General features: G+C 75.4%; 100 protein-coding genes, 1 tRNA gene and 1 other RNA gene (1 of these 102 cut by a window edge). 45 read left to right on the forward strand and 57 right to left on the reverse strand.

All coding sequences use genetic code 11. The features are described 5' to 3' along the window. Positions 1–624, reverse strand: a 624-nt coding sequence (locus K1Y72_RS20325; protein WP_220167984.1) for a response regulator transcription factor, incomplete at its 3' end; no start/stop codon positions are given. Positions 625–813: 189 nt separating this feature from the next. Between K1Y72_RS20325 and K1Y72_RS20330 the strand changes: the two genes are divergently transcribed. Next, the gene (locus K1Y72_RS20330; RefSeq protein WP_220167985.1) at positions 814–990 is read left to right on the forward strand and encodes a hypothetical protein; all 177 of its coding nucleotides are present in this window, start codon (positions 814–816) and stop codon (positions 988–990) included. 97 nt (positions 991–1,087) lie between these two features. Here the strand turns inward: K1Y72_RS20330 and K1Y72_RS20335 are convergent, their stop codons facing one another. From K1Y72_RS20335 to K1Y72_RS37250, 3 genes are all read right to left on the reverse strand, one after another. Continuing rightward, positions 1,088–1,900, reverse strand: a complete 813-nt coding sequence (locus tag K1Y72_RS20335) for an inositol monophosphatase family protein (RefSeq protein ID WP_220167986.1) — start codon at positions 1,898–1,900, stop codon at positions 1,088–1,090. Beyond that, the gene (locus tag K1Y72_RS20340) at positions 1,897–2,910 is read right to left on the reverse strand and encodes a ferrochelatase (RefSeq protein ID WP_220167987.1); all 1,014 of its coding nucleotides are present in this window, start codon (positions 2,908–2,910) and stop codon (positions 1,897–1,899) included. Before K1Y72_RS20340 ends, K1Y72_RS20335 begins: the two co-directional genes overlap by 4 nt. A 73-nt stretch (positions 2,911–2,983) precedes the next feature. Continuing rightward, the gene (locus tag K1Y72_RS37250) at positions 2,984–4,198 is read right to left on the reverse strand and encodes a lytic transglycosylase domain-containing protein (protein ID WP_220168180.1); all 1,215 of its coding nucleotides are present in this window, start codon (positions 4,196–4,198) and stop codon (positions 2,984–2,986) included. 127 nt (positions 4,199–4,325) lie between these two features. Between K1Y72_RS37250 and K1Y72_RS20350 the strand changes: the two genes are divergently transcribed. Both K1Y72_RS20350 and K1Y72_RS20355 read left to right on the forward strand, forming a co-directional pair. After that, positions 4,326–5,540, forward strand: coding sequence for an MFS transporter (locus K1Y72_RS20350; RefSeq protein WP_220167988.1), 1,215 nt, complete (start codon positions 4,326–4,328; stop codon positions 5,538–5,540). Positions 5,541–5,549: 9 nt separating this feature from the next. Further along, a complete protein-coding gene (locus K1Y72_RS20355; RefSeq protein WP_220167989.1) occupies positions 5,550–6,860 on the forward strand; it encodes a D-arabinono-1,4-lactone oxidase in 1,311 nt (436 codons plus the stop codon). An 88-nt stretch (positions 6,861–6,948) separates the two neighbouring features. On the opposite strand, the gene K1Y72_RS20360 is transcribed toward K1Y72_RS20355, so the two are convergent. After that, positions 6,949–7,986 carry a hypothetical protein gene (locus tag K1Y72_RS20360; RefSeq protein WP_220167990.1) on the reverse strand — a complete coding sequence of 346 codons (1,038 nt, stop codon included), beginning with the start codon at positions 7,984–7,986 and terminating at the stop codon, positions 6,949–6,951. A gap of 443 nt (positions 7,987–8,429) precedes the next feature. Between K1Y72_RS20360 and sepH the strand changes: the two genes are divergently transcribed. Further along, positions 8,430–10,352 carry a septation protein SepH gene (sepH, locus tag K1Y72_RS36440; protein WP_258573025.1) on the forward strand — a complete coding sequence of 641 codons (1,923 nt, stop codon included), beginning with the start codon at positions 8,430–8,432 and terminating at the stop codon, positions 10,350–10,352. 423 nt (positions 10,353–10,775) lie between these two features. Here sepH and K1Y72_RS20370 read toward each other — a convergent pair whose 3' ends face one another. Both K1Y72_RS20370 and K1Y72_RS20375 read right to left on the reverse strand, forming a co-directional pair. Further along, complete coding sequence (locus tag K1Y72_RS20370) at positions 10,776–12,284, reverse strand: PH domain-containing protein (RefSeq protein ID WP_308287160.1); 1,509 nt, start codon at positions 12,282–12,284, stop codon at positions 10,776–10,778. Continuing rightward, positions 12,281–12,844, reverse strand: a complete 564-nt coding sequence (locus tag K1Y72_RS20375) for a PH domain-containing protein (protein WP_220167991.1) — start codon at positions 12,842–12,844, stop codon at positions 12,281–12,283. The genes K1Y72_RS20370 and K1Y72_RS20375 overlap by 4 nt, the downstream gene beginning before the upstream one ends. A gap of 246 nt (positions 12,845–13,090) precedes the next feature. Here K1Y72_RS20375 and K1Y72_RS20380 point away from each other — a divergent pair, with 246 nt between their 5' ends. Further along, complete coding sequence (locus tag K1Y72_RS20380) at positions 13,091–14,083, forward strand: ATP-binding cassette domain-containing protein (RefSeq protein WP_220167992.1); 993 nt, start codon at positions 13,091–13,093, stop codon at positions 14,081–14,083. Between the two features lie 13 nt (positions 14,084–14,096). Here the strand turns inward: K1Y72_RS20380 and K1Y72_RS20385 are convergent, their stop codons facing one another. Beyond that, positions 14,097–15,305, reverse strand: a complete 1,209-nt coding sequence (locus K1Y72_RS20385; RefSeq protein WP_372452939.1) for an RNA-guided endonuclease InsQ/TnpB family protein — start codon at positions 15,303–15,305, stop codon at positions 14,097–14,099. A gap of 157 nt (positions 15,306–15,462) precedes the next feature. On the opposite strand from K1Y72_RS20385, the gene K1Y72_RS20390 reads away from it, so the two are divergent. Beyond that, on the forward strand, positions 15,463–16,299 hold the full coding sequence (locus tag K1Y72_RS20390) for an ABC transporter permease (protein ID WP_220167993.1): 837 nt from the start codon (positions 15,463–15,465) through the stop codon (positions 16,297–16,299). Positions 16,300–16,473: 174 nt separating this feature from the next. Here the strand turns inward: K1Y72_RS20390 and K1Y72_RS20395 are convergent, their stop codons facing one another. Together K1Y72_RS20395 and K1Y72_RS20400 are read right to left on the reverse strand one after the other, a co-directional pair. Further along, positions 16,474–19,788: an ATP-binding protein gene (locus K1Y72_RS20395; RefSeq protein WP_220167994.1), complete on the reverse strand. Its 3,315-nt coding sequence runs from the start codon at positions 19,786–19,788 to the stop codon at positions 16,474–16,476. Positions 19,789–19,886: 98 nt separating this feature from the next. Beyond that, positions 19,887–21,272: an NAD(P)/FAD-dependent oxidoreductase gene (locus tag K1Y72_RS20400; RefSeq protein WP_220167995.1), complete on the reverse strand. Its 1,386-nt coding sequence runs from the start codon at positions 21,270–21,272 to the stop codon at positions 19,887–19,889. Between the two features lie 416 nt (positions 21,273–21,688). On the opposite strand from K1Y72_RS20400, the gene K1Y72_RS20405 reads away from it, so the two are divergent. The 3 genes from K1Y72_RS20405 (at position 21,689) to K1Y72_RS20415 (ending at position 26,863) form a co-directional block, all read left to right on the forward strand. Next, a complete protein-coding gene (locus tag K1Y72_RS20405) occupies positions 21,689–22,294 on the forward strand; it encodes a YbhB/YbcL family Raf kinase inhibitor-like protein (protein WP_258573027.1) in 606 nt (201 codons plus the stop codon). A gap of 251 nt (positions 22,295–22,545) precedes the next feature. Continuing rightward, entirely contained in the window at positions 22,546–24,408 is a 1,863-nt protein-coding gene (locus tag K1Y72_RS20410) for a hypothetical protein (protein ID WP_220167996.1), read from the forward strand. Positions 24,409–24,544: 136 nt separating this feature from the next. Then, the gene (locus K1Y72_RS20415; RefSeq protein ID WP_220167997.1) at positions 24,545–26,863 is read left to right on the forward strand and encodes a SulP family inorganic anion transporter; all 2,319 of its coding nucleotides are present in this window, start codon (positions 24,545–24,547) and stop codon (positions 26,861–26,863) included. A 92-nt stretch (positions 26,864–26,955) separates the two neighbouring features. Here K1Y72_RS20415 and K1Y72_RS20420 read toward each other — a convergent pair whose 3' ends face one another. From K1Y72_RS20420 to K1Y72_RS20430, 3 genes are all read right to left on the reverse strand, one after another. Continuing rightward, on the reverse strand, positions 26,956–27,180 hold the full coding sequence (locus tag K1Y72_RS20420) for a hypothetical protein (protein WP_220167998.1): 225 nt from the start codon (positions 27,178–27,180) through the stop codon (positions 26,956–26,958). 212 nt (positions 27,181–27,392) lie between these two features. Further along, the gene (locus K1Y72_RS20425; protein ID WP_220167999.1) at positions 27,393–28,589 is read right to left on the reverse strand and encodes a PucR family transcriptional regulator; all 1,197 of its coding nucleotides are present in this window, start codon (positions 28,587–28,589) and stop codon (positions 27,393–27,395) included. Between the two features lie 139 nt (positions 28,590–28,728). Next, positions 28,729–29,253, reverse strand: coding sequence for a hypothetical protein (locus tag K1Y72_RS20430; protein ID WP_220168000.1), 525 nt, complete (start codon positions 29,251–29,253; stop codon positions 28,729–28,731). A 101-nt stretch (positions 29,254–29,354) separates the two neighbouring features. Here K1Y72_RS20430 and K1Y72_RS20435 point away from each other — a divergent pair, with 101 nt between their 5' ends. After that, positions 29,355–29,942 (forward strand): hypothetical protein, encoded by a 588-nt coding sequence (locus K1Y72_RS20435; protein ID WP_220168001.1) that lies wholly within the window; start codon positions 29,355–29,357, stop codon positions 29,940–29,942. Positions 29,943–29,949: 7 nt separating this feature from the next. Here the strand turns inward: K1Y72_RS20435 and K1Y72_RS20440 are convergent, their stop codons facing one another. Together K1Y72_RS20440 and K1Y72_RS20445 are read right to left on the reverse strand one after the other, a co-directional pair. Continuing rightward, positions 29,950–30,372 carry a hypothetical protein gene (locus K1Y72_RS20440; RefSeq protein ID WP_220168002.1) on the reverse strand — a complete coding sequence of 141 codons (423 nt, stop codon included), beginning with the start codon at positions 30,370–30,372 and terminating at the stop codon, positions 29,950–29,952. 494 nt (positions 30,373–30,866) lie between these two features. Further along, entirely contained in the window at positions 30,867–31,598 is a 732-nt protein-coding gene (locus K1Y72_RS20445; RefSeq protein ID WP_220168003.1) for a DUF7873 family protein, read from the reverse strand. Positions 31,599–31,782: 184 nt separating this feature from the next. Here K1Y72_RS20445 and K1Y72_RS20450 point away from each other — a divergent pair, with 184 nt between their 5' ends. Beyond that, positions 31,783–32,268, forward strand: a complete 486-nt coding sequence (locus tag K1Y72_RS20450) for a sigma-70 family RNA polymerase sigma factor (protein WP_258573104.1) — start codon at positions 31,783–31,785, stop codon at positions 32,266–32,268. Next, positions 32,265–32,996 (forward strand): hypothetical protein, encoded by a 732-nt coding sequence (locus K1Y72_RS20455; RefSeq protein WP_220168005.1) that lies wholly within the window; start codon positions 32,265–32,267, stop codon positions 32,994–32,996. The genes K1Y72_RS20450 and K1Y72_RS20455 overlap by 4 nt, the downstream gene beginning before the upstream one ends. A 55-nt stretch (positions 32,997–33,051) precedes the next feature. Here K1Y72_RS20455 and K1Y72_RS20460 read toward each other — a convergent pair whose 3' ends face one another. Then, positions 33,052–33,633: an RICIN domain-containing protein gene (locus K1Y72_RS20460; RefSeq protein ID WP_220168006.1), complete on the reverse strand. Its 582-nt coding sequence runs from the start codon at positions 33,631–33,633 to the stop codon at positions 33,052–33,054. 289 nt (positions 33,634–33,922) lie between these two features. On the opposite strand from K1Y72_RS20460, the gene K1Y72_RS20465 reads away from it, so the two are divergent. Further along, on the forward strand, positions 33,923–34,573 hold the full coding sequence (locus K1Y72_RS20465) for an MOSC domain-containing protein (RefSeq protein ID WP_220168007.1): 651 nt from the start codon (positions 33,923–33,925) through the stop codon (positions 34,571–34,573). Between the two features lie 117 nt (positions 34,574–34,690). Beyond that, entirely contained in the window at positions 34,691–35,083 is a 393-nt protein-coding gene (locus K1Y72_RS20470) for a hypothetical protein (protein ID WP_220168008.1), read from the forward strand. Here the strand turns inward: K1Y72_RS20470 and K1Y72_RS20475 are convergent. Then, positions 35,066–36,352: an NsdA family TPR-like regulatory protein gene (locus tag K1Y72_RS20475; RefSeq protein ID WP_220168009.1), complete on the reverse strand. Its 1,287-nt coding sequence runs from the start codon at positions 36,350–36,352 to the stop codon at positions 35,066–35,068. The two genes, K1Y72_RS20470 and K1Y72_RS20475, sit on opposite strands and share 18 nt — an antisense overlap. Positions 36,353–36,615: 263 nt before the next feature. On the opposite strand from K1Y72_RS20475, the gene K1Y72_RS20480 reads away from it, so the two are divergent. Then, on the forward strand, positions 36,616–36,888 hold the full coding sequence (locus K1Y72_RS20480) for a hypothetical protein (protein WP_220168010.1): 273 nt from the start codon (positions 36,616–36,618) through the stop codon (positions 36,886–36,888). 13 nt (positions 36,889–36,901) lie between these two features. Here the strand turns inward: K1Y72_RS20480 and rnpB are convergent. Continuing rightward, positions 36,902–37,291, reverse strand: an RNA gene (gene rnpB, locus K1Y72_RS20485) — RNase P RNA component class A. 98 nt (positions 37,292–37,389) lie between these two features. Here rnpB and K1Y72_RS20490 point away from each other — a divergent pair. After that, entirely contained in the window at positions 37,390–37,938 is a 549-nt protein-coding gene (locus tag K1Y72_RS20490) for a dihydrofolate reductase family protein (RefSeq protein ID WP_220168011.1), read from the forward strand. On the opposite strand, the gene K1Y72_RS20495 is transcribed toward K1Y72_RS20490, so the two are convergent. The 4 genes from K1Y72_RS20495 to K1Y72_RS20510 form a co-directional block, all read right to left on the reverse strand. Then, positions 37,924–39,267 carry a TrpB-like pyridoxal phosphate-dependent enzyme gene (locus K1Y72_RS20495; RefSeq protein ID WP_220168012.1) on the reverse strand — a complete coding sequence of 448 codons (1,344 nt, stop codon included), beginning with the start codon at positions 39,265–39,267 and terminating at the stop codon, positions 37,924–37,926. The genes K1Y72_RS20490 and K1Y72_RS20495 overlap by 15 nt on opposite strands. A gap of 74 nt (positions 39,268–39,341) precedes the next feature. Beyond that, positions 39,342–40,442, reverse strand: coding sequence for a bifunctional RNase H/acid phosphatase (locus K1Y72_RS20500; protein ID WP_220168013.1), 1,101 nt, complete (start codon positions 40,440–40,442; stop codon positions 39,342–39,344). A 31-nt stretch (positions 40,443–40,473) separates the two neighbouring features. Next, on the reverse strand, positions 40,474–41,217 hold the full coding sequence (locus K1Y72_RS20505) for a zinc ribbon domain-containing protein (protein ID WP_220168014.1): 744 nt from the start codon (positions 41,215–41,217) through the stop codon (positions 40,474–40,476). Next, positions 41,214–42,029: a Nif3-like dinuclear metal center hexameric protein gene (locus tag K1Y72_RS20510; RefSeq protein WP_220168015.1), complete on the reverse strand. Its 816-nt coding sequence runs from the start codon at positions 42,027–42,029 to the stop codon at positions 41,214–41,216. Before K1Y72_RS20510 ends, K1Y72_RS20505 begins: the two co-directional genes overlap by 4 nt. A 144-nt stretch (positions 42,030–42,173) precedes the next feature. Here K1Y72_RS20510 and K1Y72_RS20515 point away from each other — a divergent pair, with 144 nt between their 5' ends. The 3 genes from K1Y72_RS20515 to K1Y72_RS20525 all read left to right on the forward strand — a co-directional run bounded on the left by K1Y72_RS20515 (position 42,174) and on the right by K1Y72_RS20525 (position 43,462). Then, positions 42,174–42,644, forward strand: a complete 471-nt coding sequence (locus K1Y72_RS20515; protein ID WP_258573036.1) for a pyridoxamine 5'-phosphate oxidase family protein — start codon at positions 42,174–42,176, stop codon at positions 42,642–42,644. Positions 42,645–42,690: 46 nt separating this feature from the next. Next, a complete protein-coding gene (locus K1Y72_RS37255; RefSeq protein WP_220168016.1) occupies positions 42,691–43,044 on the forward strand; it encodes a DUF6191 domain-containing protein in 354 nt (117 codons plus the stop codon). Positions 43,045–43,114: 70 nt separating this feature from the next. Beyond that, positions 43,115–43,462, forward strand: coding sequence for a hypothetical protein (locus tag K1Y72_RS20525; RefSeq protein ID WP_308287161.1), 348 nt, complete (start codon positions 43,115–43,117; stop codon positions 43,460–43,462). Between the two features lie 5 nt (positions 43,463–43,467). On the opposite strand, the gene K1Y72_RS20530 is transcribed toward K1Y72_RS20525, so the two are convergent. Genes K1Y72_RS20530 through K1Y72_RS20565 form a run of 8 tightly spaced genes read right to left on the reverse strand, consistent with a single transcriptional unit; the run spans position 43,468 to position 60,684 of the window. Then, the gene (locus tag K1Y72_RS20530; RefSeq protein WP_220168018.1) at positions 43,468–44,454 is read right to left on the reverse strand and encodes a hypothetical protein; all 987 of its coding nucleotides are present in this window, start codon (positions 44,452–44,454) and stop codon (positions 43,468–43,470) included. After that, the gene (locus K1Y72_RS20535) at positions 44,451–46,277 is read right to left on the reverse strand and encodes a class I SAM-dependent methyltransferase (protein WP_220168019.1); all 1,827 of its coding nucleotides are present in this window, start codon (positions 46,275–46,277) and stop codon (positions 44,451–44,453) included. Before K1Y72_RS20535 ends, K1Y72_RS20530 begins: the two co-directional genes overlap by 4 nt. Beyond that, positions 46,274–47,536 carry a glycosyltransferase gene (locus tag K1Y72_RS20540; protein ID WP_220168020.1) on the reverse strand — a complete coding sequence of 421 codons (1,263 nt, stop codon included), beginning with the start codon at positions 47,534–47,536 and terminating at the stop codon, positions 46,274–46,276. The genes K1Y72_RS20535 and K1Y72_RS20540 overlap by 4 nt, the downstream gene beginning before the upstream one ends. Then, positions 47,533–48,402, reverse strand: coding sequence for an alpha/beta fold hydrolase (locus K1Y72_RS20545; RefSeq protein WP_220168021.1), 870 nt, complete (start codon positions 48,400–48,402; stop codon positions 47,533–47,535). The genes K1Y72_RS20540 and K1Y72_RS20545 overlap by 4 nt, the downstream gene beginning before the upstream one ends. Continuing rightward, complete coding sequence (locus K1Y72_RS20550) at positions 48,395–49,096, reverse strand: alpha/beta fold hydrolase (RefSeq protein WP_220168022.1); 702 nt, start codon at positions 49,094–49,096, stop codon at positions 48,395–48,397. Before K1Y72_RS20550 ends, K1Y72_RS20545 begins: the two co-directional genes overlap by 8 nt. Before the next feature lie 7 nt (positions 49,097–49,103). Next, positions 49,104–49,394: an acyl carrier protein gene (locus K1Y72_RS20555; RefSeq protein ID WP_220168023.1), complete on the reverse strand. Its 291-nt coding sequence runs from the start codon at positions 49,392–49,394 to the stop codon at positions 49,104–49,106. After that, positions 49,391–53,830, reverse strand: a complete 4,440-nt coding sequence (locus tag K1Y72_RS20560) for a beta-ketoacyl synthase N-terminal-like domain-containing protein (RefSeq protein ID WP_220168024.1) — start codon at positions 53,828–53,830, stop codon at positions 49,391–49,393. The genes K1Y72_RS20555 and K1Y72_RS20560 overlap by 4 nt, the downstream gene beginning before the upstream one ends. Next, the gene (locus K1Y72_RS20565; RefSeq protein ID WP_220168025.1) at positions 53,827–60,684 is read right to left on the reverse strand and encodes a type I polyketide synthase; all 6,858 of its coding nucleotides are present in this window, start codon (positions 60,682–60,684) and stop codon (positions 53,827–53,829) included. Before K1Y72_RS20565 ends, K1Y72_RS20560 begins: the two co-directional genes overlap by 4 nt. 347 nt (positions 60,685–61,031) lie before the next feature. Here K1Y72_RS20565 and K1Y72_RS20570 point away from each other — a divergent pair, with 347 nt between their 5' ends. Both K1Y72_RS20570 and K1Y72_RS20575 read left to right on the forward strand, forming a co-directional pair. Next, complete coding sequence (locus K1Y72_RS20570) at positions 61,032–62,831, forward strand: RelA/SpoT family protein (RefSeq protein WP_258573039.1); 1,800 nt, start codon at positions 61,032–61,034, stop codon at positions 62,829–62,831. A 146-nt stretch (positions 62,832–62,977) separates the two neighbouring features. After that, complete coding sequence (locus K1Y72_RS20575) at positions 62,978–63,793, forward strand: hypothetical protein (protein ID WP_220168026.1); 816 nt, start codon at positions 62,978–62,980, stop codon at positions 63,791–63,793. 4 nt (positions 63,794–63,797) lie between these two features. Here K1Y72_RS20575 and K1Y72_RS20580 read toward each other — a convergent pair whose 3' ends face one another. Then, entirely contained in the window at positions 63,798–64,454 is a 657-nt protein-coding gene (locus tag K1Y72_RS20580) for a DUF6069 family protein (RefSeq protein WP_220168027.1), read from the reverse strand. 207 nt (positions 64,455–64,661) lie between these two features. Between K1Y72_RS20580 and K1Y72_RS20585 the strand changes: the two genes are divergently transcribed. Continuing rightward, a complete protein-coding gene (locus K1Y72_RS20585) occupies positions 64,662–64,835 on the forward strand; it encodes a hypothetical protein (RefSeq protein ID WP_220168028.1) in 174 nt (57 codons plus the stop codon). Next, positions 64,832–65,251, forward strand: a complete 420-nt coding sequence (locus tag K1Y72_RS20590; protein WP_220168029.1) for a DUF2203 domain-containing protein — start codon at positions 64,832–64,834, stop codon at positions 65,249–65,251. Before K1Y72_RS20585 ends, K1Y72_RS20590 begins: the two co-directional genes overlap by 4 nt. 185 nt (positions 65,252–65,436) lie before the next feature. Here the strand turns inward: K1Y72_RS20590 and glnII are convergent, their stop codons facing one another. Both glnII and K1Y72_RS20600 read right to left on the reverse strand, forming a co-directional pair. Beyond that, positions 65,437–66,456 carry a glutamine synthetase gene (gene glnII / locus K1Y72_RS20595; protein WP_220168030.1) on the reverse strand — a complete coding sequence of 340 codons (1,020 nt, stop codon included), beginning with the start codon at positions 66,454–66,456 and terminating at the stop codon, positions 65,437–65,439. Between the two features lie 196 nt (positions 66,457–66,652). Beyond that, on the reverse strand, positions 66,653–66,787 hold the full coding sequence (locus tag K1Y72_RS20600) for an FAD-linked oxidase C-terminal domain-containing protein (protein WP_258573042.1): 135 nt from the start codon (positions 66,785–66,787) through the stop codon (positions 66,653–66,655). Positions 66,788–66,843: 56 nt separating this feature from the next. Between K1Y72_RS20600 and K1Y72_RS20605 the strand changes: the two genes are divergently transcribed. Both K1Y72_RS20605 and K1Y72_RS20610 read left to right on the forward strand, forming a co-directional pair. Further along, positions 66,844–67,125, forward strand: coding sequence for a hypothetical protein (locus K1Y72_RS20605; protein WP_220168032.1), 282 nt, complete (start codon positions 66,844–66,846; stop codon positions 67,123–67,125). Positions 67,126–67,219: 94 nt separating this feature from the next. Next, a tRNA-Val gene (locus tag K1Y72_RS20610) sits at positions 67,220–67,292 on the forward strand. A gap of 34 nt (positions 67,293–67,326) precedes the next feature. Here the strand turns inward: K1Y72_RS20610 and K1Y72_RS20615 are convergent. Further along, positions 67,327–67,554: a hypothetical protein gene (locus K1Y72_RS20615; protein ID WP_220168033.1), complete on the reverse strand. Its 228-nt coding sequence runs from the start codon at positions 67,552–67,554 to the stop codon at positions 67,327–67,329. Between the two features lie 628 nt (positions 67,555–68,182). Here K1Y72_RS20615 and K1Y72_RS20620 point away from each other — a divergent pair. From K1Y72_RS20620 to K1Y72_RS20630, 3 genes are all read left to right on the forward strand, one after another. Continuing rightward, entirely contained in the window at positions 68,183–69,556 is a 1,374-nt protein-coding gene (locus tag K1Y72_RS20620; protein ID WP_308287162.1) for a cytochrome P450, read from the forward strand. 23 nt (positions 69,557–69,579) lie between these two features. Further along, a complete protein-coding gene (locus K1Y72_RS20625) occupies positions 69,580–70,548 on the forward strand; it encodes a hypothetical protein (protein ID WP_220168034.1) in 969 nt (322 codons plus the stop codon). A 204-nt stretch (positions 70,549–70,752) separates the two neighbouring features. After that, positions 70,753–73,116: a sensor histidine kinase gene (locus K1Y72_RS20630; protein WP_220168035.1), complete on the forward strand. Its 2,364-nt coding sequence runs from the start codon at positions 70,753–70,755 to the stop codon at positions 73,114–73,116. Between the two features lie 4 nt (positions 73,117–73,120). Here K1Y72_RS20630 and K1Y72_RS20635 read toward each other — a convergent pair whose 3' ends face one another. Together K1Y72_RS20635 and K1Y72_RS20640 are read right to left on the reverse strand one after the other, a co-directional pair. Next, positions 73,121–74,041 (reverse strand): terpene synthase family protein, encoded by a 921-nt coding sequence (locus K1Y72_RS20635; protein ID WP_220168036.1) that lies wholly within the window; start codon positions 74,039–74,041, stop codon positions 73,121–73,123. A gap of 81 nt (positions 74,042–74,122) precedes the next feature. Next, the gene (locus K1Y72_RS20640) at positions 74,123–75,646 is read right to left on the reverse strand and encodes a long-chain-fatty-acid--CoA ligase (protein ID WP_220168037.1); all 1,524 of its coding nucleotides are present in this window, start codon (positions 75,644–75,646) and stop codon (positions 74,123–74,125) included. 92 nt (positions 75,647–75,738) lie between these two features. Between K1Y72_RS20640 and K1Y72_RS20645 the strand changes: the two genes are divergently transcribed. Next, entirely contained in the window at positions 75,739–76,824 is a 1,086-nt protein-coding gene (locus tag K1Y72_RS20645; RefSeq protein WP_220168038.1) for a phosphotransferase family protein, read from the forward strand. Positions 76,825–76,832: 8 nt separating this feature from the next. Here the strand turns inward: K1Y72_RS20645 and K1Y72_RS20650 are convergent, their stop codons facing one another. The 4 genes from K1Y72_RS20650 to K1Y72_RS20665 all read right to left on the reverse strand — a co-directional run bounded on the left by K1Y72_RS20650 (position 76,833) and on the right by K1Y72_RS20665 (position 80,628). After that, positions 76,833–77,741, reverse strand: a complete 909-nt coding sequence (locus K1Y72_RS20650; protein WP_220168039.1) for a PAC2 family protein — start codon at positions 77,739–77,741, stop codon at positions 76,833–76,835. A gap of 87 nt (positions 77,742–77,828) precedes the next feature. Further along, complete coding sequence (gene cbbX / locus K1Y72_RS20655) at positions 77,829–78,779, reverse strand: CbbX protein (RefSeq protein WP_220168040.1); 951 nt, start codon at positions 78,777–78,779, stop codon at positions 77,829–77,831. Next, positions 78,776–79,195: a ribulose bisphosphate carboxylase small subunit gene (locus tag K1Y72_RS20660; RefSeq protein WP_220168041.1), complete on the reverse strand. Its 420-nt coding sequence runs from the start codon at positions 79,193–79,195 to the stop codon at positions 78,776–78,778. The genes cbbX and K1Y72_RS20660 overlap by 4 nt, the downstream gene beginning before the upstream one ends. After that, positions 79,195–80,628 (reverse strand): form I ribulose bisphosphate carboxylase large subunit, encoded by a 1,434-nt coding sequence (locus K1Y72_RS20665; RefSeq protein ID WP_220168042.1) that lies wholly within the window; start codon positions 80,626–80,628, stop codon positions 79,195–79,197. The genes K1Y72_RS20660 and K1Y72_RS20665 overlap by 1 nt, the downstream gene beginning before the upstream one ends. Before the next feature lie 182 nt (positions 80,629–80,810). Between K1Y72_RS20665 and K1Y72_RS20670 the strand changes: the two genes are divergently transcribed. Both K1Y72_RS20670 and K1Y72_RS20675 read left to right on the forward strand, forming a co-directional pair. Next, the gene (locus K1Y72_RS20670) at positions 80,811–81,794 is read left to right on the forward strand and encodes a LysR family transcriptional regulator (protein ID WP_220168043.1); all 984 of its coding nucleotides are present in this window, start codon (positions 80,811–80,813) and stop codon (positions 81,792–81,794) included. Between the two features lie 236 nt (positions 81,795–82,030). After that, positions 82,031–83,215 (forward strand): saccharopine dehydrogenase family protein, encoded by a 1,185-nt coding sequence (locus tag K1Y72_RS20675; RefSeq protein ID WP_220168044.1) that lies wholly within the window; start codon positions 82,031–82,033, stop codon positions 83,213–83,215. On the opposite strand, the gene K1Y72_RS20680 is transcribed toward K1Y72_RS20675, so the two are convergent. Together K1Y72_RS20680 and K1Y72_RS20685 are read right to left on the reverse strand one after the other, a co-directional pair. Further along, a complete protein-coding gene (locus K1Y72_RS20680; protein WP_308287163.1) occupies positions 83,175–84,329 on the reverse strand; it encodes a GAF domain-containing sensor histidine kinase in 1,155 nt (384 codons plus the stop codon). The two genes, K1Y72_RS20675 and K1Y72_RS20680, sit on opposite strands and share 41 nt — an antisense overlap. Continuing rightward, entirely contained in the window at positions 84,326–84,982 is a 657-nt protein-coding gene (locus tag K1Y72_RS20685; RefSeq protein WP_220168045.1) for a response regulator, read from the reverse strand. Before K1Y72_RS20685 ends, K1Y72_RS20680 begins: the two co-directional genes overlap by 4 nt. A 187-nt stretch (positions 84,983–85,169) precedes the next feature. Here K1Y72_RS20685 and K1Y72_RS20690 point away from each other — a divergent pair, with 187 nt between their 5' ends. Further along, positions 85,170–86,156, forward strand: a complete 987-nt coding sequence (locus K1Y72_RS20690) for a phosphoribulokinase (protein WP_308287164.1) — start codon at positions 85,170–85,172, stop codon at positions 86,154–86,156. 130 nt (positions 86,157–86,286) lie between these two features. Here the strand turns inward: K1Y72_RS20690 and K1Y72_RS20695 are convergent, their stop codons facing one another. The 5 genes from K1Y72_RS20695 to K1Y72_RS20715 form a co-directional block, all read right to left on the reverse strand. Beyond that, positions 86,287–87,387 carry a potassium channel family protein gene (locus K1Y72_RS20695; RefSeq protein WP_220168046.1) on the reverse strand — a complete coding sequence of 367 codons (1,101 nt, stop codon included), beginning with the start codon at positions 87,385–87,387 and terminating at the stop codon, positions 86,287–86,289. 194 nt (positions 87,388–87,581) lie between these two features. Beyond that, complete coding sequence (locus K1Y72_RS20700) at positions 87,582–87,983, reverse strand: hypothetical protein (RefSeq protein ID WP_308287165.1); 402 nt, start codon at positions 87,981–87,983, stop codon at positions 87,582–87,584. Continuing rightward, on the reverse strand, positions 87,980–88,438 hold the full coding sequence (locus K1Y72_RS20705) for a peroxiredoxin (protein ID WP_220168047.1): 459 nt from the start codon (positions 88,436–88,438) through the stop codon (positions 87,980–87,982). Before K1Y72_RS20705 ends, K1Y72_RS20700 begins: the two co-directional genes overlap by 4 nt. Positions 88,439–88,586: 148 nt before the next feature. Further along, the gene (locus tag K1Y72_RS20710; protein WP_220168048.1) at positions 88,587–89,015 is read right to left on the reverse strand and encodes a DUF3052 domain-containing protein; all 429 of its coding nucleotides are present in this window, start codon (positions 89,013–89,015) and stop codon (positions 88,587–88,589) included. 205 nt (positions 89,016–89,220) lie between these two features. Then, positions 89,221–89,628, reverse strand: a complete 408-nt coding sequence (locus K1Y72_RS20715; RefSeq protein WP_220168049.1) for a YjbQ family protein — start codon at positions 89,626–89,628, stop codon at positions 89,221–89,223. Between the two features lie 211 nt (positions 89,629–89,839). Between K1Y72_RS20715 and aceE the strand changes: the two genes are divergently transcribed. Then, positions 89,840–92,620: a pyruvate dehydrogenase (acetyl-transferring), homodimeric type gene (gene aceE, locus K1Y72_RS20720; RefSeq protein ID WP_220168050.1), complete on the forward strand. Its 2,781-nt coding sequence runs from the start codon at positions 89,840–89,842 to the stop codon at positions 92,618–92,620. A gap of 179 nt (positions 92,621–92,799) precedes the next feature. Here the strand turns inward: aceE and K1Y72_RS20725 are convergent, their stop codons facing one another. The 3 genes from K1Y72_RS20725 to K1Y72_RS20735 form a co-directional block, all read right to left on the reverse strand. Beyond that, the gene (locus tag K1Y72_RS20725) at positions 92,800–93,177 is read right to left on the reverse strand and encodes a VOC family protein (protein WP_220168051.1); all 378 of its coding nucleotides are present in this window, start codon (positions 93,175–93,177) and stop codon (positions 92,800–92,802) included. An 85-nt stretch (positions 93,178–93,262) separates the two neighbouring features. Next, positions 93,263–93,967: a helix-turn-helix transcriptional regulator gene (locus tag K1Y72_RS20730; RefSeq protein WP_220168052.1), complete on the reverse strand. Its 705-nt coding sequence runs from the start codon at positions 93,965–93,967 to the stop codon at positions 93,263–93,265. 56 nt (positions 93,968–94,023) lie between these two features. Further along, positions 94,024–94,983, reverse strand: coding sequence for an alpha/beta fold hydrolase (locus K1Y72_RS20735; RefSeq protein WP_220168053.1), 960 nt, complete (start codon positions 94,981–94,983; stop codon positions 94,024–94,026). 172 nt (positions 94,984–95,155) lie between these two features. Between K1Y72_RS20735 and K1Y72_RS20740 the strand changes: the two genes are divergently transcribed. The 4 genes from K1Y72_RS20740 (at position 95,156) to K1Y72_RS20755 (ending at position 99,598) form a co-directional block, all read left to right on the forward strand. Then, positions 95,156–95,938, forward strand: a complete 783-nt coding sequence (locus K1Y72_RS20740; RefSeq protein WP_220168054.1) for a 3-hydroxybutyrate dehydrogenase — start codon at positions 95,156–95,158, stop codon at positions 95,936–95,938. Positions 95,939–95,949: 11 nt separating this feature from the next. Next, positions 95,950–97,842 (forward strand): helix-turn-helix domain-containing protein, encoded by a 1,893-nt coding sequence (locus tag K1Y72_RS20745; RefSeq protein WP_258573049.1) that lies wholly within the window; start codon positions 95,950–95,952, stop codon positions 97,840–97,842. A 36-nt stretch (positions 97,843–97,878) separates the two neighbouring features. Then, positions 97,879–98,355 carry an RrF2 family transcriptional regulator gene (locus K1Y72_RS20750; RefSeq protein ID WP_258573051.1) on the forward strand — a complete coding sequence of 159 codons (477 nt, stop codon included), beginning with the start codon at positions 97,879–97,881 and terminating at the stop codon, positions 98,353–98,355. A gap of 82 nt (positions 98,356–98,437) precedes the next feature. After that, entirely contained in the window at positions 98,438–99,598 is a 1,161-nt protein-coding gene (locus K1Y72_RS20755; protein ID WP_220168056.1) for an MFS transporter, read from the forward strand. A 52-nt stretch (positions 99,599–99,650) separates the two neighbouring features. Here the strand turns inward: K1Y72_RS20755 and K1Y72_RS20760 are convergent, their stop codons facing one another. From K1Y72_RS20760 to K1Y72_RS20790, 7 genes are all read right to left on the reverse strand, one after another. Continuing rightward, positions 99,651–100,898, reverse strand: a complete 1,248-nt coding sequence (locus K1Y72_RS20760; RefSeq protein WP_220168057.1) for an extracellular catalytic domain type 1 short-chain-length polyhydroxyalkanoate depolymerase — start codon at positions 100,896–100,898, stop codon at positions 99,651–99,653. 108 nt (positions 100,899–101,006) lie between these two features. Beyond that, positions 101,007–102,218 carry a tannase/feruloyl esterase family alpha/beta hydrolase gene (locus K1Y72_RS20765; protein ID WP_220168058.1) on the reverse strand — a complete coding sequence of 404 codons (1,212 nt, stop codon included), beginning with the start codon at positions 102,216–102,218 and terminating at the stop codon, positions 101,007–101,009. Further along, the gene (locus K1Y72_RS20770; RefSeq protein WP_220168059.1) at positions 102,215–103,267 is read right to left on the reverse strand and encodes a branched-chain amino acid ABC transporter permease; all 1,053 of its coding nucleotides are present in this window, start codon (positions 103,265–103,267) and stop codon (positions 102,215–102,217) included. The genes K1Y72_RS20765 and K1Y72_RS20770 overlap by 4 nt, the downstream gene beginning before the upstream one ends. Beyond that, positions 103,264–104,148, reverse strand: coding sequence for a branched-chain amino acid ABC transporter permease (locus K1Y72_RS20775; protein WP_220168060.1), 885 nt, complete (start codon positions 104,146–104,148; stop codon positions 103,264–103,266). Before K1Y72_RS20775 ends, K1Y72_RS20770 begins: the two co-directional genes overlap by 4 nt. Continuing rightward, on the reverse strand, positions 104,145–104,861 hold the full coding sequence (locus tag K1Y72_RS20780) for an ABC transporter ATP-binding protein (protein ID WP_220168061.1): 717 nt from the start codon (positions 104,859–104,861) through the stop codon (positions 104,145–104,147). The genes K1Y72_RS20775 and K1Y72_RS20780 overlap by 4 nt, the downstream gene beginning before the upstream one ends. Next, complete coding sequence (locus K1Y72_RS20785) at positions 104,858–105,592, reverse strand: ABC transporter ATP-binding protein (RefSeq protein WP_308287166.1); 735 nt, start codon at positions 105,590–105,592, stop codon at positions 104,858–104,860. Before K1Y72_RS20785 ends, K1Y72_RS20780 begins: the two co-directional genes overlap by 4 nt. A gap of 47 nt (positions 105,593–105,639) precedes the next feature. Further along, positions 105,640–106,833, reverse strand: a complete 1,194-nt coding sequence (locus K1Y72_RS20790; protein WP_220168063.1) for a substrate-binding domain-containing protein — start codon at positions 106,831–106,833, stop codon at positions 105,640–105,642. 258 nt (positions 106,834–107,091) lie between these two features. On the opposite strand from K1Y72_RS20790, the gene K1Y72_RS20795 reads away from it, so the two are divergent. The 8 genes from K1Y72_RS20795 to K1Y72_RS20830 form a co-directional block, all read left to right on the forward strand. Then, positions 107,092–107,871: a CoA transferase subunit A gene (locus K1Y72_RS20795; protein ID WP_220168064.1), complete on the forward strand. Its 780-nt coding sequence runs from the start codon at positions 107,092–107,094 to the stop codon at positions 107,869–107,871. Continuing rightward, the gene (locus K1Y72_RS20800) at positions 107,868–108,521 is read left to right on the forward strand and encodes a 3-oxoacid CoA-transferase subunit B (RefSeq protein WP_220168065.1); all 654 of its coding nucleotides are present in this window, start codon (positions 107,868–107,870) and stop codon (positions 108,519–108,521) included. Before K1Y72_RS20795 ends, K1Y72_RS20800 begins: the two co-directional genes overlap by 4 nt. A gap of 110 nt (positions 108,522–108,631) precedes the next feature. Further along, positions 108,632–108,826, forward strand: a complete 195-nt coding sequence (locus K1Y72_RS20805; protein ID WP_220168066.1) for a hypothetical protein — start codon at positions 108,632–108,634, stop codon at positions 108,824–108,826. A gap of 92 nt (positions 108,827–108,918) precedes the next feature. After that, positions 108,919–110,196 carry a sensor histidine kinase gene (locus K1Y72_RS20810; protein ID WP_220168067.1) on the forward strand — a complete coding sequence of 426 codons (1,278 nt, stop codon included), beginning with the start codon at positions 108,919–108,921 and terminating at the stop codon, positions 110,194–110,196. Beyond that, the gene (locus K1Y72_RS20815) at positions 110,193–110,855 is read left to right on the forward strand and encodes a response regulator (protein WP_220168068.1); all 663 of its coding nucleotides are present in this window, start codon (positions 110,193–110,195) and stop codon (positions 110,853–110,855) included. The genes K1Y72_RS20810 and K1Y72_RS20815 overlap by 4 nt, the downstream gene beginning before the upstream one ends. A 127-nt stretch (positions 110,856–110,982) precedes the next feature. After that, complete coding sequence (locus tag K1Y72_RS20820) at positions 110,983–111,921, forward strand: alpha/beta hydrolase (RefSeq protein ID WP_220168069.1); 939 nt, start codon at positions 110,983–110,985, stop codon at positions 111,919–111,921. Further along, complete coding sequence (locus K1Y72_RS20825) at positions 111,914–112,087, forward strand: hypothetical protein (RefSeq protein ID WP_220168070.1); 174 nt, start codon at positions 111,914–111,916, stop codon at positions 112,085–112,087. Before K1Y72_RS20820 ends, K1Y72_RS20825 begins: the two co-directional genes overlap by 8 nt. A gap of 106 nt (positions 112,088–112,193) precedes the next feature. Next, positions 112,194–112,249: the start of an alpha/beta hydrolase gene (locus K1Y72_RS20830; protein ID WP_220168071.1), read on the forward strand. 982 nt of this gene lie beyond the right edge of the window; the window shows 56 of its 1,038 coding nt (coding positions 1–56); its start codon is at positions 112,194–112,196; its stop codon lies off the right edge, out of view.

The following is a 112,249-nucleotide window of genomic DNA, read 5'->3' on the forward strand; positions in this document are numbered from 1 at the left end:
CTCGATGACCGGCGGGTCGCCGAGCTTCTTGCGCAGCGTCATCATGGTCACCCGCACGACGTTGGTGAACGGGTCGATGTGCTCGTCCCAGGCCTTCTCCAGCAGCTGCTCGGAGCTGACGACCGCGCCGTCGGCGCTGAGCAGCACCTCCAGCACCGCGAACTCCTTGCGGGTGAGGTCGACCTGGCGGCCGTCGCGGGCCACCTCGCGGCGGCCGGGGTCCAGGCTGATCCCGGACCGCTCCAGGACGGGCGGCAGCGGCGCGGCGGCGCGGCGGCCGAGGGCGCGCACCCGGGCGATCAGCTCGGCGAACGCGAACGGCTTGGCCAGGTAGTCGTCGGCGCCGATGCTGAGGCCCTCGACCTTGTCGTCCAGCTCGCCGGCCGCGGTCAGCATGATGATGCGGGCCGGGTAGCGGCGCGCGACCAGCTCCCGGGTGACCTCGTCGCCGTGCACCCGCGGCAGGTCGCGGTCGAGCACGATCACGTCGTAGTCGTTGACGCCGGCCCGCTCCAGCGCCCCCGCGCCGTCGTAGGCCACGTCCACCGCCAGCGCGTCGCGGCGCAGGCCGGTGGCGATCGCGTCGGCGAGCACCCGCTCGTCCTCGACGACTAGAACCCGCACCGCTCCCCCCTCCTCGCCGGCTCCCCGCCGGCCGCCCACCAGGTATGCCACGCGGGCCGTAAGACGTCCGTAAACCGTCGCTGGCGGCGCTCCCCGCCGGGCGCGAAAGTTGCCGTGAAATTACCTTCCCCATCAGGTTTACCCGAAGGTTCGCCATGGGTACGGACGGGCTGATCCGGGAGGAGGCCCATGGGCGAGTTGTCACGCCAGATCCAGCAGCGGCTCGACGACGCGTACGCGTCGCTGCGCAGCGCCCACGCGGCAGGAGACACCTACCTGGTGGACATCCGCCAGGAGGAGATCAAGGAACTGCGCCGGATCGCGGCCAACAACGACATCGGAGTCGAGCCGCCCCGCTGCGACTGAAGCATCCCCTCACCACCCCGTCCGACCACCCGCACGCACCGCACGTCTCCCCGCTTCACGGAAGGACCGGAGGACTCCCTCCGGTCCTTCCGCGCGTTCAGTCGTGCGCGGGGTCCAGCGGGACGAGCAGCGACTGCAGCGCGTCGAACAGCTCCGGCGCGGCGGCGAGCGCGAACTCCGGGCCGAGGGCGGCGCCGCCCAGGCCGCCGATGCGGCCGCCCGCCTCGGTGACGACGAGCCGTCCCGCGGCGACGTCCCACGCCTGCACGCCGCGCTCGAAGTAGGCGTCGACCCGGCCCGCGGCGAGCGAGCAGAGGTCCACGCAGCACGAGCCGCCGCGGCGGATGTCGCGGACGAACGGCAGCACCCCGGTCAGCACGCGCGCCTGGTGGGCGCGGCGCTCGGCGGCGTACCCGAAGCCGGTCGCGACGAGCGCCCGCTCCAGCGGCACCCCGGTGTTGACGCGCAGGTCGCGGACGCCGGACGCGGTGTGCAGCCGCGCGCCGCCGCCCTCGACGGCGGTGTACAGCTCGCCGCGGCGCGGCATCGCGATCGCGGCGGCGACGGTCCGCCCGGCCACCTCGGCGGCGATGCTGACGGCCCAGTCGGGCAGGTCGTACAGGTAGTTGACGGTGCCGTCGATCGGGTCGACCACCCAGCGGACGGCACCGTCCGCGGCGCCCTGGTCGCCGCCCTCCTCGCCGAGGAAGGCGTCGCCGGGGCGGGCCGCGCCGATCCGCTCGATGATCATCTTTTCGGCGGCGCGGTCCATCTGGGTGACGACGTCGGTCGGGCTCGACTTGGTCCGCACCACGTCGGGGCCGGCGGCGGGCCGCTCGTCGACCAGCATCCGGCCCGTCTCGCGGGCGGTCTCGACGGCGAGGTCGCGCAGGTCCTCGTACAGGCTCATCGGGCTCGGGCTCCGTTCCGGCAGCAGTCGGCGGGGCAGGCGTCGGGCCGGGCGCCGAGCGCGCCGACCGTGGGGCGCTCCGGCGCGTCGCCGGACCGCTCCAGCAGCAGCTCGCGCACCATGGCGACGAACCTCGGGTGGGTGCCGGGCGTCGCGGCGCGGCGGAAGGCGAGGCCGAGCTCGGCGGCCTTCGCGGTCGCCTCGACGTCCAGGTCGTACTTGACCTCCATGTGGTCGGAGGTGAACCCGATCGGGACGTTCACCACCGCCCGCGTCCCGGCGGCGGCGGCCTTCTCCAGGTGGTCGAGGATGTCGGGCTCCAGCCACGGCTGGCTCGGCGGGCCGCTCCGGCTCTGGTAGACCAGCTCGTAGGGGTGGCCGGGCGCCGCCTCGGCCGCCACGACCGCCGCCACGTCCCGCAGCTCGGTGACGTAGGACTCCCGGCCGGGCTGGGAGAGCGGGACGCTGTGGGCGCTGAACGCCAGGTGCGCGCCGTCGCGGACGTCGTCCGGCAGGTCGGCGAGGGCGCTCCGGGTCGCCTCGACGAACGGCGCGACGAAGCCGGGGTGGTTGGCGTACACCCGCAGCTTGTCGATCTCGGGGGCGCCCTCGACCTCGCCGCGCGCCCGGTCGATGTCGTCCAGGTACTGGCGGCAGCAGGAGTAGCAGCTGTAGGCCGAGGTCACGAACGCGGCGGCGCGGCGGACGCCGTCGTCGCGCATCGTGCGGACGGTGTCGGCGAGGTAGGGCTCCCAGTTGCGGTTGCCCCAGTAGACCGGCAGGTCGATGCCGTGCGCGGCGAGATCGGCCTCGATCGCCGCCTTCAGGTCGCGGCACTGCCGGTTGATGGGGCTGACGCCGTCGAACAGGTGGTAGTGCTCCCCCACCGCCTCCAGGCGCTCTCTCGGGATGTTGCGCCCGCGCGTGACGTTCTCCAGGAACGGGATGACGTCGTCGGGGCCCTCGGGGCCGCCGAAGGACACCAGAAGCAGCGCGTCGTACGTGCTCATGCACTCCATCCAACCAGGGGGTATCGGCTCTCACGCGGAGGCGCCCTGTCGTCTGCCCCACACCGACGCGGGGTCAGTTGTAGCGGGCGGCGTACGCCTGGGCCAGGTTCAGGACCTTCTGGACGTACCAGTCGGCGTGGTTGTAGTGCCAGATCGCGTTGTAGAGGGACCTGCCGCCGCGTCCGGCGCCGTTGGCGCACAGGTACTTGGCGGCGCCGGGGATCGCGTCGTAGGGGTTCATGATGTCGGCCTTGCCGTCGCGGTCGCCGTCCACGCCGTAGGACTTCCAGGTGGCGGGCATGAACTGCATGGGGCCGAGGGCGCCCGCGCTGGAGCGGCCGGGGTTGCGGTTGTGGTCGCTCTCGACCTGGCCGATCGCGGCGAGCACCGTCCAGGACAGCCCCGGGCAGGTGGTGGCGGCGTTCTTGTACAGGTCCAGGTAGCTGCCCGAACCGCCGCCGCCCGCCGACGAGCTGTACTTGCGCTCGTGCAGGTTGACGGCGCTCGCGCCGCTGCCGAGGGCGTGGCCGACGGCCTTGGTGACGGTGGCGGGCGCCACGCCGGGCGCGTTCACCAGCACGGCGACGTTCTTCACCAGGCCGAGCTGCTCGCCGACCTTGGCGCTCACCAGCATGTCGATGCCGGGCAGACCGAGGTTGCCCGAGCCGCCCATCGTGACCTGCGGCATCGTCCGGCCGACCACCGCGTACGGGAAGCCCTCGCTGAGCCGGAGCTGCTCGGCGGCGTCGGCCGACACCACGAACCTCCCGGCCGCGAGCGCCGTCCACAGGGCGTCCTTGCGGGCGGTGTCGGGCGGCGTCCAAGACCGGAAGGTGGACGGGTCGACGGCGAAGGTGTTGACCGCGCGGCCCTGGAGCTGGACGGCGCCGCCCGCCACCGCGATCAGGTCCTTGACGCGCTTGTTCTTGGCCAGCCGGGAGATCCTGGCCTGGCCGATCGGGGCGCCGCTGGAGACCGCCAGCACGTCCGGCGGGACGACCCGGCGGAGCGGCGCGACGCGGTCGCCGGTGGCGACGTTGGTCACGGGGCCGCCGGTGCCGCCGGCCTCCGGCAGCTCGGCCTCCTGGATCTCGCGCCCGGCCTTGCGCGGCCCGTCCACGGTGAGCGCGCCGTAGGCGCCGCCGCCGAGGCTCGCCGCGATCAGCGCGGCGAGGGCGGCGACGGCGAGGACCGGACGGCGCCGCCGGGGCGGGCGTCCGGGGGCGGGCGCGGAGGCGGTGGAGGCGGTGGAGGCGCGACGGGGCGGGGTAGAGGCGGCCACGACCATCCCAACGTGAGTCACTACGGGCGGGTTGCAGGGGAAATCCGGTTGTCACGCCCGGGTAGCGTGACCGGGTCGTCGACGTCGAAGGATAGGCCCGGAAGTGCGATCTTCCCGGGGTCGGGAGGCTCGCTTGTCCAGTCCTTACCGTGCGCTGCTCGCCGTGCCCGGCGCGCGGCGGTTCGTCGTCGCGGGGCTCGTCGGCCGGATGCCGATGTCGATGGTCGGTATCGGCACGGTCCTCCTGGTTTCGGCGGTCACGGGATCGTACGGTACCGCCGGCGCGGTCGCCGCGACGATGTCGCTCGCCTACGCGGCGAGCGCCCCGCTGAGCGCCCGGTTCGCCGACCGGTACGGGCAGCGCCGGGTGCTCGTCCCGATCGCCTGCGCCGGCGCCGCCGGGAACGTCCTGCTGATCGCCCTGGCGGTCGGCGGGGCGCCGGTCTGGACGCTGTTCCCGGCGGCGGCGTTCGCGGGCGCCGCCGAGACCTCGCTCGGCGCCTGGGTGCGGGCGCGCTGGTCGCACGTGCTGCGGGACCGCCCCGAGCGGCTGCACGCGGCGTTCTCGTTCGAGTCGACGGTGGACGAGGCGATCTTCGTGGCGGGGCCGCTGCTGGTCACCGCGCTGTCCACCGGCGTCCATCCGGCGGCGGGGCTCGCCGCGTCGGCGGTGTTCATGCTGACCGGGTCGCTCGCGCTCGCCGCGCAGCGCGGCACCGAGCCGCCGCCGGCGCCGCCCGCTCCGGGCGCGGCGCGCGGGAGCGTCCTCGCCGACTCCTCGCTGCGCGTCCTCGTGCCGGTGTTCCTGCTGCTCGGGACGGTGTTCGGCGCGATCGACGTGAGCGGGGTGGCGTTCGCCGAGGAGCAGGGCCACAAGGCGCTGGCCGGGGCGCTGCTCGGCTGCTACGCGCTCGGCAGCGGGACGGCGGCGCTCTGGTACGGGGCGCGGAGCTGGCGGGCGCCGCTCGTGCGGCGGCTCCGGTCCGGGCTCGTGCTGCTGGCCGTGCTGCTCGTCCCGCCGCTGCTGGTGGACGGCCTGGTGCCGATGATGGCCGTGGTGTTCTTCTCCGGCCTCGCCATCTCCCCGACGATCATCCCCGGCTACGGGCTCGTCGAGCGGCTCGTCCCGTCCGCCCGGCTGACCGAGGGCCTCGCGCTGGTGTCCACCACCGTCGGGATCGGCGTCGCGCTCGGTTCCTCGCTGTCGGGGCGCCTGGTGGACGCCTTCGGGGCGCGGTCGGCGTTCCTCGTGCCGCTCGGCGCGGCCTGCGGGGCGGCGCTGCTCGGCCTGGCCGGAACGCGCACGATCAGCAAACGTGAACTTTCCTCACGAACGTGCGCCGAGTAACATCGCCGCATGTCCACCGTGACCAACCAAACGTGGCGCAACTGGGCCGGCAACCAGGCGGCCGCCCCGCAGCGCGTCGAGACCCCGCGGACGGCCGAGGAGGTCGCCGCGCAGGTGCGGGCGGCCGGCGCCGAGGGCCGCACGGTCCGCATGATCGGCACCGGCCACTCCTTCACCGGCGCGGCCGTCGCCGAGGGCGTGCTGCTCCGCCCGGACGCGCTCACCGCCGTCCGCTCGGTGGACACCGCGGCGGGCCTGGTCACCGTGGAGGCCGGGCTGCCGCTGCACCGCCTCAACCGGATCCTGGACGAGCACGGCCTCGCCCTCGCCAACATGGGCGACATCCAGGAGCAGACCGTCGCGGGCGCCCTGCAGACCGCCACCCACGGCACCGGCCGCGACGCCGCCGGCCTCGCCTCCCAGGTCGCGGCGCTGGAGCTCGTCCTCGCCGACGGGTCGCTCGTCACCTGCTCGCCCACCGAGCGGCCCGACCTGTTCGACGCCGCCCGCGCCGGCCTCGGCGCCCTCGGCGTCGTCACCGCGATCACCTGGCGCGTCGTCCCGTCCTTCCTGCTGCGCGCGCGGGAGGAGCCGATGAAGTGGGACGAGGTGCTGGCCCGCGTCGACGAGTTCGACGCCGCCAACGAGCACTTCGAGTTCTACTGGTTCCCCCACACCGAGGGCTGCCTCACCAAGCGCAACAACCGCACCGAGGGCCCGGCGGAGCCGCTGTCGCGGTTCCGGCACTGGCTGGACGACGAGTTCCTGTCCAACTCCCTGTTCGGCGCGATCAACCAGGCCACCCACCGGGCGCCGTCGATCGTCCCCAAGGTGAACGGCATCTCGGCGCGCGCGCTCGGCGCCCGCACCTACAGCGACACCTCCTACAAGGTGTTCACCAGCTCGCGCACCGTCCGCTTCAAGGAGCAGGAGTACGCGATCCCGCGCGAGCGGCTCGTCCCGGCGCTGCGCGACCTGAAGGCGCTGTTCGCCAAGCGCGACTGGAAGATCAGCTTCCCGATCGAGGTGCGGCTGCTGCCCGAGGAGGACGCCTGGCTGTCGATGGCGCACGGCCGCCGGTCGGCGTTCATCGCCGTGCACGTCTTCCACAAGGACGCGCACGAGGAGTACTTCGGCGGCGTCGAGGAGCTGATGACCGCGATCGGCGGCCGGCCGCACTGGGGCAAGCTGCACACCCGCGACGCCTCCTACCTGGAGACGGTCTACCCGCGCTTCGGCGACTTCCGGGCGCTGCGGGACGAGCTCGACCCCGAGCGCCGTTTCGCCAACCCCTACACCCGGCAGGTCTTCGGCGACTGACCCGCCGCGTCCGCGCGTACGGCGAGGCCCCCGTCCCGGTGTTGCGGGCGGGGGCCTTCGCCGTTCGAGGGGTGTGCTGGGTCGGGCGCTACTGGGGGGCGCCGCTCTGCTGGGCCTGCTGGTCCTGCTGCTGGGCGTCGTTGGTGGCCTGCTGGTCACCGCCGCCGCCCTGCTCGGGGGCGCTGCTGCTCGGGCCGGCCGGGCCGCTGGAGGAGGACGGGGCGGTCGCGCCGCCGGACGTCGGCGGGGCCGGCGCCTGGCTCGGGGCGGTGCTCTGCCGGCCGGAGCCGCCGGTGCCGCTCTCGCTCGGCGCCGGGGAACCGGTGCCGCTCCCGCTCGGCCGGACCGTCGGCGTCGGCGTCGGGTCGCTCCCGGTGGAGCCGCCGAGGTTGCTCCAGGTCGTGCCCTTGCCGCCGCTCTGGCCGACCCAGCTCGCGGCGGGCTTGTTGGTGATCTTCTCGGCGACGGTGATCGCGCCCATCACGACGGCGAACATCGCCACCGAGGCCACCACCAGCGTCACCCAGCGCTGCCGCGCCCACGCCAGGGTGGCGGTGAGCGCCGACTTCCAGGCGGCGTGGCGGACGGCGTCCTCGCCCGCGTCGCCGGCGATCTCGCCGGCGACCGCCGCCTCGGCGCGGCCGGCGTCCGGGCGGGCGATGCCCGCGCCGGCGCCCGCGCCCGCGTCCAGGCGGGTGGCGTTCGGGTCGCCGAAGGCGCCGGGGTGCGGGCGGTCGAGGCGCGTCGCGTTCGGGTCGCCGGACGGCGGCCCCGGGGCGGCGACGGGACGGTCCAGGCGGGTCGCGTTCGGATCGGCGTCCATGACGCCGGACCAGACCACCGCCCGGGTCGGGTCGGCGGAGACGGCGTCGGCGGCCGCCTCCCCGGCCGACTGCCGGTGGGCGGCGGCGGAGTGCAGGGCCGTCCGCTCCCTGAGCTGCTCCTTGCCCTGGTCCAGGTAGTGCTTGCCGATCGCGGTGCCCGCCGTGGACATCACGCTCATGAGCGCGGCGCCCGCGATCGTCCCGTAGACGCCCAGGTAGGACGCCCCCACGGCGGCCGCTCCGGTGGCGAGCCCGCTGGCGATCAGTTGGGTCGTGCTGATGTCCGGCAGCTTGCGCTGCATCTACCTATCCCCCTATACGGATGTCCATAACTACCCCCACAACTCGAACTATCGGGGCGGGCGAGGTGTTCCGATACCCCGGCGTGATGAGAGCAACCCGAAAAGGCTGGAGTCGGTCCGGCGCGTCAGGCACAGTGTGGAAAAGGATCCACAAGAATGGGGAACAGCGATCCCGGCCGTCCCGCGGCGCGGGCAAGCTGGGTCGGACGCCCTCTTCCGGCACGTGAAGAGGGCTTCGAGAGCGACGATGTTCGGACATGCCGGGTACGGTGCTGGCAGCAGGTGTGTCCGAAAGAGAGACTCGGGAATCCGGGGGAAGGGCACGCATGCGCCCTCGGTGGGGGTCGGACGGACGACCGGCACGAGCGCGGTGAGGCGGGCTCGCGGACCGGCGGCCGCGCCGGCACCCTCCGTGCCGTCAGGACAGGGCAGGAAGGACACGCATGCAGGAGCTGCGCCTCGTCGCGGTCAGCGAGGACGGTACGTACCTCGTCCTGGCCACCGCGGGCAGGGGCACCCGGTTCACCCTGCCCGTCGACGACCGCCTGCGCGCGGCGGTCCGTGGGCACTTCTCCCGCCTCGGCCAGTTCGAGATCGAAGTGGAGAGCCCCTTGCGCCCCAAGGAGATCCAGGCCCGGATCCGGTCCGGTGAGACCGCGGAGGAGATCGCCGAGTCGGCCGGCATCCCGGTCGAACGCGTCCGCTGGTTCGAGGGGCCCGTCCTCCAGGAGCGCGAGTACATGGCGCAGCAGGCCCAGCGCGTCGCCGTCCGCCGCCCCGGCGAGTCCGCCCCCGGCCCGCCGCTCGGCGAGACCGTCGAGGAGCGCCTCGGCCGCGGCGGCGTCGACCTCGAAGAGGCCGAGTGGGACGCCTGGAAGTGCGAGGACCGCACCTGGCGCGTCCGGCTGTCGTTCTTCGAGGGCGGCCGCCCGCACGCCGCCGAGTGGACCTTCGACCCGCGCCGCCGCAACGTCGCGCCCCTGGACGAGGTCGCCGCCCGGCTGACCGCCGTCGAGTGGGACGACGAGACGCTCTCCGACACCGTCACCCCGCTCGTGCCGCGCCGCCCGGCGATGAAGGTCGTCCCCGACGTGCGCGAGCGGCCCGCGCCGCCGGCCGCCCCGGTCGCGCCGGTGGCGCCCGCGCGCGGGCTGCCGCCCGCCGAGGGCGACGCCCGCGAGTACATCGTCGAGCGCGGCCGGATGGTCGACGCGCGCCCGGCGTTCCCGTCGCGCGAGCTCCCCGCCGAGCCGCCCTCGCGCGAGCTGCCGACGGCCTCGGCGCCCCGCCGCATCGAGCGCCCCGCGCCCGCCGCCCCGCCGGCCCAGCCCGCCGAGCGCCCCGCCCCGCCCGCGCCGCCGGTCCAGGCCGAGCGCCCCGCGCCGCCGACCCAGCCCGAGCGCCCCGTCCAGGCCGAGCGCCCGGCCCAGCCCGCCGCCGAGCGCCCCGTGCCGCCGGTCCAGGCCGAGCGCCCCGTCCAGCCCGCCGAGCGCCCCGCCCCGCCCGCGGTCGAGAAGCCTGCCGCCGAGGCGGAGCAGACCCCGGTCGAGCAGGCTCCGGCCGCCGAGAAGACCCCGGCCGCGACGCCCGCCCCGACCGAGGCCGCGCCCGAGCAGGCGGCACCGGTGCAGGCCGCGGCCGAAGAGACCGAGCCCGAAGAGGCCGCGCTCGACGAGACGGTCGCCGAGGAGCCCGCCGCCGCGCCCGCCGCGGAAGAGGCGCCCGCTCCGGCCGTCACGCCGGAGCCCGCCCCGGAGCCCGCGCCGGTGACCGTGCCGGTCGCCGAGGCGCCCGTGGAGCCGGTGGAGCCCGAGCCCGCCATCGAGGCCGCCGCCCAGGCGCCCCCGGAGCCGGTCGAGGAGCCCGTCGCGGACTCCGGGTCCGACAACGCCGCCGAAGCGCCGGAGGAGGCCGCTGAGGCCGCTCCGGCCGTCACCGAGGCACCCGCCCCCGAGCCCGCGGTCGCGTCCGCGGTCGAGCCCGTGGTCGAGGAGGAGCCGGAGCCGGTCGCGGAGGCCGAGCCCGAGCCCGCCCCCGAGCCCGCCCCGGAGCCCGAGCCGGTCGCGGAACCGGTCGCGGAGGAGCCGCAGCCCGCTCCGGCGCCCGCGCCCGCGCCGCCGCAGGCCCCGGCCGCCCACGGGGCGACCCGCCCGCCCACGGCGGGCGCCGCCAAGCGGAAGCCCGCGGCCCGCCCGTCGATGCCGAGCCCCGGCCTCGACAAGCCCGCCGCCGCGGCCGCCGCCGCGGAGACCGCCCCGGCCGCCGCGCAGCGCCCGGCCCGCAACAACCGGCGCAAGGCCAAGGGCAAGCGCGCCTCCGTCCCCTCCTGGGACGAGATCATGTTCGGCGCCCGCCGCCCCGAGTAACACCCGCAGCACACCGAAGGGCCCCGCCCGCTCCCCAGGAGCGACCGGGGCCCTTCGCCGTCCAGCCCCTTCCCCCCGCAACCCCGCCAGCACCCGACCCCCCGCCCGCCCACCCCGACCACCTGGTCACCCTTCGTCGACTTGCGGCGTGTTGGGCATTTTCGATCTTTAAAACGCCCAACACGCCGCATCTCAACTTTCCATGACCACCCGGTCGCCGCACGGCCCCACACCCCCGACCACCCGGTCACCATCCGTTGACTTGCGGCGTGTTGCGCACCTGGAACGTTCCAGACAGGCAACACGCCGCAAGTCAACTTCTCGCGACCGGGTGGTCACCGTCCGTTGAGATGCGGCGTGTTGGGCATTTTGAAGATCGAAAGTGGCCAACACGCCGCATCTCAACGGTGCGTGACCGGGTGGTCAGGCGGCCTTGCGGGGCGGGGACGGGGGGTGGTCCAGGAAGGGTTCGAGCCAGGCGGGGGTGATGCCGGTGGCCAGGGCCACCGCGTCGTCCTCGGCCAGGTCGAGGATGGGGTAGCCGCCGTCGCCCGCGCCGACCGCCGCGATCAGCGTGGCGAGGCCGAGGCGGCGCTGGAAGAGGGTCTGGCGGAGGCGCCAGCCCACGATGGCGCGGTTGTCGACGACCACCTGGCGGCGGCGCAGCGACCCCGACCGCGAGGTGAGGCGGAGGGCGTCGCGGGCGTGGCCGAGCTGCCGGTAGCGGTCCAGGCCGATCGGCACGGCGCAGCAGGCCAGCACCGCGCAGCCCGCCGCCACCAGCGGCTGCCCGGCGGCGAGCGACAGCGCGCCGAGCGCGGCGGGCGGCGCCGTCGCGCGCGCCACGCGCCGGCCGCGCGCGGCGCGCGGGTGCGGGAGGAGCGGCGCGGGCACCGGGCCGAGGACGCGCGCCGTCAGGTCCTGCGCCGTCCCCCAGGGCGCGGCGGGCAGCAGCCGCCCCCGGTGGGCGGCGTCGCCGAGGCCCGTCACCAGCGCGTTCACCCGGACGACGCGGGCGAGGCGCTCGAACGGGTTGTCGGCGAACTCCACGCCGCGGATGCGGCGCCGCTCCAGCGACACGCTGCGCCGGGTCACCAGGCCCCGCTCGGCGATCACCGACCCGTCCCGGGCGTAGACGGTGAAGTCCCAGTTGAACAGGGTGAACACGATCACCGACATGACCGGCATGAGCAGCAGCACGGCGGCGGCCGTGGCGAGGACGGCGGCCGCCGGCAGCCCGATCACGTCGTGGCCGAGGCGGGTCAGCCGGTCCTCGGTGACGAGCCCGAGGTCGTCGCCGAGGTTGTACAGGGCGCTGAGGAGGCTGCCCGCGAGCGCGAACGGCGTGAGCAGGTAGGCGCCGGAGAGCGGCGCGTACACGTACCAGCGGCGCCGCATCCGGGCGAGCGTGCGGCGCGGCGGGCGGAGCGCGGTGGCGCCCGGCGGCCCCGCCGCGGCCGCGTCCCGGCTGAGCAGGACGCGGCGCAGCCGGGCCGCCTCCTGCCGGGACACCGCGTTCAGCGTGCCCTCGCCGCCGTCGGCGCCGGCGTCGATCTGCACGACGGCGAGGCCGAGCAGCCGGTGCCCGAGGGACGCGCTCACGTCCACGCCGCGGATCCGCTCGCGCGGGATGGTCTTGACCGACCGGCCGACGAGCGCCCGGCGCAGCTCGATCCGGTCGTCGTGCAGGGTGTAGGTGAACGTCGCCCAGGTCGCGGCGTGGAACGCCAGGCCGAAGACCAGGCCGGCGAGGGTGAAGTAGAAGGCGGTGGACAGGCCGCCGACGAGCAGCCCGGTCGCGCCCGCGCCGACCAGCGCGACCATCTCGCGGACCGCGCCGACGACGAACGTCAGCGGGTGCAGGCGCTGCGGGCGCGGGACGGCGGCCGGCCGCGGCGGCGGCGCCGGCGGGACGTCCTCGCGCGCGATCACGTGGCGTCGTCGCGGAGGTCGTGGGCGCGGTGCGCGAGGTCCTCGGCGAGGCGGGTGGCGACGCGCGCGGGCAGCCCCGACACCTCCGACGAGCCGGCGTGCGAGGCGGTGTTGACCTCGATCGTGGCGAGGCCGAGGAGCCGCTCGATCCAGCCCTGCTTGGTGTCCACCGTCTGGATCCGGCCGACCGGGACGAGCAGCCACTCGCGGCTGAACCAGCCCGTCCGGGTGTAGACGACGTCGGCCTCGACCTCCCAGCGGTGCACCCGGTAGCGCCAGACGGGCGCGACGGCCACGGTGAGGACGCCGGCGGCGCCGACGAGGGCGGGCAGCAGCCACAGGTGGCGGTCGAGCCATTCCGGCAGCCCGTGCCAGTGAGCCTCTTCTATCCAGACCGCCACTCCCCAGGCGAGCCCGAACGCCAGGCCCCACAGCAGCAGGTACTCGATGGCCCAGTGCGCGACGGCCCGCGGCGAGACGCGGTGCGCGGGCGGCCGCAACCGCGGCGGGTGCGGGCCCCCGCCGCCCGGCCCCTCGGGGTCGCGCCGCACCGCTGTCACGAACGGAAGTCTAGGGCGCGGGGGGCCCGCGCCGCCGGAACGGCACCCGGACGACCGGCCCGATGATCATCAGTGACCCGCGTCACGTGTTCTGTCACACCCCCGTGCGAGGCTGTCAGGTGATGCCAGCGCCGTGTCAGCAGTCTGCCAGCGGCACCACGAAAACTGTTCGTATCGAGCCGCCGGGCCCTGGCAAGGTTGACCGGCCCAGCACACCGTCGGGCGGCGCACAACGGAGGAGTCCACATGTCACACGCCATCCGGGCCGAGGGCCTGGTGAAGCGTTTCGGCGACACCCAGGCGCTGGCCGGCGTCTCCCTGACGGTCGAGACCGGCACCGTCCTCGGCGTCCTCGGCCCCAACGGGGCGGGCAAGACCACGATGACCCGCATCCTCGCCACCCTCGTCGCGCCCACCGAGGGCCGCGCCGAGGTCGGCGGGCACGACGTGGTCGCCGAGGCGCACCAGGTCCGCCAGCTGATCGGCCTCACCGGCCAGTACGCCGGCGTCGACGAGATGCTGACCGGCACCGAGAACATCGTCCTCATCGGCCGGCTGCTCGGCCTGCCGCGCGCGGCGGCCAAGCGGCGCGCCGCCGAGCTGCTGGAGCGCTTCCAGCTGACCGAAGCGGCCGAGCGCGCCGCCAAGACCTACTCCGGCGGCATGCGCCGCCGCCTCGACCTCGCCGCCAGCCTGGTCGGCCGGCCGCAGATCCTGTTCCTGGACGAGCCGACCACCGGCCTGGACCCGCGCAGCCGCAACGACCTCTGGGACATCGTGCAGGGCCTCACCGCCGACGGCGTCACGGTGCTGCTCACCACCCAGTACCTGGAGGAGGCCGACCGGCTCGCCGACGACATCGTCGTCATCGACCGCGGCCAGGTCATCGCGCAGGGCACCTCCGACATGCTGAAAGCGCAGGTCGGCGGCCAGGTGCTGGAGGTGCGGCCGGTGCACGGGACCGACGGCGACGCCGCCGCCCGCATCATCGGCGATCTCACCGGCGCCGCCCCCGAACTGCACGACGGCCTGGTCAGCGCGCCGGTCACCGACCCCGCGCTGCTGCCCGCCGTCGTGCGCCGCCTCGACGAGGCCGGCGTCGCCGTCGGCGAGCTCACCCTCCGCAAGTCCAGCCTGGACGAGGTCTTCTTCGCCCTCACCGGGCACCACACCGACGACATCGACGCCGAGGCCGGAGCGCTGGCCGACGCCGCCAACAGGCAGGAGACCAAGGCTTGACTTCCTCCCCCGCCTAAAGGCGGGGGATTCCAGCGGTCGCCCGCTGAGCTTCCTGTTTCACCGACGACCGCCCCGTCCGGGAGGACTCCCGTTGAGGTCTTACACCGTCTCCACAGGCGGACGCCGCCAGCCCGGCGGCCAGGATGTTACGCGCCGCGTTCACGTCGCGGTCATGCACCGCGCCGCAGTCACACGTCCACTCCCGGACGTTCAGCGGCATCTTCGCCGCGACCCTTCCGCAGGCCCCGCACAGCTTCGAGCCGGGGAAGAAGCGGTCGATCACGACGAGTTCGCGCCCGTACCAGGCGCACTTGTACTCCAGCATGGAGCGCAGCTCCGTCCACGACGCGTCACTGATGGCGCGTGCGAGCTTGCCGTTCTTCAGCAGGTTGCGGACGGTGAGGTCCTCGATCACGACCGTTTGGTTCTCACGGACGAGCCGAGTGGCCAGCTTGTGCAGGAAGTCCCGGCGCCGGTCGGCGATCCGCGCATGAACCTTGGCGACGCGACGCCGGGCCTTCTCACGGTTCGCCGAACCCTTCGCCTTGCGCGACAGTGCCCGCTGCGCGCGGGTCAAGCGGGCGCGGTCAAGGCGCTCGTGCTTGGGATTAGCGATCTTTTCCCCGGTGGACAGGGTCACCAGGCTGGTGATGCCCGCATCGATACCGACCGAGTTCGCGGTACCCGGGGCCGGGGCGATGCGGTCGTCGCACAGCATCGAGACGAACCAGCGCCCGGCACTGTCGCGGGACACCGTCACCGTGGTCGGCTCCGCGCCCTCTGGGAGGGGGCGAGACCAGCGGATGCTCAGGGGCCCCGCCATCTTGGCCAACGTCAGTTCCCCGTCGCGCCATTTGAAGGCGGAGCGGGTGTACTCGGCCGACGCGCGGGACTTCTTCCGGCTCTTGTACCGGGGGTACTTGGCGCGCTTGGCGAAGAAGTTCCCGAACGCCGTCTGGAGGTGCCGCAGTGCCTGCTGGAGCGGCACGCAGGACACCTCGGTGAGGAAGGCCAGTTCCTCGGTCTTCTTCCACTCCGTCAACGCGGCCGACGACTCCACGTAGGAGACACGGCGCTGCTCGCCGTACCAAGCCCGAGTGCGCTCCTCCAGCGCTTTGTTATAGACCAGACGGACGCAGCCGAACGTGCGCGACAGTTGGGCCGCCTGCTCGTCCGTGGGGTAAAAGCGGTACTTGAACGCCCGCTTGACCTGCCGCATCACGCGTCACACCGTATCGGGTTCCGTCTGAGCAACGGCTGTCGACCAGTGGCATCAGGCGCCGAATCGCCTTGACGGCGATTCGCCTTTCCCTGCCCCGCTACGCGGGAGCTTCGGCTCTTCCCGGCCTGAAGGCCGGGGTATCCACGAAGGAGACCCAATGACGACCGCCGCACTCGCACCGCAGACGGTGACGCGCAAGGTGTCGCCGGCCACCGCACTCCGCAACGTCGCGACGCTGACGTGGCGCAACCTCGTCCAGATCAAGCACAACCCGATGGAGCTGCTCGACCTGTCGATCCAGCCGATCATGTTCGTGCTGCTGTTCGCGTTCGTGTTCGGCCCGGCGATGGCCGGCAGCGTCTCGGCCTACCTGCCGATCCTCATCCCCGGCATCATCGTGCAGAACGCCCTGTTCGCCTCGATGAGCACCGGCGTCGGGCTGAACACCGACATCGGCAAGGGCGTCTTCGACCGGTTCCGCAGCCTGCCGATCGCGCGCTCCGCGCCGCTCATGGGGCGCATCGTCGCCGACACGGTCAAGCAGGCGTGGTCGATGGCGATCGTGCTGGTGCTCGGCTTCGCCATCGGGTTCCGGATCGAGACCTCCTGGCTGGCGCTCGTCCCGGCGTTCCTGCTGCTCCTGCTGTTCAGCCTGCTGTTCTCGTGGGTGTCGGTGTTCATCGGGGTGATGGTCAGCGAGCCGGAGAAGGTGCAGATCTTCGGGTTCACGATCATCTTCCCGATCAGCTTCCTCAGCAACGCGTTCATCCCGCTGTCGGACCGCTACCCGGACTGGCTGCGCACGATCATGGAGCACAACCCGGTGTCCCAGCTCGGCGACGCCCTGCGCGGCCTGCTGATCGGCCACGACGCGGTGAACCCCGCCATCGACCAGCCGGTCGCCGGCCCCGCCGCGCAGGCGCTGCTGTGGGGCGCGGTCTTCGCGGCGATCTTCCTGCCGCTCTCGCTGCGCGCCATCAAGAACCGGGTCTGACCGCCCTCCCGCGCCGCCGCCCTCCGTGCCGCCGGCCGGGACGCCCTGCCGCGGGGCGCCCCGGCCGGCGGCACGGGGCGCCCGACCGGGACGTCAGCGCAGAACGTCCGGCCGGGACGTCAGCGCAGGGCTCCGTGCCGGGCCGCCGGTCCGAGGTGCCGGCCGGGGAGGGCGTCAGCTCGGGGGGTCCGGGCGGGCGGGGCCGCTCCACTGCGCGTCCGGGCCGAGGATGGGGCGCGTCTCGACGGACAGGCCGAAGGCGTCCAGCACCTGCTGGAACGTGCGGCTCCGGCCCCGCGCGTACGCGGCGTCGAAGCCGTCGCCGAGCGCCTCGCGGGCGGCGCCCTCCAGCTCCAGGACGTCGGGCAGTGACAGGTCGCGGCCGCCGCGCACCGCGTCGGCCTCGCCGAGCAGCTCGGCGGCCCGCGCGGCGTCCCCGTCGTGCAGGGCCGCCGCGGCGTGTGCGGCCACCGCGTGGGCGATCACCGGGTGGTCGTGGGCCTGGACGGCGAGGCGCAGCGACTCCGCCAGCAGCGCCCGCCCGGCGTCCGCGTCGCCGGTGGCCAGGGCGAGCTGCCCCTGGGCGCCGCGCACCTGCGAGTCGAACTGCGGCGGGCCGTTCAGGCCCGCGGCGAGCTCGGCCGCGCGCTCCAGGTGCGCCGCCGCCTCGCCGTACTCGCCGGTGTGGCGGGCGAATTCGCCCAGCTGGTAGTGCACGACGGCGATGCCGTCGCGCGAGCCGTTCCGCTCGGCGTTGGGCAGCGCGTCGGCGAGCAGCGCCGCGGCCTCCTCCTCGGCGCCCGCCAGCCGGAGCACGGTCGAGAGGCGCATGTTGGTGGCGCTGAACAGGTCCAGGCCGAGGGCGCGGCTCGTCGCCAGCGCCCGCTCGTAGAGGCGGGCGGCCTCGGCGTAGCGGCCCTCGCGGCCCCGCAGCTCGGCCTGCGAGGTGAGGGTGAACGCCGTGCCCCACCGGTCGCCGGCGTCCTCGAAGTTCGCCAGGGCGCGGGCGAAGTCGTCCTCCAGGCGGTCGTTCAGGGCGAAGTTGGCGGCGAACTGGCCGCGGGCGAAGTACCCGACGCCGCGGACCCACGGGTCGCCGTCCACCAGCAGCTCGTCCAGCCGGGAGATGACCGTGCGGTCCCAGCCCTTCTCGAACAGGGCGGCGGAGATGCGGGCCAGCCGCAGGATGGGGTGCAGCGCCCGCCCGTCCTGCCGCTCGATGATGCCGAGGGCGCGGGCCAGCCAGTCGAACGCCGACGCGTTGTCGTTCTGGCTGTCCAGCGTCGCCATGGCGCCGATGGCGAGGGCGACCGCGGTCGGCTGGTCCTCCGGCAGGCCGGGCATGCGGGCGAGCTGGTCGATGCCGTCCACCGCCTCCTCCAGCCGGCCGGACAGGAACTGGTACCAGCCGAGGGCGGCGCAGAAGCGGGCGGCGGACGCGGCGTCGCCGGTCGCGACCATCCGGCGCAGCGCCGCCTGGAGGTCGTCGTGCCGGGAGCCGAGGTGGTCCAGCCACCGGATCTGGCCGGCGCGGAACAGGTGCGGCTCGGCGGTCTCGGCGAGCGCCAGCATCGCGGCGGCGTGCCGGTCGCGGACGGCGTCCTCCTCGCCGGCCTGCGCGAGGCGCTCCAGGCCGTAGGCGCGGATGGTCTCCAGCATCCGGTAGCGGGGCGGCTCGGCCGCGGTGTCGGCGACGACCAGCGACTTGTCGACGAGGGCGGCGAGCACGTCGAGGACGTCGTCGCGGTCCAGGTCGCCGCCCGCGCACACGTCCTCGGCCGACTCCACCGTCGCGCCCGCCTGGAACACCGCGAGGCGCCGCCAGAGGGCGCGCTCGGCGCCGTCCAGCAGGTCCCAGGACCACTCGACGACCGCGCGCAGCGTCTGGTGGCGGGGCAGCGCGGTGCGGCTGCCGGCGTTCAGCAGCCGGAACCGGTCGCCGAGGCGGGCCGCGACCTGGCGCGGCGTCATGGCGCGCAGCCGGGCGGCGGCGAGCTCGATCGCCAGCGGCATGCCGTCGAGGGCCCGGCAGATCCGCACCACGTCGGCGACGTTGGCGCCGGTCACCGCGAAGCCCGGCGCGACCGCCGCGGCGCGGTCGGCGAACAGCCGGACGGCCGGGTAGCCGAGCGCGTCGCCCGCGGCGGCGTCGGCGGGCGGCAGCGGCAGCGGCTCGACGGGCCGCAGCGTCTCGCCGGTGATGCCGAGCGGCTCGCGGCTGGTGGCGAGGACCCGCACGGCGGGGCACTCGGCGAGGACGCGGTCGGCGAGCGCGGCGGCGGCGTCGAGGACGTGCTCGCAGTTGTCCAGCAGCAGGAGCAGCCGCCGGCCGCGCAGCGCGGCGGCGAGGCGGGTCGGCGGGTCGGCGGACTCGGCCACCGCGAGCCGGCCGGGACCGCCGGGCACGAGGACCGTCTCGCGGAGGCCGAGCGCGTCCAGCACGGTCGTCGCGACCTCGGCCGGGTCGTCGACGGGGGCGAGCTGGACGAACCAGGCGCCGTCGGGGGCGTGGCCGGCCAGCCGCGCCGCGGCCTCCAGCGAGAGCCGGGTCTTGCCGGCGCCGCCGGGGCCGGTGAGGGTGACGAGGCGGCCGCCGGCGAGGGCCTCGGCGACGTGCTTCAGGTCGTCGTCGCGGCCGATGAAGCTGGTCAGCCGGGTCGGCAGGTTCCCGGGCGGCGCGTCCGGCAGTGCGTCCGGCGGCGCGTCGGGGGCCGCGGGGACGGGCGGCGCGGCGGGCGGCGCGGCGGACGGCGCGGCGGGCGCCAGCGCGGCGTCCTGGCGCAGCACGGCCAGGTGCACGGCGGCCAGCTCGGGCGAGGGGTCGACGCCGAGCTCCTCGGCCAGCGCCGCCTTGATCGCGCCGTACTCGGCGAGCGCGTCGGCCTGCCGCCCCGCCCCGTACAGGGCGCGCATCAGCCGCGCCCGCACCGGTTCCGACAGCGGTTCGGCGGCGGCGAGCGCCTCCAGCTCGGGGACGAGCCCGGCGTGCCGGCCGAGTTCCAGCTCGGCGTCCACCCGCTCCAGCCGGGCCGCGCGGCGCAGGCCCTCCAGCCGGGCGGCGGGCGCCTCGGCGAACTCCTGCCAGGCGACGTCGGCGAGGGCCGGGCCGCGCCAGAGGGCGAGGGCCTCGCCGAGCAGCCCGGCCCGCCGCTGCGGGTCGGCGGCGCGGCGGGCGCGCAGCAGGCGCTCCTCGAAGTCGTGGGCGTCGACCGCCTCGCGCGGCACGTCCAGGCGGTAGCCGCCCGGCCGCGTCTCCAGGTGCTCGCGGCCGATCGCGGCGCGCAGCCGCGAGACCAGGGACTGCAGCGCGTTCGGCGCGGCCGCCGGGACGCGGTCGGCCCACAGCGCGTCGATGATCCGCTCGGCCGGGACGGGGCGGCCCGCGTCCAGCGCGAGCAGGACGAGCAGCGCCCGCAGCCGCGCCCCGCCGATCTCGACGGGGGCGCCGTCACGGGTGACCTCCGTCGTCCCCAGGATCGCGATCCGCACGGGACCGATTGTCCCCCATCTGGCCCGGACGCCGGACGCCCCGGCCGCCAGGGTCCTGGCGGCCGGGGCGTCCGGTCCGTGCGGTGCGGCGGGACGGCTCAGGCCGTCTTCTCCGCGGCGGGCTCGGCGGCCCGCTCCTTCGGCTTGGCGTCCGAGGCGGCGGCGAGCTCGAAGTCCGACCGCGGCCGCTCGACCGAGCCGAGCGGCACCGTCTCGCGCTTGAACACCAGGGCGAGCGTCCAGTCGGCGAGCACCCGGATCTTGCGGTTGACGGTCGGGACCATCAGGCCGTGGTAGGTCCGGTGGAACAGCCAGGCCGGCCAGCCCTTGATCTTGAAGCCGAGCGGGTTGGCGACGCCCTTGTGCAGGCCGAGGCCCGCGACGGCGCCGAGGTTGCCGTGCACGTAGGGCTTGAGGGCCTTGCCGCGCAGCGAGCGGACGATGTTGTCGCCGAGCACCTTGGCCTGCCGCGAGGCGTGCTGGGCGTTCGGCGGGCAGAACATGCCCTCCTGGGTAAGGTCGGGGATCGCCGCGTTGTCGCCCGCGGTGAACGCCCGCACCAGGCCCTCGATGGTGAGGTACTCGGTGCCCTTCACCTGGCCGCGCTCGGTGACCGGCAGGTCGGAGTGCTTGACGACCGGGGCGGCCTTCACGCCGGCGTTCCAGACCAGCGTGCCGGCCGGGAAGCTGCTGCCGTCCGACAGCTCGATGCGGCCGTCGACCGCCGACTGCAGGAACGTCTTCATCTTGACGTCGATGCCGCGGCCGCGCAGCTGCTCGGCGGTCCACTTGCCCATGTCGGGGCCGACCTCGGGCAGGATGCGGTCGGCGGCCTCGACGAGGACGAACCGCAGGTCCTCGGGGCTGACCTTGCGCATGTAGCGGGTGGCGTCGCGGGTCATGTCCTCCAGCTCGGCCACCGCCTCCACGCCCGCGAAGCCGCCGCCGACGAACACGAAGGTGAGCGCCTTGCGGCGGATCTCCTGGTCGTTGGTGGACTCGGCGATCTCCAGCTGCTCCAGCACGTGGTTGCGCAGGTGGATGGCCTCGCCGACGGTCTTCAGGCTGATGCCGTTCTCGGCCAGGCCGGGGATCGGCAGCAGGCGCGGGACGGCGCCGGCGGCCATCACCAGGTAGTCGTAGGAGATCCGCTCGGGCGGGCCGGCCAGCGGCTGCACGATGGCCCAGCCCTCGTCGTGGTTCAGCTCGGTCACGCGGGCGTTGCGCACGGTGCAGCGGGTGAGCACGCGGCGCAGCGGCACCACGACGTGGCGCGGCGAGATGTTGCCCGCGGAGACCTCGGGGAGGAACGGCTGGTACGTCATGTACGCGTTCGGGTCGACGACGGTCACCTTGACCTCGCCGCGCTTCAGCTCGCGCTTCAGCCTCTTCTGCAGGCGGAGCGCGGTGTACATGCCCACATAGCCGCCACCCACGATGAGGATGTGGGGAGCGCCAGAGGTGCCCTCGGCGGTCCTGGCCATTGCGGCCTCCTAGATCACGGTCGGCTTGTGAAGGTATTCACAAACTATCCGATCTCCGGGGGTCGAAGCGAACCGGATCCCCCGAAAGATCGGCGAAACTTTTCATCCGGGCAAACTGGAGCGTGCCCGCGACGGGAACTTCCCCTTTATTTCACGGCATTTCGCCCACCTTGACATGAACCACGCATGACGAACGTCACACCCGCTCTCCCGGGACGCGCTCGCGGCGCACGGGAGGAAAGACCCGTTCCACCCCGGCGATGCGTCTACAGTTGGCCCGGACCAGAAGGGAGCGTCCGGGACGACGGTGCCGCCTGGGAGAGGCCACCCAGAGGACCGGCCGGCGGCTCCCGCCCTCGCTCCTGGGGGCGGATCCGGCGGCGGACGGCGCACGGGCCCGTTCCGGGAGCGAAGCTATGATGAGCAGAGACCGGCGCGCCGCGCTGGCCCCGGCGGCCGCGGTCGCGCTCGCCGGCACGCTGGGCGGGTGCGGGCTGATCGGCCAGCCACAGAACAAGAGCGCCGAGCTCTCCGAGTGGTTCACGGTGACCAGCCCGGTATTCCGCGATGGCGGCGACTTGCCCACGCGGTTCGGCTGCGCGACGTACTCTGGTCCGGGCGGCCAGGCGGGCCGGACCCCGCCGCTCCGCTGGTCGGCGCCCGGGTCCGCGCCCGGATCGCAGGCGACCGCCCGCTCGTTCGCGATCGTCATGGACGATCCGGACGCCTCCAACGGCGCCTACGTGCACTGGGTGTACGCGGGCATCGGCAGCACCACGCAGGAGATCGTCGAGGGCGCGCGCCTGGACCACACGGTCGAGGGGCAGAACACCGGCGGGAAGGTGGGCTACGCGCCGCCGTGCCCCCCCAAGGGGGACCGGCACCGCTACCGCTTCACCATCTACGCTCTGGACAGCCTCGCGCCGTTCCCCAACGGCGCGCCGCTCAAGGAGTCGCTCGACGCGATCGCCAAGCACACGGTGGCCCGCGGGCGGATCACCGGGAACTTCGGTTCGCGGTGACGCGTTGCCGGTGGGGTTTTTCGGGCATGGACGCCCGGAACGCCGCTCGGGGGACGCAGACGAACAGGGCGTGCGGGCCGGCCGCCGGCACGCCCCGGATGAGGGTGAATGTGCGCGAAAGGTGTGACAACGGTCATAGCGGTCGGCCAGAATCTTCCTAGGTCCGCTGGGAACCGGCTGTCGGCGAAAATCGGGACGATCCCACGGCCTGCGCCGGTCACATCGGCGGGGCCAAGGCATTGGGTGGTGGCATGACTTCTTACATCGTGGTCTTCGGCCTCATTGTGGTCGTGGTCCTCGTGGTCGTCCTGGTGGTGCTCGGCCTGCGGGCCAGCCGCGCGGGCGGCGACGAGGACGACTGGATGGACGACGAGCAGCAGCGTCCACGCGGCCGCCGCGGGGCCTCCGCGCCACCTCGTGAGGAGCAGCAGCCCGACGACGGCTACGGCTACGACGAGGCCGGGTACGACGGCGGCTACGAGGCCGGTTACGGCCAGGGCGGCCAGGAGTTCGACCGCCGCGTCGCCGGCGGCGCCGCCCAGCACGGCGGCAGCCCGACCGGCACCCAGACCCTCGGCCCGCAGTCCGCCGGCCCCCAGCACGGGGGTCCGGGCCCGCTGTCGGCCCCGGTCTCCCCTCCTCCCCCGCCCGCCGCGCACGCGAGCGACGAGATGGAGGACGACGACTACTGGGCCACCATCACCTTCGACAAGCCCAAGTTCCCCTGGCAGCACGGCAACGACGGCGAGCAGGGCGGCCCCGACCCGTCCGCCGGGCCGCCGAACGCCCCGCAGGAGCCCGCCGACCTGCCGGTCGCGCAGGGTCCCGGCCAGCAGGGCCCCGGGCCGCAGGGTCCCGGCCAGCAGGGCGACGGCTTCCCCGGTGACGGCTTCCCCGGCGGCACCATCGGCGGCGGCCGCGGCGGCACCGGCCCGCAGCAGGCGGGCGGCTTCGCGCCCGGCGCGTTCGGCGACCCCGGCCAGACCGCGCACGACCCGATGCCGGCGATGGACCAGGGCCAGCCCTACGGCGACCAGCCGCTGTATCCCGAGCAGCAGCCCTACGCCGACCAGGGCCAGCCCTACGGCGACCACCAGCCGTACGCCGAGCAGCAGCCGTACCCGGACCAGTCCCCCTACCCCGAGCAGCAGCCGTACCCCGAGCAGCCGCCCTACGCCGACCAGCCGTCGTCCTACGACTCCCCGTCCTACGGCGACCCCCTCGGCGGCGGCCGCCAGGGCTTCGACATGCCGCTGCCGCCCGCGCAGCACACCACCACCGGCGAGCAGCGCATGCCCGACCCGCTCGGCGGCGACCCGCTGGGCCTGCCCCCGGCGCGCGCGGACGAGCCGCCGGCGCGCCCCTACGAGCCCGAGCCGGCGCCGTCCCCGCTGTCGAGCGGCTGGGGCGACCCGGGTCCCGCCCCCGCCCCGCAGGCGCCGGCGCCGTCGTCGCCGTCGTCGACCGACGGCCACAAGCTGCCGACGGTGGACGAGCTGCTCCAGCGCATCCAGACCGACCGGCAGCGCTCGTCGGCGCCCGAGCCGCAGCAGCCCTACGGCGGCTCCCCGCTCGGCGGCGACCCGCTCGGCTCCGGCTCCTACGACGCGCCCGCGCCGTCCTCGTGGTCGCCCGGCCAGTCCTCCGGCGGCTACGCGCCCGACGGCGGCGGCTACGCGCCGTCCCCGCAGCCCTCGCCGTACGGCCAGGGCGACTCCTACGGCCAGGGCGACGGCTACCCGTCCTCGCCGGCCTACGAGTCGTCCTACGGCGACCCGCTGAGCACCGGCGGCAGCGGCACCCGCGACTCCTACGGCTCCCAGCAGCCGCCGGCCGGCGAGCCGGGCCGCTACAGCGACTTCAGCGGCAGCAGCTACAACGGCGGCGACCCGCTGTCGGGCGGCGACACCGGCGGCTACGACCCGAACGGCACGCAGGCGTACGGCGCCCCGCAGCAGGGCGGCTACTACGGCGGCCAGCAGCAGGGCGGCTACCCGCAGCAGCACCAGGGCGACACCGGCGGCCAGTACGGCGCGGGCTACCCGCAGCAGCCGACCGGCGACCAGCGCCCGCCGCAGGACGACTGGGAGAACCACCGCGACTACCGTCGCTGACCCGCACGCGCCTCACCCGGAGGGCCCCGCCGATACCGGCGGGGCCCTCCGGCGTTCCGGGGACGGATCGCCGGGCTTGTCGGTCGTGTCGTGTCGTGCGCGGCCAAGCGCCGCTAAGCATGGTTCTATACTCAAGGTGACCGTAAAACCACTCAACGCGACGACCGCCAGGCGTGACGTGCTCGCCTCGTTCGTGGTCTTCCTCGTCGCCATTCCCATGTCCCTCGGGGTCGCCGTCGCCTCGGGGGCGCCCGTCGCCGCCGGCCTGATCGGCGCGGTCGTCGGCGGCGTCGTCGCCGGCGTCCTCGGCGGCTCGCCGCTCCAGGTGAGCGGCCCGTCGGCCGGGCTCACCGTCATCATGGCCGACCTCGTGCACACCTACGGGTGGGCCGCGACCTGCACGATCGTGGTGCTGGCCGGGCTGCTGCAGCTCGCGCTCGGCGCCTGCCGGGTCGCCCGGACGGCCCTCACCGTCTCGCCCGCCGTCGTCGGCGGGATGCTCGCCGGCGTCGGCGTCGTGCTGATCCTCGCGCAGCTGCACGTGATGCTCGGCGGCGCGTCGCGGCCGGACGCGCTCGCCAACCTCGCCGACCTGCCGGGCCTGCTCGCCGCGCCGGACGCGCAGCCGGCGCTGCTCGGCCTGCTGACCATCGCGGTCCTGCTCGGCTGGACGCGGCTCGCCGCCCGCACCCCGGACGCCGGCCTCGGCCGCGTCCTGCACCTGGTGCCCGGCCCGCTGCCGGCGATCGGGCTCGCCACCGTCCTCGCCTACGCGCTCCGCTGGGACGCGCCCCGCGTCGCGGTGCCGGGGTCGCTGCTCGGCGACCTGCCGGCGACGGCGTGGCCGCACGGCGCCCCGCCCGCCATCTTCGGCGCGGTGGTGTCGGTGGCGCTGGTCGCCGCCGTCGAGTCGCTGCTCTGCGCGGTCGCGATCGACCGGCGCCGCCCGATCGGCGTGCCGCGCGCCGACCTGGACCGCGAGCTGCTCGGGCAGGGCGCGTCCAACGTGGTGTCCGGGCTGCTCGGGGGCCTGCCGGTGTCCGGCGCGATCGTGCGCAGCTCGGCGAACGTGGAGGCGGGCGCCCGCACCCGGCTGTCCACGGTGCTGCACGGCGTGTGGGTGCTCGTCCTCGCGGTGTCGTGCGGCCCGGTGCTGGAGCAGGTGCCGCTGGCCTCGCTCGCCGCGCTGCTGGTGGTGCTCGGCGCCAAGATGATCGACGTGTCGCGGCTGCGCGACCTGCGCCACCATCGCGAGGCGCCCGCGTACGTCGCGACCCTCGCCGGGGTGGTCGTGCTCGGGCTCGGCGAGGGCGTGCTGCTCGGCATCGCCGTCGCCGCGGTGCTCGCGCTCCGCCGCCTCACCCGGCTGTCGGTGCGGGTCGAGGAGGCGGTGCCCTCCCCCGACGACCGGCCGGGGCAGGCGAGCTGGCATCTCGTCGTGGAGGGCACGCTCACCTTCCTCGGGGTGCCGAAGGTGACGAGCGCGCTGCAGCGCATCCCCGCGGGCGTCGCGGTCGACCTCGACCTCGACGTGGACTTCATGGACCATGCCGCGTTCGACGCGATCCACCAGTGGCGGCTCGCGCACGAACGCCAGGGAGGGAGGGTCGACATCGACGAGGTGCACGAGTCTTGGTATGAAAGAGCTGTGACGGGCGATATGTCAGCGCCGCGGAAGTCCACGCCGTCCACCCGCTGGTGGGCGCCGTGGGCGAGCCGGCGGCGGCGCAGCGAGAACGTGGACCTGGACGCGCCGGAGGTCTCGCCGAGCGCGCTGCTGCTCGCGGGCGTCCGCGAGTACCAGGGCGGCACCGCGCGGCTGGTGCGGCCGATCATGGCGGAGCTGGCCTTCGAGCAGAAACCGCAGCACCTGTTCATCACCTGCGTCGACTCGCGGGTGGTGCCGAACATCATCACCGCGAGCGGGCCGGGCGACCTGTTCATCAACCGCAACGTCGGCAACCTCGTCCCGCGGTACGGGACGCGCACGCCCGACGACGCGGTCGCCGCGACCGTCGAGTACGCCGTCAACGTGCTCGGCATCCGGACGATCACGGTGTGCGGGCACTCCAACTGCGGCGCGATGGCGGCGCTGCTCGCGGGCGGCACCGAGGTCGAGCACCTGCGGTCGCTGACCCGCTGGCTGAAGCACGGGCAGCACAGCCTGGCGCGCTTCCTGTCCGCCGAGCCGGACGGCCGCGCGCCGCTCACCCGGCTCTGCCAGACCAACGTGCAGCAGCAGCTCGACAACCTGCTCACCTACCCGTGGCTGAAGGACATGGTGCAGGCCGGCGAGATCGAGCTGGTCGGCCTCTACCTGGACATCGGCACCGCGGAGGTGCAGGTGCTGGACTGGACGGCCGGCGCGTTCGTCCCGGTGCGCGCCGAGACGCCGGAGGACGCGCCGGAGGACGGTGCGGACGACGCGGCGCCGGAGCCGCGCGCCGTCACCTGACCCCGGCCGGTCCCACGCGTTCGAGGGCCGTCCCCTTCTCGGAGGGGGCGGCCCTTTCCCGTGCGGCGGGCGCCCCGCCCGCCGCCGACGGGTCAGTGGCTGACCAGGCGATCGTCGTCGGCGTCGGGACCGGGGTCGAGGTCGGAGCCGCGGGTGTACATGCCGGTGACCCGGCGGGCGCGGCGGGTGCCGGAGGAGTCCGGCGGCAGGAAGATCGAGTCGCGCCGGCTGGCCCGCGCGAAGTCGGCGAGCAGGACGGCGAGCAGGACGACGGACACGGTCACGAGCGCGACCCCCGCGAGAACCACGATGATCACTTGCGCTCCTCTCCGCGGGACGGCCGAGCGGGCGTCCCGCCACCACCGCCGGTCTCCCCTTGCGACCGGCCGTACCAGTGAAGGTAGGCGCGCGACCGCAAGACCTTTGTGTCGTATGACCGGATTCCGGAGAGTTGCGTGCCGCAGGGCCGGGCGGCCGCGGATCCTCGCGTCCGCGCACGTCGGAGCGCGGACGGCGCGGGCGGGCGCCGTCAGGCCGCGGAGCCGCCCAGCCGCACCCAGTAGTGCAGCAGCAGGAGCAGCTCGATCCGGTGCTCGGGGTCGTACATGACCGACCCGAGGAGCTCCTCCAGGCGCCGCACCCGGTACCGGACGGTCTGCTCGTGCACGAGCAGCCGCTCGGCGGTCGCGACGGCGTTGTCGCGGTTCTCGATGTAGGTGAGCAGGGTGCGGGCGAGCGGCTCGCGCCGGTGCGGGGGCAGCTCCATCAGCGGCGCGAGGCGGCCGCCGAGCCCCGCGACGATCAGTTCCTCGCTGCCGACGGCGGCGAGGCTCGGCAGGTGGTCCAGGCAGCGCAGCGGCCCCTTGGGCGGCAGCAGGCCGCGCTCGGCGAGCGCGAGGCCGCGGCGGGCCCAGCGGAACGACACCGCGCCGCGGTTCGGCTCGACCGTCGGCCCGATCGCGGCGGTGAGGTCGCCGAGCAGCGCGTGCACGCGCCGCTCCTGCCCGGGGCCGTCGGGGTCGGGCCAGATCACGTACGGGTCGGCGGCGTGCCAGTCGGCGAGCAGGTCGGGCGGCAGCACCGGCAGGTCGCCGTCCGGGCCGGGCCGCACCGCGACGATCGCGAGGGTGCGCGGCAGGTCCCAGCGGGCGTTGCGGGCGAGCTCCTCGATCGCCTGGACGCTGGCCGGCGGGTCGGCGATCATCAGGTCGCGCAGCCGCCACCGGTAGCGCTCGCGCTCGCCGGCGAGCTCGCCGCGGGCGTCGGCGTAGCCCTGGCCCGCGGCGCTCGCGATGCGCTCCAGGAAGACGAACAGCGTCTCGGTGACGGCGCCGAGGGTCGGCAGCGACCACTCCAGCCGGCGGGCGTCCTTGATGAAGCGGCGGCAGGCGACCTGGCCGCTCACCCGGATCGCGGTCTGCAGCCCGTCCAGGCTGCGGCCCTGCCGGGCCTCGTAGGCGCCGATCTCGGTGTAGATGCCGGTGACGCCGTCCCAGGCGACCTCGGTCTGCCCGAAGGCGTCGACGAAGGTGCGGACGGTCTGCTCGACGGCCCAGTGCATGCGCCGCCCGTAGGGGCTCTCGGCGGGCCGCGCGTACTCGGGGACGAGCGCCTGGATCTCCGACACCATCTCCGACGCGGTCGCCTCCACCTGCGGCCGCAGCGGGCGGACCGCCGCGGCGGGGACGCCCGACATCGGGAGGTCCGAGGTCGTGCTCGAAGCCATGCCGCCCTCCTGTCAGTGATCTGCGAGTGACGCCTGACACAGTGTCCTCCAGGATCGGCCGCGACGTTACTGGGCAGTAGTCTCGCCCGTTCAAAAAATCCCGGCGGCGTTTGTCAGGAAGGGCACAAACCCCGCGCCCTCAGGGCCCGACGGGCCGTTCCGTCAGCAGTTCGGTGACCAAACGGGTGGCGGCCTCGGCGTCGCCGGCCAGCGCGTTGACGCGGTCGGCGAGCAGGAACGCGGTGATCTCCAGCGCGGTGATCTCCTCGGCGGTCCACGGGCCGTAGTGGCGCCGCCACAGCGTGGGGCTCTGGTCCAGCGCCGCCGCGGTCATCATCGCCGCCATCGTCGGGACGCCCTCGGCGCGGACGCTGCCCGGCAGCGCCCGCAGCGCCCGCACCACCGGCGGGACGACCTCCGCCAGCACGCCCTGCCGGCCGCTCCCGTGGGCGTGCCGCAGCCACTGCACGAACACGAAGATCAGCGTGCAGGCGCCGTCCAGCACGTCGCGGGCGCCGCGGGCGTCGAACGCGCGCAGCGCCCGGTCGTCGATCTCGCGCGGCGGCGCGCCGGCGCGGACCCGGCGGAGCTGGGCGTCCACGAGCAGCATCGCCGTCCCCACGTCGCCGAGCGGAGCGTCCTCGGGCGCGAGGGGCGAGGGCATGGCGGCCTCCCGGATACGGTCGGTCAGGGCACGTACCCGTACCGTAGGCGGCACGGGCGGCGGGCGCCCGCGCTTCGCGGCAACCCCTGGAGGAGACCGGCATGCTGATCGACCGGCGGCCCTGGTCGGCGCTCGCGCCCTCGCGCGTCCAGCTCGCCGCGGACGGCGCCTGGCAGGACGCCCTCCCGGTGCCGCCGGCCGGCCCGGACGCCCGGACGGCCGCCTGGCTCGCGGCGCACCCCGGCGACGTGGCGCTGGAGGTGTTCTTCACCGAGGACCTGTTCCTCGGCGTCCGGTTCACCGCCCTCGCCGCGCCCGACCGCGAGCGGTTCGTCCGCGCCCTCTGCGCCGCCCTGGACGGCACCACCCTCGGCTTCGCCCGCGCCTTCTGGCGGCTGCCCGGCGGGGCCCCGCTCCTGCCGACGGCGCCGCCGCTCGCGCTGGAGGCGGGCGTCGTGGACGCCTGGGACGAGCACGCGCCGGCCGTCCTCTGGCGGCGCGGCGAGCCCGCACCGGACCTGTCCCGCCTCACTCCCCCGCTCCGCGAACCGCATCCGACCCGCGTCGCGCTGGAGGCCGCCTACGCCAACGGCACCTGGATCGGGCGCTCGGTGTCGGCGCCCTCGGCGGGCGGCTACGTCCTGGACGAGGCCGAGCTGGCGCGCGCCGCCGCCGACTTCCTCAGGTGACCCGGCCCTAGTCGCGGCGGCCGAGCTCTTCGGCGACGAGGCCGAGGCCCGCGCCGAGCATCCAGACGTCCTTGGCCAGCGGGATGCCCTGCTGCGTCGGGCGCAGGCTGCCCTCCTGGCGCATCCCGGGCGTCTTCAGGTAGAGGCCGAGCAGGCCCCCCGCGAAACCGGTGAGCGCGGCGCCCGCCGCGAGCGACGGCACGAACGGCACGAGCAGCGCCGCGCCGATGGCGATCTCGGCCTTGGACAGCAGCGCGGTGAACCGCTCGGGGTCCTGGGAGCCGAGGAACGGGTAGGTGCCGCTCGCCATCCCGTGCACGCCCTGCGCGGTCTCCTTGTCGGCCCTGGCCTTGGCGAGGCCGGAGTTCAGGATGAACGCGCCGGTGGCGATCCGGACGGGAAGCTGGTGCGGTCGGGCGAGGAATCTCATGGTCGCTCACAGGTGAGACGGTCGGGTCGGGATCCCCCTTCCCTCCGCCCACCTGCGCGAACCCTGCCCGGAACGGCGGTGGGCCCCGGGGTCTACCCATACCCCGGGGCCCGCTTGAGCCGTTCCTCTGCGTTCGCCGGTCCCGCGACGGCAGGTCAGACGTCAGCTCACCGCGCTCTCCCATTGAGCCACGGACGCATGCGGAGCGTCCGGCCAGAATCGAACTGGCATCTCAGTGAATCTCCCACCACCGCGAATTACACGGCGCGAACGGCGATGCTGATTCTGGAGCGATAGCCTGAGCTTCACACCGGCCGCCTCTTCCGCATTGGGCCACCCGGACGCGAAATGCCCGGGAGGGGATTCGAACCCCCACTGACACCGGCAATTCAGACTGAGCCTCATCCTCAGCTTCCGCGCCCTTCCGGGCGCACCCCCGCGCTCCGGCGGGGGAGTCTGGTGCGGCCGGGCGTCCTCGGGGGACGCCCGGCCGGCTAGGCGAACAGGTAGCCGAACACCGCGGCGCCGGCCTGCCGGTCCTGCGCCTCGGCGCCGTTGGCCTCCTCGCGGGCGAACTTCACCGCCGCCTGGAGCCGCTCGACGCGGTCCCGCAGCTCGTTCACCCGCCGCGCGGGCAGCGCGCCGGAGAAGGCCACCCGGGTCCAGGTGCCGACGATGACGTCCTCGGTGTAGGTCTCCACCTGCGCCGGGTGCTTGTCGGTCGCCTCGTACAGCACGTGCGCGCGCGGGATCTTCTTGGTCCGCGCGGTCGCCACCGGGTCGGTGCGCCACACGTCCTGGCCCTCGTCGTAGGTCCAGGTCTCGGCGGCGTCCAGCACCGGCAGCCGGCCGATGAGCTGCTGCACCTCGGCGAGCTGCTTCTCCAGGAACAGCAGGTAGGTGACCGGCACCTGCGCGAGCACGGCCCGCCCGTCCACGACCACGTCGGCGCGCGCGTCGCAGTTCGCCCACTCCTTGGTGGCGACCACGTCGAACAGCCGGACGAGGGAGCGGGCGGCGTCGCGCAGCACGTCCTCGGCCTTCACCTGCACGCGGGTCGACTCGGGCGGCAGCCGCTCGCCCTCCTCGTCCTTCGGCCGGTAGGTCCGCGCGATGCCCGACAGCAGCGCCGGCTTCGCCAGCACCTGCTGCACCTCGCCCAGCTCGCGCTGCGCCCGCGACTTGGCACCCTTCTCCACCGCGATGATCTGGTTGATCCTGGCCATCTCCGCTCCCCCTCTCCGTCCTGGAACCGAAAGGAACGTAACGCTTTTCCCGGAGCGCCCGCACGCCATTTTCCGGCGCCGCGAAAAGGCCGCCCCGCGGGGGTGGACTCCGGTCGGCCCGCAAGAAATCTTCGGATCGGGTAAGCGGATCGGCCCGCCCAGGCGTGAAGGGGGTGTGAAGCAGATGGAGTTCCAGGAGTTCTACGAAGACGGCCGGGACGCCTGCCTGCGGGCGGTGCTCGCGGGCGTCGGCGACCGGCAGCTCGCCGAGGACCTGGTCGCCGAGGCGTTCACGCGGGCGTACGCGGCCTGGCCGTCGGTGCGCCGGCACCCCTCGCCCGCCGCCTGGGTGGTGCGGACCGCGCTGAACACGCGGGTGTCGTGGTGGCGGCGGCGCCGCCGCGAGGTCCCGTTCGACGCGGGCGAGGCGGCCCCGGCGCCGTCCCCCGCCGACGGCGGCGGCCTGGACCCCGCCCTGCTCGCGCTGCTGCGCGGCCTGCCGCAGCGGCAGCGGGAGGTGATCGCCTACCGGGTCTTCCTCGATCTGGACACCCGGGCGACCGCCGCGGCCATGGGCGTCTCGCCCGGCACGGTCACCGCCCACCTCTCCCGGGCCGTCGCGACCCTGCGCGGCCACCTTCTCCTCACCGACCCGGAGGCCGGACGATGACCGACACCGACGTCCTGGACGCCCTCAGGAACTCCCTGGACGGCGTCACCCTGCGCACCCCCGCCGAACAGATCATGGCGGCCGGGCGGGCGCGCCGCCGCACCCGGCGGGCGATCACGGCGACCGGCAGCGTGGCGGCGGCGGCCACCGTCGCCGCCGGGATCGCCGTCCCGCTGCTCTCCCACCCGTCCACGGCGCCGCCCGCCCCGACCACCCTGCACGTCCAGGAGGCCGCCTTCACCCTGGACGCCCGCGCCGACGGCACCATCCAGGTCACCTGGGACAAGGACCGCTACTTCCGCGACCACGCGGGCCTGGAGGCCGCCCTGCGGCGGGCCGGCTTCCCCGTCCTGATCAAGGAGGGCGTGTTCTGCCACGGCGCGGGCGAGGCCGCGCCCCTGGACCCGCACGGCGTCGGCCCCGGCGTCCGCCCGGTCATGATGGGCCAGCGGGACGGGGGCGGCGGCAAGAGCGGCGGGAACACGGGCGGCGGCACCGTGAGCAAGGACGCCCTGGGCCCCGGCGGCGCGAGCAAGGCCGGCGGGGACCGCGTCACCTTCGTCTTCGACCGCACCAAGCTGCCGCCGGGCCGCCGCCTGTTCATCGGCTACCTCACGCCCGCACAGCTCGCCGTCACCGGGGGCCGTCCCGGCTCGGTCGAGCGCCTCATCCCGGCCACGGGGCCCCTGACCTGCACCACCCAGGCCCCGCCGCGCTCGCCCCGCTGACACACCCGCACGCCGCGACCCCCGGCCGGACCGTCGGCCGGGGGCGCTCGCGGCGTCAGCTCATGAGGGGCTCTTCCTTCCAGAGCTGCTGCGCGGAGTGGTTGCACGCGAACACGTACGCGTAGAGGCCCTTGCCGGCGTCGGAATGGTCCAGGCACTTGTCGCTGGCCTGGTTCACGATGGAGATCGAGCCGATCGCCGGGTAGGAGTACAGGTACCAGTTCTGGTTGGTCGCACCATTGCAGTCATAGACGTAGGCGTACAGTCCCCGTCCCCAGTCGGACTGGTCCAGGCACTTGTTGCTCGTCAGGTTGCGGACGCGGTACACGTCGCACGCGCTGTTCACGCACTCCCATTTCCAGAGCTGGTTGTTGGCGTACAGATTGCACGCGAACACGTAGGCGTAGAGGCCCTTGCCATTGTCGGAATGGTCGAGGCACTTGCCGCTGGCGGAGTTCACCAGGAACCCGAGCGCCCGCTCGCCACCCTGCGCCGCGAACGGGTTCGCCCCGCTCAGCCGCACCTTCTGCCCCGGATCGCCGTCGCCCCCGTCGGCGAACGCGGGGCGTCCCCCGAGCCCCACCGCGACCGCGAGCACGCCCACGAGCAGGGCGAGCAGCGCCCGCCTCCACTCCACAGTCCCCGTTCTGTTCATTTCCCGCTTTCCCCGTTCCTGGTCATGCGCTACATCCCGCAAGAAACTCCAGCCATTCCCCAATGGCGGAACCCGTTTCCCGCGCCCGATCCAGCGCCGATCACTTGGCGCCCCGACGCTAACCGCTCCCTCGTCCCGACCCGCAGGGATCCACGTCCCTTCTCCTTTCCTGCCCTCCTCGGGACTCAGGTCCCGCCCCCACCCCTTTCCGGCCACGCCGAATAGCGGAATCGGCGTCGCCAAGAACCAGCGGTAACGGTAACGTCGCAGCGTGAAGCTGCTCTCGGTCAACATCGGCAAGCCGCGCGACAACCCCTGGCGGACGGCGTCCCTCACGGGCATCGACAAGCACCCCGCGGACGGCCCCGTCCCGGTCACCGTCCCCGGCCCGAAGGGCACGGGCGAGATGGGCCTCGCCGGCGACCGCGCCTACGACGTCGCCCACCACGGTGGCGCCGACCAGGCCGTCTACGCCTACGCCCGCGAGGACCTCGACGTCTGGGAGACCGAGCTGGGCGTCCCTCTCCGCAACGGCGTCTTCGGCGAGAACCTCACGACCCACGGCATCGACGTCAACGCGGCCCTCATCGGCGAACGCTGGCGCGTCGGCGCGGACGTCGTCCTGGAGGTGTCCGCCGTCCGCGTCCCGTGCAGCACCTTCCAGGGCCGGCTCGACCGCCGGGGTTGGATCGCCCGCTTCACCGAGGCCGCCAAGCCCGGCCCCTACTTCCGCGTCATCGCCGAAGGCGCGATCAGCGCCGGCGACCCCGTCGAGATCCTCCACCGCCCCGACCACGACGTCACCGTCGCCCTGGCCTTCCGCGCCCTCACCCGCGAACCCGACCTCCTCCCCCGCCTCCTGACCGCCGACGCCCTCCCCGCCGACATCAAGGCCCGCATCCACAAACGCCTCACCGATTAGCGCCGCCCGATTCATGCCCGTTACTGTTCCGGCGTCCCCTCACACGCCGCCTCGCGGCGACGGCCCCGGAAGCAGATCCCCGCCATGACGCAGTCCCCCACAAGTGCCGCCGTCGCGATGTCAGCGATCCTCACGATCACGCTGACGGCCTGCTCTCACGAGCACCCCACCGCACGCCCTCAGGCGACCCCACCCCCAACCGCCCACCTCACCGGCGCCCCCGAACCCGAACCGGACCTGACGACCGTCCTCACCGACGGCCCCCACAACGGCAACGGCTACACCGCCCCCTTCAGCGCTCGCCGAGGCCCCCTCTGGCTCGCCACTTCCTGCCAGGGCACCGGCACCGTCAAGATCTCCCTACCGCCGCTCGCCGCCCTCGACATCCCTTGCAGTACCGAGCGGATCGACTCCACCCTCAACCGCATCGACCTCACCGGGCCCCACAACTTGACGCTGCACGTATCCGCCGCCCCCACCACCACTTGGTCCCTACGAATCCAGCGCTGAACCCGCTACACCCGACCCAGCAACATCCTGTTTGTTGGGCGGGTTGCACAGATCGTGGAGGGCTTCGCTGAGTGTGGCGGCCTCGGGGACCTGGCGGGCCTTCACAGCGGTGAGCACCTCACGGGCGCGCCAGTGGTTCGACGGGACGAGCCGGCCTGAGGTGATCGCTTCCAGGGCGGTGTGCGCGGCCTCGTCCGGCCGGTCGGCGGCGAGCAGGGCGAGTGACAGGTCCAAACGCGCCGAAGCCGCGCGGCGCGGGCGGGGCGGGCCGTGCTCGCCGCCCTCCAGACGGCCGAGCACCGCGCGGGCGTACGGCTCGGCGGCGGCATCGCCGATCCACGCGAGCGTGGTGGCGGTGTAGGCGTCACTCTTGGCCGGGTCGTACCGGTAGTGGTGTTCGGGTCGATCCGGTGTCGCCAGAGGTGCGACGAGTCGCTCGACACGGGTGAGGGACCGGCGCGTCTCGTCGGCGTCGCCGAGGCGCGCCCAGGCACGACCCTCCTGGGCGGTCGCCTGGATGAACGCCGAACTCCCGCGAGGCGCGGCCTGCCGGGCGGCCCGCGACAGGTCCAGGGCGCGCCGGTGGTTCCCCTCGGTGAGCGCCTGCCACGCCTCGGTCTCCAAGCACCAGGCAGCGATCTCGGAATGCTCGGCGTGCCAGGCCAGCGCTGCCGCGCTGCGCAGGCGCGCGGCGGCAGGGGCTCGCTGGTGAAGGTCGATGTGGCATGTCGCGGCCAGCAGCGACAGCCAGCCGCCGACGGCGATGAGGCGGCGCCGCTCGGCAAGGGTCATGCGAGCGTCCAGAAGGCCGTCGACATAGTGCAGGTGCCGCCGGATACGGCCGAGCAGGTGACCGGGATCAGACGTGGGATAGGCGGACGCGAGATCGTCCACCGCCGCTTCCAGAGCGGTCAAGGTGTCACCGCCGACATCGCTGGCCGCAACACGGCGGGCGAGATCCAGCGCCTCCACGGTGTCGTCCGCAGTCGTCGGGATCAGTGCGGGCGCGGCTGGCGCCGGGAACAGGTCGCTTTCGGGCCGCTGGTGAACGCGGGCGTAGAGCGGGCGGTACCGAGGGCCGGGCAGGTGGTCGCCGCGCTCCCAAGCCTTGATCATGCCTGTGAGCGTCTCGACATGCGGCATGGCCGCGCGGTCGCGAGGATCGGCGGCGGCTCGCAGAAGCCGGGACATCTCAGCCCGCGACCACCGGGGCGGCGCCTCGCGCAGCGCGCGCAGGCGCGCGCCGACAGCTCGTCGATCGGTGGACATGTCGCATGCACCTCTCACCGGAAGGGGTGACGCCCGGTCATCCCATCTGCCCCCATCCTGCCCTCTCGCCTTCAGCATCAGCCGGCAGTTCACTGGCCGTGACCGGATCGCCACCGCATCACGACAGGAGCAAGCTGCGTGATCTCCATCGACGCGCCATCACCGGAGCGGCTCGCCGAGCGCACCATGCGGGCGCGGGGGCTGCGGTGAGTGAGGATGCGCCCTTCGACGCCCTGAAGGACCCAGAGCGAAGGGTTCAGCTCATGGCCTTGCTGATGCTCGCGTCCCACCTCGGCATGCGCTACGGACCCACGATCATCTTCCGCGAGCCGCCGACCCTCCGCGTCCGAACGCCCGACACACCGGTCGTCGGTGACCACATCAGCGCGCTGCCCGGATGCGATGGGCACGGGCTCTGGTACTGGTCGTCGCTGGGTGTGATGCTCGCTCCCGTGAGCGAGCCGGAGCGAGCGGCGGAACTCGTCGCCGAGGCGCTCGCCGCACCGTGGGAGTTCCTGCGGCGGGCTCGCGGATGAAGGGAGTGCGGGGCGGACGAGTCGGCCTGTAAGCCGGGTTCTGTGCCCGTCTTGCGACGGGTGACGGCCATCCATCTCGGGCCGCCGTTGCCGACGGCCTCCAGCGGTCTACCCGCAGGCTCGGGCGAGCCGCCCTCGAACGCCTGCGCGGAGAACGGTTCCGTTCTCCTTCTTGACCTTGCTCCGGGTGGGGTTTACCTAGCCGCCCACGTCGCCGTGGGCGCTGGTGAGCTCTTACCTCACCCTTTCACCCTTACCGCCGGGCCGAGGCCCGGTGGCGGTCTGCTCTCTGTGGCACTGTCCCGCGGGTCGCCCCGGGTCGGCGTTACCGACCACCCTGCCCTGTGGAGCCCGGACTTTCCTCGACGGGGCGATGCCCCGACGCGGCCGTCCGGCCGGCTCGTCCGCCGTGGGGACAGGATATCGGGAAAACGGGGTGTGGGAGGTGTCGAGGGCGGGGTGGTGGCTCCGACCAAGTGTGACGAGAGAGCGGAGGGTGTTGTGGGGAAGCTGATCTACCACGTGCATGTGTCGGTCGATGGGTTCGTGGAGGGGCCCGGAGGGGTGTTCGACTGGGCGGAGATGGGGCCTGAGCTGTCGGATTACGGGGCGGAGCTCGACGGGCGGGTGCGGACGTTGCTGTACGGGCGGAAGGTGTGGGAGGTGATGTCCTCCTACTGGCCCAAGGCCGAGGAGGTCTCGGATCATCCGCATGACCTGCGGTACGCGCCGGTGTGGCGGAGCAAGCCCAAGGCCGTCGTGTCCCGGACGCTTGAGACGGCGGGCTGGAACACGCGGGTGCTGGACGGCCCCGAAGGCGTGCGAAAGCTCAAGGAGGAAGGGGACGTCCTGCTCAACGGCGGCGCGGGCCTGGCGGGGGCGCTCGCGGACGCCGGGCTCGTCGACGAGTTCCTGGTGATGGTGCATCCGGTCGTGCTCGGCGGCGGGCGGCGGGTGCTGCCGGTGGACGGGCGGGTCGGGCTGCGGCTGGAGGAGGCGCGGGTGTTCGACGGGCGCGTCACGCTGCTGCGGTACTCACGGGAGGTGTGAGAGGGCCGCGCGGAGGTCGGGTTCGGGGAGGGGGCGGTCCTGGAGGCGGCCGGACAGGTGGGCGTCGTAGGCGGCCAGGTCGAGGTGGCCGTGGCCGCAGAGGGCGGTGAGGATGACCTTCGGTTCGCCCGTCTCGGCGCAGCGGCGGGCCTCGGTGACGGTGGCGGCCAGGGCGTGGGTGGGTTCGGGGGCCGGGACGATGCCCTCGGTGCGGGCGAACAGGACGCCGGCGTCGAAGCAGGCGCGCTGCGGGAGGGCGACGGCGGTGAACAGGCCGAGCTCGTACAGGTGCGACAGGAGCGGCGCCATGCCGTGGTAGCGGAGGCCGCCGGCGTGGATGGGGTCGGGGACGAGGCCGCGGCCGAGGGTGTGCATCTTGAACAGCGGGGTGAGGCCGGCGGCGTCGCCGTGGTCGTAGGCGTAGCGGCCGCGGGTGAGGGACGGGCAGGCGGCCGGTTCGGCGGCCAGGAACGCCGGGGACATCGTGCCCGCCATCTTCTCGCGGAGGAACGGCAGGGCGAGGCCCGCGAAGTTGGAGCCGCCGCCCGTGCAGCCGACGACGAGGTCGGGCGTCTCCCCCGCCATCGTGAGCTGCTCCAGGGCCTCCTCCCCGATGACGGTCTGGTGCAGCAGCACGTGGTTCAGGACGCTGCCGACCGCGTAGCGGGTGCCGGGCGCCGCGGCCGCTTCGACGGCCTCGCTGATGGCGATGCCGAGCGACCCCGGCGACGACGGGTCGGCGGCGAGGACGGCGGCGCCCGCGCGGGTCGCCGGGGACGGGCTGGGGTGGACGGTGGCGCCGAACAGCTCCATCATCGACCGCCGGTACGGCTTCTGGTCGTAGGAGGAGCGCACCATCCAGACCTCGCAGGCGAGGTCGAACTGGGCGGCGGCGAACGCCAGGGCGCTCCCCCACTGGCCGGCGCCGGTCTCGGTGGTGAGGCGGCGGACGCCGAGGCGGGCGTTGTAGTACGCCTGCGGGACGGCGGTGTTCGGCTTGTGCGAGCCCGACGGCGAGCCGCCCTCGTACTTGACGTAGATGCGGGCCGGGGTGCCGAGGGCGCGCTCCAGGCGGCGGGCGCGCAGCAGGGGCGTCGGGCGCCAGAGCCGGTAGATCTCGCGGACGGCCTCGGGGATGTCGACGTAGCGGTCGGTCGACGTCTCCTGGGTGATCAGGTCGGGCGGGAACAGCGGTTCCAGGGCGGCGGGGTCCAGCGGCGCGCGGGTGGCGGGGTCCAGCGGCGGCGGGGGCGGCGCCGGGAGGTCGGGGACGACGTTGTACCAGCGCCGCGGGAGCCGCGACGCGTCGAGCGGGAACCGGTTCGCCACGGCGGGCCTCCTCGGTGACGTTCGCTCTACGCAGAGTAACCGAGGAGGGGTGCCGCGGGAAGGGCCGGAAGCGGTCAGCCCAGGTGGTGGGTGTCGTTGAAGGACCGCAGCGACGCCGGCCCGTCGGCGTACCAGGCGACGGTGGACAGCGACGCGACGTCCAGGTGCATCCGGTACAGCGCCTTCAGCGGCGCGCCGAGCGCCTCCTTCACCAGCAGCTTGATCGGCGTCACGTGGGAGACGACGAGGACCGTCTCGCCCGGGTGCCGCTCGCGGAGCCGGTCCAGGCCGCGGCGGACGCGGCGGGCGACGGCCTCGAAGCTCTCCCCGCCGGGCGGGGCGAGGGCCGGGGACGCCAGCCAGTCCTTCAGCGCGTCGGGGTCCTTGGCGGACGCCTCGGCGAAGGTGAGGCCCTCCCAGGCGCCGAAGTCGGTCTCGCGGAAGTCCTCCTCGACCCGGACGGGCAGGCCGGTGACGGCGGCGGCCTCGGCGGCGGTGGCGCGGCAGCGCGACAGCGGCGAGGACACGATCGCCTGGACGCCGCGCCCGTCGAGGGCGGCGGCGGCCGCGCGGGCCTGCGCGACGCCGCGGTCGGTGAGGGGGTGGTCGCCGAGGCCCGCGAAGCGCTTCTCGGCCGACAGGGGCGTCTCGCCGTGCCGCAGCAGGACGGTGGTGAGCGGCTCGGACGCGGCGAGGGACCAGGCGGGCGTCGCCGACTCGGCCGGGTCGGCGACCGCCGACGCCGACGCCGTCCACTGCTCGCCGCGCGCGGCGGCGTCCATCGCCTCGTTGGCGAGGCGGTCGGCGGCGGCGTTCTCCGCGCGCGGGATCCACTCGTAGGCGACGGAGCCGAGCCCGGCGGCGATCTCGCGGGCGCGGGCGGCGAGCGGCACCATGTCCGCGTGCTTGATCTTCCAGCGGCCCGACATCTGCTCGACGACGAGCTTGGAGTCCATCCGGACCAGCACCTCGGCGGCCGGGTCCAGGGACGCGGCGGCGGCCAGACCGGCGATGAGGCCCCGGTACTCGGCGACGTTGTTGGTGGCGTGCCCGATGGCCTCGGCGGTCTCGGCGAGCACCCCGCCGGACGCGGCGTCGCGGACGAGCGCGCCGTACCCGGCGGGCCCCGGGTTCCCCCGCGACCCGCCGTCCGCCTCCACGACAAACGTGCTCATTGCCTCGCCTCCGCTCGGCGGCGGGACTCCGTCACAGGCCCGACTCGGGGGTGCGGACGAGGATGCGGCGGCACTCCTCGCAGCGCACCACGTCGTCGTCGGCGGCCGCGCGGATGCGGTTGAGGTCGGCGGTGTTGAGGGCGAGGCGGCAGCCCTGGCAGGAGCCGCGGTGGAGGACGGCGGCGCCGACGCCGCCGAACTGGCCGCGCAGCTTCTCGTAGAGGGCGAGCAGGTCGTCCGGGACGTCCTTGGCGACGGCGGTGCGGGCCGTGCCGGTGGTGCCGGACTCCTCGTCGATCTCCTTCTGGACGGCGTCGCGGCGCTCGGTCAGCGCGCCGAGCTCGCGCTCGGCGGCGGCGCGCTCGTCGCGGAGCGCGGACGCGCGGCCGTCGGCCGCCTCCCGCCGCTCCATGATCTCCAGCACGACGTCCTCCAGGTCGCCCTGGCGGCGCTGCAGCGAGACGATCTCGGCCTGGAGGCCGGCCAGGTCCTTGGCGGAGGTCACCTGGCCCGAGTCCAGGCGCTTCTGGTCGCGGTCGGCGCGGGTGCGGACCTGGTCGACGTCCTGCTCGGCCTTGCGCTGCTCGCGGTCCAGGTCGCCGAGCTCGGTCTCGGCCGCCACGACGGCGTCGCGCAGCTCGGCGGCGCGGGCGGTGAGCCGGTCGATCTCGGCGAGCTCGGGCAGCGTGCGGCGGCGGTGCGCGAGCCGGTCCAGCGAGCTGTCGATCTCCTGGAGGTCGATCAGGCGGAGCTGGGCGTGCGGTGCGGCTTTCACTTGTCTCCTTCGTCGTGCAGGCGCCAGGGGTCGGTGACGACCGTGGACACCCGGGTCTCCAGTTTGCCGGTCGCGCCGGCGTGCAGGTGCCGCTCCGCGTCGGCCAGCCAGGGCCACTCGGTCGCCCAGTGCGCGGCGTCCACCAGGGCGGGGCCCTGGAGCTCGGCGAACTCGGTGGCGGGATGGTGGCGCAGGTCGGCGGTGAGGTAGACGTCCGCGCCGGCGCGGCGGGCGTCGTCCAGCAGCGCGTCCCCGGCGCCGCCGCAGACCGCGACGGTCGCGACCCGGCGGTCCGGGTCGCCGGCGGCGCGCACGCCGCCGGCGGTGGCGGGCAGCCCGGCGGCGGCCCGCGCGGTGAACTCCCGCAGCGTGACCGGCTCGGGCAGCTCGCCGACGCGGCCGAGGCCGCGGCGCGGGTCCGCGCGGGACGGCGCGAGCGGCCGCAGCTCGCCGGTCAGGCCGACGGCGCGGGCGAGCGCGTCGGAGACGCCCGGGTTCGCCACGTCGGCGTTGGTGTGGGCGGTGTAGAGGGACGTCGCGTTGGTGATCAGGCGGTGCACCGTGCGGCCCTTCGGGGTGGTGGCGGCCACGCCGTGCACCCCGCGCAGCAGCAGCGGGTGGTGCGTCACGATGAGGTCGGCGTCCCACTCGACGGCCTCCTGCACCACCGCGGCGAGCGGGTCGACGGCCAGCAGGACGCGCCGGACCTCCTGGTCGGGGTCGCCGCAGACCAGTCCGACGGCGTCCCAGTCCTCGGCCGTCTCCGGCGGGTAGAGGGCTTCCAGGACGTCGATGACTTGGGAAAGGCGCACGTGCGCAGGCTACCGCTCCGGAGGGGGCGGGCCGAGTCATCCGCACCGTACGCGAACGGGCGCGCGCCGTCTGCGACGATAGAGGGGCGCAGGCGTAAGAAGGGGAGAGGGATGATGTCCGAGCCGACCGCGACCCGACCGTACATGCCCGGATACGGAACGCTCGATCCCGCGGAGGGGGGCGGGCTCCTGCCGTGGAAGTGGGCCGAGGAGCAGATGGGGCTGTCGCGCAACTTCTGGCTCGCGACGGTGTACCCCGACGGCCGCCCGCACGTCATGCCGGTGTGGGGGGTGTGGGGCGACGAGCGGTTCTGGTTCTCCAGCAGCCTGCCGTCCCGCAAGGTCCGCAACCTGGTCGCCAAGCCCGAGGTGACGGTCACGACCGAGGACGCCGAGCGGCCGGTGGTGCTGGAGGGGCGGGCCGAGCTGGTCACCGAACCGGCGGCCTTGCAGCGCTTCATCGACATGGTCAACGCCAAGTACGGCACCGGCTATGGTGTGGATTTCCTGGATCCCGCGGTGAACGCGACGGTAGCGGTGCGGCCGCAGCGGGCATTCGGACTGAAGCAGGGGGAGTTCACCGGCTCGCCCACCCGCTGGACGTTCGGCGAGTGACGGACCCGGCGGGATCGAAAAGCAGTCTGTTCGCGTTGGAGAGTGTGTGAAGTCACCCTTTCGCCGCCGCAAGCGTGTCAAGGGCGCCAAGCCCGTCAAGCGGAAGCCCGTCGAGCAGGAGGTCGTGGAGTGGCCCCACGAGGGGACCGGCAAGACGTCCCTGATGGGCGCCATCCGCGGTGACGGCGAGACCGGCGCCGGGTTCGGCGGCGGCATGTTCGAGGACCTCGCCTCGGCCTTCGAGGGCTCCAAGAAGATCAAGATGGAGGAGCAGCAGGCCCAGCAGACGCGCCGCGAGGACGACCACGAGGTCGCCGGCGGCGCCGGGACCGGCCGCGACAACCTGGACTCGGGGCGGATCCGCATCCGCCGCGGCGGCCAGGACCCGTCCCCGTCCTGACGGCCGCCCTGACCGTTCCCGGACGCCCCGCGATCGAACACGGGTTCGAATGCGGGGCTATTCTGGTGCGGTGAGCATCCACGTGCCGCCCGGCTGGCCGCCGCAGGTCCACCCGCCGGGCGCCGACCGCTTCGAGGAGACCGCGCTCGCCTGGCTGCTGGAGCTCCTGCCGCCCGAGTACCGCCGGTACGGGGTGCTGCGCCGCTATCCCCCGGCGCTGGCGCGGATGGCGCGCCACCACGTGAACGCCTCGGTGGAGGCGGCCCGGACGGGCTTCCGGTCGGCGCGCGTCGAGCTCGCCGGCCTCGTCCCGCCGCACGGCATCGACGCCGTCCTGGAGACCTACCGCCACGAGGGCGCCCGCCTCGTCGAGCTCCTGCACGCCGTCGAGCTCGTCGAGGACGCGCTGCGCGCCTGAGCCCGTCAGACGCCCGCCGGGACCGCGGTGAGGAAGCGGGGCGGGCGGCGGATGCGGCCCGCCAGGCGTGCCGTCACCTCGGCGCGGACGGCCGGGACGGCGGCCATCGGGACGAGCGCGACGCCGCAGCGGCCGAGGGCGCGGCCGCCGAGGGCGCCCGCGGCGCGGGCGGCGGCGAGCGCGGTGTCCAGCGGCGTCCCGAGGTCGGTGTGGGCCTCGGTGAGCAGCGGGCCGAGCTCGTCGAGGTTGCCGGTGCGCAGCGCGGCGGCGCCGCGCCGCACGAGCTCGGGCGCCGCGCCGTCCGGCGGCGCCGGGTCGCCCCCGCCGGCCACGTCCATGATCAGCAGGCGCAGCCCGGCGGCGGCGAGGTCGCACGGCAGGTGCCGGACCTCGCCGCCCTCGCCGCCCTCGCCCCCCGCGCCGTCCTCGACGAGCACGGCGTGCCGGTCGCGGGCGTGCAGCGCGGCCGCGTAGGCGGGATCGCGGGACGGCTCGTGGCGGGCGCCGGGCGGGCGGGACGGCGGCCCGTGCAGGTCGCCGAGCACCAGCGACACCGCGCAGGCGGTCTCGGCGCCGGTCAGCAGCGCCATCTCGGCGGGCAGCTCGCGGTTGACGACGAGGCGGGCGCCCGGGGCGGGGTCGGCGTGCGCGAGCAGCGCCGCGACCGCGGGCGCCGCCCACGGCGGGACGGTCCCGGCGGCGAGCGCGGCGGGCAGCCCGCCGTGCCCGGCGGCGAAGGCGTCGGTGTGGCGGTTCATCGAGTACAGCGCGGCGCCGCCGTCGGGGGACGCCCCGGCCGCCACGACGACGCCCCACGGCAGCGCGAGGGCGAGGGCCGCGCCGGGGCCGCCGAGCAGGGTGAGGCCGCCGTGCACCCGGCGGACGGCGGCGGGCGCGGCGCCGTGCACCCGCTCGTACATGTGCGCGGTGAGCCGCAGCTCGGGGACCTCCGACGGGGCGCCCGCGAGGCCGGCGCCCTCCACGCCGATCACCCCTCGTCCTTGCGGGCGAGCACCCGGTAGGCGTTGCCGCCCGGCAGGAGCGGCAGGGCGAACCGGTCGGCCGCCCACGCGGCGAGGAACAGCGGCGCGGCGGCGGTCGCGGCGAGCGCGCGGCGCAGGTGCGCGCCGCGCCGGGGCGGCGCCCAGGGGCGGTCGGGCGGCGGGGCGAGCGCGTCCAGGACGATCGCGACCGCGCAGACGGCGTCGAGGCGCTGGTGCGCGGCGCGGCGCTCGCGCGCGACGACGCGGAGGCCGCGCGCGGCGAGGGCCTCCTCCAGGTTCCGCAGCGGGATCATGTGCAGGTGCTGGGGCTGCAGCCAGCCGATCCAGCGGCGGCCGAGCAGCCGGGCCGGCATCGACTCGGGGTCGGGCAGCTCCAGCAGCAGGTGCCCGCCGGCCGGCAGGATCTTGGCGGCGGCGTCCAGCTCGGCCTGCGGGTCGGGGGTGTGCTCCAGGTAGTGGTGCATGCTGACGAGGTCGTAGCGGCCGGCGAGGTCGTCGGGCAGCTCGGTGAACCGGCCCCGGTGGGCGCGGCGCAGCCAGCCGCGGCGGGCGCCCTCCTCGACGCCGGCGCCGAGGTCCAGGCCGTCGAAGGCGGTGCCCGGCAGGACGGCGGCGGCCGCGCGGCAGAAGTGGCCGTGCCCGGCGCCGACGTCCAGCCAGGCGCGGGGCGCGGCGTGCGCGGCGGCGAGCGCGGCGCGCCCCCGGTAGGAGCGGGTCTGGGACGCGAAGAGGCGCTCGGCGGTGGCGGCGCCGAGCCCGTCGTAGGCGTCGCGGTAGTAGAAGGCGAGGCCCTCCGCGCTGAGGCGGGGGTTCTGGAAGATGTGGCGGCAGTCGCGGCAGCGCTCCAGGGTGAACCGGCCGGGCTTGCCCTGGACGATGTCGCCGCTGGTGACGTGCCGGGACAGGGACCGCGACCCGCACCAGGGGCAGTCGGGGCGGCGCGGCTCCAGGAAGCGGCCGGGTCCGGCGAGCTCCTCCCGGTAGAAGGCGCGGGCCTCCTCGCGCTCGGCGTCGCGGGCCCGCTCCCAGGCCGTCGGCCGGTCGGCGAGCGTCGCCCGCCACGTCCGCGGGGCGAGCAGCGGGCGCAGCAGCGCGGTGCGGTGCAGGTCGCGGGGCCGCAGCGGGCCGCCGGCGAGCGCGAGGTAGGGGGCGGCGCAGTAGGCGGCGACGGCGGCGAGGCCCCACCAGGGGTCGAGGACGGCGGCGGACGCGACCGCCGCGTAGGCGGCGGCCGAGCCCGCGACGGCCAGGTGCGGGTCGGCGCCCTGGCCGCGCAGCCGGGCCCGGCGGCCCCGGCAGGCGGGCTCGCCGGGCGCGGTCCGGCCGGGCACGACGGCGATGTCGGCGCGGGCCGCGTACCGGCGGAGCCGGGCGGTGGCGGCGGCGTGCGCGCCGGGGTCCAGGGACGCGGCGGGCTGCCCGGCGCGGGCCAGCAGGTCGGTGCGGACGAGCGTCACGAACCCGGCGCCGGGCCCGGCGCCGAGCGGGTCGGCCCGGTAGCGGCGCGGGTCGGTGGCCGCGGCCAGGTCCAGGGCGCGCCGGACCGCGAGGTCGGCCGGGACGAGGTCGAGGACCTGGAGGTCGTGGCGGCGGGCGTGGTCGAGGGCGGCGGCGCGGACGGCGCCGGGCAGCATCGCGCCCGGCGCCGCGAGCATGCCGTAGGCGGGGCCGTCCGGCGGCCCGCCCGGTCCGGCGTCCCCGCCGGCCGCGTCCCCGGGCGCCGCGCCGACGCGCGCCAGCGGGGCGAGGCGCCCGCGCAGGTGGAGGGCGTGCGCGGACACCCCGGCCGCGACCAGCAGGGACCAGATCACGTCAGCTTCTCCAGCCGGTCGGCGGCCTCGGCGGCGCCGCCGGCGGCGGCGAACGAGGCCCGCACCCGCTCGGCGGCCTCGGTGAAGGAGTCCTCGGTGAGCACCTCGAACAGCGCCTCGGCGAGCTCGCCCGCCGACGCGCGCGCGAACCGGACGGTGAGGCCGGCGCCGGCGCCCTCCACCTGCCGGGCGATGATCGGCTGGTCGTCGCGGATCGGCGCGACGACGAGCGGCAGGCCGTGCGCGAGGGACTCGCAGACGGTGTTGTGGCCGCCGTGGGTGACGACCGCCGACATGCGCTCCAGCACCTTCAGCTGCGGGACGTGCGGCCGCACCAGGATGTTGTCCGGCGGGTCGGGCAGGACGCCCTCGGGCGCGACGAACACCGCCTGCACGTCCAGGTCGGCGACGGCCTCGGCGGCGACCCGGAAGAACCGCTCCCCCGCCTCGCCGTTGACGGTGCCGAGCGACACCAGCACCGCGGGGCGCTTGCCGTCCAGCCACTCCCACGGGAAGTCGGCGGCGGCGCCCGCGGCGGGGCGGCCGAGCGCCGGGCCGATGAACGCGAAGTGGTCGGGGAAGAACGAGGTGTCGCCCATCAGCGCGGCGGTGGAGAACACCAGGACCAGGTGGTCGGAGAAGCGCAGGTCGAGCAGGTCCTCGATCTCGTAGTCGAGCTGGAAGTCGCCGATCTGCTCGCGCACCCACTCCTCCACCAGCGGCATCGCCGCCAGGGGCCGGGTGAACTCGGCGGAGGTCGTCGCCGAGGTGACCCACGGGACGTCGTTCAGGCGGGCCGCGACGGGCCCGGCGAGCGCCTGCTGGTCGCAGATGATCGCGTCGGGGCGGAACCGGTCGATCGCCGCCTCGACGCCGGGCATCATGGCGTGCCCGAGCGGGACGATGAACTCCTCCCACAGGAACTTCAGCGCGGCCGGGCCGCGCAGCCCGAGCCACTCGCGGCGGGCGTCCTGGAGCTTGGCGGTGAGCTCGGGGTCCTCGGCGGGGTAGATGCGCGAGCCGGGCCGCAGCAGCGGCTCCAGCGTCTCGCGGTGCCCGGCCCAGGCGACGCGGTGGCCGCGCGAGGTGAGCTCGGCGGCGAGCGCCACCGTCGGGTTGATGTGCCCGACGAGCGGCGGGACGACGAACAGGAACCGGCGGCGGCCGGTGTCCTCGCCGCGCAGCGACAGGGCGCCGCCCCCCAGGGAGGCCGGCATGTCGCCGAGCAGCGAGGGGACCTTGACGCGGCGGCCCCTCATGACCGAACCCCCGAGGGGGCAGCGGTAGCGGTCGCGACGGGCACGGCGGTGCCGGCGTGGTGGGCCAGCCAGGGCAACATGACCTCCAGGAGTTCGGCGGTGCCCTCGCGCAGCACGGTGTGCGCGTGACCCGCCATGACGTGCAGGGTGCAGTCGGGGACGGTGCGCGCCAGCAGCGCGCCCGCCTCCGCGACGTCGGAGTGCTCGCCGTAGATGGCGAGCACGGGACAGGGCAGGGACGCGAGCGCCGCGGGCGGCACCGGGTCCAGCGCGGCCAGGTCGGCCAGCAGGCTCGTCCCGTTGATCAGGGCGTCGGCGGTGGCGGCCTTCCGGCCGCCCCGCCGCCAGCCGATCGCGAGGAGCTGGTCGGCGAGCCGCTCGTACTCCAGGACGAGGCCGGACTTGCCCAGGGTGTTCAGCAGGGCCTCGGTCCACTCACCGCTCCGTTCGGCCGGGCCGTAGGCCTCGATCAGCACCAGCCCGGCGATCCGGTCGGGCCGGGCGAGCGCGGCGTTCAGCGCCACGACGCCGCCGAAGCTGTTGGCCACCAGGTGCACGCGCCGCTCGCCGAGGACGTCCAGCAGGGCGAACAGGTCGGCGACGGCCTCGGCGGCGCCGTAGCCGGTGGCGGTGCGCTGCGAGCGGCCGTGGCCGCGCAGGTCGTAGAGGACGGCGCGGGCGCCCGCGGCGGCGACCGGGCCGGCCAGCGTGTAGTAGAAGCTGGACAGGTCGTCCACGACCAGGCCGTGGACGAACACCACCACGGGCACCACCACGGGCGCGCCGCCCGGCGGGTCGGCGGCGGCGCCGGCGGGTTCCATCGTCTGCACGTGGAACCGGGTGCCGCGCGCGGTCACCTCAGGCATGGGCCTCCTCCAGGAAGTCGGCGATCAGGGGCGTCAGCCGGGCCCGCGCGGCGACGTGCAGGTCGTGGCCGCCGGCCAGCTCGTGCACCCGGGCGGCGGGCAGCGCCCGCGAGACGAGGCGCGCGGCGGGCCGGTAGGGCGAGCCGGTGCCGACGGCCGCGAGCACCGGCAGGCCGCCGAGGCCGCGCAGGTCGCCCTCGGTGACGGCGGGCTCGGCGGCGAGGTCGGCGAGGACGCTGGTGCGCTCCAGCAGCGCCGTCGCGCGCGGCGTGAGCCGGCCCGCGGCGGCGACGGCGTCGGCCGCGGGCACGTCGGCGAACGGCGGGTCGACCAGGACGAGCCGGGTGACGCGTCCGGGGGCGGTGCGGGCGAAGCGGACCGCGACGGTCGCGCCGTGGCTGTGCCCGGCGACCGCGAACGGCGGCAGGTCGGCGGTGAGCGCGGCGAGGTCGGCGGCCAGGGTGGCCGCGTCGTAGCCGCCGGGCGTCCGCTCGCTCAGGCCGTGCCCGCGCCAGTCCAGCAGCCGCACGGGGCGGGCGCGGGCGAGGGCGGGCGCGACGGTGAAGAACCAGGACGCGGCGCTGCCGGTGAACAGGCCGTGCAGCATCACCAGCGGCGCGGGCCCGCCGGGCGCGGCGGGGCGCCCGAGGTCCACGACGTTGAACCGCACCCCCCGGGCGCAGACGAGAGCCACCGGCCGGTCAGACCGCCGCGGCGCCGAGCCGCGACCCGATGTGGGCGACCAGGTCGCCGACCGTCATGTTCATGATCTCGTCGAGGTCCATCCCGGCGATGAACGCGGGGAGGTCGACGCGGTCGCCGTAGCGGCCCTGGAGCTTCTCGGCGAGCGCGACGAACTCGATGCTCTCCAGCGCCAGGTCCCGGTTGAAGGTGGTGTCCGGGCCGACCTCGACGTCCAGCAGGAAGTCCTCGCCGACGACCTCGACGAGCATCGCGACGACCTCGCCGAGCACGTCCTGTCCCTCTGTCATCCTCTGTTCCCCCCCATGTCCTCGGTGGTGCCGGGCGCGTCCGGCGCGCCGGGCCGGTCCGCCGCGACCGTCCAGGTCACGACGTGGCCGCCGACCAGCCGCGACCGGACGGTCGTGACGGTGCCGCGCGCGGCGACCACCAGCCGGCCGGGCTCGGCGGCGGTGACGGTGAAATCGCGGGGCCGGCCGCGCAGGCCCGTCCCGGCCGCCTTGGCGGCGGCCTCCTTCGCCGTCCAGAGGCGGGTGACCGCCTCGTCGCGGCCGCCGGGCAGCGCGGCGAGCAGCGCGTGCTCGCCGGGGCCGAACGCGGCGTCCTCGACGGCGGTGCCGCGGTCGGCGACGATCTCGGCGTCGATCCCGGCGGGCTCGCCGGCGCCGCGCACCAGCGCGACGCCGAGTTCAGCGGTGTGCGCGATCGAGACGGTCACCGGGTCGTCGAAGGGGCCGCTGACTCCCGGGCGGCCCGCCTCGTCGTTGAACACGGTGAGTTCGGCGGGGAACAGCGGGCCGTGCCCGCGCTCCCACAGCCAGTGCCGCACCGCGTCCTTGGCCGCGATGCGGCCGAGCAGGAACGGGCCCTGCGCGCGCGGCGGCAGCGCCCGGTAGGCGGCGCGCTCGGCGGCGTTCAGGTACTGGCGCATCAGCAGGTCGCGAGAGGACGCGCCGTTCCAGCGGCGGCGGGCGAGCGTCCAGCCCTCGGGCTGCGGCTCGCCGACGCTCGACACCTCCGGGGTGAACCGCATCCGCCAGACGAGCTCGTCGGTGTGGAAGCGGTGCGTCGTCCAGCCCTCGACGCGGCCGAGGACGCGGCCGCGCGGATCGGCCATCTCGACGTCGCAGCGGAGCGCGGTGTCGGAGATCGACCGGTTGCGCACCGTGGCCTCCAGCCGCTCGCCGGCGGGCGGGGGCGGCGCGTACCAGGAGACGCGCTCGATGCCGATCGGGAAGACGGTCTGGTCCTTGTCGCCGTAGACCTGGATCCAGTGGCCGCAGAGCTGCCCGGCGCTGTCCAGGAGGGCGCCCGGCGTCGGCAGCGACGTCAGGACGGCGCGCAGGCCGTCGGAGGCCAGCGACCGCATCTCGGTGACGCCCTGATAGCGGGGGCCGTGGAACATCCAGCGCTCGGCGTAGAAGCGCTCGGCGGTGACCGCGGGCGGGCCCTCGCCCGTCAGCGGGCTGTCATCGGGGGCGGGCGGCGCCGGGTAGTGCTCGGCGAGCAGAACGGTGCCCTCGGTGTGCCCGACGATGGTGGCCTGAACGCGGCGAACACCGTCGCTGTCGCCGCCGCCGCTGTCGGGGACGAGCGCGGCGTGCACGTCGGTGGTGGTGGGCGGGTCAGCGGTGAGCCAGCGCAGCGCGCGGACCCGCTCGAAGCCGATGACGGCGAGGTCGGGGAACAGCTCCCGGGCCGCCTCGGCCATCACCTCCAGCAGCGTGGTGAGCGGCACGACGGGGAACAGGTCCGAGGCGTCGGGCCAGCCCGCACGCTGCGGGACCAGGCAGTGGTCGGCGATGTAGGGCATCGACTCCAGCGAGAACACCCGCGAGGTGGTGAGCTCGGTGACGGGCGCGCGCGGGACGGCGGCCTCGGCGGGCGTCGGCAGCCGCACCGGGCCGCCGCTCGCCAGCGCGTCGAGGACGGTGCGCGCGCTGGTCGTCGCGTCGCGGAGCAGCGCGTCCAGCTCGGCGATCACCGGGTCCACGCCGGCGGCCGGCGGGGTCTCGGGCGCCGGGCCGAGGGAGCGGAGCGGCGGCACCGCGCCGTCCAGGCGGACGAGCGGGGCGCCGAGGTCCAGCCGCATCGGGCGGCCCCCGCCCCTGCGGGCGGCGGGCACGACCGGCGCGACCGGCGCTGGGGCCGGGCCGTGGCCCTCGACCCACAGCGCGGCGACGACGCGGCGCAGCTGCGCCATCCCGGTGCGCTTCGGGGAGCCGGCGGCCATCGCCAGGTGCTCGCGGCCGGCGAGCCGGTCGCCGACGAAGCCGGTGAGGCTGCCCGGCCCGACCTGCACGAACGCCCGCACCCCGGCGCCGTACAGCGCCTCGGTGAGCGCGCTGAACCGGACCGGCTCCAGCAGGTGCCGGACGACGAGGGCGCGCACCTCGTCCGCGCCCGGCGGGAACGGCGCGGCGGTGGTGCCCGACCAGAGCGGCACCCGCGGCTCCCCGATCGGCAGCTCCTCGAACGAGCGGTGCGCCGACGCCAGGTAGGTCTCGGCCATCGGGGTGTGGAACCCCGACCGGAACGGCAGCTCCTGCCCGAGGACGCCCTCGGCGGCGAGCCGGGCGAGCAGCGCGCGGACCTGCGCGGGCGGCCCGCACACGACCGACTGGTGCGGGCAGTTGTCGTGCGAGACGACGACGCCGGGGTGCGCGGCGGCGGCCGCGGCCGCGCGGTCGGCGCCGCAGCCGAGCGCGCCGTAGGCGACGTCCGGGACGTCCAGGGAGTCGTCGTCGAGGGCGGCGAGGAACGCCTCGGCGGCGCCCTCGGGGTACATCCCGGCGACGATCATCGCGGTCCACTCGCCGAGGCTGTGCCCGGCGGCGACGTCGGGCTCGACGCCGGCGGCGGCGAGCGCGCGGGCCAGCAGCCGGCCGACGGCGATGACGTCGGCGGCGCGGCCGAGCAGGTCGGTCCGGCCGGTGAGGGCGGGGCGGGGCAGGCCGAAGTGGTCGGCGACGTCGTCGACGCGCGGCGCGAACGCCGGCTCGAAGCCGGGGAACAGGAACGCGATCCGGCCGCCGGCGGCGAGCAGCGGCCGCGGCGTGAACCAGACGTCGCCGCGGCCCCGCCACGGGGTGCCGCGCCGCACGATCGTGCGGGCGAGGTCGAGCTTGCGCGGCGTCGGGCCGGCGACGGCGAGGCGGCACGGCCCGCCGTCGGGTTCGGCGCCGGCGAGCGCGATGAGGTGCGCGTCGTCCCTGGCGAGGAGCGCGGCGAGGTCGTCGGGGGTGGCGGCGGACAGGCGCAGCACCGGCTCGTCCGCGCCGAGGGAGGGGGCATGGCGGCGCGCGGGGCGGCGGGCGGGGCGGCGCGCGGCGGGCGGCTCCTCCAGGACGACGTGCGCGTTGGCGCCGCCGAAGCCGAAGGCGTTGACGGCGGCGCGGCGCGGCGCGCCGTCCGGCGCCTCCCACGCGGCCTCCTCGGCGAGCGTGCGGAGGCGGGTGCCGGCCATCGCCGGGTGCGGGTCCTCGACGTGCAGCGTCGGCGGCAGCACCGCGTCGCGGAGCGCGCAGGCCGCCTTGATCAGCCCGGCGATGCCGCCGGCCGGCATCGCGTGCCCGATCATCGACTTGACGGTGCCGACCGCCAGCGGCGCGCCGTCCGCGCCGAACACCCGGCAGAGGGTGGCGAGCTCGGCCGCGTCGCCCGCCGGCGTCCCGGTGCCGTGCGCCTCGACCAGCCCGACCGCGCCCGGCGCCGCCGGGTCCAGGCCGGCGTCCCGCCAGGCGCGCTCGACGGCGAGGACCTGGCCCGCCACCAGCGGGCTCATGAGGCCGGCGGCGCGGCCGTCGCTGGACGACCCGACGCCGCGGATCACCGCGTGGATCCGGTCGCCGTCGCGCTCGGCGTCGGCGAGGCGCTTCAGCAGCACCACGCCGGTGCCCTCCGACAGCAGGGTGCCGTCGGCGGACCGGTCGAACGGGCGGATCCGGCCGCTCGGGCTGAGCGCCCGCAGCCGGCTGAACACGCTCCACACCGTGGCGTGGTGGGCGTGGTGCACCGCGCCCGCCAGCATCGCGTCGCACTCCCCCGACCGCAGGGCCCGCACCGCCTGCTCGACCGCGACCAGCGACGACGCGCAGGCGGCGTCCACGGTGTAGGCGGGGCCGCGCAGGTCGAAGCGGTTGGCGATGCGGGACGCGGCGAAGTTCGGCACGAGGCCCGCCGGGTCGTCGGCGCCGTCGGGGCCGAGCCGGTCGCAGAACGCGCGGCGGATCTCCTCGACGCGGCCCGCGCCGAGCTCGGGCAGCAGCTCGGCGAGGATCCCGGCGAGCTGGTGCGAGGTCCGCACCCGGGTGTCGAACCGCGACACCCCGGGCGTGATGTAGCCGCCGCGCCCGATGACGACGCCGATCCGCTCCCGGTCGGGCAGCCGCGCCTCGCCGCCCGCGTCCGCGATCGCCTCGGCGGCGGTGCGGAGCGCGAGGAGCTGGTCGGGCTCCATGCCCGCCACCGCGTTCGGCGGGATGCCGAACGCGGCCGGGTCGACCGTCGCCAGGTCGTCGACGAACCCGCCGCGCCGGCAGTAGAACCGGTCGCTGCGCGGCTCCCGGTAGGACTCGGGGTCGTAGTACAGCTCCGGATCCCAGCGGTGCGCGGGCACGTCGCTGATCGCGTCCACGCCGGCCCGCACGTTCCGCCACAGCTCGCCCGCCGACCCGGCCCCGGGGAACACCGCCCCGACGCCCACGATGGCGATCGGGACGCTCACGCGCCGGCCCCGGTGAGGACGACCTGCGGCTCGTCGCCCGCGGCGATCTCGCGGAGGAGCGCGGCGACGGCGGCGTCCGGGTCCAGCAGGGCGATACCGCGGCGGGCGTAGGCGCGGGCGAGGTCGGGCGAGACCATGCCGCCGCCCGCCCACGGGCCCCAGTCGGCGACGAGGACGCGGCCGCGCAGCTCGGTCCGCCAGACGCGGGCCAGGGTGTCGCAGGCGTCGTTGGCGGCGGCGTAGTCGGCCTGGCCGCGGTTGCCGTGGACGCCCGACACGCTGCCGAACACCACGAAGAAGCCGAGGTCGGAGCGGACCGCGCCGGCCAGCGAGCGGGCGCCGTCCACCTTGGTGCGGTAGACGCGGTCGAACGACGCGGGGTCCTTGTCGCGGACGAGGCGGTCCTCCACCAGCCCGGCGCCGTGCACGACGCCGTCGAGGCGGCCGTGCCGGGCGTACACGTCGTCGATGACGGCGCAGACGGCGGCGGCGTCGCGGACGTCGGCGGCGTGGTAGGTGACCGAGGCGGCGGCGCCGCGCAGCGCCTCCAGCGTCGCGCGGACCTCGCGGGCGGCGCGGGTGCGGCGGATCTCCGCCTCGATCTCGGCGGGCGTCCCGGCGCCGCGGTCCAGCAGGGCGCGGCGGAGCGCGGCCTCGTCGGCGGCGCCCGCGAGGGCGGGGTCCTCGGCGCCGGGCTCGGGGGTGCGGCCGACGAGCTCGACGTGGCAGCCGGTGGTGCGGGCGAGCGCCAGCGCGACGCGGGCGGTGATGCCGCGGGCGCCGCCGGTCAGCAGGACGACGCCGCCGGATCCGAGCGCGAGCGGGCGGCCGTCGTCGGCGAGCGCGGCCGGCGCGACGGCGAGGGTGCGGCGCCGGTCGCCCTCGTAGCCGACCTCGACGGGGCCGTCCTCGTCCAGCAGCTCGGCGAGGACGCGGAGCGCGAGCGCGCGCGGGCTGTCCTTGACGTCCAGGTCCACGGCGCGGACGCGGGTGCCCGGGTATTCGAGGGCGAGGGTGCGGGCGAGGCCGCGGAGGCCCGCGCCCGGCGTCGGGTCGCCGGCGCCGCCGTCGTAGCGGTGGCCGAAGGCGCCGCCCGCGCCGCTGGCGAGGAGCAGCCACCGCGGCCCGATCGCGAGCGTGTCGCGGATGCCGGCGTAGGCGCCGGGCAGCACGGGCCCGCCGCCGGGGCGGAGCGCGGCGAGGTGGACGAGGCCGTCGCAGGGCCCGTCGGGCTCCAGCGGCACGCGGACCTCGGCGCCCTGCGCCTCCAGCAGCGCGGCGAGCTCCAGCGCGACGCCGCAGCCGTCGTCCACGATCACGATGCGCTTGCCCGCGAACAGTCCGGGCGCGGGCTCGGGCTCGGGCAGCGCGGGCAGGTCGGCGATCCGCACGACCTGCCGGACGGGCGCCACGGCCGGCGGCCCGGCGCCCTCGGGGACGGGCGGCGCGGCGGGGGCAGCGGCGGCGGGGGCGGGGGCGGGGTCGCCGGCGAGGTGGGCGACGAGCTCGCCGATGGTCTTGATGCGGGCCAGCCGCTCCACCAGGTCCTCGTCCGGGGAGGCGCCCGCCGGGGCCAGGTCCAGGCGGTCGGCGAGCGCGCCGATGATCTCGGTGCGCTTGATCGAGTCGATGGACAGGTCGGCCTCCAGGTCCAGGCCGTCGCCGAGCATCGCCTCGGGGTAGCCGGTCCGGCCGCCGATGACCGCCAGGACGGTGGCGCGGACGTCGGGCGGCGCGGACGCCGGGGCCGGGGCCACGACCTCGCCCGCGACGACCGGCCGGGGCGCCGGGACCGGCGCCGGGACGGGCACCGGCGCCGCCGGCGGCAGGGGCACCCGCGCCGCCGCGGCGGGCGCGGTGGCGCCGAGGAAGCCGAGGACGACGTCGCGCTGCGCGGCGACGAGCTCGCGGCTGGTGCGCAGGTACTCCAGCACCGCCTGCTGGGCGGCGGACGCGGCGTCCTGCGGGGCCTGGTCGCCCATGGTTCCTCCCGGGGGCGGCGCGACCCGCTCGGCGGGCCGCAGCGCGTTGTCGAGGTGGCCGCCGCCCGCGGGCCGCACCAGGTGGCCGTTGACGACCCAGCCGGGCGCGGGGCGGGCGGCGCTGACGGGTGCGGCGTCGCGGCCGGCGAACAGCGGCAGCGCGTCCACCGGGACGCCGGCGGCGGCGAGCTCGGCGAGCGCGAGGAGCAGCCGCCGGACGCCGCCCTCGCCGGGCGCGTCGCAGGCGACGGCGGTGTGCGGCCGGTCGCCGAGGATCTCGCCGACGAGGCGGGTGAGCACCTGGCCGGGGCCGGCCTCCACGAAGACGCGGGCGCCCGCGGCGTACATGGCCTCGATCTGCTCGACGAACCGGACGGGCGCGGCGACCTGCCCGGCGAGGGTCGCGGCGAGCTCGGCGGGGTCGCTGTCGTAGGGCGCGGCGGTGGTGTTGGACCACACCGGGAACGCCGGGGAGCGCAGGTCGCGGGCGGCGAGCTCGGTGCGGAGCGGCGTCGCGGCGCCCGCGACGAGCGGGCTGTGGAACGCGCACGCGACCGGGAGGCGGCGGGCGCTGACGCCCGCCTCGGCGAGCCGGGCGAGGGCCTGCTCCAGCGCCGGGGTGGCGCCGGAGATCACGACCTGGCGGGGCGCGTTGTGGTTGGCGACGACGACCTGCGACACCTCGGCGATCGCGGCGCGGACCTCGTCCAGGGACGCCGCGACGGCGGCCATCGACCCGGGGTCCTCGTGCGAGTCGCCGCGCGCGGCGGCGGCGCCGAGGATCGCCTCGGCGCGGGCGGCGCTCAGCGCGACGAGGTCGTCCTCGCCGAACACCCCGGCGGCGCAGAGCGCGACGAGCTCGCCGTAGCTGTGCCCGGCGGCGAGGTCGGGGCGGACGCCGAGCTCGGTCAGCAGCCGGTGGACGGCGAGGCCGGCGATGCCGAGGGCGGGCTGCGCGGCGCGGGTGTCGGTGACGGCGGCGCGCTGCCGGTCGGCCTCGGCCCGCCCGAACGCGGCGGGCGGGAACATGACGGGCGCGTAGGCGCCGCCCGCGAGGCGCAGCAGGCGCTGCAGGCGCGGGAACGCCACGAACAGGTCGGCGAGCATGCCGGGCCGCTGGCTGCCCTGCCCCGGGTAGAGGAACGCGACCTGCCCCGCCTCGTCCGGCGACGCGACGAAGACGCCGGGCCCGGCGGTGAAGGAGCGGGCGGCCTCGGCCTTGGCGGCGAGGTCGTCGACGTCGTCGGCGACGATCGCGACCTGGACGGGCGCGCCGCCGGTCGCGAAGGTGCGGGCCAGGTCGCGGAGGCGCGGCCCCCCGGGGCGGGCGCCGGGCGCGGCGAGCGCGGCGAGGCGGTCCAGCTCGGCGCGCGCGGCGGCGCGGTCGGCGCCGCGGATCAGGAACAGCTCGGCGGGCCACTCGGCGAGGCCGGAGACGGGTTCGGGCGCGCCGTCGTACCCGGCGAGGACGGCGTGGAAGTTGGCGCCGCCGAACCCGAACCCCGACAGCCCCGCGTACCGCTCGCCGGGCGGGGTCGCCCACGGCCGCGCGCCGCGCCCGAACGCGAACGGGCTCGTCGCGGCCTTCCACGCCTTGTTCGGCTCGGTGACGTGCAGGGTGCCGGGCAGGACGCCGGCGTGCAGCGCGTAGGCGGTCTTGACGAGCCCGGCGAGCCCGGCGGCGCACTTGGTGTGGCCGATCTGCGACTTCACCGACCCGACGGTGACGCTGCCGGGGCGGGCGCCCGCGGCGGTGAAGGTCTCGGTGAGGGTGGCCAGCTCGGTGCGGTCGCCGACCTCGGTGCCGGTGCCGTGCGCCTCGACCAGGCCGACGTCCGCCGGGGACACCCCGGCGCGGGCGTAGGCGCGCTCCAGGGCGAGGCGCTGGCCCTCGACGCGCGGCGCGGTGAGGCCGAGGTCGCGGCCGCCGCTGGACCCGGCGACCGACTTCACCACCGCGTAGATCCGGTCGCCGTCGCGCTCGGCGTCGGCGAGGCGCTTCAGGACGACGCAGGCGACGCCCTCGCCGAGCGCGATGCCGTCGGCGCCGGCGTCGAAGGTGGCGCAGCGGCCGCGCGGCGACAGCGCGTGCACCGAGGAGAAGAGCAGGTAGTCGTGGACGCCGTTGTGCAGGTCGGCGCCGCCGCACAGCACCATGTCGCTGGTCCCGGCGGTCAGCTCCTTGCAGGCGGCGTCGAGGGCGGCCAGGGACGCGGCGCAGGCGGCGCCCACGGTGTAGTTGGCGCCGCCGAGGTCGAGCCGGTTGGCGATGCGGCCCGCGATGACGTTGGTGAGGACGCCGGGGAAGGAGTCCTCGGTCAGCCGGGGGAGCTGGGCGTCCAGCCCGGCGGGGACCTCGCCGTAGTAGCCGGGCAGGATCGCGCGGGTGCTGTAGGCGGTGGCGAGGTCGGTGCCGGACTCGGCGCCGAACACCACCGACGTCCGGGACCGGTCGAAGGGCCGGTCGGCGTACCCGGCGTCCTTCAGGGCGCGGGTGGCGACCTCCAGGGCGAGGAGCTGCACCGGTTCGACGCTGCCGAGCGAGTTCGGCGGGATGCCGTAGGCGAGGGCGTCGAAGGGGATGTCGGGCAGGAAGCCGCCCCACTTGGACGGGGTCCGCTCGCCCGCGCCGGCGCGGGTGGCGGCCGGGTCGTAGTAGATCGCGGGATCCCAGCGGTCGGCGGGGACCTCGGTGACGCGGTCGGCGCCCGACACGACGGTGGCCCAGAACGCGTCGGCGTCGGGCGAGCCGGGGAACACGCAGCCCATGCCGACGATGGCGACGTCCACCGGCGCGGCCTCGCCCGCCGCGGGCGCTCCCGCGTCGATGCCGAGGACGCCGGCGCGGGCGGCGAGGAAGGCGGTGGCGCCGCCGGTGACCTGCGCGTGCAGGCCGGCGACGGAGGTCGTCGCCGAGCGCAGCGCCGCGACCTGCCCGATCATGTACATGCCCTCGCGGCGCTGCTCGTCGGGGCTGACGACGGCGAGGCCGTCGCCGGGGGCGCCCGGGTCGCGGCGGAGGCCCTTGCTGGTGATGCGGAGGCGGCCGAGGTTCAGTTCCTCCAGCCGCCGCCACATCTCCGCGCGCGGGACGTCGGCCTCCTCCAGCTCGCGGCGGGCGGCCTCGAACGTCTGGACGTAGGGGGTGCGGGCGCAGCGGGTGGCGTGGCCGGGCGAGGTCTCCAGCAGGGCGGTGCCGTCGCACTCGACGGCGGCGCGCTGGAAGCCGGGCAGGATCGCGCCCGCCGCGACGGCCTCGGCGGTGAACAGGTAGGCGGTGCCCATGAGGACGCGGACGTCGGCGCCGCGCTCGGCGAGCGGCCCGGCGAGCGCGGCGACCATCGCGGCCGACCGCTCGTCGTGGATCCCGCCCGCGAACAGCAGCGACATCTCCGCCGCCGCGCCCGGTCGGGCGTCGGCGAAGTCCAGCAGCCGGGAGACCTGCGCCTCCCAGAGCGGGAAGCTGGCGCGCGGGCCGACGTGGCCGCCGCACTCCAGGCCCTCGAACACGAACGCGCGGGCGCCCTCGGCGAGGAAGCGCTCCAGCAGGCCCGGCGACGGCACGTGCAGGTAGGCGGTGATGCCGGCGTCCTCCAGCGGCGCGGCCTGCGCGGGGCGGCCGCCGGCGATGAGGGCGTAGGGCGGGCGGGCCTCCAGCACCGCGGCGAGCTGCTCCTCGCGCAGCTCGGCGGGGGCGAAGCCGAGCAGGCCGACGCCCCAGGGCCGGCCGCCGAGCCGGCTCGCGGTCTCGGCCAGCAGCTCGCGGGCCTCGCCGCCCTTCATCAGCGACAGCGCGAGGAACGGCAGGCCGCCCTCCCCGGCGACGGCGGCGGCGAACGCCGGCCGGTCGCTGACGCGCGTCATCGGGCCCTGCACGACGGGACGGGCGCCGCCGTCCCGCACGGCGAGCGGCTCGGCGCGGACGGCGGCGGCGATGCCCGCGGCGATCTGGTCGCGGACGGCGCGCACCACGCCGCCGGCGGTCTTGTACCGGCCGGCGAGGGCGGCGGCGAGCGCGCCGTCCTGCCCGACCGGCAGGAGCTTCGCGTGCAGGCCGGTGGCGCCGAGGCGGGCGTTGATGTCGGCGAGGTCCAGGCACGACAGGTCGACGTCGGGCAGGTCGGGGCGGGTGTAGAGGCGGTGGCCCTCGACGACGCGGGTCTCGCCGCCGTCCATGGCGGTGAGCGCGGCGGTGACGTCGGCGGGCAGCTCCATCTCGCGGACGAGCGCGAGCTGGGCGTCCAGGACCACGCCCGCCGCGCCGCCCGCGACGGCGGCGGCGGCGGTGTGCGGGCCGATGCCGCCCGCCGCGTAGACGGGGACGTCGACGCGGGGGTCGCCGAGCAGGTGCTGGAGGAGGACGAAAGTCGTGAGGTCGCCGACGCGGCCGCCCGCCTCGCAGCCGCGGGCGACGAGGCCGGCGGGCCCGGCGCCGCCCTCGGCGGCGAGGCGGGCGCCGAGGCCGAGCGCGGCGGCGGCCTCCCGCGGGTCGACGATCTCCACGAGCAGGCGGCGGCCACGCGCGAACGCGGCGGCATCGGCGAGCGCGGCGTCGGGGCGGAGCATCGCGGCGTCCATGAGGACGGTCGCGGCGGCGTCCGGCAGCTCGTCGGGGCGCACCCGGCAGCCGGCCGGGACGCGGACGCCGAACGGGCCGTCCCACCAGCGGGCGACGTCGGCGAGGGCGTCGAGGGCCTCGGTGCGGTCGGTGCCGAGGTCGAGGACGCCGAGGCCGCCCGCGCGGGCGACGGCGACGGCCAGGTGCGCGGCGGGGCGGCCGAAGGGGGTGACGCCGATGACCTCCGGGGGGTGCGCGCGCCCGTCCCGGCCGCCGATCCCGTTCGCCCCGCCCGAACCGGCCCCAGCCGTCATCGCACTGCCCCTCGACGTCGTCGACCGCCCGGGCGACCCTCCCGGACGGCTTCCTGCACCCTGCTGAACCCTGGCGCGCGGCCCGCGGTCCGCGACGCTGCGACACACTACGAGCGGTGACGACGCGACCGCGGAGGCGACACACCAGGGGCGGCGCGCATGGGGCAGCCGGGAAGGTCCCTCGAACCTCCCTTGACCTGCGCCGGGCGGGGGGCGGGCCGGACGCCCGCGAGCGCCGCCCCGCGCGCCGCCCGAGGCCCCCGCGGCCCGTTCCCCGGGGGCGTCGCGCATAATGACGGTTACAACCGGTAACGGAAGGGTTACCGGGAAGGCTGCCAGGTGGCGCGATGACGACACTCAACCCGGCGGACAGACCCTGCACGGCCCCCGGCCCGCCCGGGGCCGCCGCTCCGGGCGGCCCCGCACCGGCCCGGCGCGCCCGCCCCCGCGTCCCGCCGCGGCGGGCCCTGTACCGGCTGGTCGGCGCGGCCGGGCGGGCCGCCGACCCCGTCCCCGCCGCCGTCGCGCCGCTGCTCGCCGCGCACCGGGCGGCCTGCCCGCAGGCCGACGGGGCGGCGCTGCTGCGCGCCTACGCCGTCGCCGAGCGCATGCACCGGGGCCAGCTCCGCAAGTCCGGCGCCCCCTACATCACCCACCCGCTCGCGGTCGCCACCATCCTCGCCGGGCTCGGCCTGGACACCGACACCCTGGTCGCCGCGCTGCTGCACGACACCGTCGAGGACACCCCCTACACCCTCGCCGAGGTGCGCGCCGGCTTCGGCGAGGAGATCGCCGCGCTGGTGGACGGCCTCACCAAGCTGGACGGCGACCGCTGGCGCGGCCGCGCCGAGGCCGAGACGTTCCGCAAGATCGTGCTGGCGGCGGCCGCGGACCTGCGGGTCCTGGTCATCAAGCTCGCCGACCGGCTGCACAACCTGCGCACCCTCGGCTACCAGCCGCCGCACAAGCGGGCCCGGATCGCGCGCGCCTCGCACGAGCTGTTCGTCCCGTTCGCCGACCGGCTCGGCATCCACGTGCTGAAACGCGAGATGGACGACCTGGCGTTCGCCGCCAGTGCCCCCGAGGCGCACGCCGCGACCCGCGACGCCGTCGACGCCGCCCTGCGCGAGGCGCCCGCGGTGTTCGCGCCCGCCGTCGCCCGGGTCCGCGCCGCGCTCGCCGAGCAGGGCGTCGCCGCCGAGGTGACGGTGCGGGTCTCGCACCTGTACGCGGTGCACACCTCCACCGGCGGCGACCTGGCGGGCCTGCGCCCCTGCCAGGTCGCGCGGCTGCTGCTCGTCGTGGACGGCGCCGAGCAGGACTGCTACGTCGCGCTCGGCGCCGTCCACGCCGCGCTGCACCCGATCGCCGGGCGGCTCGTCGACCACATCGCGATGCCGAAGCACAACCTGTACCGGTCGCTGCACACCCGCGTCATCGCGCCCGCCGGCGACCCCATGGAGGTCATCGTGCGCAGCCGCGCGATGCACCCGGTCGCCGAGCACGGCATCGTCGCCCACATCAGGGCGGCCGCCGGGGACGGCGCCGCCGCGGGCGCCGCGACCGGGCGCCGCGACCTGGACTGGCTGCGGCGGCTCCTCGCCTGGCAGGCCGACGCCCCCTCCGAGGGGTTCCTCGACAGCCTGCGCGCCGACCTCGCCGACGGCGGCCTCACCGTCTACACCCCCTGCGGCAGCATCATCCCGCTCCCGCCGGGCGCGACCGCCCTGGACGTCGCCTACGCGCTCGGCACCGACACCGGCGACCACAGCATCGGCGCGCTGGTGAACGGGCGGCCGTCGCCGCTGTCGGCGGAGGTCCGCGACGGCAGCCTGGTCGAGGTGCTGACCGACCCGCGGGCCGCCCCCTCCCCCGGCTGGCTGGACTTCGCCGTCACCGCGCCCGCCCGCGTCCACCTGGCGCGGGTCCTCGCCGCCGACGGCGCCGAGCGGGCCGCCGCGGCGGGCCGCGACCGGCTGGCGCGGGCGCTCGCCGGGCGCCTGGACCTGCTCGGCGCCGAGGCGCGCGGCGCCGCCCTCGCCGTCGCCCGCGACCTGGGGTTCCTGGAGGTCGACGAGCTGTACGCGGCGCTGGACGCCGGCGCGGTCGGCCTCGCCGACCTGGTGGCCCGCCTCACCGCCCGCTGACCGCCCCCGCTGGAGTCGATCGCGGCTCGGTCGCGGTGCGGCTGGTGCGGGCCGGGCGCCGGCCGGTGACCGTCGTGCCTGATTGGCGCCGCCGCCACCGGGAAGATCATCAGTGCGACCAGATCGAGAACGTGGGGGGCCGGCCGGTGTCCGATCCATACCTGAGCGAGGTCCGCTGGAGCGGCACGGAGCTGCTGGTCCGCGGCCGGGTGGGGGCCGCCGGCGCCGCGCCGCCGGCCGAGCTGCTGCTCCGCGAGCGCGGCGGCGCCCGCGTGTTCACCGCCCCGCTCAGCACCGAGGAGGCGGGTGGGGACCTGCGCTTCCGCGCCGCGCTGGACGTGGCGTCCATCGCCGGCGGGCCGCTGCCGCACGGCGTCTGGGACGTCGAGCTGGGCGCCGGGGGACGCGGCGTGCCGCTCGGCCGCGACCGCGACGCGGGCCTGGAGACCGAGCCGCAGCGCCGCTTCCTGCCCGGCGACGGCACCGCCGTCGTCTACTTCGGGGTGCGCGGCACCCTCGCCGTGGACGTCGGCGGCGAGCCGCACGCCGCGGGCGAGGTGCGCGCCGAAGCGCTCGCCTGGAACGCCGGCGCCGAGGAGCTCGTCGTGCGGGGCCGCGTCCGCTACGACGACCTGCCCTCGCCGGTGTCGGCGACGCTGGCGCTCCGCGAATCCGCCAAGGGCCGCGTCTACGAGGTCATCGCCGCCCTGGAGGAGGAGGCCGGCGGCCTCGCCTACACCGCGTCCATCCCGCTGACCAGGGCGTTCATCGACGACCCGCTGCCGCGCGGCGTCTGGGACGCGGTGCTGGTGCTCGGGTTCTCGGGGATGCACCGCGAGATGCGGGTGATGGCCCCGCCGGACGGCGTCGACCTGCAGGTCTGGCGGCGGCTGCGGCACGTGCGCGTCGCGACGAGCGTCGCTCCGGACCCGCTGCGCGTCTCGGTCGGCCGCCCGGGCTGACCGCTCAGCGCCAGCCCGGGGGCGGGCCGCCAGGCACGTCGCCGAACGGATCGCCGAACGGGTCCTCGAAGGGATCGGGGCGGTGGCCGCGCGCGAACGCCGCCGACAGGGCGAGCAGCGCGATCACCCCGCCGCCGCCGACCAGGTTGAGCAGGGCGGTGCCGGCGGCGTCCGCGAGCGGCCGGTGCAGGGTGAACGGCAGCAGCGTCATCAGCGTGACGACGATGCCGCCGATCCAGCAGAAGGCCCGCACCGGGTGCGCGGCCGTGGCGAGCAGCACGTGCAGCAGCGCGGTGGCCTGGAGGGTGAGCGCGCCCGCGCAGATGCCGTAGCCGAGCGCGGCGGTGTTGCTGGACCCGTCGGCGAACGCCGGCACCTGGAGGCCGAACGGGCCGCGCAGCAGCAGGACGCTGGCGGCGGCGAGCGCGGTCGCGCCGGACGCGCAGGCGACGCCGCTCCACCAGAGCCGGCGGAGGTCGGGCTCGTGCGGATCGGCCGTGGCGTGCAGGGAGACGAAGTCGGTGTAGCGGTAGAGCGGGGCCTCCCGCCGCCGCCGTGGGGCGGCGCGGCACCGGAAGGCACGCCCGTGCACGCGCGGTCCCGCCGTGGTGCGGCCGGCACGCCGCCCCGGCAGGCCGTCGTAGAACGGCGAGTCGCCCATGGTCCCCTCCCCCGTCGGACAGCAGATTGCTACCCGGCGCGCTTCCCGGGGACTCCGGGGGAGTTCGCGTCTTTATCGTCATTTGATAGTGTCGCGAAACGGCCCGGACCAGCGAGTACCGCGGCGCGACACGGCCCCGAGAGGGCAGGGTTGAACGAGGGCGTCACCCTGCGCCCGCATCCGCTCACTCTGCGAGGCTGACCGATCGTGCCCGAACCCTGCCCCCAGGGCTGCCCCTGCGCCGCCGCGCCCCCGCGGACCGCGCTCGGCCGCTTCCTGCACTGGCTCGCCCCCGACGGCGAGCACGACGACTGGCTGCAGCCCGACCCCGATCCCGAGGGCGAGGAGGACGGGCCGGCGGTCGGTACGGTGAGCGCATGACGCAGGGGGAGCAGGAACCGCACGAGTCCGCCGAGGGGTCCGCCGCCGAGCACGGCACCTGGCAGTTCACGGTCGAGGAGGCGCGGGCGCTCGTCCCGCAGGTCCGCGAGCGGGCCGCCGAGATCGTCCGGCACCGCGCCGACCTCGCCGAGCTGGCGCTCGACCTGCGCGCCGGCGGGCCGTCCCGCCTCGGCGGCCGCCCCGAGCTGAAGGCGCTGGAGGCCCGGCTGGACGAGCTGCTGACCTGGTTCACCGGGCAGGGCATCGAGGTCAAGGGCATCGCCCCGTTCCTCATCGACTTCCCGTGCGTGCTGGACGGCGCCGAGGTGCGGCTCTGCTGGCTGGAGGGCGACACCGAGCTGGCCTGGTACCACCGGGCCGACCTCGGCTTCGCGGGGCGCCGCCCGCTCCCCTGAGCGGGCCGCGCGCGCCCGTCCCCAGACGTGGCCCGTCCCCGGATATGGAAAGGCCGAGGGGATCCCGGAAGCGCCCCGCCCCGGGATCCCCTCGGCCGCATCCGTCGCGGCGGGTGCCGGGACGGAAGTCCGTGCGGGTACTGCCGCCCCGCCTGGTCAGGCGGGCCGGATCAGACCTGGCCGGATCAGACCTGGCCGGCCTTCTCCAGCGCCTCGCAGCAGGTGTTCACCAGCAGGCGGGTGACGTTGTAGGGGTCGATGTTGGCGTTCGGGCGCCGGTCCTCGATGTAGCCCTTCTTGTCGACCTCGACCTGCCAGGGGATGCGCACCGAGGAGCCGCGGTCGGACACGCCGTAGCTGTACACGTCGTGCGGGGCGGTCTCGTGCGAGCCGGTGAGGCGGTCGGCGATGCCGTGGCCGTAGCCGGCGATGTGCTCGTCGACCTTGCCGGGGGCGCCGAGCGACTCGCACGCGGTGATGATGGCGTCCCAGCCCTCGCGCATGGCCTTGGTGGAGAAGTTGGTGTGCGCGCCCGCGCCGTTCCAGTCGCCCTTCACCGGCTTGGCGTCCAGGGTGGCGGCGACGTCGTAGTCCTCGGCGATGCGGTAGAGCAGCCAGCGCGCGACCCACAGGTGGTCGGCGACCTCCAGCGTGCCCGCCGGGCCGATCTGGAACTCCCACTGGCCCGGCATGACCTCGGCGTTGATGCCGGAGATCTTCAGGCCGGCCGCCAGGCAGGCGTCCAGGTGGGCCTCGACGATCTCGCGGCCGAAGACCTCGTCGGCGCCGACGCCGCAGTAGTACGGGCCCTGGGGGGCGGGGAAGCCGGTCTCGGGGAAGCCGAGCGGGCGGCCCGCCTGGAAGAAGGTGTACTCCTGCTCGATGCCGAACCAGGGCTCCTGGCCCTCGTACTTCTCGGCGATCGGGCGGGTCTTGGCGCGGTTGTTGGTCGGGTGCGGCGTGCCGTCGACGAGGAAGACCTCGCAGAGCACCAGCTTGCTGTCGCCGCCGCGGATCGGGTCGGGACAGACGAAGACGGGCTTGAGCACGCAGTCGGACTTGTCACCGGGGGCCTGGTTGGTGCTGGAGCCGTCGAACCCCCAGTCGCCGGGCTCGGCGCCGTCGGCCAGGACCTTGGTCTTGGACCGCAGCCGCGCGGAGGGCTCGGTACCGTCCACCCAGATGTACTCGGCCTTGTAGCTCAACGTCGGTTCCCTTCCGTCAGACCAGGCCCCTTCTGTGGCCGGAACGAGACTGACAATCCGGCATTTCGGACCTGTTGCCCGGTTGTGAACGGCGTGTTAAACGGTTGCTGACCAGCCGTAACACACGTGAGATAACGGTCACAGGGCTCTCTTTACGGACACCGGACGCGAGCCGGGACGCGGCCGGACGAGCCGGTCAGACGACCTTTCCGGGGTTCAGCACCCCGGCCGGATCGAGGGCCGCCTTCACCGCCCGGTGCAGGTCCAGGACGTCCGGGTCGGCCCGCACCCGCCCGGGGACGGCGGCCTCCAGCAGCTCGGGGAACGTCATCGTCCGTCCTCCCGCCGACGCCATGCATCACGGGAGGTCCTGGCATAATCCGCCCCATGGATCCGGTGCTGCGCCGCCTGCTGGACGACCGCCACGTCTACACCCGCGACCTGGAGCGCCACCCCGACCTGCTGGACGCCTGCCCGCACCGGCACGTGTTCGTCGTCGCCACCCCGCGGGTGCTGAAGATCGCCCCGTTCTCCGGCGCGCTGCCCGCCCTGCTGAAGGCCGTCGAGCACCTGGAGGACCGCGGCTGGGAGCCGGTCGCCTGGTCGCTGGAGCAGTCCGGCAACTCCGGCGTCATGATGCGCCGCGGCGCCGCCCCGCCCGCCGGCTGACGCCCGCCGCCGGCGCGGCGCCCCGGAGGACGCGCCGTCCTGGCGAAACCGTGTACGGGCGGCGGCCCCGGGCACGGTATCGTCAGTGCGGTCAGGGGCTGTGGCGCAGTTGGTAGCGCGGCGAGCTTACACCTCGTAGGTCGTCGGTTCGAGTCCGGCCAGCCCCACCCGGACGGCCCCTCGGCGCCCGCCCCGCGCCGCTCAGACGGCGCCGTCGACGCGCGCCGGCAGGTCCGCGGGGAGCTGGCGGGCGGCGTCCAGCAGCTCCAGCTCCACCAGCTCGCCGCCCGGCGCGAAGTGCACCAGCGCGAGCAGGTCGCCGTCGTCGTCGCTCACCTCCAGGACGGTGCGGTCGCCGCGCGGCGGCGGCCCGAACGCGATGACCGCGACATTGGCCTGAACATCCCAACGGATCTGCGGATAATCCATGGAATTCCTGGTTCTTGAGGCGACCGGGACGAAGGCGACGACGATCCTAACACGCACGACTTCCCGCCTTACGGGCGGCTGAAGTTGATAATTCTACGACCACCCGGTCAATACGTTGCTCGCCCCGCTTCCGGCCGTCGATGCTGGTGAGGACCGTTGACGGGGCCCCGCCTCCCGCCATTTCGACAAGCCATTCGCACTGCGAAAGGAAACCGCCGGTCCCGAGTTCCGGTGCACGTCGCAGCCCATTCGGGGCGCGCCCGATTCCCCCGCCCGTCCCACCAGCCGGGGACCATCGACCGAGGCCGGACGGAGGCGGGCGCCCGCGCCCGCAGCGCTCCGGCACGGCGGACGCCGTCCGATAAACCGAGAGCTTCTTCACATCACCGCCTGCCGGACGGCCCTTGCTTCTCCCTCCGGCGCGTTTTATTCGTTCGATGACGGCCTTTCGCCGGCCGCCCCCGCGGCCTTCACCGTCCGCCCCGTCACCACTCGATGATCTTGTCCATTATGACCGTTATGTGATACTCAATAGCTGTTGAACGACATACGAGAAGAATGACCGGATCGTGGGCTACCGTGGCGCACCGCCGCCGGCCGCTCCGCACAACCTGTGAGGGACAACACCGTGTCGACCGACGTCCGCGAGTCCACCGCCGGCCCCTTCCCCCGCTCCCCCGCCGTCCGCGACGTGCCGCTCCGCCGGGTGACCTCGCTCGTGCGGAGCGGCGGCCCGCTCGGCATGCTGGAGCACCTCGGCGAGGCGCAGGGGGCGCTCACCCGCCTGCACCTCGGCCCGTTCACCCCCTTCCTCGTCACCCACCCCGAGCACCTGCGCCGCATCCTGCGCACCAACGCCGCCAACTACCCGCGCGGCGCGGCGATGTGGAAGGCGCTGTCGCGGCTCGTCGGCGACGGCATCGGCGGCGAGGGAGCGCAGTGGCACGCGAGCCGGGAGGTGCTGCGCGGCGCCTTCTCCGGCGCCTACCTGGCGCAGATGGGCCCGCAGATGGCCGGCTCCATCGACGCGGCCGTCGCCGACCTCGGCGCGCGCGGCGGCGCCGGCCGGCCCCTCGACGCGAGCGTGGAGATGACCCGCGTCGTGCAGCGCGTCATCGACCCGGTGTTCTTCGGGCGGCTCATCCCCGACGGCGAGGGCGACCGGCTCGGCGCGGCCGTCGGGACCGCGATGGGCTCGCTGCTCTGGCGGATGGCCATGCCGTTCGTGCCGCACTCGGTCCCGCTGCCCGGCGACCGCGCGTTCCGCAAGGCGACCCGGACGGTCAACGAGATCCTGCGGCCGGTCGTCACCGCCGCCCGCAACGCCCCCCGGGACGGCGGCGACGTGGTGACCCGGCTGTCCAACGGCACCGGCCCCGACGGGGCGCCGCTGACCGACGACCAGGTCTGCGACGACATCGTCGCGCTGTTCGTCGCCGGCTCGGAGAGCTCGGCCATCGGCCTCACCTGGATCTGGGTGGCGCTCGCGCAGCACCCCGACGTCGCCCGGCGGGTGCGCGCGGAGGTGGACGCGGTGCTGGACGGCGCCCGGCCCGCCCGCGAGCACGTCCGCCGCCTCACCTACACCCAGCAGGTGCTGCGCGAGGTCATGCGCGTGTACTCGGTCGGCTGGGCGGTGCCGCGGACCGCGCTGGAGGACGACGTCATCGACGGCGTGCCGATCCCGGCCGGCTCCACCCTGGCGATCTCGCCCTACCTGACGCACCGCATCGAGGAGTTCTGGCCCGACCCGCTGCGCTTCGACCCCGCGCGCTTCGACCGCGCCGAGGTGCAGAGCCGCCACCCCCTCGCCTACGTGCCGTTCGGCGACGGCGTCCACCAGTGCCTCGGCGAGGCCTTCTTCCAGCAGGAGGCCACCCTTGTCGTCGCGGCGATGCTGAGTCGCTACGATGTCGCGGTTGCGGGTCGGGTGACGCCGAAGCTGTCGCTGACCCTGCAACCGCAGGAACCCGTTCAGCTGGTGGTGACGCCGCGTCACTGACCTTGCCCGTCCGAGGAGGCGCCATGGCCGGCAACGCCGCCGGGCCCGGCTGGCCCGGAGCGCTGGAGACGCGGCTCGCCACCGAGCTGCGCGCCTGCATGGCCCGCTATCCGCGGCTGTTCGACGCCGCCCGCTTCCCCGACCGGCCGTTCATGCCGATCGCCGGCCTCGCCGCGCGCGCCCTCGCCGAGGGCGCGCCCGACTGCACGATCGCCCAGCTGCGCGTCCCGGCCCGGGTCTCGCTCTGGACGCTCGCGGCGGACGCCGAGATCACCGCCGGGACGAGCCTGCCCGCCATCCTGGCGATGGTGCGGCGCTGCGTGGCCGTCGCCGAGGGCGCGGCGCCCGCGCCGGGCGACCAGCTCGGGCGCTTCCTCGCCGACGTGCGCGCCGACGTGCTGCGCGCCGCGACCCTGCACGGCGCGGCGCTGCCCGGCGCGGCGCCCGGCCGGCCCCGGCGGCTCGCCGCCGCGTGGGCCGAGGAGCTGCGGTTCATGCTGCACGCCATGGTGCGCGAGTGGGAGTGGCGGCAGCTGCGCGGCGTCATCGCGGCGACGTCGTGGGAGTCCGGGGCGGCCGCGCCGCCGATCGCGCCCCCGGTGTCGCTGGCGGCCTACCTGCGCAACGCCGGCAACATGGGCACCGCCTGGGTCAACCTCACCCTGTGGATCGCCGGCGGCGACGGGGCCGCGCTCCGCGAGCTCGTGCAGCTGCGCCGGGTGGACGGCTGGATCCAGCAGCTGCTGCGGCTCGCCACCGACGCCGTCTCCTACCAGCCGCACTCCGCCGACCAGGTCAACGCGCTCCAGCTCGCGGACCGGCCGGCCATCGACGAGCTCGCCGCCGCGCTCCAGGCCCGCGCCCGGCACGAGCTGGAGGTGCTCGCCGAGCGCTGCCCGCGCTCCGTCACCTACCTGTCCTGGCTGCTGGACTACGCGACCGGCCGGCACGGCTCCGTCCCGAACTACCGGGGCGAGCAGCACACCGGCTGACCCGCCCGGCCGCCCTCGCCGGCCCCGGCGGTATTGACCGGGGCGCTGACCGGCGCGGGAGCGCCCGTTGGACGATCATTGGGGGTCCGCGGTTGCTAGGGTGCTGCGCGTGCACGCGGTGATCTGCGAGGTATGCCCGCCATTCGTGCGCGGATGAGGGTGCCTCCGGCCCGTTCCTTCCCCCCGCGACATTGAGGAAAGTTCATGCGTCTGCTGCCCTGGGGCAAGTCCCGGCCGGACCGCAATCTCGGCCTGGGCACGAGGATCACCGCGATCCTCGTCTGTCTGGTGTCGGTCTGGGGCTTCTCCGCCTGGGTGGTGTTCCGCGACGGCGTGGACCTGCTCCAGACGCAGACCGTCGACGAGACCGCCGGGCGCCCGACCAAGTCCCTGATCTCCGCGCTCCAGGACGAGCGCCGGCTGTCCCTGGTCCGCCTCGGCGACCCGAAGCTGGTGAGCGCCCGGGACCTGGCCGGGCAGCGGGCCCGCACCGACCAGGTGATCGCCGACTGGCGGCGGCTGTCGGCGGGCGCGCCCGGCCGCGTGCGCAAGCACATCGCCGAGACGCGCGACCGGCTGAACCTGCTGAGCGGCACCCGGCGCGCGGTCGACACCGGCACCGGCGACGCCGCCGGCACCACCGAGGCGTTCGACACCACCGTCGACGCCGCGTTCGGCATCCTCGCCATCAACGCCGAGGTGAACGACAAGGCGACCGCCGCCGACGCCCGCGCGCTGATCGCGCTGACCCGCGCCCGCGAGCTCATCGCCCGCGAGGACGCCACCCTCGCCGGCATCATCGCGCACGGCCGCTACGCCCCCGGCGAGGCCGCCCGCTGGGCGCAGGCGGTCGGCGTGGCCCGCTACGGCCTGGCCGACGCCGCCGGCCAGCTCGCCGATGAGGACGCCGGCCGCCTCCGCGCGTTCACCACCGGCACCGCCTACGTGGCGCTGCACGCCGCCGAGGACCGGCTGCTGACCGCCAAGGGCCGCGCCGCCCTCCGCCCCGCGCTCACCCCGGCGCAGTGGAGCGGGTTCACCCGGCCGGTGCTCGGCCAGCTCGACCGCACCATCGACGTCGGCGGCGACGCGGTCGTCGAGCGCGCCCAGCCCGGCGGCATCGCGGTCATCGTCCGCCTCGTCATCGTCGGCGTCCTCGGCCTCGCGGCGGTCATCACGTCGATCTGGCTGGCGGCGACCACGCACCGGCGCCTGAACAGCCAGCTGAAGCGGCTCCGCCTCGCCGCCGACGACCTGGCGAACGAGCACCTGCCGCAGCTGATGGACCGCCTCAGCCACGGCGAGCCCGGCGCGCAGGTCGACATCGGCGCGCTCCGCCTGGAGTTCGGCAGCGACGACATCGGCCAGGTGGGCCACGCCATCAACCGCGTGCAGGACATGGCGTTCCAGGCCGCGATCGGGCAGTCCGCCCAGCGCAACAACACCCGCGAGACGCTGCGGCTGCTCGCGCAGCGCATCGCCTCGCTGCTGGCCCTGCAGCGCCAGGAGATCGACCGGATGGAGCGGCGCAGCGACCTGCACCCCGAGCTCGTCAAGAGCCTGTTCGCCGCCGACCTGCACAACACCCGCGCGCTCCGCTACCTCGCCAACGTGCGCCGGTGGACGGGCGAGCAGGCCGGCACGCCGCGCAGCACGCCGATGTCGCTGCTGGACGTGATCCGCAGCGCCATGGGCCAGGTGGAGGACTTCCCGCGGGTGCACGTCAGCCCGCCGCGGGCGGGCCTCGCGCTGAGCGGCCACGCCATCGACGTCGTCGACCTGCTCACCGAGCTGATCGAGAACGGGCTGCGGTTCAGCCACCCCGACACCGTCGTGGAGGTGGCGGTGAAGGAGGTCAGCAACGGCGTCGCGATCGAGGTCGAGGACAAGGGCTGGGGCCTCAGCGAGGAGCAGATCGCCGAGGCCAACGCCGTGCTGGCGGCCCCGCCGACGTTCGAGGAGGAGTTCCCGGCGCGGCTCGGCCTGCCGACCGTCGCGCTGATCGGCCACCGGTTCGGCGTGCGGACCACGCTGATGGCCTCCCCCTACGGCGGCGTCCGCGCGGTGGTGCTGCTGCCGCGCACGCTGCTCCGCGAGCTGCCGCCCGAGGAGATCCTGGTCCCGGCCGCCCCGGCCGCGGCGGCGGCGCTGGAGGGCGGCACGACGCAGAGCGGCGGCGTCGCGGTGCTGGCCCCGCCGGCGCCCCGCCCGCTGCGGGCCGTCCCGCCCGCCGAGCCGGAGGCCCCGGCCGGCGGCGAGGGCGGCGACGGCGCGGGCGGCGGCGACCGGTCGCGCACCGACGGCGGCCTGCCGATCCGGCGGCCGCAGGAGAGCCTGAACCCGGCGCTCCGCGAGGAGCCGCCGGCCGGCGACGCCCCGGCGTCCGAGGAGGAGCCGGAGGCCGGCTCCCCCGAGCGCGCCCAGCGCGTCATGGGCGCCTTCCAGCGCGGCACCCGGCAGGGCCGCCGGGACGCCGCCGAGGCGCGCCGGTCCGCCGAGGACGGCGCCGGCGGCGCGGCGGACGGCTCCCCGGTCGGCGCCCCCGACGGTTCCCCGGACGAGGGCTAGCGGCTCAGATCCCCCAGAAGTCGGCCTCGCGGTAGAAGCCGCGGCAGAAGTCCATCTGCCGGTCCAGGTACTCCGCGAGGCCGGGGGCGCCGTCCCGGACGGCGGCGACCTCGGCGCGGGCCGCGTCCAGCAGGTCGGCGACGCGGGCCTGCACCCGGTCGCGGTCCTCGTCGAGCAGCAGCACGTTGAGGTCGCCCGAGCGGACATCGCGCTCGTAGGTGCCGAGGTCGTTGAGCAGCCGGACCACCCGCTGCACGGCGGCGCTCGCCGCGCGCACCGCGGCGGCGTCCCCGCCGCCGCCGCTCGCGATCCAGTGCGCGGTGAACACGAACGAGAAGCCGAGGTTGTCGGCGTTGGCGAGGTACTCCTCGACGGTCGGCTTCGGGCCGCCCGCCGCGATCGCCGCCGCCCAGTCCCACTCGCGGGCCATCGCGTCCAGCATCGCGCGCAGGTCGTCCAGCCAGACGGGCGCGAGCCGCTCGTAGGCGGGCAGCGCGGCGAGCTCGGCGCGGACGTCGGCGAGGAACCGGGTGAGGTCGTCGCCGGGGACCGGCGGGGCGCCCCCGGCGACCGCCAGGCAGCGCGCGGCCGCCGCGTCGACCTCGGCGCGGGTGCGCGCGGCCGAGTCGATGAGGCCGTCCAGCGCGAAGCACCAGAGGCAGACGCGGTTGGCGACGCGCAGGTCCGCCGCCGACAGCGACGGGCCGCTGAACGCCGACGCGAGCGACAGGGTGACGAACAGCGTCGGGTCGTAGGCGGTCTCGTCGCCGTACAGGGCGGGGTACTCCGCCGCCCAGGAGCGCATGGCGCGCGCGCCCTGCCCGGCCGTCGCGCAGATCCGCCCGGCCGCGAGGGCGGCGCCGGCGCCCTCCCCCGCCCCGGCCCGCTCGTCCGCCCCGGTCCGTTCCTCGGTGCCCGCCGCCATCGGTGCCGCCTCTCCCGCAGGTGTCCTGGCCACCTGCGAGTATCGCGGGCGCCGCTCGCGACGATCAAGGTGGCCGGGATCTCAGCCGGCCCGCAGCTCGCGCTTGAGGATCTTGCCGGTGGGGCTGAGCGGCAGCGCGTCCAGGAACCGCACCTCGCGCGGGCACTTGTAGTTGGCGAGCCGCTCCCGGCAGTGGGCGATCAGCTCGGCGGCGCGGTCGTCGCCGGCGGCGGCGCCCGGCCGCAGCGTCACGCACGCCACGACCTCCTCGCCGAGCCGCTCGTCGGGGCGGCCGACCACCGCGGCCTCGGCGACGTCGGGGTGGGCGTAGAGGACCTCCTCGACCTCGCGCGGGTAGACGTTGTAGCCGCCCCGGATGATCAGGTCCTTGACCCGGTCCACGATGAACAGGTAGCCGTCCTCGTCGAGGTGGCCGAGGTCGCCGGTGCGGAACCAGCCGCCCGCCAGGGCCGCGGCGGTCGCCTCGGGCCGGCCGTGGTAGCCCTTCATGACGTTGTGCCCCTGGATCAGGACCTCGCCGACGTGCTCGGGGCCGGGCGGCAGCTCCGCGCCCGCCTCGTCCACGATCTTGACGCGGACGCCCCAGACCGGCCGGCCCGCCGAGCCGATCCTGCGCTGCTCGGCGCTGACGTTGAAGGTGGCGGTGCTGGCGGTCTCCGACAGGCCGTAGCCCTCCAGGATCACCACGCCGGGGAACGCCTCCTCGAACTCGCGGACGACCTCCTCCGGCATCGCCGCGCCGCCCGAGACGCCGACGCGCAGGCTGGACAGGTCGCGGCCGGCCCGGTCGGCGCGCAGCAGCGCGAAGTACATCGTCGGCACGCCGGTGTAGATCGTCGCGCGGTGCCGCTCGATCGCGTCGATGACGTCGTCCACCTCGAAGCGCGGCACGAGCACCAGCGTCCCGCCGAAGCGGACGGCGGTGTTCAGCACCGACGACAGGCCGAACACGTGGAACAGCGGCAGCACCGCGAGGCCGATGTCGTCGTCGCGGAACCCGAACAGCTCCCCGGCGACGGTGCAGTTCATGTAGAGCTGGAAGTGGGTGAGCTCGGCGCCCTTCGGGACGCCGGTCGTGCCGCTCGTGTAGAGCAGCACCGCGACGTCGTCGGCGGACGTCGCGGCGATCTCGCCGGTGTCCTCGGCGAAGTACAGCTCGTCGAAGTGCCGGGTGCCCTCGGGGCGGGCGTCGCTGCCGGGCAGGTTCACCACGTAGGCGGGGACGTCCCCGGCGCCCTTCACCGCCTCGGCCGCGAACGTCTCGAAGGTGATCAGCAGCTTGGCGCCGGAGTCGCCCAGGTGGTGGGCGACCTCGGGTGCCTTCAGCAGCGGGTTCAGCGGCACCATGACGAGGCCGGCCTTGAGGACGGCGAAGTAGCTGAACAGGAACTGCGGCAGGTTCGGGAGCTGCACCGCGACCCGGTCGCCGGGGACGAGGCCGAGACCGAGCAGGGCGGACGCGACCCGGCCGGAGATCTCGTCCACCTGGGCGTAGTCGAACGACAGGTCCCCGAGGGCGCAGAGCGGTTTGGCCGGGTTCGCGACCCGGGACTCGCGCAGCATGGTCGCCAGGTTGAAACTCATATCCGCTCCTCGCACAGATAACATACCGACCGGCCAGTATGTTCAAATCTAGTGAGCCGCCGGCGCGGCTGGCAACACCCCCGGGAGGCACCGTGACCAGCGGATCGGAGCGCGTGCGGGACGTGCGCGCGGAGGACGCCTTCGACGTCGCCGCCGTGCACGAATGGCTCGCCCTGCACATGCCGGGCTACCGCGGCGCGTTCGCCGCGCCCCCGCGCGTCCGGCAGTTCGCGGGCGGCGCCTCCAACCTCACCTACCTGCTGTCGCCCCCGGACGGCGCGAGCCCCGGCGTCGTGCTGCGGCGGCCGCCGCGCGGCACCAGGGCGGCGTCGGCGCACGACATGGGCCGCGAGGTGCTCGTCCAGCGGCGGCTCCGCCCGCACCTGGACGTCGTCCCGAGGGTGCACGCGTTCTGCGAGGACGAGACGGTGATCGGCGCGCCGTTCTACGTCATGGAGCACCTGCGCGGCACCGTCCTCGGCGCCGAGCCCCCGGCGGGCGCGGACCTCGGCGAGGCGGCGGCGCGCGCCCTCGGCGAGACGGTGATCGACACCCTCGCCGACCTGCACTCGGTGGACGTCGCCGCGGCCGGGCTGGAGCCGCTCGGGCGCGGCCCGGGGTACGTCCGCCGCCAGGTGTCCGGCTGGTCCCGCCGCTGGACCGGCGCGGCCACCCCCGACGCGCCGGACGCCGCCGCCCTGCTGGCCTGGCTGGACGAGCGGCGGCCCGGCGACGTCGCCGCCCGGCTGCTGCACGGCGACTGGAAGCTCGACAACCTCGTCGTGGACCTGGCCGGCGCGGCCCCGCGCATCGTCGGCGTGCTGGACTGGGAGATGGCGACCGTCGGCGACCCGCTCATGGACCTCGGCGCCGCCATGGCCTACTGGATCACCGCGGACGACGACCCGGACTACACCGTGCTCCGCCGCCAGCCGACGCACCTGCCCGGGATGCCGACGCGCGAGCGGGCCGTCGCCCGCTACCTGGACCGCACCGGCCTGCCGGTGGACGACTGGCGCTTCTACGAGGTGTTCGGCCTGTTCCGCCTCGCGGTGATCGTCCAGCAGATCTGGGCCCGCTACACCGCCGGCCAGACCACCGACCCCCAGTTCGCCGCCTTCGGCTCCCTGGTCGCCATGCTCATCGCCCGCGCCGCCCGCCGCGCCGGCGTCGGGTAGCGGGCGGGTCAGGGCTGGGGGTCGGGGCCGTCCTGCTCGGCGAGGAAGCGCTCGAACTGGGCGCCGATCTCGTCGGCGGTCGGCATGTCGCGGCCCTCGGCGAGCAGGCTCTCGCGCTCGGCGGCGCCCGCGAACGCGTCGTACTGCTGCTCCAGCGCCTGCACGACCTTCTCGACCTCGGCGTTGCCGGCGACCTGCTCGGCGATGTCGGCGTCGGTCTTGGCCGCCGCGTCGCGCAGCGCCTCCGTCGGCAGGACGAGGCCGGTCGTGGCCACGATCCGCTCCAGCGCGGCGACCGCCGCCGCCGGGTAGGCCGCCTGCGCCAGGTAGTGCGGGACGTGCACGGCGAAGCCGAGCGCGTCGTGCCCGGCCTCGCCGAGCCGGAACTCCAGCAGGCCGGCGGCGCTGCCGGGCACCTGCACCTTGTCGAACCAGGACGTGCTGGTGATCAGCTCGGGCCGGGTGGCGTGCGAGGTCATGCCGACCGGGCGGGTGTGCGGCACGCCCATCGGGATGCCGTGCACGCCGACGACCAGGCCGACGCCGATCCGCTCGACCAGGTGCAGGACCGCGCGGGTGAAGCCCTCCCACAGCCGGTCCGGCTCGGGGCCGGCGAGCAGCAGGAACGGCGTGCCGACCTCGTCGTGGAAGAGGCGCAGCGCGAGCTCGGGGGCCTGGTAGTCCGCCCAGTGGTCCCGGTCGTAGGTCATCATCGGCCGCCGGGCCCGGTAGTCGATCAGCGCGTCCACGTCGAACCGCGCCACCACCCGGTGCTCCAGGGACTCCAGCAGGTGCTCGCGCACGAGCTGGCCGGTCGAGCCGGCGTCCACGAAACCGTCGAGGCTGTGCAGCAGCACCGGCCCGGTCATCTCGGGCAGGTCACCGTCCAGCTCGTACAGATCCTCTGGTTTCGCCACATCTCCCCCACGACGGCCGTCTGGTAGGACCAAACATAGGACATGGCGCGGATAATCCCGGTGTCGGCCGTCACCTCGCGGCGGCCGTCACGCGGTGAAGACGCGGCTGGCGAGGAAGTCCTCCGGGCGGAGCGTCGTCAGGTCCTCCCGGGTGACCTCGCCGCCCGCCGCGACGAGCCGGCTCGCGTGCCGCAGCCGGGCCCGCTCGACGGCGTTGCGGACCGACCGGGCGTTGGCGAACCGCGGCTGCCCGCGCCGCCGCTCCAGGTAGTCGCGGAGCACCGGCTCGGTCTCGGGCGCGAGCCGGTAGCCCTCGCGGGCGGTCATCAGCCGGCCGATCTCCTCCAGCTCGGCGGTCTCGTAGTCGGGGAAGTCGACGTGGTGGGCGATGCGCGAGCTCATGCCGGGGTTGGAGGAGAAGAACGAATCCATCCGGTCCTTGTAGCCGGCGAGGACGACGACGAGGTCGTCGCGGCTGTTCTCCATCACCTGCAGCAGGATCTCGATGGCCTCCTGGCCGTAGTCGCGCTCGTTCTCGGCCCGGTACAGGTAGTACGCCTCGTCGATGAACAGCACCCCGCCCATCGCGCGCTTCAGCACCTCCTTGGTCTTCGGCGCGGTGTGCCCGACGTACTGGCCGACGAGGTCGTCGCGGGTCACCGACACCAGGTGCCCCTTGCGGATGTAGCCGAGGCGGTGCAGCAGCTCGGCGAGCCGCACCGCGACGGTCGTCTTGCCCGTGCCGGGGCTGCCGGTGAAGCACATGTGCAGGCTGGGGCGGCCGGAGTCGATGCCGAACCGGCCGCGCACCCGGTCCACCAGCAGCAGCGCGGCGATCTCGCGGATGCGGGTCTTGACGGGGACGAGGCCGATCAGCTCGGAGTCCAGCGCGTCCAGCACCTCGTCGGCGTGCGACTCGGCGCGCTCGCGGGCCAGGTCGACGCGGGCGTCCGGCGGCAGCGTCGCGGGCGCCGCCTCGGCGGGGGACGGCTCCCCGGGCGTGGCCGGGGAGCCGTTGCGCATGGCGAAACCGCTCATCGGTAGCGCTCGCCCTGCGGCCGGTCGGCGGCGTAGGCGTGCGTGGTGTAGCCGATGCGCCGGTCCGAGCCCTCCGCGCGGTCCAGGCGGAAGCCCGGCTCCTCGGCGGGCCGCTGCACGAGGAACGACAGCGCCGTCGTCTGCCGCCCGTACCGGGCGTCGTAGGCGTTCAGCCGGATGTAGGCCGCCGGGTACGCCTTGCGGCACTCGTTCAGCTCCAGCAGGACGCCCGCCGGGTCCTTCAGGTCGAACATCGGCAGGCCCCACATCTCCCAGTAGGTGTTGCGGGGGTGCGGGTCGTCGGTGAACTCGATCGAGCAGGGCCAGCCCCGGTCCAGGGCGTAGGCGACCTGGAGCCCGATCTCCTCGTCGGTCAGCTCGGGCAGGTACGAGAACGTTCCTTGGGTCACTCGCATCAGGCGCTCACAGGGGTCTCGACGACATCGGGGGTGTCGGTGGACTCGTAGGTGAAGGTGATGTCGCCCCAGGTGGCGAGGGCGACGTCCAGCTCGCGGCTGTGCTTGGCGGCGGCGCGCAGGATGTCCTCGCCCTCGCGCAGGAAGTCGCGGCCCTCGTTCCGGGCCTTGATCATCGCCTCCAGCGCGACGCGGTTGGCGGCGGCGCCCGCCGCGATGCCCATCGGGTGGCCGATCGTGCCGCCGCCGAACTGCAGGACGACGTCCTCGTCCAGGTAGTGCAGGAGCTGGTGCATCTGGCCGGCGTGGATGCCGCCGGAGGCGACCGGCATGCAGCCGGGCGTCGACGCCCAGTCCTGGTCGAAGTAGAGGCCCTTCACCGGGTCGGCCTCGATGCGGTCCTTGCGGAGGACGTCGTAGAACCCGGCGACGCTGTTGGGGTCGCCCTCCAGCTTGCCGACGACCGTCCCGGCGTGGATGTGGTCCACCCCGGCGAGCCGCATCCACTTGGCGATCACGCGGAAGCTGACGCCGTGCGCCTTCTGCCGCGTGTAGGTGGAGTGCCCGGCGCGGTGCAGGTGCAGCAGGACGCCGTTGGCGCGCGCCCAGTGCGCCATGGACTGGATCGCGGTGTACCCCACGGTCAGGTCGATCATGACGATGACGCTGCCGAGCTCCTTGGCGAACCCGGCCCGCTCGTACATCGCCTCCATCGTCCCGGCGGTGACGTTCAGGTAGTGCCCCTTGATCTCGCCGGACGCCGCCTGCGCCCGGTTGACCGCCTCCATGCAGTACAGGAACCGGTCGCGCCAGCGCATGAACGGCTGGGAGTTGATGTTCTCGTCGTCCTTGGTGAAGTCCAGGCCGCCGCGCAGCGCCTCGTAGACGACGCGCCCGTAGTTGCGGGCCGACAGGCCGAGCTTCGGCTTCACCGTCGCGCCGAGCAGCGGCCGGCCGAACTTGCCGAGGTGCTCGCGCTCCATGACGATGCCGTGCGCCGGGCCCTGGAACGTCTTCACGTAGTGCGCCGGGATGCGCATGTCCTCCAGGCGGAGCGCCTTCAGCGCCTTGAACCCGAACACGTTCCCGATGATCGAGGAGGTGAGGTTGGCGATCGACCCCTCCTCGAACAGGTCCAGGTCGTAGGCGATGGAGGCGATGAACTGGCCCTCCCGCCCCGGCACCGGGTCCACCTTGTAGCACTTGGCCTGGTAGTTCTCGTAGCTGGTGAGCCGGTCGGTCCACACCACCGTCCACGTCGCGGTGGACGACTCGCCGGCGACGGCCGCGCCCGCCTCCTCCGGCGGCACGCCCGGCTGCGGCGTGATGCGGAACGCCGCGAGCACGTCGGTGTCCTTCGGCACGTAGTCCGGACGCCAGTACCCCATCTCCGCGTACGGGATGACTCCGGCCGACCAACGATCGGTACTCACTGTCACTCGCCTCAGTTCCCGGCCGGGGGTGGCGGCGCGCCTCCCGAGCGAAGGACGGCAGGCCCAGGGGATCCGGGCGGCGCGCCGCGCCCCGGCCACGGTGGGTGGTTCCGTGAACGGTTCGAGCGTGCCCGCGCGACACTTGCCATGTCCATCAAGTGTTTTTCGGTGATACTTGAGGCATGACTGAATCCAGGCTGCGGAGCTTCGTCGCGCTCGCGGACGCCGGGTCGGTCCGCGAGGCGGCCCGGCGGCTGTACGTGACCGAGTCGGCGGTGTCGTCGGCGGTCACCGCCCTCGCCCGCGAGCTGGACGTCCCGCTGGTGCGGCGGGAGGGCCGGGGGCTCGCGCTCACCCCCGCCGGAACGGTCTACGCCGCCTACGCGCGGCAGGTGCTCGGGCTGCTGGAGCAGGGCCGGGCGGCGGCGCGCGGCGCGGCCGACCCGGCGCGCGGGACGCTGCGGCTCGCCGCCGTCACCACCGCCGCCGACCAGGTGCTGCCCGAGCTGCTGGCGTCGTTCCGGACGCGCCGGCCGGGCGTGGAGCTGGCGCTGGAGGTCGGGCCGCGCCGGCAGGTGTGGGCGAGCCTCGCCGCGCACCGCGCCGACCTGGTGCTCGCCGGCCGGCCGCCCGCCGGGCTCGCCGCGACGGTCCTCGCCCGCCGCCCGAACGACCTGGTGGTCGTCGGGGCGCCGCCGCTCGCCGCGGCGTTCGCCCTGGACACGACGCCGTGGGTGATGCGCGAGCCGGGCTCGGGCACCGGCGCCGCCGCCGAGGCGTACCTGGCCGAGCGGGACGTGGCGCCGCCGCGGCTCGTGCTCGGCTCCAACGGCGCGGTGATCGCGGGCGCGGCGGCGGGCCTCGGCGTCGCGCTGGTGTCGCGCGACGCGGTCCGCGACCGGCTCGCCGCCGGGCTGCTCGCCGAGATCGCCGCGCCCGGCACGCCGCTGCACCGCCCCTGGCACGCCGTCGCGGGCTCCGCGCCGACGCCGACGACGCTGCTGTTCGTCGCCCACCTGCTGGACGCCCCCGGCTGGACCGCCGGCGGCGCGCCGGGGGCAGGCGTCTCAGGCGGCGAGGGCGGGCAGGACGAGGGAGAGCGCGACGAGCCCCGCCGCGAGCAGCACGAGGGCGACGGCCTTGCCGCGGTCGACGGCGAGCTGTGAGTAGCCGCGCAGCACCGAGCAGCCGACGCCGAGGCAGAGCAGCACCGCCGCGAGGTCGAGCAGCAGCGCGACCCAGGTGATCACACCTGCGGCCTACCCGCGGCCGGCCCCGGGCAAGGTCAGCGCCCGGTAAGGAGCCGGGCGAGGAGTGGGCTCGGTCACACCCGCGGGGCGTGATGGCCGGGCCGCCCGGGAAGGGACAGAATCGAGTTCGGCACCCCGAGAGAGGCATCCCCATGACGGCCGACCGCCCCTACGACCTCGTCCTGTTCGGCGCCACCGGCTTCACCGGCGGGCTCACCGCCGAGTACCTGGCCGCGCACGCCGGCGGCACCCGCTGGGCGCTCGCCGGGCGCAGCCGGTCCCGGCTGGAGGCGGTCCGCGACCGCCTCGCCGCGATCGACCCGGCGCTCGCCGACCTGCCGCTGCTGCTCGCCGACACCACCGACGCCGCCTCCATCGAGGCGATCGCCGGGCGGGCCCGGGTCGTCATCACCACGGTCGGCCCCTACGCCGAGCACGGCGAGCCGCTCGTCGCCGCCTGCGCCCGCGCCGGCACCGACTACGTCGACCTGACCGGCGAGCCGGGGTTCGTGGACGAGATGTACATCCGCCACCACGAGACCGCGCTCCGCTCCGGCGCCCGCATCGTGCACGCCTGCGGCTTCGACTCGATCCCCGCCGACCTCGGCGCCTACTACACCGTCCGGCACCTGCCCGAGGGCGTCCCGCTGCACGTCGAGGGGTTCATGCGGGCGAGCGGCGACGCCTCCGGCGGCACCCTGCACTCGGCCGTCGGGGTGTTCGCCGACCTGCGCGGCATGGTCCGCGCCGACCGCGAGCGCAACGCGCTGGAGCGGCGGCCCGCCGGGCGGCGCGTCCGGGTGTCGAAGCGGGCGACGCCGAGGGCGAAGGTGTCGGGCTGGACGCTGCCGCTGCCGACGCTCGACCCGCGCATCGTGGTGCGGTCGGCGGCGGCGCTGGAGCGCTACGGCCCCGACTTCACCTACGGCCAGTTCCTCAACGTGCGGCGCCTGCCGACGGCGGCCGGGCTCGCCGCGGGCGCGGGCGCCGTCCTGACGCTCGCCCAGCTCCCGCCGACGCGCGCGCTGCTGCTGCGGCTCCGCACGCCCGGCGAGGGCCCGGCGCCCGAGGCCCGCGCGAAGCACTGGTTCAGCGTGACGTTCGTCGGCGAGGGCGGCGGGCGCCGCGTCGTCACCGAGGTCGCGGGCGGCGACCCCGGCTACGACGAGACGGCCCGGATGCTCGCCGAGTCGGCGCTCTGCCTGGCCCACGACGACCTGCCCGGCACCGCCGGGCAGGTCACCACGGCCGCCGCGATGGGCGACGCGCTGATCGACCGGCTGGTCAAGGCCGGCCTCACCTTCCGCGTGCTCCAGGAGGGCCCGGCGGGCGGCTGAGCGCGGGGATCGGGACGACCGCCTCGACGGTCGTCCCGACGCCGGGCCGCCCCGTCACCGTGACGCGGCCGCCGAGCAGCTCGGCGCGCTCGGCCATGCCGCGCAGCCCGTAGGAGTCGGGCCGCCCGCCCGGCCGCCCGGCATGGCGCCCCGGCCCGTGCGCGAACCCGACGCCGTCGTCGGCGACGGTGAGCCGCACCCGGTCCCGGTCGTGCTCCAGCAGCAGGTCCAGGGACGAGGCGGCGGCGTGCCGCAGGCAGTTCCCGACGGCCTCCTGCGCGATCCGGTACAGCGCCGTCTGCACGTGGTCGGGCAGCGCCGCCTCCAGCTCGCCCGAGACGGTGACGGTGACGTCGAGGCGCTCCCCGGCGTCGCGGGCGAGCGCGGCGAGCGCCGCCGACAGGCCGAGGTCGTCCAGCACCGGCGGGCGCAGGCCGCCGATCGCCGCGCGCGTCTCGGCGGACGCCAGGTCGCAGAGGCCGCGCGCCAGCATGATCTGCGCGAGCGCCTCGGGATGGTGCTCGGGCAGCGCCCGCTCGGCCGCCGACAGGTGGAAGCCGAGCCCGGCGAGGCGCTGCGCGATGCCGTCGTGGATCTCCCGGCTGAGCCGGGTCCGCTCGGCCTCCTGCGCCTCCACGGCCCGCTCGGCGAACCGCTCGGCGGCGTGCTCGCGCTCGCGGGCGGCGCGGAGCCGCCGGCACGAGCAGAGCACCGGCGCGAACAGGTCGCCGAGGGACGCCGCGAGCGCCAGGTCGGCGGGCGCGCACGGCCCGGCGGCGCGCACGTCCAGCACCGCGATGACGGTCCCGCCGCTCCGCACCGGCAGGGCGGCGCCGCGGCCGTCGGCGTGGCCGCGGGGGCGGCCGTGCGCGGCGGCCCGGCCGACGTCGCCCGCCCCGAGCGCGACCGCGCGGCCGCCGCGCGCGCCGCCGCACTCCAGGACGCGCTCGTCGTCGTCCAGGACGTACACGTCGCAGAAGGTCAGGCCGCCCGCCGAGCGGACGACCAGCCCGGCGAGATCGGCGGCCATCGCGGGCAGCTCGCGGTCCGAGCAGGCCGCGGCGATGACGCGGAGCAGCAGGTCGCGGCCGTGCCCCTGGAGGGCGGCGGTCACCGGAACAGCCCCTCGCGGAGCGCGACGGCGATCGCCGCGGACCGGTCGGCGACCTCCAGCTTGCGGTACAGGGCGCGCAGGTGGCTCTTCACCGTCTCCTCGCTCAGCACCAGGCGCGCCGCGATGGCCTTGTTGGACAGGCCGCCGACCAGCAGCGACAGCACCTCGCTCTCGCGCTGGGTGAGGCCGCGGTTGGCGCCCGGCCAGAACTCGCCGCGGGTGAGGCGGGCGGCGGTGACGGCCATCCGCCCCGCCAGCGTCGGATCCACCACCGTCTCGCCCTGCGCGACCTCCTCCAGCCGCCGGACGAGCTCGGGGCCGTCGACGCGCTTCAGCAGGTAGCCGCCGGCGCCCGCGCGCAGCGCCTCGAAGACGTACTGCTCGTCGTCGTAGACCGACAGGAACACCACCCGGGTGGCGGGGGCGGTCCCGGTGAGCGCCCGGCAGAGGTCGAGGCCGCTCTCGGGGCCGAGCCGCACGTCCAGCAGCACCACGTCGGGGCGGAGGGTGGTGACGAGGCGGGTCGCCTCGCCGGCGGTCCCGGCCTGCCCCACCACGCGCACCCGGCCCGCGAACCCGGCCAGCATCGCCTGCAGACCGGCGAGGATCATCTCGTGGTCGTCCACCAGGACGACGCGTACGGGGGCACCCATCCCGGCACCCTAACAACCACAAGCTACCGACCAGTAGCCCTTGTGGGGCAGGGCTTCCCGGCACTTCACCCGTCCCCTCCCCCATCCGGGGGACGCCGCGGCGGGCGGCCCCGCCTACCGTCGGGGCCGACCCTTCCCCCATCCCCGCACCGGCCCGCCGTCACCGGCGGCCCGGCAAGGAGGCCAGGTGCCCCACCGGATCGTGCACATGCAGCGGGCGCGCGGATCGGCCCGCCGCCCCGTCATGCTCGCCATCGCCGGGGACAGCGCGGCGGGCAAGACGACGCTCACCAAGGGGCTGGTGGAGTGTCTCGGCGAGGACCGCATGACCGCCGTCTGCGCGGACGACTACCACCGCTACGACCGGACGGAGCGGGCCGGCAAGCCGTTCACGGCCCTGCACCCCGACTGCAACCACATCGACATCATGGAGCAGCACCTGCAGCTGCTGTCCATGGGCGAGCCGATCCTCAAGCCCGTCTACGACCACGCCACCGGCGAGCTGGTGCGGCCCGAGCTCGTCACGCCGCGCGACTTCGTGATCGTCGAGGGGCTGCTGCCGCTGCACACCCGCCTCGCGCGGGCCTGCTTCGACATCACCGTCTACCTCGACCCGCCCGAGGAGCTGCGGCACTCCTGGAAGGTCCAGCGCGACTGCGACAAGCGCGGCTACCGGCCCGAGCAGGTCCGCGCCGAGCTGGCCCGCCGCGAGCCCGAGAGCGCCGCCTACATCCGCCCGCAGCGCCGCTCCGCCGACATCGTCGTCCGGTTCGCGCCGGTCGCCGACCGCGCCGACCCCCCGGGCACGCCGCTGTCGGCCGAGCTGCTGCTCCGCCCGACGATCGACCACCCCGAGCTCGCGCCCGTCCTGGAGGCGGTCACCTCCCCGGCCGGCGAGAGCCACCGCGAGACCGCGATGCACCTGCGGCTGCACCGCGACACCGACGGCCGCCCGGTGGACGCGCTGCACGTCCACGGCTACGTTCGACCCGAGGAGTCGCAGATCATCAAGAAGGCGATCTGGGACCGGGTGGACCGGAGCGCGGGCGCCGGCCGCCACCTGGACCCCGCCGCCCTCGGCCGGTACGCCGGCGGTACCAGCGACCCCCTCGCGATCACCCAGCTCCTGCTGCTGTACCACCTGCTGGACGCCGATCACCGGCAGGCCGCCTGACGGCCCGCCGCCGCAGCGGCGGACCGCACGGGGAGGCCCCGGACCCCCGGGCCGTGCGGTACCGCGTCGCCGGGAGGGCGCGTCGATCGGCGCTTGATCTCGACCGGGCGCCCGGCCGCCCTCCCGGCCCCTATCCGCTCCGCTCCCCGGCGGGCGCCCCGGCCAGCTCCGCCCAGGGGACGTCGGGGCGCTCCAGCGCCACCACCGCGAGGCTCTGCCCGCCCCGGACGACCTCGCCGGGCTCGGCGGCGAGCCGGAACCGCGCGTTCGGGCGGTGCGACTCGCCGACGGCGAGCAGCGTGCTGCCGCGCCGCAGCAGGAACACCGCGACGTCCAGCCGCGGCCACTCCCCCGCGCCCTCGGGCACGTCCACCCGGAACAGCGACGCGTCCGCGTCGAGGGTGCTGGCGAGGTTGTGGTAGATCCCGGCGACGCCGGGGTTGCGGATCGCGACCGCGACGACCGCCGGGTCGTCGATGTCGACCGGCTCGATGTCGGGGTCGACCAGCCCGAGCGCGTCGGCGATCTCGGCGCGGCGCCCGCCGTCGTGGACCCCGGCCAGCAGGTGCGGCGGCGAGGCCGCCGACGCCTGCCCGGCCCGCCGCAGGTGCGCGGTGAGCCCGAGCATGACCCGCACCGTCTCGTCGTCGGTGCGGCCGGTGACGAGGACGGTGCGGGCCGCGGCGGCGCACGCCCGCTCGTAGGCGGTCTCGTCGAAGGCGACGACGTCGTACAGCTCGGGGTCGGGGTTCTCGCCCGACAGCTGGTCGGGCCAGAACACCGCGACGACCGGCGTCCGCGCGTACGCGGGGTCGGCGCGGAGCTGGCCGATGACGGCGCGCAGCCCGTCGCGGTCGTAGCCGACCACCACCAGGTGCCGGCGGTGGTGCAGGCGCGCCTGCCCGTTGGCCTTCATGGTCCTGCCCTTCGCCATCCACAGCGTCAGCTCGGCGAACAGCACGAGGCCCGCGGTGAGCCCGGCCATCACCACGAGCGCGCCGCCGATCCGGCCGCCCGCGGTGACGGGGAACAGGTCGCCGTACCCGGTGGTGGTGCCGCTGACGAAGAAGTACCAGAGGTAGTTCGCCGGCTGCTTGATCTTGGCGCCGGGCGGCTCGCAGGCCGCGATCAGCGCCCAGCCGGCCGCGCCGGCGAGCAGCAGCACGAGCACGGGCGCCCGCCAGGAGCGGGTGGTGATCCCGTGGAAGAGGCGCCGGAGCGCGAACTGCATGGACGCCTCCCGGCCGCCGGCCATCGCGCGCACCGCCGTCCGGTGCGCTGACCGGCCGGTTCGCCGGTCGGTCCGTGGTGGGGCAGCGTCGCAGCCGCCGGACCGCGCGTCAAGAGCGCCCACGGCGGGGCACGGGGCGGCCACCGTCCGTCACCGGCCCGGTGGCCGGAGCCGGCCACCCGTCCGGCGGGCGGTCAGGCGTTCGAGCGGCGGCGCAGCACCCGGGCGAGGGCGGCCTCGACCTCCTCGGCGAGACCGGGCTCGGTCGCCGAGGCGACCTCGTCGGCCAGCTCGCGCGGGACGGCCGCGCGGGTGTGGCCGCAGTCGCGGCACTCGATCTCGCCGAGGCGGCACTGGAGCGCGGGCGAGCCGCAGGCCGCGCAGCGGTCCAGGCCGGCCGCCCAGTCGTGGGCGGTCTGGCACAGCGGGCAGACCAGCACGTGCCGGTCGGCCAGGACCCCGCGCCGCCAGGGGCTCGCGCCGCGGGCGGGGTCGGTCTGCCGTACCCCGCAGCGGTAGCAGGGCATCACACCTCCAGGGGCGTGCTGGGAGCGGGCCGCGCCCGTCGCGGTGGCGCGGGCGGCCGCTCCGGTCACTCGCGGAGCGCGGCGAGCGCCGTGCGGTACTCGCCGATGTCGCGCGCGTCGGGAACGTCGTGCAGGACGCTCCACCGGACGGCGCCGTCGGTGTCGACCAGGAAGGTGCCGCGCGTCGCGACGCCCCGGTCCTCGTCGAACACACCGTAGGTGCGGGCCACCCCGCCGTGCGGCCAGAAGTCGGAGAGCAGCGGGAAGGGGAAGTCCTCCTGGTCGGACCAGGCGCGCAGCGCGAACACCGAGTCGACCGACACCGCGAGCACCCGCACGCCCTCGCCGAGGGTGGGCAGCTCGTCGCGGAGCGCGGTCAGCTCGCCGGTGCAGACGCCGCTGAAGGCGAGGGGGTAGAAGACCAGCAGGACGGCCTCGCCGCGCAGCGCCGACAGCCGCACCGGCGTCCCGTGCTGGTCCTTCAGCTCGAAGTCCGGTGCGGTGTGCCCGATCTGGACGGTCACTGCGTCTCCTGGGTCCGTGGGAGCCTCTGCGGGGCCGAGGGCGTGCGTGGCGGACGTGGCGCCCGCCAGTCCGCCATCTCGGGCCCGGGGTCCGGCGGACCGGCCCCCGCCGCCGGTCGCGGCGGTCGCGGGGGCCGGTGCCCGGTTGCTACTTGCGGACCTTCGGTGCGACCAGCCGGGTCCCCGACCACTCCTTGGCGGCGCTGATGCTGCTCGTCTGGGACAGCCCGGCCGTCTGGGCCGCCTCCCCGATGTCGCTCGGCTCGACGTGCCCGTCGCGGCCCGCCTTCGGCGTCAGCAGCCAGATCTGGCCGGCGTCGTCGAGCGGGATCATCGCGTCGGTGAGGGCCTCGAACAGGTCGCCGTCCTCCTCGCGCCACCAGAGCAGCACGATGTCGACGACGTCCTCGTAGTCCTCGTCGGCCAGCTCGTTCCCGGTCACGGCCTCGATCGAGTCGCGCAGCTCCTCGTCGACGTCGTCGTCGTAACCGATCTCCTGCACCACCTGGCCGGCCTTGAGGCCGAGCCGATCGGCCAGGCTGCGCTCAGACTGCGCCTGACCCGCGGTCGCGCTCACGAAAGTCCTCCCGTTGTCGTCTGTCCGCCCGGTGCCCCTTGCGGGCCGTCGCTGTGCGGTCCTTCCGCACCGGTGCGGTGTTTGCGGGACAGTCCACACAAGTAAGGGGCCGTCGCGCAAGTGTCTTGGTGGCTTTTGCGGGGCCCATCGTCCCGAATGCGGCCCGCGTCGTCACGGAACACATGCCGAGCGTAACAACCCACGCTCATCCCGCAAGGAAGGACAACCGCACGTGCCGGTCGCGGTTGTCCACGTTGAGGTCGACCAGCGCGACCGACTGCCAGGTGCCGAGGGCGAGGCGGCCGTCCAGCACCGGGACGGTCGCGTGCGGCGGGACGATCGCCGGCATCACGTGCGAGCGGCCGTGCCCGCGCGAGCCGTGCCGGTGCCGCCACCGGTCGTCGGCGGGCAGCAGGTCGCCGAGCGCGGCGAGCAGGTCGTCGTCGCTGCCGGCGCCCAGCTCGATGATCGCGACGCCGGCGGTGGCGTGCGGCACGAACACGTGCAGCAGGCCGTCGCCGCCGTGCGCGGCGGCGAACCGGGCGCACTCGTCGGTGAGGTCGCTCACAGCCTCCCGGTCACCGGTGGTCACCCTGATCACGGTGCTCTCCATGGGCATGGTCTACCCCGCGAGGCGCGCTCGACCCCACCCCGCGCCGGAGGGCGGAAAAACGGGCCGCGCGGGTACGCAAAGGCCCTCTCACCGGGGACAATGGTTACCGGTTGGTAGAGATGCGTTAGCCGCCACAAACGGCGACGATGGATCACGAACCACGGCGACGAACAGTCGTGATAGCTCAGAACGGTAAGCAAGAGGGGACCCCGTGGCTTCCGGACGTCAACGCTTTTCGATCATCAGCGACGGCCTGCCGAGCCAGCTCCCAGACATCAACCCGGACGAGACCCGGGAGTGGCTGGAGTCGCTGGACACCGTCATCAAGACCCAGGGCCGCGGCAGGGCGCGCTATGTGATGCTCCGGCTCCTGGAACGGGCGCGGGAGCAGCAGGTCGGCGTGCCGGGCCTGCGCAGCACCGACTTCATCAACTCCATCCCGCCCGAGCGCGAACCCTGGTTCCCCGGCGACGAGCACGTGGAGCGGCGCATCCGCGCCTACATCCGCTGGAACGCCGCGATCATGGTGTCCCGGGCCAACCGCCCGAACCTCGGCGTCGGCGGCCACATCGCCACCTACGCCTCGGCCGCCTCGCTGTACGAGGTCGGCTTCAACCACTTCTTCCGCGGCAAGGACCACGGCGAGTCCGGCGACCAGGTGTTCATCCAGGGCCACGCGGCGCCCGGCATCTACGCGCGCGCGTTCCTGGAGGGCCGGCTGCCCGAGGAGAAGCTCGACGGGTTCCGCCAGGAGTTCTCCCACCCGGGCGGCGGCCTGTCGTCCTACCCGCACCCGCGCCTCATGCCGGACTTCTGGGAGTTCCCCACCGTCTCCATGGGCCTCACCGCGATCGACTCGGTGTACCAGGCGCGGTTCAACCGCTACCTGTACAACCGCAAGATCAAGGACACCTCGCGCTCGCACGTGTGGGCGTTCCTCGGCGACGGCGAGATGGGCGAGCCCGAGTCGCTCGGCGCCATCGGCCTCGCCGCCCGCGAGGAGCTGGACAACCTCACCTTCGTCGTCAACTGCAACCTGCAGCAGCTGGACGGCCCGGTGCGCGGCAACGGCAAGATCATCCAGGAGCTGGAGTCGTTCTTCCGCGGCGCCGGCTGGAACGTCATCAAGGTGGTCTGGGGCCGCGACTGGGACCCGATCCTGGCCCAGGACACCGACGGCGTGCTCGTCAACAAGATGAACACCACCCCCGACGGGCAGTTCCAGACCTTCACCGTGGAGTCCGGCGAGTACATCCGGGACAAGTTCTTCGGCGACGACCCGCGGCTCCGCAAGATGGTCGAGCACCTGACCGACGACGACATCCGCAAGCTGTCGCGCGGCGGCCACGACTACCGCAAGATCTACGCGGCGTTCAAGGCCGCGCGCGAGCACGTCGGCCAGCCGACCGTCATCCTCGCCCACACCATCAAGGGCTGGACGCTCGGCCAGGACTTCGAGGCGCGCAACGCCACGCACCAGATGAAGAAGCTCACCAAGGCCGAGCTGAAGGAGTTCCGCGACCGCCTGTACCTCGACATCCCCGACTCGGCGCTGGAGGGCGACCTGCCGCCCTACTACCACCCGGGCGAGGGCTCCGACGAGATCCAGTACATGCGCGAGCGGCGCGCCGCCCTCGGCGGCTTCCTGCCGAAGCGGGTCACCCGCGCCAGGGCGCTGAAGCTGCCCGGCGACGAGGTCTACGCCGACCTGAAGAAGGGCTCGGGCAAGCAGAACGTCGCCACCACCATGGCGTTCGTCCGGCTGCTCAAGGACCTGATCAAGGACAAGGAGATCGGCGCGCGGTTCGTCCCGATCGCTCCGGACGAGTACCGGACGTTCGGCATGGACGCGATGTTCCCGACCGCCAAGATCTACTCGCCGCACGGGCAGACCTACGACGCGGTCGACCGCAAGCTGCTGCTCACCTACAAGGAGTCCGAGCAGGGCCAGATGCTGCACGAGGGCATCAGCGAGGCCGGCTCGATGGCGTCGGTGATCGCGGCGGGCACGTCCTACGCCACGCACGGCGAGTTCATGATCCCGGTCTACATCTTCTACTCGATGTTCGGGTTCCAGCGGACCGGCGACCAGATGTGGGCGCTCGGCGACCAGATGGGCCGCGGCTTCCTGCTCGGCGCGACCGCGGGCCGCACCACCCTCACCGGCGAGGGCCTGCAGCACGCCGACGGGCACTCCCCGCTCCTCGCGGCGACCAACCCGGCGTGCGTCCACTACGACGCGACCTACGCGTTCGAGCTGGCGCACATCACCAAGGACGCCATCGAGCGGATGTACGGCTCGTCCGAGGAGCACCCGCACGGCGAGGACGTCTTCTACTACCTCACCGTGTACAACGAGCCCTACCAGCAGCCGGCCGAGCCCGAGGGGCTGGACGTGGCGGGCGTGCTGAAGGGCCTGTACAAGTACCAGGACGCGCCGGACCTCGGGGACGGGGCGCCGAAGGCCAGCATCATGTCCTCGGGCGTGGCGGGCCGCTGGGCCGTGCGCGCGCAGCAGCTCCTCGCCGAGGACTGGGGCGTCGCCGCGGACGTGTGGCAGGCCACCTCGTGGAACGAGCTGACCCGCGAGGCGCAGGCGTGCGACGAGTGGAACCTGCTGCACCCCGACGCCGAGCAGCGCACCCCCTACGTCACCCAGGCGCTCGGCGACGTCGCCGGGCCGATCGTGGCGGTCACCGACTACATGCGCGCGGTGCCCGACCAGATCGCGAGCTGGGTGCCCGGGGACTTCTCCTCGCTCGGCACCGACGGGTTCGGGTTCTCCGACACCCGCGCGGCGGCCCGCCGGCACTACCACGTCGACTCGGCGTCGATCGTGCTGGCCGTGCTGACCCGCCTCGCCAGGCAGGGCGAGGTCAAGCACGAGGTGCTCCAGCAGGCCATCGAGAAGTACCAGCTGGACGCCGACGTCTCGACGGTGTTCGCGGGCGGCGTGCAGAGCGCCGAGAGCAACACCGGCGGCGAGGCGTGACCGTCCGCTGAGCCGGGACGCCCCGACGGCCCCGGAGCCCACGAAGGTGTAGGTCGTGGACTCCGGGGCCGTCGCACGTCCGCGGCGGGCCGGCCGGTTGCGGAGGGCCCTCGGCGCCGCGCGGGGCGGGGCGCCGGGCTGTCCGGGGCCGGGGCGACCCGGTGGGGCGGACGGGCGGGTCAGACGGCGGGCGGGGTGAAGACGCCGAAGTGGTGGCCCGCGCTGTCGTGCAGCTGGGCGAAGACCAGGCCGCCCTCGGCGGTCGTCGGCGGGACGATCACCTTGCCGCCGAGCGCCTCGGCGCGGGCGACGCTGGCGGCCACGTCCTCGACCACCACATAGAAGATCGCGTAGTCGGGGAAGGCACCGCCGGAGGCGAACACCCCGCCGCTCACCTCGCTCGCGCCCGGCGCGGTGATCTCGCTGTAGGCCGGCTCGCCGTCCGCGCCGATCGAGAACGTCCAGTCGAACAGCTCGCCGTAGAAGCGCTTGGTCTCCTCCGGCCGGTCCGTGCCGATCTCGAACCAGCCCACCGAGTTGTAGGGGACCGTCGCCATGTCTGCTCCTTCGTCGCCGGAATGCGGTCCCCGCCAGGGTGCGGGGCTCCGGCGACAGCCCTGTGTCGGTGTTTCCGGGGCCGGGTCAGCCGAATTCCAGCGCCGTCAGCTCCCCGTGCGGCGGGTCCTCGCGGAACACCTCGGGGCACCGCTCGGGGGCGGCCTCCTCCAGCAGCGCGGCGCTCTGGACGCGGTCGATGCGGAACACCCGGGCCTCGCCGCGCAGCCGGCACCAGCCGATCAGGTACCAGGCGCGGGAGGCGGCGGTGAACGCGGCCGGCTCGACGTCGCGCTCGGTGGCGGCGCCCGCGGCGTCGACGTAGCGGAGGCGCACGACGCGCCGCTCGACCATCGCCTGCTCCAGCACCGCCGGGACGCCGCCGGCCCGCTCGGGCTCGGCGGACGGCAGGAAGTGGATGCGGCCGGCGAGCTCGCGGGCGGCGGCGCTGTCGGCCGCCGGCATCGCCGCGACGATCTTGTGCAGGCCGGTGCGGGCGGCCCGCGCGTAGGGCGACCCGCCGGCCCGGCCGAGGGCGATCGCGACGGCGACCGCCTCGGCGGGGGTGAAGTTCAGCGGCGGCAGCGTCCGGCTCTTGTCCAGCGTGTAGCCGCCGTTGCGGCCCACGTCGGCGTAGATCGGGACGCCCGCCTGCTGGAGGGCGCTGACGTCGCGCTCGATCGTGCGGACGCTCACCTCGTAGCGCGCGGCGAGCTCCCGCGCGCTCAGCCGGCGGGGCGCGCACGCGCGCAGCTCCTCCACCAGCGCGTACAACCGGTCGGTGCGGTTCACCCTGCGACCGTACGCGCCGCCTCCGACATTTTCCGGGGACGCCTCCGGGCGGCCGCCTACAGCCCCCGGATGAAGTCGATCATGGCGGCGGACGTCTCGGCGGGCCGCTCCTGCTGCGTCCAGTGCCCGGCGCCCGGCAGCCACACGGTGCCGCGCAGGTCCGGGACCGCGTCGCCCAGCCGGTCGATGGCCTCGCGCGCGCCGGGCGCCATGGTCACCATGTCGCGGTCGCCCGCGACGTACAGCGCGGGCGGGGTGATCGGGGCGCGGTGCCAGGCGGCGGTGAGCTCCCAGCTGCGGTCCAGGTTGCGGTACCAGTTGAGGGGGCCGGTGAAGCCGCTCTCCTCGTACTCGGCGACGTAGGTCGCGATGTCCTCGGCGGTGAGCCAGCCCGGCAGCCGCCCGGGCTCGGGGCAGGCGTCCAGGAACCCGCCGCCGTCGGGGACCACCGGGACGAGGCCGTCCGGCGCGTCGCCGGACGCGGCGAACAGCAGCCGCCGGAACGTCGCGGCGCGGTCGCGGTCGAGCTCGGCCTCGGGCACGTCCGGCCGCTGGAAGTAGACCATGTAGTAGCCCTCGCCGACGACGTGCCGCATCGCGGCGACGGGCGGCCGGGACGCGCGCGGGCGGTGCGGCACCGACAGGCCGATCACGCCGCGCACCTTGTCGGGGCGCAGCTGCGCGGTGGCCCAGGCGACCGGCGCGCCCCAGTCGTGCCCGGCGACGACGGCGGTCTCCGCGCCGAGCGCGTCGATGAGCCCGACGGCGTCCCCGACCAGGTGCAGCATCGTGTACTGGTCGGTCTCCTTGGGGCCGCCGGTGCGCGCGTAGCCGCGCTGGTCGGGGGCGACGGCGTGGAACCCGGCCTCGGCGAGCGCGGTGAGCTGGTGCCGCCAGGAGTACCAGCACTCGGGGAAGCCGTGCAGGAGCAGGACGAGCGGCCCCTCCCCCGCCTCGGCGACGTGCATCCGCAGCCCGCTCCGCGACGTCACATGGCGGTGCGTGATATCGGTCATCGGTCCTCCGCGGTGATCGCCGGTGTGCGCCCGGTCCCCGACACTGCCACACGTGCCCGGCCGGCCGCCCCCGCGCCCCTCCCCCGGGCGGGCCCGCGCCCACATCGGTGGGCGGCGGAATGTGTCGGGCGTCCACATGGGAGCGGGCGGGCGGCCTACATAGGTTCGCCCCATGACGAGCGGAACCCCCCAGCCCCCCGCCGCGCAGGGGCTGGACCTGACGGGCAGGCGCGCGCTGGTGACCGGCGGGGCGAGCGGCATCGGCCGCGCCTGCGCCCGGCGCCTCGCCGCCGCCGGCGCCCACGTGACGGTGGCCGACATCGACGCCGAGGCGGCCGAGGCCGCGGCGGCGGAGTTCGGCGGCACCGCCGTCGCCGCCGATCTGGCGGACCTGGACGGGCTGGAGGCGCTGTCCCGCGACGCCGACGTCCTGGTCAACAACGCCGGGCTGCAGCACGTCGCGCCGCTGGAGGAGTTCCCGCCCGAGACCTTCTCCCGCATCCTGGCGATCATGCTGGAGGCGCCGTTCCGGCTGGTGCGCGGCGCGCTGCCCGGCATGTACGGGCGGGGCTGGGGCCGCGTCGTCAACATCTCCTCGGTGCACGGCCTGCGCGCGTCCCCCTACAAGGCCGCCTACGTGACCGCCAAGCACGGCCTGGAGGGCCTGTCCAAGGTCATCGCGCTGGAGGGGGCGGCGCACGGCGTCACGTCCAACTGCGTGAACCCCGCCTACGTGCGGACGCCGCTCGTCGAGGGGCAGATCGCCGACCAGGCCCGCTCGCACGGCCTGGCGCCCGAGCGGGTCGTCGAGGACGTCATGCTGGCGCGGGCGGCGGTGAAGCGGCTCATCGAGCCCGCCGAGGTCGCCGAGATGGCCGCCTACCTGTGCTCACCCGCGGCGTCGATGATCTCCGGGGCCTCGCTGACCATCGACGGCGGCTGGACGGCGCACTGATAATGTCCCGCATGTCGCCCGGTGTCTTTCTCGAACTGCTCGCCCGCGACGCCTCCCCCGTGGAGTACGAGGGCCCGCTCGTCGAGGCCCGCGCGGCGGGCGCCGCCCCGGCGGTGCTGGCGGAGCTGGAGCGCGCCAAGCTCGCCGCGCTGCGCGTCCGGGCGTCCCTGGAGCGGCACGCCCGCCGCGAGGCGCGCCTCACCGCGCTGTTCGACACCGCCGGCGACCTCGCCGCGCTCCGCGACGTGGACGCGGTGCTCCGCGCCATCGTCCGCCGCGCCCGCCGCCTGCTGGACGCCGACATCTCCTACATCGCGCTGAACGACGATGAGGCCGGGCACGCCTACATGCGCGTCACCGACGGGTCGGTGTCGGCGGCGTTCCGGCGGCTGAAGCTGCCGATGGGGTCGGGCCTCGTCGGGCTCGTCGCGCAGACCGCCACCCCCTACTCCAGCCCCGACTACCTGACCGACGCGCGCTTCAACCACCGCGGGTTCATCGACGCGGCGGTCGGCGAGGAGGCCCTCGTGGCGATCCTCGGCGTCCCGATGCGGCTCGGCGGCAAGGTCCTCGGGGTGCTGGCGGCCGCCAACCGCACCGAGCGGCCCTTCGACCAGGAGGACGTCACCCTCCTCGCCTCGCTCGCCGCGCACGCCGCCGTCGCCCTCGACAACGCCCGGCTGCTGGAGGAGACCCGCACCGCGCTGGAGGAGCTGAGCGTCGCCAACGAGGACGTCCGGGCGCGCGGCGAGGCCGTCGAGCGCGCCGCGCAGGCCCACGACCGGATGACCGACCTGGTGGTGCGCGGCGGCGGCATCCAGGGCGTCGCCGCCGTCGTCACCGAGGTGCTCGGCGGCGCGCTGCACGTCCTGGACGCCGACGGCCGCGAGCTCGCCGCCGTCGGCGCCGCCGGGGAGCTGGCGCCCGCGCGGGCCGCCGACGCGGCCGCCGCCGCGTCCCGCACCCCCGGCCACGCGGTGGCCTGCGGCGACCTGTGGGTCGCGGCGTTCTCCAGCGGCGAGGAGCGGCTCGGCACGCTGGTGCTGCGCGAGGCGGGCGAGCTGAGCGGCGCCGACCAGCGCATCCTGGAGCGCGCCGCGCTCGTCGCGGCCCTCCTCCGGCTGTTCCGGCGGAGCGCCGCCGAGGCCGAGGGCCGCGTCCGCGGCGAGCTGCTCGGCGACCTGCTGGACGAGCGGACCGGCGACCTGGACGGCCTGCGCGACCGCGCCCGCCGCGTCGACGTCGACCCCGACGCCCCGCACGTCCTCGTCGCGGTCCGCCTCACCGGCGGCGAGGACGAGCCGGGGCGCCGCCGCCGCGCGGCGTTCTGGGCGTCCTCGCACGCCGCCGCCCAGCGCGGCCTCGCGACCGCGCGCGGCGACGAGGTCGTCCTGATGCTGCCGGGCGACCGTCCGGGCGCCGCCGCCCAGCACGTCGCGCAGCAGCTCGGCGCGTCCCTCGGCGTCCCGGCGACGGCGGGCGCCGCCGGGCCCGTCAAGGCCCTGGACGGCGTCGCCGCCGCCTACCGCGAGGCGCAGCGCTGCGCCCGCGCCCTCGTCGCCCTGGACCGCCACGGCGACGGCGCGGGCGCCGCCGAGCTCGGCTTCGTCGGCTTGCTCATCGGCGACGAGCACGACGTCGCCGGCTTCCTCGGCGGCGCCCTCGGCCCCGTCCTCGCCTACGACGAGCGGCGGGGCACCGACCTGGCGGGCACCCTGGAGACCTACTTCGGCACCGGCGCCAGCACCGCCCGCACCGCCGAGCGCCTGCACATCCACGTCAACACCGTCGCCCAGCGCCTGGACCGCATCGCTCGCCTCCTCGGGCCCGACTGGCAGTCCCCGTCCCAGGCCCTGGAGATCCAGCTCGCCCTCCGCCTGCACCGCCTGCACCGCCCCGCCTGATCGCGGAACGGAACCGGGACGTGTAGAGTCCCGGTCATGCGGATGGGCGAGGGCGTGGAGTGGGGCCTGCACTGCTGCGTGACGCTGGGCTGGCTGCACGCCGAGGCGCCGGTGCCCACCCGGCGGCTGGCGGCCTGGTTCGACCTCCCGCAGGAGTACCTGAAGAAGCGCCTGCAAGCGCTCGGCAGGGCGGGGATCCTCGCGTCGAGCCCGGGCGCGCGCGGCGGCTGGTCGCTCGCGCGGCCGCCCGAGCGGATCACCATGATGGAGGTGGTCGCGGCCCTGGAGGACGGGCTCGACGCCTTCACCTGCACCGAGGTGCGCCGGCGCGGCGCCGGTGCGCGCGGCGGCGGGCCGGAGCTCGGCGGGACGTGCGGCGTCGCCGCGCTCATGCGCCGCGCCGAGATGGCCTGGCGCCGCGAGCTCGCCGCCCACACCATCGCCGACCTCATGGCGCAGAGCCCCGAGAGCGCCGCGCGGACGCACCGCAACTACCGGCACCTGACCGGCTGACCCCCACCGCTCCGCTCCGGCGGGGCCGTTCACGGAAGGAACAGGGATGGCGAATATCCCGATAGCTCGACCAGGGGAGCGGATGGACGCCGCGCCGCGCGGGCTCGGCGCGACGGCGATCCTGGCGCTCGGCACGTTCGCGGTCGGGACGGACGCCTACGTCGTGGCCGGGTTCCTGCCCGCCATGGCGCGCTCGCTGCACGTCTCGCAGGCGGCCGCCGGGCAGTCGGCGACGGTGTTCGCCGTCACCTACGCCGCGCTGTCGCCCGTCCTCGCGACGCTGCTGGCGCGCGTGCCGCGGCGGGCGCTGCTGGCGGGCGCGCTGGTCGTCCTGGCCGCCGCCAACCTGGGCTCGGCGCTCGCGCCGAACCTGGCGACACTGCTGGTCACGCGCGTGCTGGCCGCCGCGAGCGCGGCCGCGTTCACTCCCAACGCGGGCGCGGTCGCCTCGGCGCTGGTCGCGCCCGCGCAGCGGGCCCGCGCGCTCGCCGTGGTGATCGGCGGGCTGACGGTGGCGACGGCGCTCGGCGTCCCCCTCGGCAACCTCGCCGAGAAGGCCCTCACCTGGCGCGCCGCGCTCGGGCTGGTCGCGGCGCTCTGCGCGGTGGCCGCCGCCGGGGTGTCCGCGGCCCTGCCGCCGCTGCCCGGCGCCCCGCCCGTCCCGCTGCGGAGGCGGCTCGCGGCGCTGCGGAACCCGGGGGTGCTCGCGATCCTGCCGCTGACGGTGATGGGGATGGCCGCCGCGTACGGGCTCTACGTGTACGCCGTCCCGGTGCTGCACGCGCTCGGCGCCGGGGGCGGCGCGGAGGCGTGGCTGCTGTTCCTGTACGGCGTCGGGGCGGTCCTCGGCAACCTGCTGGCCGGGGCGCGGATCGACCGGGACGGCCCCGCCCGCGTCCAGACCGCCGGCTACGCCGGTCTCGCCCTGACGCTGGCGGCGCTCGCCTGGGCGGCGGGCGCGGGCGTGCGGCTGCTGCCGCTGACCGCGCTGCTGATGGCGGCCTGGGGCGTCACCACCTGGTTCCAGACCCCCGCCCAGCAGATCCGGCTGATCACCGTGGCGCCCGAGGACACCGCCGTGGTCATCGGCCTGAACGCGGCCGCGCTGTACGGCGGCATCGCGCTCGGCACCGTCCTCGGCGGCGCCCTGCTGCCCGGCGGCGCGTCCCGCGCGCTCGGCGCCTGCGCCGGGCTGGCGCTGCTCTGCCTGGTCTACCAGCGCGCCACCCGGCGCCACGGCTGACCCGGCGCGCCGCCCTCGGGGGCGGGCGGCGCGCCGGGTCAGGGCCGGGGCGTCAGCACTGGCCGTCGGCGATGACCCAGTAGTTCGTGCCGGTCTGCTTGAGGGTGTGGGTCACCAGGACGTTCCAGAGGCCCATGTTCTGGTCGGAGCCGTTGGCGTAGGCGTAGCCGCCGGACTGGTGGGCGCGGCCCGCGGTCGTGTGGGCGTAGTTGCTGGCCGTGACGCAGACGGCCGGGGTGGTGGGGGTCGGCGTGGGCGTCGGCGTGGGCGTCGGGGTGGGCGTGGGGGTCGGGGTGGGCGTGGGGGTCGGGGTCGGGGTCGTGGGGGTGCCGGGCTGGTCGAGGCCGAAGTACCGGGCGTCGTAGTAGGCCGAGCAGATGCTGTCCAGGAAGTACGCGCCCGCCGTCCCGCACTGGGTGGCGCCGGTGCCCGGGTCGACGGGCGTGCCGTGCCCCTGCCCGGCGATCTTGTAGAGGCGGACGGCGTCGTCGCCGTACTTCTCCAGCGTGGTGCCCGCCGGCAGCGTCTCCGTCGAGGCGGGCGTGGCGGAGACCCCGGCGACGTTGGTGAACTGGTCGCGCAGCTCGGTGCCGTTCGCCGAGTTCACGACGTAGTCGGCCTGCCCGTGCCAGATCGCGACCTTGGGCCGGGTGCCGGTGAAGCCGGGGTCGGCGTTGCGGACGAGGTCGCCCCACTGCTGCGCGGTCTTGCTCACGGCGCCGTTCATGCAGGTGCTGGTCGAGGCCGGCGGCGAGCACCGGTAGGGCAGGCCGGACGCGATCGAGCCGCCCGCGAACAGGTCGGGGTAGGTCGCGAGCATGACGGCGGTCATGGCGCCGCCCGCCGACAGGCCGGTGACGTAGACGCGGCGCGCGTCCAGGCCGTAGGTGGACGTGGCGTACTGCACCATCCGCGCGAGCGACAGCGCGGCGCCCTGGCCGCGGTTGATGTGCGCCTCCTGGTACCACTGGAAGCAGTTCGACGGGAAGGACGAGGAGTCGACCCGCTCGGCGAACACGACCGCGAACTTGTCCTGGTCGGCGAACTTCGTCCAGCCCGAGTTGGCGTAGTAGTCGTTGGCGGTCTGCGTGCATCCGTGCAGCGCCAGCACCATCGGCGCGCCGGCGGGCAGCCCGTCCGGCCGGTAGACGTACATGTTGAGGCCGCCGGGGTTGGACCCGAATCCGGTGACCTTGGTGAGCGTGGCGGCCCGCACGGGGGTGGTGGAGAACCCGAGAAGCACGACGGCCGAGGCCGCGCCGACGAGCAGCGCGAGCCCCAGCCGGAGGAGGTTCTTCATGGAACCGCTCCTTTCCGAACAGCGGGGGATTTCCCGCCATTCAAGGACGTGTCCCACGCCACTCATATGTGCGGCGCCCCCACAAAAGGCGGCGCCTTTATGGGTCCATTACCACGTGAAATTGTTCACGAGGTCGCCTTCGACCGGGAGCGGGAAGGTCGCCGACGCGGGCGGCGCCGCGCCGTCCTCGACCCAGCGCTCCAGCGCCTCGAACACCGCGCGGAACACCGGCAGCAGCGGCCGGACGCGCCCCGGGAACAGGTCGTGGTAGCCGTCCACGTGGTTGCCGCCCTCGATCCGGTAGAGCCGGTGCAGGCCGCCGTGCCCGGCGGCGCGGACGAGCGCGGCGTACGGGTCGGCGTGCAGGGAGATCGGCAGCAGCGCGTCCAGGGTGCCGTGCAGCGACAGCAGCGGGCGCCCGATCGCGCCCGTCAGCGAGATCCGCTCGACGCCCTCGCGGACGGACGCCGGCCGCGCCGCGTAGTCGTAATCGGCCTCGGCCCCTGAATAGCCGGGATCGAAAACGGCCCGGTAGGTGCGCTGCGTGAATTCCCAGTAGACCTGGTCGTGCGCCTCCCACAGGAATTCCGAGGCGGCCGGCAGCCCGGCCTTCTCCATTCCCGCGAGCGCCTCTTCGGACCGCCCGTCCCGCCACTGCGGGTAATGCCGCAGCACGGCCGGCAGATGGGTCAGCAGGTTCGGGCCCTCGGCGCGCCAGAAGGGCCCCTCCCAGTCCACTCCCCCGTCGTACAGGTCGGGCCGGTTCTCCAGCTGCCAGCGCGTCAGGTAGCCGCCGTTGGAGATGCCCGCCATGTAGACGCGGCGCGGCGCGCCGCCGTAGTGGGCGGCGACGGTCTGCGCGGCGGCCTCGGCGAGCTGCGTCGTCCGCCGGTGCCACTCGGCGATGGCGTCGCCCGGCGCGCCGCCCGCGGTGAAGAACTCCGGGCCGCTGTTGCCCTTGTCGGTGCAGGCGTAGGCGTAACCGCGCGCCAGCGCCCAGTCGCCGATCAGGACGTCGGGCGCGTACTGGCGGCGGACGCCGGGCGCGCCGGTGACGACGAGGCCGCCGTTCCAGGCGTCGGGCAGGCGCAGCACGAACTGCGCGTCGCGGTCCCAGCCGTGGAAGGGGTTCAGCCGCGTCGCCGACGGGAAGTGCCCGTCGATCTGGACGCCCGGCACGCCCGAGGGGTTGCGCGTCCCGGCGGCGTGCAGCCAGGCCCAGTCGTCGGGTTCGGTGTGGCGGCCGGCCGCCAACCCGGCCGTGATGAGGTCGGGCAGGCGGGCCGAGACCTGGCGCGCGGCGCCGGGGACGGCCGTCACGGCGCGCCGTCCCGCGCCGGGCGCAGGCGTCCCGCCAGCCCGGCGAGGCCGCCCGGCAGGAAGTACACCGCGAGGACGAACAGCGCGCCGAGCAGGAACAGCGGCTCCGACAGCGGCGCTCGCAGCACCGCGGGCAGGTCCGCGACGGCGCCGGAGGTGCCGAGCGCGGCGAGCCGGTGGTCCAGGAACGTGTAGAGGACGCCGCCGAGGATCGCGCCCCACCGGCTGCCCGCGCCGCCGAGCACCACCATGACCAGCAGCCCGAGGGTGAAGTCGGAGGTGGTGATCTGCGGGGTGGAGCCGCCCATGACCAGCAGGTGGACGGCGCCGCCGAGGGTGGCGAGGAGGGAGGCGAGCACGTAGGCCATCAGCCGGAACCGCAGCACCGGCAGGCCGAGGACGGTGACGCGCCGCTCGTTCTCGCGGATCGCCGCCCACACCCGGCCCGGCTCGGACGCCACCGACCAGGCGATGGCCAGCGCGACGAGCGCGGCGTACCCGAGCGCCAGCCAGTACAGGTTCACGGTGTTGGCCACGCCCGACAGGAACGCCGGGACGCCCGCACCGCCGAGCGCGAGTCCCTCCTCCCCGCCCGTCCTGCCGTCCGGGTCGCTCAGCACGATGATCGAGCCGAGCTGCGCGACGGCGAGCGTCACCATCGCGAACGCGATCCCGTTCACCCGCAGCGCGACCGCGCCGATGACAGCGGGCAGGACCAGCCCAACGGCGGCCGTCAGCGCGAGCGCGGCGCCGAGCGACCAGCCGCCGCGGGTCACGGCGATGTTGGTGGTGTAGCTGCCGACGGCGATGTAGAGCGCGTGCCCGAACGACAGCAGCCCCGTCCGCCCGAACAGCAGGTCGTAGCTGAGCGCGAACCCCGCGAACAGCAGGCAGACCGCGATGAGCTGGAGCGTCCCGGGGCTGTTCAGCGGGCCGGGCAGCAGCACCGGCACGTCCAGCGTCGAGTACGGCACCGCGAGCAGGACGAGCGCGAGCAGCAGCGGGGCGCCGCGCCGCGCGAGGGTCCTGGTGGTCGTGCGGGCGTTCATGCGGTCCTCCCCGCGAGGCCGGCCGGGCGCGCCAGCAGCACGGCGGCGAGCAGCAGCACCACCGACGCCTCCCCGACGCCCGCGCCGGTGTAGTAGTTCGCGAACTGCTGGACGAGACCGACGAGGACGGCCGCGACGGCCGAGCCGGGCACCGAGCCCATGCCGCCGATGACGACGACGATGAACGCGAAGATGAGCAGCGACCCGCCCTGGCCGGGCGTGACGTTGCCGAAGTAGACGCCGCCGAGCGCCCCGGCGAGCGCGGCCGCCGCGCCGCCGATCGCGAACACCAGCGTGAACGCGACCCGCACGTTGATGCCGAGCGCCGCCACCATCGCGCGGTCCTCCACGCCGGCCCGCACGACCAGGCCGTAGCGGGTGCGGCGCAGGAACGCCAGCAGCGCGACCAGCACGACCGCGGCCGCGCCGATCAGCAGGAACCGGTCGTTGGGGACCTGCGCGCCGAGCACGCCGGTCGTCCCCGCCGCCCACGACGGCTTCGGGAACTGGCGCGGGTCGCTGCCCCACACCGCCCGCAGCAGCGCGACCCCGGCGAGGCCGAGGCCGACGGTGACGAGCACCTGCTCGATCGGCCGCGCGTACAGCGGCCGGATGAGGACCAGCTCGACGAGCACCCCGGCGAGGGCGCCCGCCGCGACGCCGAACAGCACCGCGAGCCAGAACCCGGCGCCCGAGGCGCCCGCGCCCGGCAGGTGCCCGGCGGCCCACCAGGTGCCGTAGGCGCCGACGGCGAGGAACAGGCCGTGCGCGAAGTTCAGCACGTCGGCCAGCCCGAAGATCAGCGACAGGCCGGAGGCGATGAGGAAGTACAGCGCGCCGAGCCCGAGCCCGGTCAGCGCCAGCAGGACGATCGTGCTCATCGGGCCCTCCCGACGCCGAGCAGCTCGCGGGTGCGGGCCGCGTCCTCCAGCAGGTCCGCGCCGCCGGCGTGCGCGACGGCGCCCTGCTCGACCACCACGACGCGGCCGGCGATCCGCCGCACCAGGTGCAGGTTCTGCTCCACCAGCAGGATCGGCACCGCCGACGCCGCGCGCTCCAGCGCCTCGGCGACCTCGGTGACGATCCGCGGGGCGAGGCCCTTGGTCGGCTCGTCCACCAGCAGGATCCTGTTCTCGTTGAGCAGCGTCCGCCCGATCGCGACCATCTGCTGCTGCCCGCCCGACAGCGTCCCGGCGCGCTGCCCCGCGCGCTTGCGCAGCTCGGGGAACAGCTCGTGGACGAGGTCGTAGCGGGGCTCGCCGCCGCGCTCGGCGAGGCGCAGGTTCTCGGCGACGGTGAGGCCGGCGAAGATCCCGCGGTCCTCGGGCGCGTACCCGAGGCCGAGCCGGACGATCGCGTGCGTGGGGCGCCCGACGGTCTCCACGCCCCCGACCTTGATCGAGCCGGTGCGCGGAACGAGCCCGAGGATCGCCTTCACCGTCGTCGTCTTGCCCGCGCCGTTGCGGCCGAGCAGCGCGGTGACGCCCTGCGCGGGCACGCTGAACCCGATCCCTTGCAGGATGTGCGACCCGGCGATGCGGACGTGGACGTCGGCCAGCTCCAGCAGCGGCGCGGCCGCGGTCGTGTCGTTCACAGCGGTTCTCCCAGGTACGCCTCCTGCACGACCGAGTCGGCCATGACCTCGCCCGGCGTCCCGAGGGCCAGCAGCCGCCCGTGGTGCATGACCGCGACGCGGTCGGCGAGGCCGAGCAGCACGTCCATGTGGTGCTCCACCATGAGCACGGTGCGGCCCTCCTCGCGGTGCACGGCGCGGACGACGTCGGTGAGCGCGGGCACGTCGCCCGCGCCGAGGCCCGCCATCGGCTCGTCCAGCAGGATGAGGCGCGGGTCGGTGGCCAGCAGGATCGCCAGTTCGAGCTTGCGCTTGTCGCCGTGCGACAGCGAACCGGCCGCCACGTCCGCGCGGTGGGCGAGACCGACGCGCTCCAGCGCGGACGCGGCCGCCTCGCGCGAGGCGGCGTCGGCGTCGGCGCGGCGCCAGAGGCGCAGGCAGCTCCCCCGGTGCGCGGCGGCGGCGAGGCGGACATTCTCGGCGACGGTGAGGCCGGCGAACACGCTGGACGTCTGGAACGTGCGGCCGAGGCCGCGCCGCGCCCGGCGGTGCGGCGCGGCGCGGGTGATGTCGGCGCCGTCCAGCTCGACCGTGCCCGCCGTCGGCCGGGTGAGGCCCGACAGCAGGTTGAACAGCGAGGTCTTGCCCGCGCCGTTCGGGCCGATGACGGCGACGAACTCGCCCTCGGCGACGTCGAAGCCGACGCCGGCGACGATGTCGGCGCCACCGACCGACCACCCGAGGTCCCGCACGCTCAGCACGGGACCGGGGGCGGCCGGGGCGGCGCTGCCCGCCGTCGTCACTTGCCCGCGGCGGGCGGCGCGACCTGGTCGGCCGGCAGCGTCTTCACCACGGACGCGGCCGGGGCCGCGCCCTCCGACAGCTTGGCCTGGTACATCGGCTGGAGCAGCGCGTGGTCCCCGGCGCGGACGGTCAGCCTGCCCTTGACGCCGTCGAACGACCAGCCCTCCAGCGCCTTGGCCATCGCGGCGGCGTCCCCGCCGGCCGCGGCCGCGTGCACGATCATCTGGGCGGCGGTGAACCCGTCCGGGGTGAAGATCTCCGGCTTGGACCCGGCCTTCGTCACCCGCTCGGTCATCTGCTTCTCCAGCGCGGTGCCGGCGGCGCCGCCGAAGTAGTGGTTGAGGAAGGTGACCTTCCCGGCGACCTTCCCGTAGGCGGGCCAGGTCGCGGAGGTGTCCAGGCCCGTGACGACCTTGGTGACGTCGAAGACGCCCTGCTGCCCGAGCGCGCCCCACATCGCCTGCGCGGTGGCGCCGGCCCAGGCGACGAACAGCATGTCGGGCTTGGCGGCCTTGGCCTTGGTCGCGAACGGGGTGAGGTCGGTGGCGCTCGCCGGGACCATCAGCGGCTCCACGGTGGCGCCCTTGCCGCCGAGGACGGTCTTGACGGCGGCGAGGTTGGCCTGCCCGAACGCGCCGTCCTGCGCGAACACCACGACCTTGCGGCCCTTGACGTCGCCCGCGAACGTGGCGGCGGTCGCGATGTCCTGCCAGGTCTGGCGGCCGGAGCGGAAGGTGAACTTTCCGGCGCCGGTGAGGGCGTCGGTCGCGGCCGGGCCGGACACGAACAGCACCTTGTTCTGCTCGGCGATCGCCGACACCTGCGTCGCGACGCCCGACGCCGTCGAGCCCGCGATCACCTTGTAGCCCTTGCCGATGAGGTCCTTGGCGCCCGACACGGCCTTGGCGGGGTCGCCGGCGTCGTCGACCTCGGTCACCTCGACCTTCCGCGACCCGACCTTGCCGGTGCCGTTGGTCGCGACGTCCAGGCCCGCCCGGAAGCCCTCGATGTACTGCTTGCCGTAGGCGGCGAGCGGCCCCGACTTGGAGTAGACCAGCCCCACCTTCACCGGCGCGTCCTTGCCCCCGTCCGCCGCGGTGCCCGGGCTGCCGCACGCACCGGCCAGCAGCGCGGTCGCGACGGCGGCCGCGCCGATGCCCGCCTTACCCGATCGGATTCCTGCACCCATCACGAACTCTCTTCTCCTCAGCGACCCGCCGGGGGCGGGTGACGGGGGCCACACGGCCGCCGTTGCCGGTGAACGCTAAGAGCACGCCCGGCGGCGGGCCATGTGTCCCCGCCACACATTCGGGCCCGGCGGAACGGCGGCCCCGCACATAGGGCCCAGGTCAGCGGCCCGCCACACAGCGCCGCCCGCCGATGTGTGGCCGCGCCACGTAGGCCGTGCCGGGCCACGCGCCTAGATTCGCGGTCCGGAGGTGACCGGATGGACAAGGTGACGGCGTCCGCCGCGCGGGCGGTCGCGGACATCGGCGACGGCGCGTCGCTGGCGGTCGGCGGGTTCGGGCTGTGCGGCGTGCCGATGGTGCTGATCGGGGCGCTGCTGGAGCAGGGCGCGACCGGCCTGCGGGTGGTGTCCAACAACTGCGGCGTGGACGGCTGGGGGCTCGGCGTCCTGCTGGAGGCGGGCCGCATCGCCCGCATGACCAGCTCCTACGTCGGCGAGAACAAGGAGTTCGCGCGCCGCTACCTGGCCGGGGAGCTGGAGGTGGAGCTCGCCCCTCAGGGCACGCTCGCCGAGCGGCTGCGCGCCGGCGGCGCGGGCGTCCCGGCGTTCTACACCCCCGCCGGCGTCGGCACCCAGGTCGCCGAGGGCGGCCTGCCCTGGCGGTACGCGCCGGACGGCACGGTCGCCGTCGCGTCGCCGCCGCGCGAGACGCGCGCCTTCGGCGGCCGCGAGTACGTGCTGGAGGAGGCGATCGTCACCGACTTCGCCCTCGTGCACGCCGCGCGCGGCGACCGCCACGGCAACCTCGCCTTCCACTCCTCGGCGCGCAACTTCAACCCGCTCGCCGCCATGGCCGGGCGCGTCGCGGTCGCGCAGGTCGAGGAGCTGGTGGACGCGCTGGACCCCGACGAGGTCCACCTTCCGGGGATCTACGTCGACACGATCGTGCCCGTGGGCCGGGTCGAGAAGAGAATCGAACGAGCGGCGACACGCTCCCGGCCCACGGGCACCGCCGCGCACGCCGAGGAGGCCCGATGACCGCCCCGCGCGGCCGCACCCGCGACCAGATGGCCGCCCGCGCCGCCGCCGAGCTGGCCGACGGCTCCTACGTCAACCTCGGCATCGGCCTGCCGACGCTCGTCCCGAACCACCTGCCGCCGGGCGTCCGGGTGGTGCTGCACTCCGAGAACGGGATCCTCGGCGTCGGCCCGTCCCCCTACGAGGACGAGCTCGACCCCGACCTGATCAACGCGGGCAAGGAGACGGTGACGGTCCTGCCGGGCGCGTCCTACTTCGACTCGGCCCTGTCGTTCGGCCTGATCCGCGGCGGCCGCCTCGCCGCCGCGATCCTCGGCGGCATGCAGGTCTCGGCCCGCGGCGACCTCGCCAACTGGACCGTCCCCGGCAAGATGATCAAGGGGATGGGCGGCGCGATGGACCTGGTGCACGGCGCCGCCCGCGTGATCGTCCTGATGGAGCACACCGCCCGCGACGGCTCCCCCAAGATCGTCGAAGAGTGCACGCTCCCCCTCACCGGCCGCGCCGTCGTCGACCGGATCATCACCGACCTCGCCGTCATCGACGTCACCCCGGCCGGCCTCGTCCTCACCGAGACCGCCCCCGGCATCACCCCCGCCGACGTCATCGCCGCCACCGCCGCCCCCCTCACCGTCCCGGCGGGCGTCTAGGCGCACCGGGGAGGGTTGCGCGAAGACGAGCCCAGGAGGGCTCTGCGGTTCGACGGCGGTCGTGAGGGTACGCGACCGCCGTCGTAACCAGCCCCGCGCCAGGAGGCCCTGTGACCCTGCGAAAAGTGCTCGGTGCCGTGTTGCTCATCGCCATGTGCGGCTTCATCGTCTTCGCGCGTTACACCATGATGCGCCATATCGACGTCCCCAACTGGCTTCTCGGGATCGGCATTCTTGTAGGGGCTGGAGGAGTCGCCTTCGAGATCTGGTCGAAGAAGAGCGGGCGGCGCGGCCACGAGCTCTGAAACACACCCGGCCAGGGCGTACCGGGGTATGACGGCGGGGTCGTACCGGTGGGGCATTCGGGAGGGTGTCCGGTTTCTCTAGGGTTGGGCCCATGAGCGCGGGCGGCGGCGGGTGGCGGGCGACGGCGGGGCTGGTGTGGCGGCCGCTGGTCGCGGCGGCCGTCACCGGGACCGCCGATCCGCTGCCCGAGCCGCGGCCGTGGCCGGCGGGGCTGCGCTGGGCGGCGCGCGGGTGGGTCGGGCGGGTGCCCTACGGGCTGGTGGTGAACCTCGCGGGGCTGCTGCTCGCCGTCGGGATGGTCGCCTCCAGCCGGTCGCTGCTGATGACCGAGACGGCCGCGCGGGGGCTGGACGTCTCGGCCGGGACGCTGCTGTTCGTGTCGGTCGCGGTCTGCCTGCCGTTCGCGCTGCGCGACCGGCACCCGCTCGGGGCGATGCGGGTCAGCTTCGTGGCGATGGCGACGGTCGACGTGAGCGGCTGGCTGTCGGTCCCCTACGTCCCCGCCGGGACGTTCGCCGCGATCCTCTGCCTGGCGACGGTCGGCGTCCGCTGCTCCCGCGAGATCACCCTCGGCGTCGGGGTGTGGTGCGTCGCCGGGGTGTGGGTGCAGGCCCCGGGGTTCGCCGGCGGCGCGACGGTCGTCGTCCTGCTGTCGCTGCTCACCGGCACGGTGGTGCGGCTCCGCCGCGCGTCCCGGGACGAGCTCGCCGAGCAGGAGCGGCGGCACCGGGAGGAGGCCGCGGTGCTCACCGAGCGGCAGCGCATCGCGCGCGAGCTGCACGACGTGGTGGCGCACCACATGTCGATGATCGCCATCCAGGCCGAGGCCGCCCCCTACAAGGCCGCGGTGCCCGAGGTCACCCGCGCCGACCTCGCCGAGATCCGCGCGACCGCCCTCGGCGCGCTCACCGAGATGCGCCGCGTCCTCGGCGTGCTGCGCTCCGAGGGGCCCGCCGAGACCGCGCCGCAGCCGGGCCTGGACGGCCTGGACGCCCTGCTGGACGGGGCGCGCGGCACCGGCCTCGCCATCGACGCCGAGACCTCCGGCGACCTCGCCGGGCTCCCGCCGGGCGTCGGCCTGTCGGCGTTCCGGATCGTGCAGGAGGCGCTCAGCAACGCGATGCGGCACGCGCCCGGCTCGCACGTGCGGGTGGCCGCCGCCCGCCGGGGCGGCATACTGCACCTGGAGATCGTCAACGGCCCCCCGCCCGCCGGTCAGCGCCCCACCCCCTCGCCGCCCGGCGGCGGGCACGGCCTCACCGGGATGCGCGAGCGGGCCGCGATGCTCGGCGGCGACCTGGCCGCCGGGCCCACGCCCGAAGGGGGATTCCAGGTGACGGCGCGCCTACCGGTGGCGGACCCGGCATGATCCGCGTGGTGATCGTGGACGACCAGGGCATGGTCCGCGCGGGCTTCGGCGTGCTGCTGGACGCCCAGCCCGACATCGAGGTCGTCGGCGAGGCCGTGGACGGCGCCGAGGGCCTCCGCCGCGTCGCCGAGCTGCGCCCCGACGTCGTCCTCATGGACGTGCGGATGCCCGTCATGGACGGCCTGGAGGCGACCCGCCGGCTGCTGGCCGGCGCCGCCGCCGGCGCCCCGAAGGTGCTGATGCTGACCACCTTCGACCTCGACGACTACGTCTACGAGGCGCTGCGCGCGGGCGCCAGCGGGTTCCTGCTGAAGGACGCCTCGGCGGGCGAGCTCGCCGACGCCGTCCGCATCGTCGCGGCGGGCGACGCGCTGCTGTCGCCCGGCATCACCAAGCGGCTGATCGGCGAGTTCGCCCGCCTCGGCGGCCCGCGCGCGCCCGCCCGCGCCCGCCTGGACGCGCTCACCGAGCGCGAGACCGAGGTGCTCGGCCTCGTCGCGCGCGGCCTGTCCAACGGCGAGATCGCCGAAGCGCTCGTCGTCGCCGAGCAGACCGTCAAGACCCACTTCGGGCGGGTGCTGATGAAGCTCGGGCTGCGCGACCGGCCGCAGGCGATCGTCTACGCCTACGAGGTCGGGCTCGTCCGCCCCGGCGACTGACCGGCGGCTGACCGGTGTCACACCCTGGTCGCACCCGGCGGGACGGCACCGCGGGGTGATCCGGACGAGGCGCCCCGGCTCCTAGCTTCGGAACCGGACGCACCCCCGGCCCGGAAGGACGCCCCCGATGCGCAGGTTCCTCACCGTCTCGACGCTCCTCGTCGCGGGCGGCCCGCTGCTCGCCCCCGGCGCCGGGCAGCCCTACGCGGCGCCCGCCGCGCCGCCCGCCCTCACCGGCCCGGCGGCGCTGCCCGCCCGCTACGCCGCCGTCCGGACCGCCGTCCGGACGGCCGCCGCGACCGCCGACCGCGTCCACGACACCGGGCGCGCCCGCGCGTTCCGCGCCCTCGCGGCGCCCGGCCGCACCCTCCTGTCCTTCGACCCGCGCGGAAGCGGCCGCGCCGTCGAGGTGATCGGCGACCTGGCCGCCGCGTCCCGCGTCGCGGTCGTGGTGCCCGGCGCCGACGGCCGCCTCACCAACTTCGACGACGCCAAGTGGGCCGGCGGCGGGGCCCGCGCCGTCGCCGCCGAGGCCCGCGCGCAGGCGCCCGGTACGCGCCTCGCGGTCGTCGCCTGGCTCGGCTACGCCTCCCCGTCCACGACCAGCCTCGCCGTCGCCACGACCGGCCGGGCCGACGGCGGCGCGCGCGCCCTGCGCGCCCTGATCACCGACCTGCATCGCGCCGATCCCCGGGCGCGGGTCGCGCTGCTGTGCCACAGTTATGGCTCGGTCGTGTGCGGCCGGGCGGTGACGTCCGGCCTGCCCGTGGACGAGATCGCGCTCTACGGCAGCCCCGGCACGACCCAGGACACCTCAGCGGGCGTCCGGACCGCCGCGCACGTGTGGGCGGGCCGGGCGCGCGGCGATTGGATGCGCTACGTCCCGAAAGTCCGTCTCGCCGGTCTCGGCTTCGGCCGCGACCCGGTGTCGCCCGCCTTCGGCGCCCGCGTGTTCGACGCCGGGACGGGGGCGCACGGCGCCTACCTCCTGCCCGGCACGACGTCCCTGCGCAACATCACCCGGATCGCCCTCGCCCTGGAGGACCAGGTGACCCGCCATGCCTGACCCCCGCGACCCGCACCCGCGCCCCCGCCCGCAGCCCCACGCCCTGCCCGCCTGGCACGCCGCCCGCTACCAGCGCCTCGCCGAGCCGAGCCGGTTCGACCGCCTGGTGGGCCGCCTCGCGGGCCGCCTGCGCCGGCGCCGCCACCGCCGGCCGCGCGCGAAATGATCTCAACCGAAGGCGCCCCGCGTACGTCGAACCGACAGAAGCCGAACACGCGGTCCTACCCCCGGGTGCGCGGATCATTCACCGACATCAGGTAGAAAGACGGACCATGCCGCCGCACCGCGAGAAGCCCGCCAGGGCGCACCCCAAGCGCGCCCGACGCCT

The sequence above is a fragment of the Actinomadura parmotrematis genome, assembly GCF_019458805.1.
Lineage (GTDB): Bacteria > Actinomycetota > Actinomycetes > Streptosporangiales > Streptosporangiaceae > Spirillospora > Spirillospora parmotrematis.

What these genes read in the sequence shown, in the direction of transcription:
- K1Y72_RS20330 (WP_220167985.1), top strand. Translation starts at nt 814, where the DNA reads ATGGGCGAGTTGTCACGCCAGATCCAGCAGCGGCTCGACGACGCGTAC.
- K1Y72_RS20335 (WP_220167986.1), bottom strand. Translation starts at nt 1,900, where the DNA reads ATGAGCCTGTACGAGGACCTGCGCGACCTCGCCGTCGAGACCGCCCGC.
- K1Y72_RS20340 (WP_220167987.1), bottom strand. Translation starts at nt 2,910, where the DNA reads ATGAGCACGTACGACGCGCTGCTTCTGGTGTCCTTCGGCGGCCCCGAG.
- K1Y72_RS37250 (WP_220168180.1), bottom strand. Translation starts at nt 4,198, where the DNA reads ATGGTCGTGGCCGCCTCTACCCCGCCCCGTCGCGCCTCCACCGCCTCC.
- K1Y72_RS20355 (WP_220167989.1), top strand. Translation starts at nt 5,550, where the DNA reads ATGTCCACCGTGACCAACCAAACGTGGCGCAACTGGGCCGGCAACCAG.
- K1Y72_RS20360 (WP_220167990.1), bottom strand. Translation starts at nt 7,986, where the DNA reads ATGCAGCGCAAGCTGCCGGACATCAGCACGACCCAACTGATCGCCAGC.
- sepH (WP_258573025.1), top strand. Translation starts at nt 8,430, where the DNA reads ATGCAGGAGCTGCGCCTCGTCGCGGTCAGCGAGGACGGTACGTACCTC.
- K1Y72_RS20380 (WP_220167992.1), top strand. Translation starts at nt 13,091, where the DNA reads ATGTCACACGCCATCCGGGCCGAGGGCCTGGTGAAGCGTTTCGGCGAC.
- K1Y72_RS20390 (WP_220167993.1), top strand. Translation starts at nt 15,463, where the DNA reads ATGACGACCGCCGCACTCGCACCGCAGACGGTGACGCGCAAGGTGTCG.
- K1Y72_RS20400 (WP_220167995.1), bottom strand. Translation starts at nt 21,272, where the DNA reads ATGGCCAGGACCGCCGAGGGCACCTCTGGCGCTCCCCACATCCTCATC.
- K1Y72_RS20405 (WP_258573027.1), top strand. Translation starts at nt 21,689, where the DNA reads ATGATGAGCAGAGACCGGCGCGCCGCGCTGGCCCCGGCGGCCGCGGTC.
- K1Y72_RS20410 (WP_220167996.1), top strand. Translation starts at nt 22,546, where the DNA reads ATGACTTCTTACATCGTGGTCTTCGGCCTCATTGTGGTCGTGGTCCTC.
- K1Y72_RS20425 (WP_220167999.1), bottom strand. Translation starts at nt 28,589, where the DNA reads ATGGCTTCGAGCACGACCTCGGACCTCCCGATGTCGGGCGTCCCCGCC.
- K1Y72_RS20430 (WP_220168000.1), bottom strand. Translation starts at nt 29,253, where the DNA reads ATGCCCTCGCCCCTCGCGCCCGAGGACGCTCCGCTCGGCGACGTGGGG.
- K1Y72_RS20435 (WP_220168001.1), top strand. Translation starts at nt 29,355, where the DNA reads ATGCTGATCGACCGGCGGCCCTGGTCGGCGCTCGCGCCCTCGCGCGTC.
- K1Y72_RS20440 (WP_220168002.1), bottom strand. Translation starts at nt 30,372, where the DNA reads ATGAGATTCCTCGCCCGACCGCACCAGCTTCCCGTCCGGATCGCCACC.
- K1Y72_RS20445 (WP_220168003.1), bottom strand. Translation starts at nt 31,598, where the DNA reads ATGGCCAGGATCAACCAGATCATCGCGGTGGAGAAGGGTGCCAAGTCG.
- K1Y72_RS20450 (WP_258573104.1), top strand. Translation starts at nt 31,783, where the DNA reads ATGGAGTTCCAGGAGTTCTACGAAGACGGCCGGGACGCCTGCCTGCGG.
- K1Y72_RS20455 (WP_220168005.1), top strand. Translation starts at nt 32,265, where the DNA reads ATGACCGACACCGACGTCCTGGACGCCCTCAGGAACTCCCTGGACGGC.
- K1Y72_RS20470 (WP_220168008.1), top strand. Translation starts at nt 34,691, where the DNA reads ATGTCAGCGATCCTCACGATCACGCTGACGGCCTGCTCTCACGAGCAC.
- K1Y72_RS20475 (WP_220168009.1), bottom strand. Translation starts at nt 36,352, where the DNA reads ATGTCCACCGATCGACGAGCTGTCGGCGCGCGCCTGCGCGCGCTGCGC.
- K1Y72_RS20480 (WP_220168010.1), top strand. Translation starts at nt 36,616, where the DNA reads ATGGCCTTGCTGATGCTCGCGTCCCACCTCGGCATGCGCTACGGACCC.
- K1Y72_RS20500 (WP_220168013.1), bottom strand. Translation starts at nt 40,442, where the DNA reads ATGAGCACGTTTGTCGTGGAGGCGGACGGCGGGTCGCGGGGGAACCCG.
- K1Y72_RS20515 (WP_258573036.1), top strand. Translation starts at nt 42,174, where the DNA reads ATGCCCGGATACGGAACGCTCGATCCCGCGGAGGGGGGCGGGCTCCTG.
- K1Y72_RS20540 (WP_220168020.1), bottom strand. Translation starts at nt 47,536, where the DNA reads ATGAGGGGCCGCCGCGTCAAGGTCCCCTCGCTGCTCGGCGACATGCCG.
- K1Y72_RS20545 (WP_220168021.1), bottom strand. Translation starts at nt 48,402, where the DNA reads ATGCCTGAGGTGACCGCGCGCGGCACCCGGTTCCACGTGCAGACGATG.
- K1Y72_RS20555 (WP_220168023.1), bottom strand. Translation starts at nt 49,394, where the DNA reads ATGACAGAGGGACAGGACGTGCTCGGCGAGGTCGTCGCGATGCTCGTC.
- K1Y72_RS20565 (WP_220168025.1), bottom strand. Translation starts at nt 60,684, where the DNA reads ATGACGGCTGGGGCCGGTTCGGGCGGGGCGAACGGGATCGGCGGCCGG.
- K1Y72_RS20570 (WP_258573039.1), top strand. Translation starts at nt 61,032, where the DNA reads ATGACGACACTCAACCCGGCGGACAGACCCTGCACGGCCCCCGGCCCG.
- K1Y72_RS20580 (WP_220168027.1), bottom strand. Translation starts at nt 64,454, where the DNA reads ATGGGCGACTCGCCGTTCTACGACGGCCTGCCGGGGCGGCGTGCCGGC.
- K1Y72_RS20590 (WP_220168029.1), top strand. Translation starts at nt 64,832, where the DNA reads ATGACGCAGGGGGAGCAGGAACCGCACGAGTCCGCCGAGGGGTCCGCC.
- K1Y72_RS20600 (WP_258573042.1), bottom strand. Translation starts at nt 66,787, where the DNA reads ATGACGTTCCCCGAGCTGCTGGAGGCCGCCGTCCCCGGGCGGGTGCGG.
- K1Y72_RS20605 (WP_220168032.1), top strand. Translation starts at nt 66,844, where the DNA reads ATGGATCCGGTGCTGCGCCGCCTGCTGGACGACCGCCACGTCTACACC.
- K1Y72_RS20615 (WP_220168033.1), bottom strand. Translation starts at nt 67,554, where the DNA reads ATGGATTATCCGCAGATCCGTTGGGATGTTCAGGCCAATGTCGCGGTC.
- K1Y72_RS20625 (WP_220168034.1), top strand. Translation starts at nt 69,580, where the DNA reads ATGGCCGGCAACGCCGCCGGGCCCGGCTGGCCCGGAGCGCTGGAGACG.
- K1Y72_RS20630 (WP_220168035.1), top strand. Translation starts at nt 70,753, where the DNA reads ATGCGTCTGCTGCCCTGGGGCAAGTCCCGGCCGGACCGCAATCTCGGC.
- K1Y72_RS20635 (WP_220168036.1), bottom strand. Translation starts at nt 74,041, where the DNA reads ATGGCGGCGGGCACCGAGGAACGGACCGGGGCGGACGAGCGGGCCGGG.
- K1Y72_RS20640 (WP_220168037.1), bottom strand. Translation starts at nt 75,646, where the DNA reads ATGAGTTTCAACCTGGCGACCATGCTGCGCGAGTCCCGGGTCGCGAAC.
- cbbX (WP_220168040.1), bottom strand. Translation starts at nt 78,779, where the DNA reads ATGAGCGGTTTCGCCATGCGCAACGGCTCCCCGGCCACGCCCGGGGAG.
- K1Y72_RS20660 (WP_220168041.1), bottom strand. Translation starts at nt 79,195, where the DNA reads ATGCGAGTGACCCAAGGAACGTTCTCGTACCTGCCCGAGCTGACCGAC.
- K1Y72_RS20670 (WP_220168043.1), top strand. Translation starts at nt 80,811, where the DNA reads ATGACTGAATCCAGGCTGCGGAGCTTCGTCGCGCTCGCGGACGCCGGG.
- K1Y72_RS20675 (WP_220168044.1), top strand. Translation starts at nt 82,031, where the DNA reads ATGACGGCCGACCGCCCCTACGACCTCGTCCTGTTCGGCGCCACCGGC.
- K1Y72_RS20685 (WP_220168045.1), bottom strand. Translation starts at nt 84,982, where the DNA reads ATGGGTGCCCCCGTACGCGTCGTCCTGGTGGACGACCACGAGATGATC.
- K1Y72_RS20695 (WP_220168046.1), bottom strand. Translation starts at nt 87,387, where the DNA reads ATGCAGTTCGCGCTCCGGCGCCTCTTCCACGGGATCACCACCCGCTCC.
- K1Y72_RS20715 (WP_220168049.1), bottom strand. Translation starts at nt 89,628, where the DNA reads ATGGAGAGCACCGTGATCAGGGTGACCACCGGTGACCGGGAGGCTGTG.
- K1Y72_RS20725 (WP_220168051.1), bottom strand. Translation starts at nt 93,177, where the DNA reads ATGGCGACGGTCCCCTACAACTCGGTGGGCTGGTTCGAGATCGGCACG.
- K1Y72_RS20735 (WP_220168053.1), bottom strand. Translation starts at nt 94,983, where the DNA reads ATGACCGATATCACGCACCGCCATGTGACGTCGCGGAGCGGGCTGCGG.
- K1Y72_RS20740 (WP_220168054.1), top strand. Translation starts at nt 95,156, where the DNA reads ATGACGAGCGGAACCCCCCAGCCCCCCGCCGCGCAGGGGCTGGACCTG.
- K1Y72_RS20745 (WP_258573049.1), top strand. Translation starts at nt 95,950, where the DNA reads ATGTCGCCCGGTGTCTTTCTCGAACTGCTCGCCCGCGACGCCTCCCCC.
- K1Y72_RS20750 (WP_258573051.1), top strand. Translation starts at nt 97,879, where the DNA reads ATGCGGATGGGCGAGGGCGTGGAGTGGGGCCTGCACTGCTGCGTGACG.
- K1Y72_RS20755 (WP_220168056.1), top strand. Translation starts at nt 98,438, where the DNA reads ATGGACGCCGCGCCGCGCGGGCTCGGCGCGACGGCGATCCTGGCGCTC.
- K1Y72_RS20760 (WP_220168057.1), bottom strand. Translation starts at nt 100,898, where the DNA reads ATGAAGAACCTCCTCCGGCTGGGGCTCGCGCTGCTCGTCGGCGCGGCC.
- K1Y72_RS20770 (WP_220168059.1), bottom strand. Translation starts at nt 103,267, where the DNA reads ATGAACGCCCGCACGACCACCAGGACCCTCGCGCGGCGCGGCGCCCCG.
- K1Y72_RS20775 (WP_220168060.1), bottom strand. Translation starts at nt 104,148, where the DNA reads ATGAGCACGATCGTCCTGCTGGCGCTGACCGGGCTCGGGCTCGGCGCG.
- K1Y72_RS20790 (WP_220168063.1), bottom strand. Translation starts at nt 106,833, where the DNA reads ATGGGTGCAGGAATCCGATCGGGTAAGGCGGGCATCGGCGCGGCCGCC.
- K1Y72_RS20795 (WP_220168064.1), top strand. Translation starts at nt 107,092, where the DNA reads ATGGACAAGGTGACGGCGTCCGCCGCGCGGGCGGTCGCGGACATCGGC.
- K1Y72_RS20800 (WP_220168065.1), top strand. Translation starts at nt 107,868, where the DNA reads ATGACCGCCCCGCGCGGCCGCACCCGCGACCAGATGGCCGCCCGCGCC.
- K1Y72_RS20810 (WP_220168067.1), top strand. Translation starts at nt 108,919, where the DNA reads ATGAGCGCGGGCGGCGGCGGGTGGCGGGCGACGGCGGGGCTGGTGTGG.
- K1Y72_RS20815 (WP_220168068.1), top strand. Translation starts at nt 110,193, where the DNA reads ATGATCCGCGTGGTGATCGTGGACGACCAGGGCATGGTCCGCGCGGGC.
- K1Y72_RS20820 (WP_220168069.1), top strand. Translation starts at nt 110,983, where the DNA reads ATGCGCAGGTTCCTCACCGTCTCGACGCTCCTCGTCGCGGGCGGCCCG.
- K1Y72_RS20825 (WP_220168070.1), top strand. Translation starts at nt 111,914, where the DNA reads ATGCCTGACCCCCGCGACCCGCACCCGCGCCCCCGCCCGCAGCCCCAC.